At 69.3% G+C, this 112,951-nt stretch carries 108 protein-coding genes and 4 pseudogenes (2 of these 112 only partly in view); 62 read left to right on the forward strand and 50 right to left on the reverse strand.

Translation table 11 applies throughout. From position 1 onward, the window contains the following. Positions 1–315: the beginning of a TetR/AcrR family transcriptional regulator gene (locus tag F8568_RS05360; RefSeq protein WP_151591966.1), read on the reverse strand. The gene continues 408 nt to the left of window position 1, outside the view; 315 of the gene's 723 nt are visible here — the first part of the coding sequence; the start codon lies at positions 313–315; its stop codon lies off the left edge, out of view. Positions 316–556: 241 nt separating this feature from the next. Next, positions 557–1,621 (reverse strand): phosphotransferase, encoded by a 1,065-nt coding sequence (locus F8568_RS05365; protein WP_151591968.1) that lies wholly within the window; start codon positions 1,619–1,621, stop codon positions 557–559. Positions 1,622–1,802: 181 nt separating this feature from the next. On the opposite strand from F8568_RS05365, the gene F8568_RS05370 reads away from it, so the two are divergent. Beyond that, on the forward strand, positions 1,803–2,759 hold the full coding sequence (locus F8568_RS05370; protein WP_151591970.1) for an LLM class flavin-dependent oxidoreductase: 957 nt from the start codon (positions 1,803–1,805) through the stop codon (positions 2,757–2,759). Between the two features lie 43 nt (positions 2,760–2,802). Here F8568_RS05370 and F8568_RS05375 read toward each other — a convergent pair whose 3' ends face one another. After that, entirely contained in the window at positions 2,803–3,690 is an 888-nt protein-coding gene (locus F8568_RS05375) for an IclR family transcriptional regulator (RefSeq protein ID WP_151591972.1), read from the reverse strand. A 299-nt stretch (positions 3,691–3,989) separates the two neighbouring features. Between F8568_RS05375 and F8568_RS05380 the strand changes: the two genes are divergently transcribed. The 11 genes from F8568_RS05380 to F8568_RS05430 all read left to right on the forward strand — a co-directional run bounded on the left by F8568_RS05380 (position 3,990) and on the right by F8568_RS05430 (position 14,832). Next, positions 3,990–5,198 (forward strand): CaiB/BaiF CoA transferase family protein, encoded by a 1,209-nt coding sequence (locus tag F8568_RS05380; RefSeq protein ID WP_151591974.1) that lies wholly within the window; start codon positions 3,990–3,992, stop codon positions 5,196–5,198. A 2-nt stretch (positions 5,199–5,200) separates the two neighbouring features. Then, a complete protein-coding gene (locus tag F8568_RS05385; protein WP_151592239.1) occupies positions 5,201–5,653 on the forward strand; it encodes a Zn-ribbon domain-containing OB-fold protein in 453 nt (150 codons plus the stop codon). Beyond that, positions 5,650–6,852: a thiolase family protein gene (locus F8568_RS05390; RefSeq protein ID WP_151591976.1), complete on the forward strand. Its 1,203-nt coding sequence runs from the start codon at positions 5,650–5,652 to the stop codon at positions 6,850–6,852. The genes F8568_RS05385 and F8568_RS05390 overlap by 4 nt, the downstream gene beginning before the upstream one ends. 28 nt (positions 6,853–6,880) lie before the next feature. Further along, a complete protein-coding gene (locus F8568_RS05395) occupies positions 6,881–8,347 on the forward strand; it encodes an aldehyde dehydrogenase family protein (RefSeq protein ID WP_202124517.1) in 1,467 nt (488 codons plus the stop codon). A 23-nt stretch (positions 8,348–8,370) separates the two neighbouring features. Then, the gene (locus tag F8568_RS05400) at positions 8,371–9,588 is read left to right on the forward strand and encodes an amidohydrolase family protein (RefSeq protein ID WP_151591980.1); all 1,218 of its coding nucleotides are present in this window, start codon (positions 8,371–8,373) and stop codon (positions 9,586–9,588) included. 2 nt (positions 9,589–9,590) lie between these two features. Beyond that, positions 9,591–9,797 carry a ferredoxin gene (locus F8568_RS05405; RefSeq protein WP_151591982.1) on the forward strand — a complete coding sequence of 69 codons (207 nt, stop codon included), beginning with the start codon at positions 9,591–9,593 and terminating at the stop codon, positions 9,795–9,797. A 5-nt stretch (positions 9,798–9,802) separates the two neighbouring features. Further along, the gene (locus F8568_RS05410; protein ID WP_151591985.1) at positions 9,803–10,585 is read left to right on the forward strand and encodes an SDR family NAD(P)-dependent oxidoreductase; all 783 of its coding nucleotides are present in this window, start codon (positions 9,803–9,805) and stop codon (positions 10,583–10,585) included. A 4-nt stretch (positions 10,586–10,589) separates the two neighbouring features. Next, positions 10,590–11,834, forward strand: coding sequence for a cytochrome P450 (locus F8568_RS05415; RefSeq protein ID WP_151591987.1), 1,245 nt, complete (start codon positions 10,590–10,592; stop codon positions 11,832–11,834). Between the two features lie 10 nt (positions 11,835–11,844). Continuing rightward, positions 11,845–12,285, forward strand: a complete 441-nt coding sequence (locus F8568_RS05420) for a nitroreductase family deazaflavin-dependent oxidoreductase (RefSeq protein WP_151591989.1) — start codon at positions 11,845–11,847, stop codon at positions 12,283–12,285. A 168-nt stretch (positions 12,286–12,453) separates the two neighbouring features. After that, positions 12,454–13,584 carry an acyl-CoA dehydrogenase family protein gene (locus tag F8568_RS05425; RefSeq protein WP_151591991.1) on the forward strand — a complete coding sequence of 377 codons (1,131 nt, stop codon included), beginning with the start codon at positions 12,454–12,456 and terminating at the stop codon, positions 13,582–13,584. Positions 13,585–13,602: 18 nt separating this feature from the next. Then, positions 13,603–14,832 carry an acyl-CoA dehydrogenase family protein gene (locus F8568_RS05430; RefSeq protein WP_151591992.1) on the forward strand — a complete coding sequence of 410 codons (1,230 nt, stop codon included), beginning with the start codon at positions 13,603–13,605 and terminating at the stop codon, positions 14,830–14,832. An 18-nt stretch (positions 14,833–14,850) separates the two neighbouring features. Here F8568_RS05430 and F8568_RS05435 read toward each other — a convergent pair whose 3' ends face one another. Beyond that, positions 14,851–15,711: an LLM class F420-dependent oxidoreductase gene (locus F8568_RS05435; protein WP_151591994.1), complete on the reverse strand. Its 861-nt coding sequence runs from the start codon at positions 15,709–15,711 to the stop codon at positions 14,851–14,853. A 457-nt stretch (positions 15,712–16,168) separates the two neighbouring features. On the opposite strand from F8568_RS05435, the gene F8568_RS05440 reads away from it, so the two are divergent. The 3 genes from F8568_RS05440 to F8568_RS05450 all read left to right on the forward strand — a co-directional run bounded on the left by F8568_RS05440 (position 16,169) and on the right by F8568_RS05450 (position 22,060). Beyond that, positions 16,169–17,803, forward strand: coding sequence for an MFS transporter (locus F8568_RS05440; protein WP_160573509.1), 1,635 nt, complete (start codon positions 16,169–16,171; stop codon positions 17,801–17,803). Positions 17,804–18,040: 237 nt separating this feature from the next. Continuing rightward, on the forward strand, positions 18,041–20,227 hold the full coding sequence (locus F8568_RS05445; RefSeq protein WP_160573510.1) for a protein kinase domain-containing protein: 2,187 nt from the start codon (positions 18,041–18,043) through the stop codon (positions 20,225–20,227). A 270-nt stretch (positions 20,228–20,497) separates the two neighbouring features. Continuing rightward, positions 20,498–22,060 (forward strand): hypothetical protein, encoded by a 1,563-nt coding sequence (locus F8568_RS05450; protein ID WP_151592000.1) that lies wholly within the window; start codon positions 20,498–20,500, stop codon positions 22,058–22,060. 34 nt (positions 22,061–22,094) lie between these two features. Here the strand turns inward: F8568_RS05450 and F8568_RS05455 are convergent, their stop codons facing one another. The 5 genes from F8568_RS05455 to F8568_RS05475 form a co-directional block, all read right to left on the reverse strand. After that, entirely contained in the window at positions 22,095–24,254 is a 2,160-nt protein-coding gene (locus F8568_RS05455; protein WP_202124518.1) for an FUSC family protein, read from the reverse strand. Positions 24,255–24,393: 139 nt separating this feature from the next. After that, complete coding sequence (locus tag F8568_RS05460) at positions 24,394–24,789, reverse strand: MerR family transcriptional regulator (protein WP_151592002.1); 396 nt, start codon at positions 24,787–24,789, stop codon at positions 24,394–24,396. Between the two features lie 21 nt (positions 24,790–24,810). After that, positions 24,811–25,848: an MDR family NADP-dependent oxidoreductase gene (locus F8568_RS05465; protein WP_151592004.1), complete on the reverse strand. Its 1,038-nt coding sequence runs from the start codon at positions 25,846–25,848 to the stop codon at positions 24,811–24,813. A 150-nt stretch (positions 25,849–25,998) separates the two neighbouring features. Further along, a complete protein-coding gene (locus F8568_RS05470) occupies positions 25,999–26,139 on the reverse strand; it encodes a hypothetical protein (protein WP_160573511.1) in 141 nt (46 codons plus the stop codon). A gap of 237 nt (positions 26,140–26,376) precedes the next feature. Next, positions 26,377–27,387, reverse strand: a complete 1,011-nt coding sequence (locus tag F8568_RS05475; protein WP_328600731.1) for a GlxA family transcriptional regulator — start codon at positions 27,385–27,387, stop codon at positions 26,377–26,379. A gap of 190 nt (positions 27,388–27,577) precedes the next feature. On the opposite strand from F8568_RS05475, the gene F8568_RS05480 reads away from it, so the two are divergent. The 7 genes from F8568_RS05480 (at position 27,578) to F8568_RS05510 (ending at position 34,033) form a co-directional block, all read left to right on the forward strand. After that, positions 27,578–29,176, forward strand: coding sequence for a DJ-1/PfpI family protein (locus F8568_RS05480; protein ID WP_160573512.1), 1,599 nt, complete (start codon positions 27,578–27,580; stop codon positions 29,174–29,176). 41 nt (positions 29,177–29,217) lie between these two features. After that, entirely contained in the window at positions 29,218–29,679 is a 462-nt protein-coding gene (locus F8568_RS05485; protein ID WP_160573513.1) for a nuclear transport factor 2 family protein, read from the forward strand. Between the two features lie 41 nt (positions 29,680–29,720). Further along, positions 29,721–30,542 carry an SDR family oxidoreductase gene (locus F8568_RS05490; protein ID WP_151592010.1) on the forward strand — a complete coding sequence of 274 codons (822 nt, stop codon included), beginning with the start codon at positions 29,721–29,723 and terminating at the stop codon, positions 30,540–30,542. Positions 30,543–30,682: 140 nt separating this feature from the next. After that, positions 30,683–31,078 carry a carboxymuconolactone decarboxylase family protein gene (locus F8568_RS47815; protein ID WP_202124519.1) on the forward strand — a complete coding sequence of 132 codons (396 nt, stop codon included), beginning with the start codon at positions 30,683–30,685 and terminating at the stop codon, positions 31,076–31,078. A 75-nt stretch (positions 31,079–31,153) separates the two neighbouring features. Further along, complete coding sequence (locus F8568_RS05500; protein ID WP_151592012.1) at positions 31,154–32,410, forward strand: amidohydrolase family protein; 1,257 nt, start codon at positions 31,154–31,156, stop codon at positions 32,408–32,410. Positions 32,411–32,514: 104 nt separating this feature from the next. Next, the gene (locus F8568_RS05505; RefSeq protein WP_151592014.1) at positions 32,515–33,057 is read left to right on the forward strand and encodes a VOC family protein; all 543 of its coding nucleotides are present in this window, start codon (positions 32,515–32,517) and stop codon (positions 33,055–33,057) included. Positions 33,058–33,244: 187 nt separating this feature from the next. Further along, entirely contained in the window at positions 33,245–34,033 is a 789-nt protein-coding gene (locus F8568_RS05510; RefSeq protein ID WP_151592016.1) for a cyclase family protein, read from the forward strand. Here F8568_RS05510 and F8568_RS05515 read toward each other — a convergent pair. Continuing rightward, positions 33,982–34,761 carry an SDR family NAD(P)-dependent oxidoreductase gene (locus F8568_RS05515; RefSeq protein ID WP_151592018.1) on the reverse strand — a complete coding sequence of 260 codons (780 nt, stop codon included), beginning with the start codon at positions 34,759–34,761 and terminating at the stop codon, positions 33,982–33,984. The two genes, F8568_RS05510 and F8568_RS05515, sit on opposite strands and share 52 nt — an antisense overlap. A 208-nt stretch (positions 34,762–34,969) precedes the next feature. Between F8568_RS05515 and F8568_RS05520 the strand changes: the two genes are divergently transcribed. The 6 genes from F8568_RS05520 (at position 34,970) to F8568_RS05545 (ending at position 41,075) form a co-directional block, all read left to right on the forward strand. Continuing rightward, positions 34,970–36,787: a flavin-containing monooxygenase gene (locus F8568_RS05520; protein ID WP_202124520.1), complete on the forward strand. Its 1,818-nt coding sequence runs from the start codon at positions 34,970–34,972 to the stop codon at positions 36,785–36,787. Positions 36,788–37,119: 332 nt separating this feature from the next. Then, positions 37,120–37,881, forward strand: a complete 762-nt coding sequence (locus F8568_RS05525) for an SDR family NAD(P)-dependent oxidoreductase (protein ID WP_151592022.1) — start codon at positions 37,120–37,122, stop codon at positions 37,879–37,881. Next, entirely contained in the window at positions 37,878–38,774 is an 897-nt protein-coding gene (locus F8568_RS05530) for a DUF6282 family protein (RefSeq protein ID WP_151592024.1), read from the forward strand. The genes F8568_RS05525 and F8568_RS05530 overlap by 4 nt, the downstream gene beginning before the upstream one ends. A gap of 218 nt (positions 38,775–38,992) precedes the next feature. Next, entirely contained in the window at positions 38,993–40,354 is a 1,362-nt protein-coding gene (locus F8568_RS05535; protein WP_151592026.1) for an acyclic terpene utilization AtuA family protein, read from the forward strand. Beyond that, positions 40,351–40,650 (forward strand): AtuA-related protein, encoded by a 300-nt coding sequence (locus F8568_RS05540; protein WP_151592028.1) that lies wholly within the window; start codon positions 40,351–40,353, stop codon positions 40,648–40,650. Before F8568_RS05535 ends, F8568_RS05540 begins: the two co-directional genes overlap by 4 nt. An 8-nt stretch (positions 40,651–40,658) precedes the next feature. Next, complete coding sequence (locus F8568_RS05545) at positions 40,659–41,075, forward strand: nuclear transport factor 2 family protein (RefSeq protein ID WP_160573514.1); 417 nt, start codon at positions 40,659–40,661, stop codon at positions 41,073–41,075. Between the two features lie 398 nt (positions 41,076–41,473). On the opposite strand, the gene meaB is transcribed toward F8568_RS05545, so the two are convergent. The 4 genes and pseudogenes from meaB to F8568_RS05565 form a co-directional block, all read right to left on the reverse strand. Then, entirely contained in the window at positions 41,474–42,454 is a 981-nt protein-coding gene (gene meaB / locus F8568_RS05550; protein WP_151592032.1) for a methylmalonyl Co-A mutase-associated GTPase MeaB, read from the reverse strand. After that, positions 42,451–43,200, reverse strand: coding sequence for a GntR family transcriptional regulator (locus F8568_RS05555; RefSeq protein ID WP_151592034.1), 750 nt, complete (start codon positions 43,198–43,200; stop codon positions 42,451–42,453). The genes meaB and F8568_RS05555 overlap by 4 nt, the downstream gene beginning before the upstream one ends. Positions 43,201–43,487: 287 nt before the next feature. Then, positions 43,488–44,072, reverse strand: a pseudogene (locus F8568_RS50940) (amidohydrolase family protein); the annotation flags it as partial. Positions 44,073–44,257: 185 nt separating this feature from the next. After that, positions 44,258–45,049, reverse strand: coding sequence for an SDR family NAD(P)-dependent oxidoreductase (locus F8568_RS05565; protein ID WP_151592036.1), 792 nt, complete (start codon positions 45,047–45,049; stop codon positions 44,258–44,260). 300 nt (positions 45,050–45,349) lie between these two features. Between F8568_RS05565 and F8568_RS05570 the strand changes: the two genes are divergently transcribed. Both F8568_RS05570 and F8568_RS05575 read left to right on the forward strand, forming a co-directional pair. Continuing rightward, positions 45,350–46,456 carry an NDMA-dependent alcohol dehydrogenase gene (locus F8568_RS05570; RefSeq protein ID WP_151592038.1) on the forward strand — a complete coding sequence of 369 codons (1,107 nt, stop codon included), beginning with the start codon at positions 45,350–45,352 and terminating at the stop codon, positions 46,454–46,456. 102 nt (positions 46,457–46,558) lie between these two features. Continuing rightward, positions 46,559–47,308 (forward strand): GntR family transcriptional regulator, encoded by a 750-nt coding sequence (locus F8568_RS05575; protein WP_151592040.1) that lies wholly within the window; start codon positions 46,559–46,561, stop codon positions 47,306–47,308. 61 nt (positions 47,309–47,369) lie between these two features. On the opposite strand, the gene F8568_RS05580 is transcribed toward F8568_RS05575, so the two are convergent. From F8568_RS05580 to F8568_RS05595, 4 genes are all read right to left on the reverse strand, one after another. Continuing rightward, positions 47,370–48,836, reverse strand: a complete 1,467-nt coding sequence (locus F8568_RS05580; protein ID WP_160573515.1) for an aldehyde dehydrogenase family protein — start codon at positions 48,834–48,836, stop codon at positions 47,370–47,372. Positions 48,837–48,865: 29 nt separating this feature from the next. Beyond that, complete coding sequence (locus F8568_RS50205; RefSeq protein ID WP_202124521.1) at positions 48,866–50,227, reverse strand: cytochrome P450; 1,362 nt, start codon at positions 50,225–50,227, stop codon at positions 48,866–48,868. Beyond that, positions 50,130–51,752, reverse strand: a complete 1,623-nt coding sequence (locus F8568_RS05590; RefSeq protein ID WP_236008394.1) for an aldehyde dehydrogenase family protein — start codon at positions 51,750–51,752, stop codon at positions 50,130–50,132. The genes F8568_RS50205 and F8568_RS05590 overlap by 98 nt, the downstream gene beginning before the upstream one ends. Positions 51,753–51,832: 80 nt before the next feature. Further along, complete coding sequence (locus F8568_RS05595; RefSeq protein ID WP_160573516.1) at positions 51,833–52,852, reverse strand: alcohol dehydrogenase catalytic domain-containing protein; 1,020 nt, start codon at positions 52,850–52,852, stop codon at positions 51,833–51,835. 120 nt (positions 52,853–52,972) lie between these two features. Here F8568_RS05595 and F8568_RS05600 point away from each other — a divergent pair, with 120 nt between their 5' ends. From F8568_RS05600 to F8568_RS05620, 5 genes are all read left to right on the forward strand, one after another. Next, on the forward strand, positions 52,973–53,386 hold the full coding sequence (locus tag F8568_RS05600) for a cobalamin B12-binding domain-containing protein (protein WP_236008395.1): 414 nt from the start codon (positions 52,973–52,975) through the stop codon (positions 53,384–53,386). A 36-nt stretch (positions 53,387–53,422) separates the two neighbouring features. After that, complete coding sequence (locus tag F8568_RS05605; protein ID WP_151592050.1) at positions 53,423–54,007, forward strand: SDR family oxidoreductase; 585 nt, start codon at positions 53,423–53,425, stop codon at positions 54,005–54,007. Positions 54,008–54,069: 62 nt separating this feature from the next. Further along, positions 54,070–55,365 carry a cytochrome P450 gene (locus F8568_RS05610; protein ID WP_151592052.1) on the forward strand — a complete coding sequence of 432 codons (1,296 nt, stop codon included), beginning with the start codon at positions 54,070–54,072 and terminating at the stop codon, positions 55,363–55,365. 29 nt (positions 55,366–55,394) lie between these two features. Next, positions 55,395–55,589, forward strand: coding sequence for a ferredoxin (locus F8568_RS05615; RefSeq protein ID WP_151592054.1), 195 nt, complete (start codon positions 55,395–55,397; stop codon positions 55,587–55,589). A gap of 6 nt (positions 55,590–55,595) precedes the next feature. Beyond that, positions 55,596–55,826 carry a hypothetical protein gene (locus F8568_RS05620; RefSeq protein ID WP_151592056.1) on the forward strand — a complete coding sequence of 77 codons (231 nt, stop codon included), beginning with the start codon at positions 55,596–55,598 and terminating at the stop codon, positions 55,824–55,826. Between the two features lie 80 nt (positions 55,827–55,906). Here the strand turns inward: F8568_RS05620 and F8568_RS05625 are convergent, their stop codons facing one another. Continuing rightward, positions 55,907–56,743: an AraC family transcriptional regulator gene (locus F8568_RS05625; RefSeq protein WP_151592058.1), complete on the reverse strand. Its 837-nt coding sequence runs from the start codon at positions 56,741–56,743 to the stop codon at positions 55,907–55,909. 21 nt (positions 56,744–56,764) lie between these two features. Here F8568_RS05625 and F8568_RS05630 point away from each other — a divergent pair, with 21 nt between their 5' ends. After that, positions 56,765–57,349, forward strand: coding sequence for a class I SAM-dependent methyltransferase (locus tag F8568_RS05630; RefSeq protein WP_202124522.1), 585 nt, complete (start codon positions 56,765–56,767; stop codon positions 57,347–57,349). A gap of 75 nt (positions 57,350–57,424) precedes the next feature. Here the strand turns inward: F8568_RS05630 and F8568_RS05635 are convergent, their stop codons facing one another. From F8568_RS05635 to F8568_RS05645, 3 genes are all read right to left on the reverse strand, one after another. Continuing rightward, positions 57,425–58,249, reverse strand: a complete 825-nt coding sequence (locus F8568_RS05635; protein WP_151592060.1) for an SAM-dependent methyltransferase — start codon at positions 58,247–58,249, stop codon at positions 57,425–57,427. Positions 58,250–58,558: 309 nt separating this feature from the next. Beyond that, the gene (locus F8568_RS05640; RefSeq protein ID WP_160573517.1) at positions 58,559–59,041 is read right to left on the reverse strand and encodes a MarR family winged helix-turn-helix transcriptional regulator; all 483 of its coding nucleotides are present in this window, start codon (positions 59,039–59,041) and stop codon (positions 58,559–58,561) included. Further along, positions 59,019–59,504 (reverse strand): carboxymuconolactone decarboxylase family protein, encoded by a 486-nt coding sequence (locus F8568_RS05645; protein ID WP_151592064.1) that lies wholly within the window; start codon positions 59,502–59,504, stop codon positions 59,019–59,021. Before F8568_RS05645 ends, F8568_RS05640 begins: the two co-directional genes overlap by 23 nt. Before the next feature lie 185 nt (positions 59,505–59,689). Here F8568_RS05645 and F8568_RS05650 point away from each other — a divergent pair, with 185 nt between their 5' ends. The 4 genes from F8568_RS05650 to F8568_RS05665 all read left to right on the forward strand — a co-directional run bounded on the left by F8568_RS05650 (position 59,690) and on the right by F8568_RS05665 (position 63,747). Beyond that, positions 59,690–60,841 (forward strand): amidohydrolase family protein, encoded by a 1,152-nt coding sequence (locus F8568_RS05650; RefSeq protein ID WP_151592066.1) that lies wholly within the window; start codon positions 59,690–59,692, stop codon positions 60,839–60,841. A gap of 106 nt (positions 60,842–60,947) precedes the next feature. Continuing rightward, the gene (locus F8568_RS05655; protein ID WP_151592068.1) at positions 60,948–61,766 is read left to right on the forward strand and encodes an oxidoreductase; all 819 of its coding nucleotides are present in this window, start codon (positions 60,948–60,950) and stop codon (positions 61,764–61,766) included. Positions 61,767–62,036: 270 nt separating this feature from the next. Then, positions 62,037–62,621: a TetR/AcrR family transcriptional regulator gene (locus F8568_RS05660; protein ID WP_160573518.1), complete on the forward strand. Its 585-nt coding sequence runs from the start codon at positions 62,037–62,039 to the stop codon at positions 62,619–62,621. Between the two features lie 226 nt (positions 62,622–62,847). Next, complete coding sequence (locus F8568_RS05665) at positions 62,848–63,747, forward strand: MBL fold metallo-hydrolase (RefSeq protein WP_160573519.1); 900 nt, start codon at positions 62,848–62,850, stop codon at positions 63,745–63,747. A gap of 58 nt (positions 63,748–63,805) precedes the next feature. Here the strand turns inward: F8568_RS05665 and F8568_RS05670 are convergent, their stop codons facing one another. The 8 genes from F8568_RS05670 to F8568_RS05705 form a co-directional block, all read right to left on the reverse strand. Next, positions 63,806–63,967 (reverse strand): hypothetical protein, encoded by a 162-nt coding sequence (locus tag F8568_RS05670; RefSeq protein WP_160573520.1) that lies wholly within the window; start codon positions 63,965–63,967, stop codon positions 63,806–63,808. 3 nt (positions 63,968–63,970) lie between these two features. Then, on the reverse strand, positions 63,971–65,044 hold the full coding sequence (locus F8568_RS05675; RefSeq protein WP_328600732.1) for an LLM class flavin-dependent oxidoreductase: 1,074 nt from the start codon (positions 65,042–65,044) through the stop codon (positions 63,971–63,973). After that, positions 65,035–65,829, reverse strand: a complete 795-nt coding sequence (locus F8568_RS05680; RefSeq protein ID WP_151592076.1) for a cytochrome P450 — start codon at positions 65,827–65,829, stop codon at positions 65,035–65,037. The genes F8568_RS05675 and F8568_RS05680 overlap by 10 nt, the downstream gene beginning before the upstream one ends. Then, complete coding sequence (locus F8568_RS05685) at positions 65,793–66,230, reverse strand: cytochrome P450 family protein (protein WP_151592078.1); 438 nt, start codon at positions 66,228–66,230, stop codon at positions 65,793–65,795. The genes F8568_RS05680 and F8568_RS05685 overlap by 37 nt, the downstream gene beginning before the upstream one ends. Before the next feature lie 36 nt (positions 66,231–66,266). Next, entirely contained in the window at positions 66,267–67,544 is a 1,278-nt protein-coding gene (locus F8568_RS05690) for an alpha/beta fold hydrolase (protein WP_202124523.1), read from the reverse strand. A 202-nt stretch (positions 67,545–67,746) separates the two neighbouring features. Then, on the reverse strand, positions 67,747–68,556 hold the full coding sequence (locus F8568_RS05695) for an SDR family NAD(P)-dependent oxidoreductase (protein WP_151592080.1): 810 nt from the start codon (positions 68,554–68,556) through the stop codon (positions 67,747–67,749). Positions 68,557–68,604: 48 nt separating this feature from the next. Continuing rightward, positions 68,605–69,618 carry an LLM class flavin-dependent oxidoreductase gene (locus F8568_RS05700; protein ID WP_151592082.1) on the reverse strand — a complete coding sequence of 338 codons (1,014 nt, stop codon included), beginning with the start codon at positions 69,616–69,618 and terminating at the stop codon, positions 68,605–68,607. Between the two features lie 38 nt (positions 69,619–69,656). Beyond that, a complete protein-coding gene (locus F8568_RS05705; protein WP_151592084.1) occupies positions 69,657–70,853 on the reverse strand; it encodes a cytochrome P450 in 1,197 nt (398 codons plus the stop codon). 210 nt (positions 70,854–71,063) lie between these two features. Here F8568_RS05705 and F8568_RS05710 point away from each other — a divergent pair, with 210 nt between their 5' ends. Both F8568_RS05710 and F8568_RS05715 read left to right on the forward strand, forming a co-directional pair. Further along, entirely contained in the window at positions 71,064–72,482 is a 1,419-nt protein-coding gene (locus F8568_RS05710; RefSeq protein ID WP_202124524.1) for an aldehyde dehydrogenase family protein, read from the forward strand. Positions 72,483–72,516: 34 nt separating this feature from the next. After that, positions 72,517–73,329 (forward strand): SDR family NAD(P)-dependent oxidoreductase, encoded by an 813-nt coding sequence (locus F8568_RS05715; protein WP_151592088.1) that lies wholly within the window; start codon positions 72,517–72,519, stop codon positions 73,327–73,329. 247 nt (positions 73,330–73,576) lie between these two features. Here F8568_RS05715 and F8568_RS05720 read toward each other — a convergent pair whose 3' ends face one another. From F8568_RS05720 to F8568_RS05735, 4 genes are read right to left on the reverse strand one after another with little or no spacing between them, the layout of a single operon-like run. Then, complete coding sequence (locus F8568_RS05720; protein WP_151592090.1) at positions 73,577–74,356, reverse strand: SDR family oxidoreductase; 780 nt, start codon at positions 74,354–74,356, stop codon at positions 73,577–73,579. Beyond that, complete coding sequence (locus tag F8568_RS05725) at positions 74,356–76,938, reverse strand: CaiB/BaiF CoA transferase family protein (RefSeq protein ID WP_151592092.1); 2,583 nt, start codon at positions 76,936–76,938, stop codon at positions 74,356–74,358. Before F8568_RS05725 ends, F8568_RS05720 begins: the two co-directional genes overlap by 1 nt. Continuing rightward, the gene (locus F8568_RS05730; RefSeq protein ID WP_160573521.1) at positions 76,931–77,353 is read right to left on the reverse strand and encodes a Zn-ribbon domain-containing OB-fold protein; all 423 of its coding nucleotides are present in this window, start codon (positions 77,351–77,353) and stop codon (positions 76,931–76,933) included. Before F8568_RS05730 ends, F8568_RS05725 begins: the two co-directional genes overlap by 8 nt. An 8-nt stretch (positions 77,354–77,361) precedes the next feature. Then, positions 77,362–78,489 carry a thiolase C-terminal domain-containing protein gene (locus F8568_RS05735; protein ID WP_151592096.1) on the reverse strand — a complete coding sequence of 376 codons (1,128 nt, stop codon included), beginning with the start codon at positions 78,487–78,489 and terminating at the stop codon, positions 77,362–77,364. Between the two features lie 145 nt (positions 78,490–78,634). Here F8568_RS05735 and F8568_RS05740 point away from each other — a divergent pair, with 145 nt between their 5' ends. From F8568_RS05740 to F8568_RS05750, 3 genes are all read left to right on the forward strand, one after another. Further along, entirely contained in the window at positions 78,635–79,849 is a 1,215-nt protein-coding gene (locus F8568_RS05740; RefSeq protein WP_160573522.1) for an amidohydrolase family protein, read from the forward strand. A 362-nt stretch (positions 79,850–80,211) separates the two neighbouring features. After that, complete coding sequence (locus tag F8568_RS05745; RefSeq protein WP_202124525.1) at positions 80,212–81,633, forward strand: MFS transporter; 1,422 nt, start codon at positions 80,212–80,214, stop codon at positions 81,631–81,633. 4 nt (positions 81,634–81,637) lie between these two features. After that, positions 81,638–82,228 carry a TetR/AcrR family transcriptional regulator gene (locus F8568_RS05750; protein WP_202124526.1) on the forward strand — a complete coding sequence of 197 codons (591 nt, stop codon included), beginning with the start codon at positions 81,638–81,640 and terminating at the stop codon, positions 82,226–82,228. 54 nt (positions 82,229–82,282) lie between these two features. On the opposite strand, the gene F8568_RS05755 is transcribed toward F8568_RS05750, so the two are convergent. From F8568_RS05755 to F8568_RS05775, 5 genes are all read right to left on the reverse strand, one after another. Continuing rightward, complete coding sequence (locus F8568_RS05755) at positions 82,283–82,918, reverse strand: GTP-binding protein (RefSeq protein WP_151592100.1); 636 nt, start codon at positions 82,916–82,918, stop codon at positions 82,283–82,285. Next, positions 82,899–83,189 (reverse strand): DUF742 domain-containing protein, encoded by a 291-nt coding sequence (locus F8568_RS05760; RefSeq protein WP_328600733.1) that lies wholly within the window; start codon positions 83,187–83,189, stop codon positions 82,899–82,901. The genes F8568_RS05755 and F8568_RS05760 overlap by 20 nt, the downstream gene beginning before the upstream one ends. A 94-nt stretch (positions 83,190–83,283) precedes the next feature. Continuing rightward, positions 83,284–83,727 carry a roadblock/LC7 domain-containing protein gene (locus F8568_RS05765; protein ID WP_151592104.1) on the reverse strand — a complete coding sequence of 148 codons (444 nt, stop codon included), beginning with the start codon at positions 83,725–83,727 and terminating at the stop codon, positions 83,284–83,286. After that, positions 83,724–86,153 carry a sensor histidine kinase gene (locus tag F8568_RS05770; protein WP_151592106.1) on the reverse strand — a complete coding sequence of 810 codons (2,430 nt, stop codon included), beginning with the start codon at positions 86,151–86,153 and terminating at the stop codon, positions 83,724–83,726. Before F8568_RS05770 ends, F8568_RS05765 begins: the two co-directional genes overlap by 4 nt. Positions 86,154–86,355: 202 nt before the next feature. After that, a complete protein-coding gene (locus F8568_RS05775; protein WP_151592108.1) occupies positions 86,356–87,543 on the reverse strand; it encodes an ABC transporter substrate-binding protein in 1,188 nt (395 codons plus the stop codon). A gap of 268 nt (positions 87,544–87,811) precedes the next feature. Between F8568_RS05775 and F8568_RS05780 the strand changes: the two genes are divergently transcribed. The 12 genes from F8568_RS05780 (at position 87,812) to F8568_RS05835 (ending at position 101,445) form a co-directional block, all read left to right on the forward strand. Continuing rightward, a complete protein-coding gene (locus F8568_RS05780; RefSeq protein ID WP_151592110.1) occupies positions 87,812–88,996 on the forward strand; it encodes an aldehyde dehydrogenase family protein in 1,185 nt (394 codons plus the stop codon). A 109-nt stretch (positions 88,997–89,105) separates the two neighbouring features. After that, positions 89,106–89,873, forward strand: coding sequence for a dienelactone hydrolase family protein (locus tag F8568_RS05785; protein WP_151592112.1), 768 nt, complete (start codon positions 89,106–89,108; stop codon positions 89,871–89,873). 185 nt (positions 89,874–90,058) lie between these two features. After that, positions 90,059–92,866 carry an ABC transporter permease subunit gene (locus tag F8568_RS05790; protein ID WP_151592114.1) on the forward strand — a complete coding sequence of 936 codons (2,808 nt, stop codon included), beginning with the start codon at positions 90,059–90,061 and terminating at the stop codon, positions 92,864–92,866. A 2-nt stretch (positions 92,867–92,868) separates the two neighbouring features. Next, positions 92,869–93,618: an ABC transporter ATP-binding protein gene (locus F8568_RS05795; protein ID WP_151592116.1), complete on the forward strand. Its 750-nt coding sequence runs from the start codon at positions 92,869–92,871 to the stop codon at positions 93,616–93,618. Positions 93,619–93,766: 148 nt separating this feature from the next. Next, complete coding sequence (locus F8568_RS05800; protein ID WP_151592118.1) at positions 93,767–95,005, forward strand: amidohydrolase family protein; 1,239 nt, start codon at positions 93,767–93,769, stop codon at positions 95,003–95,005. After that, positions 95,002–95,481, forward strand: coding sequence for a VOC family protein (locus F8568_RS05805; RefSeq protein ID WP_151592120.1), 480 nt, complete (start codon positions 95,002–95,004; stop codon positions 95,479–95,481). Before F8568_RS05800 ends, F8568_RS05805 begins: the two co-directional genes overlap by 4 nt. Positions 95,482–95,767: 286 nt before the next feature. Continuing rightward, a complete protein-coding gene (locus F8568_RS05810; RefSeq protein ID WP_151592122.1) occupies positions 95,768–95,956 on the forward strand; it encodes a ferredoxin in 189 nt (62 codons plus the stop codon). After that, complete coding sequence (locus F8568_RS05815; RefSeq protein WP_202124527.1) at positions 95,953–97,176, forward strand: NAD(P)/FAD-dependent oxidoreductase; 1,224 nt, start codon at positions 95,953–95,955, stop codon at positions 97,174–97,176. Before F8568_RS05810 ends, F8568_RS05815 begins: the two co-directional genes overlap by 4 nt. Positions 97,177–97,178: 2 nt before the next feature. Beyond that, the gene (locus F8568_RS05820; protein WP_151592259.1) at positions 97,179–98,648 is read left to right on the forward strand and encodes an aldehyde dehydrogenase family protein; all 1,470 of its coding nucleotides are present in this window, start codon (positions 97,179–97,181) and stop codon (positions 98,646–98,648) included. A 31-nt stretch (positions 98,649–98,679) separates the two neighbouring features. Beyond that, positions 98,680–99,786, forward strand: coding sequence for an NDMA-dependent alcohol dehydrogenase (locus F8568_RS05825; RefSeq protein WP_151592124.1), 1,107 nt, complete (start codon positions 98,680–98,682; stop codon positions 99,784–99,786). A gap of 35 nt (positions 99,787–99,821) precedes the next feature. After that, the gene (locus tag F8568_RS05830; protein ID WP_151592126.1) at positions 99,822–100,769 is read left to right on the forward strand and encodes an alpha/beta hydrolase; all 948 of its coding nucleotides are present in this window, start codon (positions 99,822–99,824) and stop codon (positions 100,767–100,769) included. Between the two features lie 25 nt (positions 100,770–100,794). Continuing rightward, positions 100,795–101,445: a TetR/AcrR family transcriptional regulator gene (locus tag F8568_RS05835; RefSeq protein ID WP_160573523.1), complete on the forward strand. Its 651-nt coding sequence runs from the start codon at positions 100,795–100,797 to the stop codon at positions 101,443–101,445. A 125-nt stretch (positions 101,446–101,570) separates the two neighbouring features. Here F8568_RS05835 and F8568_RS05840 read toward each other — a convergent pair whose 3' ends face one another. Continuing rightward, positions 101,571–102,086, reverse strand: coding sequence for a DoxX family protein (locus F8568_RS05840; RefSeq protein WP_151592130.1), 516 nt, complete (start codon positions 102,084–102,086; stop codon positions 101,571–101,573). Positions 102,087–102,320: 234 nt separating this feature from the next. Here F8568_RS05840 and F8568_RS05845 point away from each other — a divergent pair, with 234 nt between their 5' ends. From F8568_RS05845 to F8568_RS50945, 3 genes are all read left to right on the forward strand, one after another. Further along, positions 102,321–102,836, forward strand: coding sequence for a flavin reductase family protein (locus F8568_RS05845; protein WP_151592132.1), 516 nt, complete (start codon positions 102,321–102,323; stop codon positions 102,834–102,836). A gap of 198 nt (positions 102,837–103,034) precedes the next feature. Beyond that, positions 103,035–103,775 (forward strand): GntR family transcriptional regulator, encoded by a 741-nt coding sequence (locus F8568_RS05850; RefSeq protein ID WP_160573524.1) that lies wholly within the window; start codon positions 103,035–103,037, stop codon positions 103,773–103,775. A 303-nt stretch (positions 103,776–104,078) separates the two neighbouring features. Next, entirely contained in the window at positions 104,079–104,321 is a 243-nt protein-coding gene (locus F8568_RS50945) for an SDR family oxidoreductase (RefSeq protein ID WP_407924456.1), read from the forward strand. Here the strand turns inward: F8568_RS50945 and F8568_RS47825 are convergent. From F8568_RS47825 to F8568_RS05895, 10 genes and pseudogenes are all read right to left on the reverse strand, one after another. Further along, positions 104,215–104,560 (reverse strand): annotated as a pseudogene (locus tag F8568_RS47825) (transposase family protein); the annotation flags it as partial. The gene F8568_RS50945 and the pseudogene F8568_RS47825 overlap by 107 nt on opposite strands. Positions 104,561–105,130: 570 nt before the next feature. Further along, positions 105,131–106,327, reverse strand: coding sequence for an acyl-CoA dehydrogenase family protein (locus F8568_RS05860; protein WP_151592138.1), 1,197 nt, complete (start codon positions 106,325–106,327; stop codon positions 105,131–105,133). Positions 106,328–106,394: 67 nt separating this feature from the next. Continuing rightward, on the reverse strand, positions 106,395–107,609 hold the full coding sequence (locus F8568_RS05865) for an acetyl-CoA C-acetyltransferase (RefSeq protein WP_151592140.1): 1,215 nt from the start codon (positions 107,607–107,609) through the stop codon (positions 106,395–106,397). Between the two features lie 21 nt (positions 107,610–107,630). Next, the gene (locus tag F8568_RS46590; RefSeq protein WP_202124529.1) at positions 107,631–108,071 is read right to left on the reverse strand and encodes an SDR family oxidoreductase; all 441 of its coding nucleotides are present in this window, start codon (positions 108,069–108,071) and stop codon (positions 107,631–107,633) included. A 55-nt stretch (positions 108,072–108,126) separates the two neighbouring features. Next, a pseudogene (locus F8568_RS50210) lies at positions 108,127–108,444 on the reverse strand (SDR family NAD(P)-dependent oxidoreductase); the annotation flags it as partial. Next, positions 108,362–108,814, reverse strand: a pseudogene (locus tag F8568_RS50215) (acyl-CoA dehydrogenase family protein); the annotation flags it as partial. The pseudogenes F8568_RS50210 and F8568_RS50215, both read right to left, overlap by 83 nt. After that, positions 108,811–109,269, reverse strand: a complete 459-nt coding sequence (locus F8568_RS05880; protein WP_151592142.1) for a MaoC family dehydratase — start codon at positions 109,267–109,269, stop codon at positions 108,811–108,813. The gene F8568_RS05880 and the pseudogene F8568_RS50215, both read right to left, overlap by 4 nt. Beyond that, positions 109,266–110,030 (reverse strand): 3-oxoacyl-ACP reductase FabG, encoded by a 765-nt coding sequence (fabG, locus tag F8568_RS05885; protein WP_407924457.1) that lies wholly within the window; start codon positions 110,028–110,030, stop codon positions 109,266–109,268. The genes F8568_RS05880 and fabG overlap by 4 nt, the downstream gene beginning before the upstream one ends. Next, positions 110,021–110,242 carry a hypothetical protein gene (locus tag F8568_RS05890; protein ID WP_160573526.1) on the reverse strand — a complete coding sequence of 74 codons (222 nt, stop codon included), beginning with the start codon at positions 110,240–110,242 and terminating at the stop codon, positions 110,021–110,023. Before F8568_RS05890 ends, fabG begins: the two co-directional genes overlap by 10 nt. Positions 110,243–110,379: 137 nt before the next feature. Then, positions 110,380–111,045, reverse strand: a complete 666-nt coding sequence (locus tag F8568_RS05895; RefSeq protein WP_160573527.1) for a TetR/AcrR family transcriptional regulator — start codon at positions 111,043–111,045, stop codon at positions 110,380–110,382. Between the two features lie 105 nt (positions 111,046–111,150). On the opposite strand from F8568_RS05895, the gene F8568_RS05900 reads away from it, so the two are divergent. Together F8568_RS05900 and F8568_RS05905 are read left to right on the forward strand one after the other, a co-directional pair. Next, complete coding sequence (locus tag F8568_RS05900) at positions 111,151–112,302, forward strand: acyl-CoA dehydrogenase family protein (protein ID WP_151592148.1); 1,152 nt, start codon at positions 111,151–111,153, stop codon at positions 112,300–112,302. A 63-nt stretch (positions 112,303–112,365) separates the two neighbouring features. Continuing rightward, a protein-coding gene (locus F8568_RS05905; RefSeq protein WP_328600738.1) for a crotonase/enoyl-CoA hydratase family protein crosses the window boundary here: on the forward strand, positions 112,366–112,951 show its 5' portion. Its footprint extends 179 nt past the window's final position; the window shows 586 of its 765 coding nt (coding positions 1–586); its start codon is at positions 112,366–112,368; the stop codon falls past the right edge of the window.

Below are 112,951 nucleotides of genomic sequence, written 5' to 3' on the forward strand. Positions count from 1 at the left end.
GTCGGGGGCCGGGCCGAGCGTGAGCAGGTCGACCTCGACCGAGTCGGCGACCTCCTTGAAGATCTCCTCCTTCGACACGAAATAGGTGTAGAAGGAGCCGTGGGAGACCCCCGCGGCGTCGCAGATGTCGGCGATGCGCGCATGGATGAAGCCGTCGCGCTCGAAGATCTTCTTGGCGGACTCGAGCAGCTGCGCCCGCGTCTGGCGGCCGCGGATGGTGCGCCCCGTGCCGCGGCGCTTCTCCCGTCCCTCGCCTCCGCGCCGGCCCTTGCTGGCATTGGACATCGCGGTACGGCGGTTACTGGTCGCGGTCATTGCTGAACCTTTCCGGTGGCAGGTGGCGTGGTGGGCTTCCGAGCGCCTCGTCCCCCGGTCGCCAGTGGGGCCTCCGAGGGCTCACAATAACCGAACTCGATATCGAGGTTGATCGCGCCCGGGGCGCCGGCCCCGGCCCGGCCGGAGGGCCGTTCACGGCCGGGGCCGGCGCCGTTTCGCGGGAGTCCGGACGCTTCGCCGACGGGGACGGCGCCCTTCCTCTCCCGCGTCCTGTCCCGCGTCAAGCGGCCACTGCCGCGAAGGCGTCGTGGTCGGCGGCCGCGGTGCCGAGCCGGTGCTGCAGGGACCGGGTGATGGCCGGGGCGACCTTCTGCGTGATGGCCCACAGGTAGAAGCCGTGGATGATGCCGAGGCGGACGCCGAGCCGCGCCTCGTCCCAGGTCGGGGCCTCGACTCCGCCGGCGCGCAGGCCGTCGAGGTAGTGGCGCAGCAGGTCGTCCTCCGCCCGCCGGCGGTCCTCGACCGTCAGCGCGGAGGCGATGTGGTACCCCACGTCCAGGTACCAGGGACCGCGCTGCACCAGCTGCCAGTCCAGGAACGACGGCCGCCCGTCACCGTCCAGGAAGAGGTTGCCGACATGGGAGTCGCCGTGAATGACCGACCACGGCGTCGCGGCCGATGCCAGGGAGACGACCGCCCGGTACGCCTTGACCAGCAGCTCGGGGTCGCGGACCTCCGCCGGCACGCCCGCCCCGGTGTCGCTCTCGAAGTTGGCCCGGATCTCCTTGACGCCGCGCCCCGCCAGGATCCCCTCCAGGCGGGGCGCCAGCCAGTCCGCGGCGCGGACCGCCGGGTCGCCCCACGTCGATGCGTGCAGTTTGGCGAGTTCCGCGAGGCTCTCGGCGGCTTGAGCGGGCGTGTACTCGCTCGTGCCGTCGAGGAAGGTGGCGCCTCGCGCGACGACGTCCTCGGTGATGACCACGCCGTGCCGGGTCTCGGAATCGATGGCCGCGTACACGCTGCGCAGCGTGCGCATGCCCGTGGACTCCGCCAGATCGCGGTAGAAGGCGACCTCGTACGTTCCCGTCTCGCGGCCGGGCCAGCCGATCTCCGAGAAGTACCCTTTGGCGCACAGGTCCGGCGACAGGCCGTCGGGCGCGCCGCCCTCGCACTCGATGTGGAAGCGGGCGTTGGTCGAGATCCGGCTGACGACGGGGCCGGGCGTCACCTCGGTGACGCGGATGCCCGGGTGGCGGGCACCGAGCGCTCGGGTGAGCCATTCCGGGGTCAGGACGTCGTCCAGCCTGCGGGGGGCCGGCTGCTGGGGGTGGTTCAGCGTCTGCATGTGCGCTCCTCGCGCGTTGCCACGCACCTGGGTGGGGCGGACCGGGGGCCGCCCCACCGGGACGGACGGGGACGTCGGCAATATCGACGTCGACTTCGAGGTTACTGTAGCGTGGCATCCGCCGCCGGCCCATAGCCTTACCTCAATATCGACATCGACATTGAGGTGTTACCGTCGGCGCATGAGGGACGCGACCGCGCCGGGCACCGGCTCACCAGGGGTGCAGGTCGGGTTCGTCGTCGGCGGCGACCCCGGGCGGGCGGCCCGGCTCGAACGGCAGCCGGTCGACTCGCTGTGGACCGGCGGCCACATCGCGTCGCGCAACCCCTCGACCGAGGCGATGATGGCGCTGGCGCGCCTGTCCGCCGCGACCGAGCGGGTGCGCCTCGGTACCGCGGTCCTGCTGCTGCCGCTCTACCCGCCGGCGATCATCGCCAAGCAGGTCGCGGATCTCGACCGGGCCACCGCGGGCCGGCTGGTCCTCGGGGTCGGCGCCGGCGGCGAGTACCCGCAGGAGTTCCGCGCCTGCCGGGTTCCGCTGCACGAGCGCGGCCGGCGGCTGGACGAGGCCGTCCCGCTGCTGCGGCGGCTGTGGACGGCGGAGGAGATCACGCACGGCGGTCCCCTCTACCCGATGGAGAACGTGCGGATTTACCCCGCGCCCGCGCAGCCGGGCGGACCGCCCATCGTCATCGGGGGACGTAAGCGCCCGGCGATGCGCCGGGCGGCGCTGATCGGCGACGGGTGGATGCCCTACCTCTACTCGCCCGACCGCTACGCCGCGTCGGTGCGGGAGATACGGGCGTTCGCCGCGGAGGCCGGACGCGGGATCGACGGCTTCGAGTGGTACGCGTTCGTCTTCGTCAACGTCGGCGGGGACGGCGCCGCCGCCCGGCGCGCGGCGGCTCGCGCCCTCGGCGGCACCTATGGCCAGGATCTCAGCGCCATGATCGACCGGGTCGCCGCTGCGGGCACGCCGGCGGAGGTGGCCCGCAGGCTGCGGGACTTCGTGGCCGCCGGCGCACGGCACCTCGTTCTCATGCCGGCGGCCGAACCCGGCGGCGCCGACACCGTCGTCCGCGCCCTGCTCGAGGACGTCCTTCCCGCCGTGCGCGCCGAACCCGTCCCGGGCGGATAGGGCCGGACACGAGCCGCCCAGGTCCCGCCGGGCGCCCGCCGTGTCAGGCGCCGTTGCCGGCGGACTTGCCGGCGCGCCGGGCCGCGTCGGCCACCTGCCGCCCGAGGGCGTTCACCTCCCGGCCGGTGAGCCCGTGTTGGGGCCCCATCAGCATGAGGGAGGCCGCGGCGCGGCCGGTCGAGTCGAAGACGGGCGCGGAGATCTGCGACAACCGCACGGCCGCGTCGTCGTCGATCTCTTCGGCGAAGTACTCGGTGTGCTGCATGAGGCCGACCAGTTCGTCCCGCTGGCGCAGGGCGTACTCGGCGTCCGGCGTGGTGAGCAGGATCTCGAAGTCCGGCACGGGGTTCTCGGCGCGGTCGTTGACCAGCGAGATGACGTATCCGCGGCGCCGGATGCCGGCCAGAGCCCGGCGCCACTGGTCGCGCTGGTGGTCCTCGAGGTTCTCGCCGGCGCGCCCGAGCCACGTCCGCGCCTCGGCGTCGTCCCACGCCACGAAGACGGCGCCGAAAGGCGGGACGAGCGGCATGGACTGCCCCCGGCGCGGCCGGATCCCGAGCGGCGGGCCCCAGTCGAACACGGCCATCACGCGGGTCTCGTCCGCCACGGGCGCGGAGACCGCGACGCAGGCGTTCAGCTTCCGCGCGAGTTCCTCCGCCTCGACGCTCGCCGCGCTGAGGATCGGGTTCGCCTCGCGCGCCGCGTCGCCGAGCGCGACGCAGAATTCGCCCAGCTGGTAGCGGAGTTCGGGCTCGCGGCGGACGACCAGGCCCTGCTCGGCCAGAGCCTGCAGGACGGAATCGCAGGTGGCGCGCGGAATGCCCGCCATGCGGGCGAGCTCGGAGACCGAGTACGCCTCGGACGGCCGCCGGGCCATGTGCCAGAGGAGCTGGCCGGCCCTGAGGACGGCTGGAGACGGATTGACCGGCATTTCTCTCTTTTCGACGTCGACATCCTCTAGCCATGCGCAGAGGAGGTTGCTACCATTTAATCAGAGGTGCTCAAATACTAGCACACCCACCCCCCACTTCCACCCCGAAATTCTGGACCACCCGCACACGGACCGCGGGGGTCGCGCCGCCGGAGCAGCCGCGCATGGAGGCCGGGCGATTCGCCTCACCGCCTCGCCTGCGAACCGGCAAGACCCCGTGCGATCACCGATCAACGGACCTGCGCCATCACCCCGTGGCGAAGCCGCCCTGCCGCATGCAACGGAGAGGAAGGTCTCTGGTGGATCAAAAAGCGTTCGAAGGCCTGCGCGTCGTCGAGTTGGCGCAGTGGGTGTTCGTTCCCGTCGCCGGCGCGCTGCTGGCCGACTGGGGAGCGGACGTCATCCGGATCGAGCGCATCGAGGGCGACCCCTACCGGGGGCTCGCCACCCAGGGCATCGGAGCCGACAGCGGCGGGGTCAACCTCTCGATGGCGCTCGCCAACCGCGGCAAGCGTTCGGTCGCGCTCGACCTGCGGCGGGAGGAAGGACGGGCCGTCCTCGACCGGCTGCTGGAGACGGCGGACGTCTTCCTCACCAATTTCCGGCCGGGAGCGCTGGCCCGCCTCGGGCTCGATGCCGAGACGCTGACCGAGCGCTTCCCCCGGCTCGTCTACGCGCGGGGCAACGGGTACGGGTCGCGGGGGCCGGACGCCGACCTCCCCGGCTACGACTCGTCGGCGTTCTGGGCGCGCGGCGGCATGGCCCACGTCCTGACACCCCCCGACCGCGAGGACCCGATCGGCCAGCGCGGGGCGATGGGCGACCGCAACGGCGCCATGGCCCTGGCGTTCGGCATCTCCGCGGCGCTTCTGCGCCGCGAGCGGATCGGCAAGGGGTCGGTGGTGGACGTCTCGCTGCTGGCCACCGCGATGTGGACGCTGTCGTCCGACCTGCTGTCCGCGCTGCAGGGCCAGAAACCGAGAGCCGCCGCGGGGAGGGAGGCCTCTCCCAACCCCTTGGTCGGCACCTACAGGACGAAGGACGGGCGGCACATCCAGCTCGTGTTCCTCCAGGGGGACCGCTACTGGGCCGACTTCTGCCGGCTGGTCGGCCGCGAAGAGCTGATCGACGATCCGCGCTTCGTCGACCTCGCCGCCCGCAGGGAGAACCGGAAGGCCTGCGCCGCCGAACTGGAGGCGGAGTTCGCCGCACGGACCTTCGAGGAATGGAAGGACCTGCTCGCCCGCATCGACGCCCCCTGGGCTCCCATCCAGGCCGTGGAGGAACTGCTGGACGACCCGCAGGTGCTGGCGAACGGCTACATCGGCCAGGTGACCGAGGGCGACGTGACGTACTCGCTGCCGACCGTCCCCGTGCAGTTCGACGAGCGGCCGCCGGACCTGCGCCGCGCGCCCGAGCACGGCGAGCACACCGAGACGGTGCTCCTGGAGCTCGGCCGCACGTGGGAGGACATCGCCACCCTGAAGGACGCGGGAGCCATCCCGTGACGATGACGCACCAGGCCACCGGACGTCCCCTCCCGGCACCGGACGAGAGCTCAAGCCCCTACTGGGAGGCGGCGGCGCGCCATGTCCTCGCCCTCGCCCGCTGCTCGCGGTGCGAGTCGCTGACGATCCCGCCCGGTCAGACGTGCCCCCACTGCGGCAGTACCGACCCGGCGTTCGCCTTCGTGCCGGTCAGCGGCCGCGGCACCGTCAGGTCGTGGACCGTCGTCCGCCAGTCCTTCCTGCCCGGCTTCGACGCGGACCTTCCGTACCTGCTGGTCGACGTCGAGCTGGCCGAGCAGCCGGGGCTGCGGATGATCGGCCGGCTCCTCGACGGTCCCGATGCGCCCGTGCGCGTCGGGGCTCCCGTGGACGTCGCCTTCGAGGACGTGGCCCCCGGAGTCGCCGTGCCCGCCTTCGAGCTCGGCGCCGCGCGCGACGGGGAGGCGGGCGAGTGAGCGGAAGGTTCGCGGCGAGCAACAAGGTCGCCCTCGCCGGCTACGCCCAGAGCATGGTGCAGAGGCATGCCGACCGGCCGCTGGGCGCGCTGGCCGTCGACACGGCCCGTCGGGCGATCGCCGACGCGGGGCTGGAGCTGAAGGACGTGGACGGCATCGTGGCCGCGTCGCTGTTCCCGACCGCCGGCTCGCACGCCGTGCAGGACGGGGTCAGCACGGTGACGGCCGGCTGGATGGCCGAGCATCTGGGGGCCGAACCGCGCTATGTCGCCGGCTTCCAGGGGATCGGCCAGGTCTCGGGCGCCATGGCCCTGGCGGTCAACACGGTGGCCGGCGGTGCCGCCGACCACGTGCTCTTCTACCGGGCGCTGCACAACCCCCGGGGCAGCTACCACGGCAACACCATGCAGACCATCGACGGCCCGCAGCAGTACACCGCGCCCGCGGGCTACTTCGGGCCGCTGGCGATGATCGCACTGCCGTACAACGAGTACCTCCAGCGCTACGGAGCCACCCGGGAGTCGATGGCGGCCGTGCTGGTGGAGGCGCGCAAGAACGGGTCCCGGATCCCGTGGTCGTACTGGCACGGGAAGCCCCTGACCGCCGAGGAGTACCTGGCCTCGCCCACGCTCGTCGACCCCGTCTGCCGCTACGACTGCGACATCCCCGTCGACGGCGTCGCGGCCTTCGTGGTCACCTCCGCCGAGCGCGCCCGCGACCTGCCGCACAAGCCGGTGTACGTCAGCGGCTACGCGCACAGCGCCCCGCCCCCGCGGCGCCTGCCGGTGCACTGGCCGCTCGACGACATCATGGACGGCGGCGCCGAGACCGCCCGCCGGCTGTGGGAGCACGCCGGAGTGGGGCCGGACGAGGTGGACCTGCCCCAGCTCTACGACGGCTTCTCGCCGTTCATCTGGTTCTGGCTCGAGGTCCTCGGCTTCTGCCCGGCGGGGGAGGCCCACCGGTTCGTCCAGGACGGGCGGATCGACGGCGACAGACCGGGCGGCCTGCCCGTGCTCTCGGGCGGCGGGGCGCTCGGCAACGGCCGGATGCACGGCATCCCGCAGATGCTCGAGTGCTACCTCCAGCTCGCCGGCCGCGCCGGCGAACGGCAGCGGCCGAAGGCGACCGTCGGTGTCGCCTGCCAGTCCTCACCGCACTATGGCGGCGCCGTCGTGTACAGCGCCGAACCGTTCTGATCGTCCGTGGGAGAGAGAGGACCAGTCCGTGGCAGCCATACCTCATTGGTGCTCGTACGTGGCCGGCAAATGGGTCGACGGCGACGACACCTTCACCGTGGAGAACCCAGCGGACGAGTCGCCCGTCGGGGACGTGTCCGCGCTGCCCGCCGCCGAGGTCGAGCGGGCGATCACCGAGGCGCGCCGCAGCTTCGACAGCGGCGTCTGGGCGGACATGCCGGCCTGGGAGCGGGCCGACATGCTGCACACCTTCCTCGACCACATCGAGGACACCCGGGAGGCGCTCGTCTCCACGATCGTCGCCGAGGCCGGGCAGCCGGTCTTCTTCGCCGAGTCGACGCAGTTCGGCGCCTCCATGATGCTCGCGCGGAACACGATCGACCTGTACCTGTCGATGCGGCATGAGGAGTCCAACCCCGTCCCCGTCGACGAGCTCGTCCGCGGCGGGGCGACGCTGAGCATCCGCCGCCATGAGCCGGTCGGCGTGGTGTCGGCGATCACGCCGTACAACGCGGCCATCATCATGGGCGTCCAGAAGATCATCCCGGCGCTGATGGCGGGCAACTCCGTGGTCCTGCGGCCCAGCCCGCTGACGCCGATCTCCTCGCTGATGTTCGGCGCCGCGGCCGAGGTGGCCGGGCTGCCGCAGGGCGTCCTCAGCGTGGTGGTGGAGCCGGGCGCCGCCGGTGCGGAGCTGCTCACCACCCATCCCGCCGTCGACATGGTGTCCTTCACCGGCTCGACCGCGGTCGGGCGGAGCATCCTCGCCCAGGCCGCGCCGACGGTGAAGCGGGTGGCCCTGGAACTCGGCGGCAAGTCGGCGCAGATCTACCTTCCCGACGCCGTCGACAGGGCCGCCGCGGGCGCCATGGCGGTCGTGGCCGCCACGGCGGGCCAGGCGTGCGTCGCCGCGACGCGCATGCTCGTGCCGCAGGACCGCAAGGACGAGGTCGTCGAGGCGGTCTCGCGGGCCTACGCGGAGATCAAGGTGGGTCCCCCCACCGACCGCTCGGCTCTCATGGGGCCGGTCATCAGCGCCGGGCAGCGCGAACGCTGCGAGCGGTACGTCGCCCTCGCCGAGGAGAACGGCGGCCGGGTCGCCTTCGGCGGCAAGCGCCCCGCGGGCCTCGACCGCGGCTACTTCTTCGAGCCGACGGTCCTCGACCTGCCCGACAACGCCAACCCGGCCGCGCAGGAGGAGATCTTCGGACCGGTCATCGGCGTCATCGGCTACCGCGACGTCGACGACGCGGTGCGCATGGCCAACGACAGCGACTACGGCCTGTCCGGCCAGGTCTACGGCGGCGACGTCGCCGCGGCGACGGCCGTGGCGCGCCGCCTGCGGACCGGCGCCGTCAACGTCAACGCGGCGGTCTTCAGCGCCTACGCGCCGAGCGGCGGCTACAAGCAGAGCGGCCTCGGCCGCGAGCGCGGGCCCGACGGCATCCGCGCCTTCCAGGAAGTGAAGCACCTGGCCATCGGCAACCTGCACTGACCAGCACGAAGGAAGGAAAGACCATGACCGCTGAGATCAACCTCGACTGGCTCATCTCCGTCGACGACCACATCCTCGAACCGCCGAACGTGTGGACCGACCGCGTAGCGAGCAAGGACCGCGACCGCGCGCCGCACATGGAGATCGACGACAACGGCATGGACTACTGGGTCTACGACGGCAAGCGGATGCCCAGCTCCGGCCTGAGCGCCGTGGTGGGCAAGTCCAAGGAGGAGTTCAGCCCCGAGCCGATCCCCTACAGCGAGATGGCGCCGGGGTGCTACGACCCCGTGGCCCGGGCGAAGGACATGGACCGGGCCGGCATCCTGGCCTCGCTCTGCTTCCCCTCGGTGACCCGGTTCTGCGGGCAGCTGTTCTACGAGGCGAGCGACCGCGAGTTCGGCTTCACCTGCCTCCAGGCCTACAACGACTGGATGATCGAGGAGTGGTGCGCCGCGGTGCCCGGCCGCTACATCCCGCTGATCCTCATCCCGCTGTGGGACCCGAAGCTGGCCGCCAAGGAGATGGAGCGCTGCGCCGCCAAGGGCGCCACGACGTTCGCGTTCTCCGAGAACCCCGAGCCGCTCGGGCTGCCGACCATCCACGACAAGGACGGCTACTGGGAGCCGGTCATGGCCGCGGCCAACGACCTGGAGATGGTCGTGTCGATGCACGTCGGGTCGTCCTCGACGCTGCCGCAGATCTGCTCGAACGCGCCGTTCATGGCCAACCTCACCTGGGGCGCCACCCGCACCTCCGGGACGATGCTGTCGTTCCTGTTCAGCGGGCTGTTCCAGCGGTACCCGAAGCTGAAGATCGCGCTCTCGGAGGGGGAGGCGGGCTGGATGCCCTACTTCCTGGAGCGGGCCGAGCAGGTGCTGGACAAGCAGCGCGCCTGGGTCAAGCGCGGCACGACCTTCATGGACCACGCCGGCAGCGGCGAGGTCATCGACCTCGACAAGCTCGACCTGCGGGCCGACTTCCGCGACCACGTCTTCGGCTGCATCATCGAGGACTCCCACGCGATCGCCAGCATCGCCCTCGGCGACATCCCCGAGGACAACATCATGTGCGAGACCGACTACCCCCACTCCGACACCACCTTCCCCCACAGCATCGAGGTCGCGCGCAAGACCATGGCCCAGCTGCCGGAGGAGACGCAGTACAAGATCCTGCGCGGCAACGCCGAGCGGCTCTACCGGTTCACCCCCGCCGAGCCCCCCGTCAAGGCGGGGGCCTGAGGATGGCGGCCCGCGTCGCCGTGGACCGGGCGCTGTGCCTCGGCAGCGGGATGTGCCTGGTCTACGCGCCCGGCACCTTCGAACACGACGACCAGGCCAAGGCGGTCGTCCGCGAACCGGCGGGCGACCCGGCCGACGTGGTCGAGACCGCCGTCGAGGCGTGCCCGACGGGCGCCCTGAGCTTGCTACCCGAACAGGACGGAGCGTGAAGCGGATGTTGCTTGACGGAAAGAGCGCGGTGGTCACCGGTGCGGGATCGGGCGTCGGCCGCGCCTCGGCCCTGCGCTTCGCCGAGGAGGGCGCCCGCGTGGTCTGCGCGGACATCAGCCTCGAACGCGTGGAGGAGACCGCGAAGCTGATCGCGGAGGCGGGCGGGACGGCCGTGGCGGTCAAGGCCGACGTCTCCGCGGAGGACGACGTCGTGGCGATGCTCGGCGCCGCGGTGGAGAGCTTCGGCCGGCTGGACGTCCTGTTCAACAACGTCGGCATCCCCACGCCCCGGCTCGGCGCCCGGCTGGAGGACCACACGGTGGCGGACTTCGACCGGTTGACCTCGGTCAACCTGCGCGGGGTCTTCCTCGGATGCAAGCACGCCGTCCTGCGGTTCAAGGAGCAGGGGGGCGGCGGCGTCATCCTCAACACCGGCTCCGTGGCCGGCCTCGTCGGCTGGGGCGGCACGGTGTACGGCGCCACCAAGGGCGGTGTGCACCAGCTGACCCGCGCGGTCGCGATCGAGGGCGCGCCGTTCGGCATCCGGGTGAACGCGATCTGCCCGGCCGGGATGCCGTACACCAACTTCATGGCGGCGGGAGGCATGAGCACGGGCGACGCCGCCGCGCAGGAGGAGGCGGCCAAGCACACCGGTGCCCTGCATCCGCTGGGCCGCCCGATCACCGCCGAGGACTGCGCCGAGGCCGCCGTCTACCTGGTCTCGGACCGGGCGGCCAACGTCACGGGCGTCCTGCTGCCGGTCGACGGCGGATACGTGGCGAGGTGACGCGATGACCGAGACCCAGGTCCTGGACCGCGAGCGGATCCGGACGCTGTTCGACCTGCGCAGCAGCTACAACGCCCGCGCGGGCGGCGACTTCACCGCCGACCCGTACCCGGCGTGGCGCAGGCTGCGCGAGAGCGGTCCGGTGCACGAGGGCACCGTCCACGAGCTGACGGGCTACCCGGGAACGGCCCTCTTCCAGGGGCTGCCGGAACCCGACCGGCCGCACTACTCGGCCTTCAGCCACGCGGCCCTGGACCAGGCCTACCGCAACCCGGAGGTGTTCGCCTCCTCGCCGGAGGCCGTGGACACCACCACCGTCAGCGGCGTGACCAACAGCATGCTGTCGATGGGCGGCGACCAGCACCGGCGCTACCGCGCGCTGGTGCAGCCGTCCTTCGTGCCCGCCAAGGCCCGCTGGTGGATCACCAACTGGATCGAGGAGACGGTCCACTCGCTGATCGACGGGTTCGCCGGCGAAGGCCGCGCCGAGCTGAACGTCGACTTCTGCGCGGCCATCCCGGTGCTGACGATCACCGGCGGCTTCGGCATCCCGGTCGGGCAGGCGCTCGACATGCGCGAGGCGCTGAACCGTCCGATGGAGATCGTGGAGATGCTGCGGCCGGTCGTCGCCGCACGCCGCGAGGCGCCCCAGGACGACCTGATCAGCGTGCTGGTCGAGGCCGAGCTCAAGGACGAGGACGGCACCACGCACCGGCTCAGCGACGCGGAGATCTACTCCTTCGCGCTGCTCCTGCTGTTCGCGGGGTCGGGCACGACGTGGAAGCAGATGGGCATCACGCTCACCGCCCTGCTCCAGCGCCCGGAGCTGCTGGCGCAGATCAAGGACGACCGCTCGAAGCTGCGCCCGGCGATCGAGGAGGCGCTGCGCTGGATGCCGACCGACCCGATGTTCTCGCGGTTCGTGACCCGCGACGTCGAACTGGAGGGCACGCGCCTCCCCGAGGGCTCGGTCCTGCACCTGTGCCTGGGCGCGGCGAACCGGGACCCGGCCCGGTGGGACCGGCCGGACGAGTACGACATCACCCGGCCGATGAGGGCGTCCTTCGCGTTCGGCGGCGGGCCGCACATCTGCCTCGGCATGCATGTGGCCAGAGCCGAGATCAGCACCGGGATCGGGGCCCTGCTCGACCGGCTCCCGAACCTCCGCCTGGATCCGGACGCCGAGCCGCCCCGCTACATCGGCATGTACGAACGCGGCGTCACCGAAATCCCCGTGGTGTTCGGATAGAGAGGCGCTTATGAGCGACAAAGAGCCCGGCTACAAGGCACCCGACATCGGACTCATCGGGGCCGAGCACATCCGCCGGTATCGGGAGACCAATGGCGAGGTCGGCTATATCTGGAATGGCGTGCCGACCCTTCTGCTGACCACGACGGGCCGCAAGAGCGGTCAGCCCCGGACGTCCGCGCTCATCTTCGGGCGAGACGTCGAGGACTACCTCGTCATCGCCTCCCAGGGCGGCGCTCCGGAGCACCCCCTGTGGTACCGGAATCTGGAGGCCGACCCGAAGGCCGAGATCCAGGTGAAGGCGGAGCGCATCCAGGTGACGGCCCGTACGGCCACGGCGGACGAGCGGCCGCGGCTGTGGGGGATCATGGCCGCTCAATGGCCCAATTACGACGTCTACCAGACGCGCACCGACCGCCAGATCCCCCTGGTGGTGCTCACTCCGGTGTGAGGGTGAAAGGCCGTATGCCTTCCGGCATCTGACGCGGCGGCGCGGTCGGCGGCGACCGCGCCGTTCGCGGTCCCCTGACCGCGAGAAGGGCCGGGCCGGTGAAACCGATGATCGATGGCCGGCGCTTCTCCCTCCCCGGGCGGGCAGTCTTTCGGAAAGGATCGTGTCATGGAGTTCGAGCTCTCCTCGGACCAGAAGCTGTTCCTGGCGACGGCCAGGGATTTCCTGGAAAAGGACTATCCGCTCGACCGCATCCGCCGCACCGGTGAGGAGACGACCGGGTTCGATCGGGACTGGTGGGCGCGGGCCGCGGAGCTGGGCTGGACGGCGCTGCTCGTCCCGGAGGAGCTGGGCGGCGGCAGCATCTCCGGCAACGGAGTGCGCGACCTGGCGCTGCTCGCCGAGGAACTGGGCACGGGGCTCGCTCCGGGAGCCCTCCTCGCGACGAACGCGGTGCTGGCCGGCCTGGTGGCGGCGCACGGCACCGGGCCCGACCACACCGCGGAGATCGAGGCCCTCGTGGCGGGGGAGAGCATCGCCTCGTGGGCGGTGTACGAGCCTGAAGGGCAGTGGGATCCGCTCGCTCCAGCGCTGACCGCGTCGCCGCTCGACGGCGGCGGGTTCCGGCTGGAGGGTGCCAAGGACCGCGTCGAGGCGGCCGGGCAGGCGGACCTGCTGCTGGTGACCGCCGCCACGCCCGACGGCACCGCGCAGTTCCTCGTCCCCGCGGGGGCGGACGGGGTGACGGTCGAACCGCAGCGGAGCCTGGACCTGGCCCGCGCGTTCGGCGCGGTGCGGTTCGACGGGGTGCGGGTCGCGGAATCCGCGCTCGTCGGGCGGCCCGGAGACGACCGGGCGGTGGAGCGGCAGCTCCAGGTGGCGCTGGTCGTCCAGTGCGCGGAGGTCTGCGGGGGACTGGTCCGCATGTTCGACGCGACGCTGCGGTGGGCCTTCGACCGCTACGCCTTCGGCCGCCCGATCGCCTCCTACCAGGCGCTGAAGCACCGCTTCGCGGACAAGCGGACGTGGATCGAGGCATGCCAGGCCACCACGTCCGCGGCCGCCGCGGCGGTGCAGGAGGAGAGCGCCGATGCGGCGAGGCTGGTCAGCGTCGCCAAGGCCTTTGTGGGGGACCGGTCGCTGGCCGTCCTGCAGGACTGCGTCCAGATCCACGGCGGGATCGGGGTCACCTGGGAGCACGACCTGCACCTGTTCCTGCGCCGCGCGACGGCGGACCACTCGCTGTACGGCACCCCCGACGAGCACCGACGGCGCGTCGCCGGCCTCGCCGGGCTCTGACGCCGGAAAGGCGGAGACATGACCGACACCACCGAGAGCATCGAGTCGTTCCGCGCCCGCGCGCGGGCCTGGCTCGCGGACAACATGCCGCGTCTGGCGGACGCGGCGCGGCTGAGCGGGGACGACCCCGCCCACTGGGAGCGCGCGCGGGAGCTGCAGCGCAAACTCCACGCCGGCGGCTTCGCGGGGATCTGCTTCCCCGAGGAGTACGGCGGGCTCGGCCTTCCGTACGCCTACCAGCAGGCCTTCAGCGAGGAGGCCGAGGGCTACGAGATGCCGATCGTGCTGAACATCCCGTCGTTCAGCATCTGCTGCGCGACGCTGCTGGACGTCGGCAGCGAGGAGCAGAAGCGCGAGCACATCGGGGCGGCGATCCGGGGCGAGGAGGTGCTGTGCCAGTTCCTGTCCGAGCCGAGCGGCGGCTCGGACCTCGCCGGACTGATCACCCGGGCCGAGCGGGACGGGGAGAACTGGGTGATCAACGGCGCCAAGATCTGGAGCACCTTCGCCTACGGCGCCGACTACGGCCTCTGCCTCGCGCGCACCGACCCCGAGAAGCCGAAGCACGACGGGCTGACGATGTTCCTCATGCCGACGCGGGCGCCGGGCCTGACGATGAACCGCATCCGGATGTCGGACGGCACGGACGAGTTCTGCGAGGAGTTCTTCGACAACGTCGTCCTCGGACCCGAGCACGTCGTCGGCCGCGTCAACGACGGCTGGACGGTGGCGTCACGGCAGCTCTACCACGAGCGCACCGCCGTCGGGGGCGGCTCGATCTATACCAGCGGGTACGGCCAGCCGCCGACCAGGTCGCGCCCCGACATCGTCGACCTCGTCCGGCGCGCCGGACGCGCCGCCGATCCCGATGTGCGGCGCACGGTCGGCGAGGCGATCGTGATGTCGACCGTCCACGAGCAGCTGGTCGAGCGGGTCTCCGCGGGGATCGAGGGCGGCCACCTTCCCCCGGCGGCGGCGTCGGTTCCGCGGCTGTTCCACGCGGAGGAGACCGAGGCGCACGCCGACGCCCTGGTGCGGGCCGCCGGCGCGTCGGCGGCCGTGGCCTCCGCCGGGAACGCCTTCGAGGACGTCGGGCTGCACTACCTCTGCCGCCAGGCCGGGAGCCTCGGCGGCGGCAGCTCGGAGATGGCGCGGAACCTCATCAGCGAGCGGCTGCTCGGGATGCCGCGGGAGCAGGCCGCCGACCGCGGGATCCCGTTCAACCAGATCAAGCGGGGCACGCGGTGAACCCGCCCCGTCCCGCGGCTAGGACAGGGTCTGCAAGGGGGTGAGCACCTCGTCGGCGAAGCGCCGCATCCCGTCGAACGCCTCCCGCGAAGCGGCCCAGGGCGTCACGATCAGGCGGGTGACCCCGGCCTCGAGGTGGCGCTCGACGTCCTCCAGGCGCGAGACGTCTCGGCCGGCGGCGAGGGTGACCTCGATCGGGCTGCGCCTTCCGGCCCGGTCGGCCAGTTCCCGCAGGCGGGCCAGGGAGCGGGGAAGGTCCTCCAGGGCGTGGTTCATCGGCATCCATCCCGCGCCGACGGTGGCCGCGCGGCGCAGCGCCGCGGCCCCGTCGCCGCCGATGTGCAGGGCGGGGCCGCCCTCCTGGACCGGCTTGGGCTCGAACGCGACCGGCTCGAAGTCGAAGAACTCACCGTGGTGCTCCACGACCTTCTCGCTCCACAGGCGCCGGCACACGGTGATCGCCTCGTCGACCCGCGGGCCGCGCCGGTCGAAGTCCAGCCCCACGGCCTCCCATTCCGCGCGCAGCCAGCTGGCGCCGATGCCGAGCGCCAGCCGTCCGCCCGACAGCACGTCCACGGTCGTCGCTCCGCGCGCCGTCACGAACGGATGCCGCAGCCCGATGTTGTACACGCAGGTGCCGAGGCGGATCCGGCTCGTCCGGGCGGCGAGATGGCCGAGCACCCCGAAGACGTCGAACGCCGGGACGTCCGGCGGGATGGGCGGATGGCCGGCACCGCGGTGGGGGCTGCCCGCGGCGCCGAGCGGGACGACGAGGTGCTCGGGGAGCCACAGGGACTCGAAGCCCAGCCGGTCGGCCTCCGCGGCGACCTCCGCCCACCAGCGCGGGTTGACGGAGCCGAGATGCAGACCGATGTCCATTGAGGCCTCCAGGGCGGTCGCGGGCTCGCGCCCGGTCGGTGGTTCGTCTCGGACGGGGGCGGCCCCTGGCAGGCGAACGCGTGCTCAGCCGCCGGTGATCGAAGCTCAAGTGGTGGCCTGCTGGGTCTTGACGTGGGAACATCGGCCCAGCAATATCGAAGTCGATATCGAAGTTATCATACGGCCGCGCGGAACCGGAGACGGGGACCAGGCGTCCCGGCATCCGGACCGCGCATGACGACCAGGGACCAGAGGTTTCCCGCGACCGCGGCGGGCACCGCCGCGTTTCCCGGCCGCGACGCGACCGTCGTCGCGGCGTCCTCCAACGTGACTGCTCCCGAGCGCCCGGGCGATGGGCCGCACCGATGACCGGTGCGGGCCGGACCCGCCGCTGCCCACCCCCGGAAGGCCGCCGCACCCCCTCGGCGGTCATCTCCCGCAGGAGCGGAGGAAGTTCATGACAGAAGAAATAGCCTCGGAAACGGGCCGCGAGCCCGGCCCGCCCTCGGCGGCCGAGGAGGACGCCGGCCGGCTCAACGACGCCTCGCCGCTGCGCCTGGTCGCCGTCCTCGTCCTGCTCGTCCTGCTGACCGAGATCGTGCCGCTCCAGTCGAGCATGGTCGCCGCGGTCATGCCGAAGATCGGCCAGTCGTTCCCGAACTCCGGTCACAACATCGCCTGGATCCTCACCATCCAGGGCGTCGTCAGCGGCGCCACCATCGCCATCATCGGCAAGACCGCCGACATGTACGGCAAGAAGATCCTGCTGATGGCGTGCTCCGTGCTGTTCATCGCGGGTTCGCTGCTGTGCGCGCTGACGTCCAGCTGGTCCCTCTTCCTGGTCGGGCGCGGCATCCAGGCGGTGTCGTGGGGGATGGTCGCGGTGAACTACGGCCTCCTGCGCGACATCATGCCCCGCAAGTGGGTCCCCATCGCCGTGGCCGTCATCGGCGGCGGGATCGGCGGGGCCGCGATCTTCGGTCCGCCCGTGGTCGGCGCGATGACCGACCACTACAGCTGGCGGTCGGTCTTCTGGTTCCTCACCATCTACACCGTCGTGCTGGCCGTGCTCGTCGCCGTCCTCGTCCCCGAGTCACCGCTGCGCGCACGGCAGCGTTTCGACGTCGTGGGGGCGGTGCTGTTCGGGGTCGGCATCGGCGTGACGCTCATCTACCTGAGCGAGGGGAGCAGCTGGGGCTGGAGCGACGCGAGCTCGCTGGCCTACCTCGCCGCCGGCCTGGTGATCCTCGCCGCGTTCTTCGCCTGGGAGCGCAGGGCCGCCGCGCCGATGCTGGACCTGAGCCTCCTCCGCATTCCGGCCGTCGCGGTCATCTACGCCGTGGCCTTCCTCCTCTCCTCGGTGCAGGCGGAGATCTCTGTCCTGGTCTCGTACATGTTCCAGACGCCGAAGGAAGGCGTGCTCAAACAGCAGATAGTGGAGGGAGCCGCCGCCAAGAGCCATACCCCGGTGTCCGTCATCTCCCAGGTGCTGCATTTCCGGGGCGACATCAGTTACGGGGCCGGCTTCTCGGTCCTCGACATGGCCGTCCACATCACGATCTGGACCGCGGTGTTCACGATGGTGTTCGGCTTCGCGTGCGGCTGGATCGTCCGGCGGATCGGCGCCCGGATCCCGCTGATCACCGGCGTCGCCGCGACCGGAGTGGCCTGCGCGCTGTGGATCGACTGGCACTCGACCTGGCAGCTGCAGGTCGCCATCGGCCTCGTGTTCGGCCTGGGAAGCGGACTCCACCTGGCCTCCTTCCCGAACATCCTCATCGACGCCGTCCCCGCCCGGCAGACGGGCATCGTCACGGCGATGTCCTCGGTCTTCGGCTCGGTCGGCATCGCCGTCTCCAGCGCCGTGCTGTCCTCCATCCTGGCCGCCCACCCCTTCCAGACGGTCACCACGGTGCCCGGGCGCGGCACGGTCGTCTCCGACGTCCCGCAGGTCTTCACCGATTCCGGCTTCAGCCTGGCGTACCTGCTGCTCGGCGTGGTCCCCTGCGTCGTGGCCTTCTTCATCGCCTTCCCGATGCGCGCCGGACGCGCACCCGCGCGCGGCGGCGAGGCGGTCGCCCACCCGGCCTGAGCCGCCGTCCCGGTGGGCCGCCCGAACAGCGGCCTACCGGGACAACGGCTTGACCCACCCGGTGCCGGACGGAATGCTTGTCCCGCACGGTTCGGGTGCAGGCGCACCGGCCGTGCTTCTTGGGCTGGAACCGGGGGCGCGGGAGGAATGTGCAGGTGATCACCGGCCCGATCGCCCCGCCTCAGGGCCAAGGTCGGCATGGATTCCGTTGACAGGGAGCCGGGGCACAGTCCGACCGTGAGCAGCGGCGAAGCGGGCTCGGCGTTCGATCCCCACGCGAAGTGCCGCGTACTGCTGGGCCGCTACGAGATATTAGGGAAGCTCGGCGCCGGCGGAATGGCCTCCGTGCACCTTGCGTACGACCGCACATTGCGCAGGCAGGTGGCGGTCAAGCTCATGCTTCCCGGGCTGGCGCAGAGGGGCGATTCCCGCCGCCGTTTCGAGCGCGAGGCGACGGTGGTCGCGAGCCTCGAGCACCCGGGAATCGTCACCGTCCACGACGGCGGGCATGCGTCACTGGACGGCGAGGACCTGCCCTACCTGGTCATGGAGTACGTCGAGGGCGAGACCGTGGCGCAGCGGGTGGAGCGGCTGCGCGCCGGCGGCGAGCGGCTGCCGGTGCCCGATGCGCTCGAGCTGACCGCCCAGGTGCTCGACGCCTTGGCGTACACCCATGCGCGGGGCGTGATCCATCGGGACATCAAGCCGAGCAACGTGATGATCACCTCCGCCGGGTCGGTCAAGGTGATGGACTTCGGCATCGCCCGGATCGCCATGCCGGATGCCACCAAACTGACCGAGAGCGGAAAACTGGTCGGGACCGCGCACTACATCGCTCCCGAACAGATCGAGGGACGCCAGGCCGAACCGGCGTCCGACCTCTACTCCGTGGGCACGATGCTGTTCGAGCTTCTGTCCGGCGAGACGCCGTTCCACGGCCGCTCTCCCGCGGAGGTTCTCTTCGCCATCGTCGGACACCGGCCGCCCGACCTGGAAAGGCTCCGCCCCGAGGCCGGCCTGGGCGTCGCCCGGGTGGTCCGGCAGGCACTCAGCAAGCGTCCGCAGGACAGGCCCGCCGGCGCGGAGGTCATGGCTTCGCGGCTGCGTGAACTCGCCGAGGAGCACCGGCGCGGCACGGTCGTTCTGACCTCTGATCTCCGGGAGCCGGAACCGGAGCCGGAGCCGTCGACCGACCTTGGACGCACACGCCTCCGGCGTCGGCTCGCGTGGCCCGGATCGGCACGCCGTTGGCGATTCCGCCTCACCGTCCTGGCCGCCGCCGTAGTGGCCGCCGCCCTGGTGGTGTCAGCGGAGGGCTGGCCCTTGGGGGTCAGGTCCGTGGCCGCTCGAGCCCATCCGGCGGGCTGGCGTCCTTGGCGCGTGAAGACCGTCGGGGCCCGCTTCATGCTCCCTGCGCTCGGCGGCCGATCGTCCAAGCTCTTCGTGGTCACCTCCACGAACCTGCTGGCCATCGACAGGAATACGGGCCACAGGTCGTGGAAATTCGATCCTCCGACCATGATGACTTCGGACTCCGGCAAGCTGGCCGTATCCGCCGACTCCGCGGTGGTGTACCTCGCCAGCGATTCGACGGTGTACGCGCTGTCCGCATCGAATGGCAGAGTCCGATGGCAGCGCCGGCTCCTGCCCACGGTGAACACCGAAGGGCTGAGCGTGACCACGGCGGAAGGCGCTGTGTTCGCCGAGACGCCGGATACCGTGATGCGACTTGACGCGGTTACGGGAGCCACGCGGTGGCAGTGGCGGCCGGACCACTGCGGAATGGCGACGAAAGAGGTCTTCGCCGCCACCTCCGAGGTGCTCCTCGCGGTATGCCGGTCGCCCGCCAGAGTCACCACTCTGCGAGCCCTCGACGCGCAGCACGGCAGGGAGCGCTGGCACCGGACCGTCTCAGATCTCGAAGTGCCGCGCATTTTCCAAGCGGGCTCGCGACTGTTCTACCTGGGGCCGGACGACTCCCTGGGCAACAACCATCTGGCGACCTCGCTCGACCTGCGTTCCGGCGCAGTGCTGTGGCAGCACGAGGTCGGGACATATGCGGCACTGGACTACGTCGACCACCGTCTGTGGCAGTGGAAGGGCGACCAGTTGGCCGTTCTGGACCCGGCTACGGGACGGGCCGTCCGGACTCTCAAGGTCCGGAAGTACGACACCTACGCCTCAGAGTCGCAGCATGTCCTGGCGGCCTCCGCCGATCTCGTCGTGCTCGGCACCTCGAACGCCGTGCACGCCTACCGCCCATCCGGCGGCGGCCAAGCGTGGCAGTACCGCGCCGAGAGCCGCGCGAGCGTGCTGGCCGACAACATCCTGGTGCTGCTCACGGAAGACGGCCCCGTGGCGATCGACGCCGTCAACGGAGCGGGGCCCTGCAACTTCCTCTACTGCCCCGGCCAACTGCCGTGACGACCTGTCGCTCATCAGCGCCTCCCTCAGCACGATATCGCCGGTCGGCTCGGTACGAACCCGGCCGTTCGTAGTGCGCGCCTCGGCCGCATCAAGGACGACCAGGGCTTTCACCTGTTCGACCAGGAGAGTCCGTACGGCCGGCGGGCATTTATTTTCTCGTCTTCTGTCGCTTCCCCGGGCATTATCTGAAGCATGGGATCGGCACGCAGACTGGCGCTTCGCGCCTTTCGGCCGCTGGGGCGGCTGGCGCTGCCATTCCTGCGCCCGATGTCCGCCGCACCACCGCCTTGGGACACCGGGGCCGACCCGGACGCGCTGCTCGCCGTGGCGCTGTCGGCACGCGATCCCGGCGCCAGGCGGAGGGCCGCCGCGCGGATCGAGGCGCTCTGGGACGGCGGCCCCGAGCGCCGGAAGGTCATCTGGTGGCTGCTCCGGGAGCGGCTCACCTCCCCGTCCGGTCCCAGCAGCCCCGACCGCCGGCTCCCTGGATGGACGAAGGTGGCGGACGGCTCCGCGGGCGCACCGCGAGTCTCGTGGACCGGCATCTGGCGGTCCGGCTCCCGAGCCGGCGACCGGATGCACCTTCCGGAGACGGCCGAGCGCTTCCTTTTCGGCCCCGACCCGGACTGCCCCCGCGTCCCGCGGATCCGGCTGGTCGCCGGCTTGGGCCTCGGCACGGCGTCGGAGGCCGTCCTGCTGCTCGACCTGGCCCTCCGCGCCGACGACCCCGCCCTTCGCGACCGGTGCGCCGCCGTCGTGGCCGAGACCGACGAACCACACGTGCTGGACGCGCTGGAGTACGTCTTCTCGCAGGCGTTCGGTCGCTGGGTGAACCACGCGACCGACCGCGGCGAGCTGATCCTCGGGCAGCGGCCGGAACTGTGGGACGCCGACGGCGCCCCGACGCCGCTGCTGTCCTTGCTGCTCGGCAATCCGCACGTGCCCCGGCCACCCGGTGCCGAAGCGGACGACCCGACGCCCTACTCGGCGGTTCTCGCCGCGCTGCGCGGCCGCTTCGACCTGCTCGCCCGCTTCCCGCCGGGCCTGCTGGTCCACGAGTTGCTGACGGTGATGGAGGACCGTCCGGGCACACCCGCCCACGAGGCCTGCGGCCGGGCCCTGCGAGCCCTCGACGACGGCCCGGCGCGGGAGATCCTCTGCGAGGCCGCGATGGAGGACTTCGAGGACGACGCCGTCGCGGCCGTGGCCGACGCCGGCTACCTTCCCGCCGACCCGGATCTGGTGCCGCTGTTCCTGATGCTCACCCGGCAGTGGGAGCGGCTCGCGGCCGCCGACCCGGACGGACGCCGCCTGCGGGACTTCCTCGTCCGGGACGAGGCCGCCCCGAACCTCGGGGGGCTCGTCCGGATCCTGGAGCAGGACGCACAGCCGCACCCGGCCACCGCACACGACGACGCCATTCCTCACGACGCCCGCGAGCACGCTCTCGCCGCCCTCCGCGCCATCGGTCCCGGCGCCGCCGGCAACCGGCTGTGCGCGATGGCGGTGGACGGCGTCGGCGTCGCCGTCCGGGTGGTCGCCGAGACCGGCCTGGTGCCCGTGCCCGGCAATCCCCGTGACCTGGCGCTGTTCCTCTACCGGACCGGCCAGTGGGAGCGGTACGACGCCGCCGACCCCGACGGGCGGTACCTCCGCGAGCGCGTCGCGCGGCTCAGTCCGTACGACGACGAGCGCACGAAGCTCCGGGCCGCGGCCGAGCGCGGCGGGCGGCCGATGCCGTGCGGTCCGCGGTCCGCGCCGCCGCGTCCCGACCCGTACTGGCCGGGCGGCACCGGCGTGGGCGGAACCGGCGGCTTCACCAGCCACTAGCGCGCCGCCGGGCGGTGCGGCGGGCTTCGAGCGGCTACCGCCACCAGGGCCGGGTGCGCTGCTGGGCGAGGTGGTTCGCGGCCGTGGTGAGTTCTTCCAGGTGGGGCCTGATGTGCTGGATGTGCTGCTCCACCCAGAGCGTGCAGGCCACGACGGGGGCGGACGCGGTCGCGGCGACGGCCGTCAGTTCCGGCGGGGCGAGTTCCCCGGGCGGGCGCGGGTCGCGGCCGGTGAGGCCGTCGGCGAGCCGGTCGTACCAGCTCGTCAGGTGTGCGGCCTGGTCGCGGAGGGCGCGGCTGACCGGATCGGGTTCGGCGTCCGGGCTCGGCAGCCCGTTCAGCGACCGGGCGGTGAGACGGAGCCGGGTGGTGCCCGCGACGAGCCGCCACAGCTCCTCGCGGGACATCCGCTTGGTGCCCTGCTCGGCGAGATACCCCCGGAGCGCGTCGTCCAGCCGGATCTTCGCGGCGACGGCCTGGGCGGCCTCGGGCGGGCGGGGCCTCATGCCGAGCGCCCAGTCGACCGCCTGCCTCAGGTAGGCGGCGCTCTGCCGGAACGCGTCGGCGAGATCGGTGCGGACCACCTGGCCGGCGCCGCGCGGCCAGAAGACCAGCCCGACGGCGAGGCTGACCGCGCCCCCGATGGCCACGTCCTCGATGCGCAGCACCCCGACCTGCCAGCCGACCGGGGCGAGCAGGTTGTACAGGACCGACACGACGACGGTGAAGGCGGCCTGGCCCACGGCGAACGGGGCGGTTCCCGGCGCGTATCCGGCGACGAGCACGGCGATCGGCAACGCCGCCCACAGCGCGGCCGAACCGGTGCCGATCGCCGTGATCAGGGCGGCGCCGACGGCGAACCCGGCCACCGTCCCCAGCAGGGCCCGCCAGACGGTGGCCCCGGTCGAGGCGGCGCTGGTGCGCAGGACCGACAGGGTTCCGAGGACGACCCAGAAGCCGTGCTGGACACCGCTGACGTCGGCGACGGCGATCGCCGCGGCGAGTCCGGCGGCGCCCCGGACGCTGTTGAGGAGCCAGACCGACCGCAGGCTGGCGTGGTGCAGGGCGACGCCGCTCACCGCGGCGAGCACGCCGAGCCGCCGCTCGGCCCCCGCGGCGCGTTCGGGGATGCCGTACACGCGTTCCTGCCATTCGGCGACGGTCTCCGGGTCGGCCCGGCGCACCGCGACGAGCGTGTCGACGGCCGCCGCGCGGACGGCGATGCCGAGCGTCCGGGCATGGAACGACAGGTCGACGGCGGAGGCGTGTCCGGTGCCGACGCTCAGGTGCCGCAGCGCCGTCACGCTCGCTTCGAGCGCCTCGTCCAGCCGGCCGAGGTCGGGTTCGGTGTCCGCGCCGTCGAGCAGTCCCGCCACGTCCCGCAGCACGGCGCCCGTCGCGGCGAAGAGGTCGCGCTCGACCTCCGGGACGTCGCGCAGGTCGCCGTACTCGCTGAGGCTGTCGCACAGCAGGGCGGTGCTCCACTCGAGCATCCCGACGACGCCCGCGAGCGCCTGGTCGGCGTTGGTGAGGCTGGTCGGCCGATAAGGGGTGGAGGTGAACTGGTCGGTCAGCCGGTGTTTCGCCCGGACCGACGCCTCCCGGCGGTCCGGGCCGGCCTCGGCGCGCAACCCGGCGCCGAGGAGGTCGGCGAGCGCCCTGGCGCACCCGGACGCGGCGTCCCGCAGCGCGTCCGCCGGCGGTCGCGGTGAGATGAGCAGGACCGCCAGCGTGCCGACCACCGAGGCCAGCCACCAGCCGGCGAGGCGGTCCGGCACCATCGCCAGGGTGCCGGGCGAGGCGGCGGGCAGGACGTAGGCCAGCAGCGCGGCGGTGGCTCCGGCGGCCAGGTTGGGCGCGATCACCCCGGCGAACAGCACCGCGAACGCCACGGGCAGGGTCACCAGCGCCGCCAGCCAGGTCACCGAGTGCACGGCCGTGCCGATCGTCAGCAGGACGCTCCCGACGACCGCCAAGCCCAGGTGCGCGACGGCCCTGTCGCGCCGCCGCCCCCCGAACGAGGCCATCACCAGCGTCGCGAACCCGCCGAACGCCGCGAACGTGGCCATCTGCACGTTGCCGAGACCCTCGAAGGTCAGCGCGAACAACCCGGGGAGCACCACGGCGGCCCGTACCGCGCGCATGGCGGCGCCGATCGACCACGTGAACACCCGGACCCCCGCGAGCTCGACCACCGACCAACCATAGAACCGGCTGACCTCGTCCTCCTAAGACCCGAAGGACTCCGGCGACGTGCCTGAGCTGCTCGGCGCCGGCGGCGGCGCGGCGAGCGCGCCGATGCCCGCGGCCCGCGCCGCCGCGACATCGCGGCGCTCAGCGGGACGGGGCGGGCTCGCCCCGCAGGGGCGGGACGCCCAGCCGCGCGGCGAGGTCGTCGCGCAGCCGGACCAGCCGCTCGATCTCCGCGTCCAGAGCCTCCAGGCGGCGCCGGGCCACCCCGGTCGTCCGCGGGCAGCCCGCCTCGCCGTAGCCGGGGAGGGCGTCGCCCTCCAGGAGGTGGAGGCGGTCCGCGCACATCCGGACGTCCTCGACGGTCAGGCCGAGGGCCAGCAGCTCCCGGATGATGCGCACCCGATTCACCTCCCGGGGCCCGTACTCGCGCTGCCCCGCGGCCGTGCGCGGCGGCGGGGGGAGCAGTCCCCGCTGCTCGTAGAACCTCAGCGCCCGCGGGGTCGTCCCGGCCGCCGCGGCGGCGTCACCGATCCGCATCCGCCCTCCCACCTCGTCCGGCTACAGCTCCACGACGACCGCGCCGAGATGGCGCCCGTCGATCACCTCCTGCAACGCCCGCGGCGCGCTTTCGATGCCCGCGAACCGCACATGCGGGAACGTCAGCTCGCCGGACCGCAGCCACCCGCCGACGCGCTCGACCCAGCCGGGACGCCCCTGCCCGTCGTCGTCGAGGCCCCCGAAGCCGCGCATCGCGATCCGTCTGGTGATCAGCTGGAAGGTGTCGATCTCGGCGGGTCCGGTGGTGCCGGGCAGGCCGGGCGCCAGCTGCCCCGCGAGGGTGCCGACGAGCACGAAGCGCGCGCCGGTGCGGGCGGCCCCGACGGCGGCCTGGAGCTGCTCGCCGCCGACGTTGTCGACCAGGACGTCGATACCGTCCGGGGCGGCCTCGGCGAGCTGCTCGGCGATGGGCCCGGCGCCCGCACCGGCGTCGCGGATCACGGCCGCGTCGTACCCCAGCTCGGCGACCAGGCGCTGCGCCTTCGCGGGGGAGCCGGTGCTGCCGAGGACCCGTCCCGCACCGAGCAGCCGGGCGATCTGGCCCGCCATCGAGCCGACGCCTCCCGCGCCGCCGGTGACGAACACGGTGTCGCCCGGGCGGACGCGCGCGTCCCTGGTCAGTGCCGTGTAGGCGATCGCGGCCGACCCGAGGTGCACGACGGGGTCGGGCAGCGCATCGTCCACCGGCGTGCACTGCGCGGCGGGGACGGCCGCGTACTCGCGCCATCCGAGGAAGTGCCGGACGAGGTCGCCCGGCCGCGGGCCGGTGCCCGGCGGCGCCGAGACGACCTCGCCGATCGCCGCCCCGAACAGGACGTCCCCCGGGCGCAGCGGCGGGAAGGGCGCCCCGGGGACGCCTCCGCCGAGGAGCGTCCGCAGCGCCGGGAAGACATGGAAGAACCGGTTCCGGACGAGGACGTCGCCGTCGCCGGGCACCGGCGGCGGCGTGCGCGCGATCGTGAAGTGCTCCGGCCTCGGCAGGCCGTCGGGCAGGGCGGCGACACGGATCTCGCGGACGGATTCCGGCGGCGTCGGCATGGCGATGCTCCTTGGATCGGACGGCCCGCGCCCCTCACGGCGCCGGCCACGGCGCGGTGACGCTAACCCCTGACCCGCACGTCAAAGGCAAGCGGCGGGCCCGGCCCGCGGTGAAGGGCCTGCTCGTCCGGGAGCCGGCACTTCCCGGCATCACACGGACGTTCCGGACGGGAGAAAATCGCCGTACCGGACTGACACACCGAGCCGTCGCAGCCGCTCGTGCGTGCCCGGTGTGCGCGACACCGCGATCAGATCGCGGGCCTCGACCCGCTCCAACATCTGGTCGATCACCAGACCGCCGAGGCGTCAAGCCAGGCAAGGCCGGACCGAGGACGCGTGCCGATTGCTCTTGCAAGCCATGGAGCCGCCTTTCCAGGGCGACACCGCGTGGCGCGCCCACCGGCGCCTCATCAAAATCGATCCCGGCAGAATCGACGACGCCCGAGCCGTATACCTGCGAACCATCGCAGAAGCGGACCCGGAGACCGCGGGGCAGGCGCGGGAACTGCTGCTGGACCTCGACCCGGGCTACGGCCCGCCCGGGACGATCAGAGTCGGAGGCCAGACCTTCGTCCGCTGCCGCGTCGAGTGGGTGGCGCGGTAGCGCGATGGGGCGGTGCCGTACTGGTCGACGAAGGCCTTGCGGAGCGTCTCGGGCGACCGGAACCCGCAGCGCCGTGCCACGCTCGCGATCGGATGCGTCGTCGTCGCCAGCAGGTGGGCGGCCGCTTCGGTGCGGGCCTGGCGTACGTAGCGTCCCGGCGTGTGCGCGAGGTGCTGGAGGAACAGCCGGGTGAGGTGCCGCTCGCTCACGCCCGCGAGCCGGGCCAGGGCGGCGGTGCTCAGGTCGCCGTCGAGGTTGCGGGCGACATGGTCGGTGATCTGCTGGACGGCACCGTGCTCGCGGTGCGCCGCGGCGGCGACGAACATGCTCATCTGCGCCTGGTCGCCCGGCCGCTGCAGGTAGGTCACGACCAGCTGCGCCACGCCGCGTGCCAGCTCGGGCCCGTGGTCGTCCTGGATGAAGGAGAGCGTCAGGTCGAGTGCGCTGGTGACGCCGGCCGAGGTGGTGATGTTGCCTTCGCGGATGTAGATCGGGCCGGGGTCGAAGGTGACCTTCGGGTACCGTGCGGCGATCTTGTCGGCCCACATCCAGTGGGTGGCGGCGCGCCTGCCGTCGAGCAGGCCGGCCGCGGCCAGCACGGCGGAACCGGTGCACACCGACGCGACCCGCCGGCTCTCCTTGGCCAGCCGGCGCACATGGCCGACGAACCGGGGATCGGCCGCGGCCTCGTGGTAGCCCAGCCCGCCCGACACGATCAGCGTGTCCAGCGGTCCCTTGAGCCGTTCGAGCGCTTCCTGCCCGTGCAGCGTCATCCCGTCGGTGCAGGTGATCGCCCGCCCGCCCGGGGTGGCCAGGAGCACCCGGTAAGGCGGGGCGGCGCCCCAGTTCGCCTCGTTCAGCGTCGATGTCACGCAGGCGATGTCGAGCAACTGCGCCCGGTCGTATCCGACGACCACCATCAGCCGTTCGTCCACCCTCAGGACCCTATGCCGCAAGGACGGGCGTACCAAGATTCCGGACATCGTCACCATTTTTCGTTGCCGCCCGCGAATCGGCCTTCGATGGTGAGGTCACACGCGGAAGGCACCGGCCGTTCGCGGATGCCGGCCTGGGGGTGGGTCGATGCGACTGTCCGTCATGTCTCGGCTGAGAAAGGAACGGGTCGTGCGGGTCCTGGGCCGCGGGCTGGTCGTCCTCGCGGCCCTGTTCGTCGTCCCGGGCGTGGAGTTCTTCATCGGCTCACGAGGCTTCGCCTCCTACCGGTACGCGCCGCCCGAGGCCGGGCGTCCGCCGGCCGTGGCTCCGCCCGTGCATGCTCCGGGCAAGCCCACCGTGGCGGTCGTGGTCGGCAACGCGGGCGCCAACGTGGCCGACACGCTCGTCCCCTACGGCCTTCTGGCGAGCACGGGGAGGTTCAACGTCTACACGGTCGCCCCCGAACGCCGGCCCGTGCCGCTGCTCGGAGGGCTGGACCTGGTCCCGGACCTGGACTTCGCGCAACTGAGCGGGCGGCTGGGCGGCAGGGCGCCGGACGTGACCGTCGTGCCGGAGATGCCGTCCGACAAGGACAGCGATCGCCGCGTCATCGGATGGCTGCGGAGCACCGGGAGCCGCGGGCTGGTGCTGGGCGTGTGCACCGGAGCGCGGCTGGTCGCCGACGCCGGTCTGCTCGACGGCCGCGAGGCCACCACGCACTGGTACCGGCTCTCCGGCCTGGAGGACGCGCATCCGGCGGTGCACTGGCGGCGCGGGGTCCGCTACCTCGACGAGGGGAACGTGATCACCACGGGCGGACTGCTGTCCTCGGTGGACGGGACGCTGCGGGTGATCGAGCGGTTCGCCGGCACCGGCACCGCCGCCGCGGCCGCCCGGGCCGCCGGCTGGGGCCGGTACTCTCCCGGCACTCCGGCGAGGATGCCCGAATCGCGGCTGTCCCCGTCCAACGCGATCGTGCACCTGCTCAACCTCGGGTTCCGCTCGAACACCAGCACGGTCGGCGTCGTGCTCACCGGCGGTGTCGGGGAACTGGAACTCGCCTCGGTGTTCAGCCCGTACGCCGAGGTCAAGGCCGCCCGGACGGTCGCGATCGCGGCCACGGCCACCGTGCGCTCACGGCACGGGCTGACCTTCGTTCCGCGCGAACGCCTCGCCGGCGCGGTCGACGACGTCGACCGGCTGATGGTCCCCGGCGCCGCCGCCGCGGCGAACCGCGACCCCGGCATCGCGGCCGCCGCCCGCCGCGCCGGCGTCCCGCTGGAGTACCCGCACCGGCGGCCGGGCTTCGCGTTCGACCCGGTGCTCCGCTCCATGGCCCGCACGTTCGACAGGCCCACGGCCCGGTGGACCAGCAAGATTCTGGAGTACCGTTCCGCCGACCTCGGCTCGTCCGGTTCGAGCTGGCCCTGGACGCCCACCCTGCGCCTGCTGCTCTTCGCGCTGGCCGGCGTGGCCGCGCTGGCCGTGGTCCGCGTCACCGCGCGGCTGATCACGACCGGTTCGCTGCGCCCGAAGGCACGCGACCGGCCGCCGGTCGCGGTGGTTGATCTCCGCTCCACGACCCCGGTGATGTGGGAACGCAGCGAGCACGGCCTGTTCTTTCTAGCGGTCTCCGGCGCGGCGGTCGTGGACGAGCGCGAGGTGCGCGCCGGACAGATGATTTACGTCGACGCGGGCCACAGCATCTCGATCAGTGCGGCCGACACCGACGGAGCCGAGCTCCTCAGCGTGCAACCCATTGCGGCGCCCGTGCACAGCGCCGCATAACGGCGACGCCGCCCACCATGCCGGTCATCGAGGAGGAGTTCATGCCGCGATCAGCAGGCGACGTAGTCCGCGAGTTCACTCGGGCGATGCGCGACGGGGACCTGGCGCACGCCTTCGACGATCTCGCCACCGAGGACATCGTGTTCGAGAACGTCCCCATGAAGCCTCCGGCCCAGATCGTCACCGGCCGGGAGGCGGTCCGGAGCCGGCTCGAGGCGCTCTACGCGGTCGGCAAGGCCGAGAGGTTCGACATAGTGAACCAGCTGGAGAACGACGACGTCGTCATGCACGAGCGCGTCGATTCCTACAGCTTCCCGCCGGGGCTCTTCCCCAAGGGCGACGTGTTCCTGATGCGGGTCGCGAGCGTCTTCACGGTGCGCGACGACCGTGTCGCCGGCTGGCGTGACTACTACGACCTGGGTGTCTTCGAGGACGAGCTCGGCGTGGACCTTGCCGGCTTCGGTGCGGTCATCGGCCACCGGTATGCGACGCGGGCGTCCTGAATGGACTCTTCCCCTCGTCCTGGGGCATCGAGGCGCATTCGATGGAAACGATCGTCGTGACCGGTGCCGCGACCGGAATCGGTGCATCCACCGCTGAGCGGTGGAAGGCGGGCGGGCATCGCGTCATCGGGGTCGGCCTCGCCGACTGCGAGGCCAACGCCGATCTCTCCGAACCCGGAGGGCGCGCACGCGCCGTGTCGGAGATCCTCGATCTGGCCGGCGGTGTCGTCGACGGTCACGCGGCCTGCGCGGGGCTGTCCCGCAACAGCGGCGACGAACGCAAGATCATCGCAGTGAACTTCTTCGGTGCCTTCGAACCCCTGCTCGCGCTCAGGAAGGCGCTCAGCCGCGGCGACCGGCCGGGCGTGGCCCTCGTCTCCTCTTCGGGGATGCTGCGCCCCTGGGGCGTTCCCGGCGCGCTGAAAGCGTGCCTGGAAATGGACGAGCCCGGTGCTCTGGAGGCGGTGGCCGCGGATCCGCGTGCCGATGGCCCGTTCGCTCAGCGTCCCGCCTACGCGACGTCCAAGTCCGCGTTGGGCCCGATGGCCCGGCGGCTCGCCTGGCAGACCGAATGGACCGGCGCGGGCATCACGATCAACGTCGTCGCGCCCGGCGTGACGAAGACGCCGACGACCGACGTGGACTTCGCGACCCCCGAGGGGGAGCAGCGCCTGCTGAAGGCCGCACCCTCGCCCATGAACCGGATCGCTGAGGCGGACGAGGCGGCGGATCCGGTGGCGTACTTCGCCGAAGGACGTGCCCGGTTCGTCACCGGCCAGGTCGTCTTCGTCGATGGGGGTCTCGACGCCCGGCGGCGGCCCGACGACCCGATCCTGCCGCTCGACGACGATCGCTGGGTCTGACCCCTGGCGCGCCGGGTGCGGCGGGGAGCCGAACCACCGCGGGCGGACTCTGCTGATGAAGGCAGTGTTGGGCGGCCATTGCGTCGGCATTGGGTCGTACTTATACTGATCCAACATGGATCCAGGATTCGGGAGTGCAAGTGAGTGACGCAGACGCCCGCCGGGCGGTCCGGGAGAAGGTGCTCGGCGGCTTGCAGGAGCGCACGCCCGCCGTGCAGGCCTTGATGGATTCCCCGCTGGCCAAGCCGATGCTGGCGTGGAGCGGCGAGCGCACCTGGGACGTGTGGGCCCGGCCGCAGCTTGACCTCAAGACACGCTGCCTGGTGAACGTGGCGATGCTCGCGGCGATGGGCGTTGAGCGGGAGCTGCGGTTCCACATCCGGGGTGCGCTCCGCAATGGCAATACGCCAGAGGAGATCGCTGAGGTGATCCTTCAAATGGCCAACTACGCGGGCATGCCGCTCGCGACCGAGGCGATGCTCGCGCTGATCGAGGTCGCCGAGAACTACAAGAAGGAGACGGCCGAGACCGGCTGATCGGGAGGGCGGCGGCCGGTACCGGCGCCGCACGCCCGAATCAAGAGTCGAACCCGTCGTGGGAGAAGGTTTGTCATGACCGTTGCACCTGAACGTTCCGTCACCTTCCTGCCGGAGCCGATCCCCGAGAAGAAGCTCCATCACCTGGTGATCTCCACCGACGATCACCTGATCGAGCCCGCGAACATGTTCGAGGGCCGCATCCCGTCGAAGTTCGGCGACCGCGGCCCAAAGATCATCACCGTGGACGGTGTCGAGGCCTGGAAGGTCGAGGACCAGATACTCCACAACATGGGGCTCAACGCGGTCGCCGGCCGCCCGCCGGAGGAGTGGGACGACGAGCCCACCAACTTCGAAGAGCTGCGCCGAGGCTGCTTCGACATCGAGGCGCGCATTCACGACATGGACCTCAACGGTGTCTACGCCTCCCTGTGCTTCCCGTCGAAGGTCGCCGGATTCGGCGGCGCGCGTTTCGCCGAGCTGAAGGATCGGGAGCTCGGCCTGGCCTGCGCGAAGGCCTGGAACGACTGGTACTACGAGGAGTGGATGTCTCCGCACCCGGACCGGATCATCGGCCTCCAGGTGCCGTGGCTGCTGGACGGCGAGCTGGGCGCCCAGGAGGTCTACCGCAACGCCGCCCGCGGCGTGCGGGCCCTGAGCTTCCCCGAGGTGCCGTCGAAGCTGGGCCTGCCGAGCCTGGCCAGCGGACACTACGACCCGATCTTCAGGGCGTGCGAGGAGACCGGGACCGTCATCGCGCTGCACACCGGCTCGTCCGGGATGCTGAACGACGTGGACGACGACCTCGGCCGTGACGTCTTCGTCGCGCTCTTCCCGGCGTACGCGCTACTGTCGGGGATGAGCTGGCTCTACTCGGGCGTCCCGTCGAAGTTCCCGGGCCTGAAGATCAGCCTCGCCGAGGGCGGCATCGGCTGGGTCGCGATGATGTTCGACCGGCTCGAGTACATCCAGACGCACGCCGGCATGGCGTCGACCTTCGACCGGTGGCGGGACACCAAGTACACGCCGGCCGAGGTGTTCGCGCGGAACTTCTGGTTCTGCACGTTCGACGACCCGTCGGCCCTCCAACTGCGGGACCGCATCGGCCTGGACAAGATCACCATCGAGGTGGACTACCCCCACGCGGACGGTAGCTGGCCCAAGAGCCAGCCGGTGCTGGCGGAGCTGCTGAAGGACATCCCGAAGGACGAGGCCGAGAAGATCACCTGGCGGAACGCGGCGAAGCTCTTCCAGCACGAGGTCCCCGCGGACATCGCGTCCGGTGAGCGGGACTACCGGACCACGATCGACTGGTCGACCGTCTCCGAGTGAGAGAAGCGCCGGTACCGGTCGCGCCCGCCCCCCCGGCGCGGTCGGTACCGGATTCCATATCGGCGGGCATCCGCCAGACGAAGCGGGAAGAGCGGTGAGGCATTGTGACCGGATCCGGGTCGGGCAAGCAGGGAAGCGTCGATCAACTCGGTTTCGTGGTCGAGGACATCGAGGCCACGATGAGGTACTGGAACGAGGTCCTCGGCGTGGGGCCGTTCTTCTATCTTGAGCGGTCGGCGACCACGAACCTCTTCTTCCGTGGGGAGAAGACCTCGGTCGTCAGTTCCACCGCCCTGGCACAGGCAGGCGGCGTCCAGATCGAGCTGGTCCAGCTCCGCAACGACGCGCCGAGCGCCTACCGCGACATGCATCCCCACGGGCCCGGTGCGCTCCACCATGTCGGCTACTTCGTCGACGACTACGAGGCCACGCTCAAGGCCGAGCAGGACAAGGGGCTGGAGCTCGTGCAGTGGGGAGACGCCGGCCCCCGCGTGCACTTCTGCTACCTCGCCGATCCGAAGCGGCAGGGTCTTCTCGTGGAACTGATCGAGATCGGTGGGCTGCGCGACTTCTTCGACCGGATCGCCGAGGCCGGCCGTACCTGGGACGGCACCGACGGCATCCTCAAGATCAAGCCGTCGCTTTGACCGGTGTCTGCTCGCCGTGTCGAGGAGACACCGACGGTCGAGGTCGCGGGCATTGAGTCCCCCGCCGGTCTCGCCGACAACGATGACGTCGGCCATGCGGCCACGTTGAACCCGCTCTCCGCTGAAGCGCTGTACGTGACCGCATGGCCGTGCCGGTGCGAGCCGGCCGGGCGCGTGAGGGCAAATCATGACGACGCTGACGGAATTCCGCAAAGTCGGCGACAAGCTGCGGAACTGGGGCCGCTGGGGCGAGGACAACCAGCTGGGCACGCTCAACTTCATCGAGTCGGCGAAGCTGGTGGAGTCGGCGTCGCTGGTCCGCAAGGGAGCGATCTTCCCGCTGGGCGTCGACTTCAACGCCGAGCTCATCTGGCCGCAGGACAACTTCCGCCGCAACCCCGTCCACGTGATGACCGTGGACGGCGCCGATGCGGCCACGATGGCGGAGTTCCTCCCGGGCTACGGCGGCCCCACCGAGAAGCAGCTGCTCGACATCTGGCAGACGCCGTTCCGGTTCGCCGACGACATGATCATCATGCCGCTGCAGTGCGGAACGCAATGGGACGCGCTGTCCCACGCCTGGTACGAGGACCTGATGTACAACGGCGTGCCCGGGAGCGCGGTGAGCAGCCGCGGCGCAGCGCGCAACAGCATTGACCAGGTCGATGTCAAAGGGGTCGTGGCGCGAGGCGTTCTGCTGGACGCCGCTCGCCACAAGGGAGTAGCGCACCTGACCCCGAACAGTGCCCTCCTGCCGGACGACCTCGACGAGATCGCAGCCGCACAGGGAGTCGAAATCCGGTCCGGCGACACCGGCCCCGCCGGGGGAGCAGCGGTCACTACATGGGCCGCCTTCTCGGCGAGGACTGGTCGGCGGTATTTCGCGGCGTCACGGTCAGTCGAGCGTGACGCCGCGTCAGCGGTTCAGTTGAGCGTGACGCCGCCGTCCACGACAAGGGTCTGGCCGCGGACGTAACTGGCGGCGTCGGAGGCCAGGAACACCGCGACCTTGGCGATGTCGTCCGGCTCCGCGACCCGGCCCGTCGGATTGCGGGCGACGAGGTGCGCCATCTTCTCGAGGGCGGCTTCGCGGCCGCCCAGGCCGGTCAGCACGCCTTCGGTCATGACGGTGCCGGGGGCTATCCCGTTGACGGCGATGCCCTGCGGGCCCAGTTCGACCGCCATGTGCCGGGTCAGCGCCATGACGCCGGCCTTGGTGGCCGCGTAGGGCGCGAGCCCGCTGGGCAGCGAGGCCTTGAGGCCGTCGACGGAGGCGATGTTGATGATCGAGCCGGCGCCGCCCTCGGCGATCAGCAGTTTGCTGAACGCGATGGACGTCAAGGCGAGCCCGCGCAGGTTCGTCTCGTACACCAGGTCGAAGAACTCCGGCGTGGCGTCCAGGACGGCGACGTTGGGATAGATGCCGGCGTCGTTGACCAGGATGGTGGGGGTCCCGAACGGCTCTGCGGCACGGCGGAGGATGTCCTGGTGGGCGTGCGGTTCGCTGACGTCCGCGATCACCACGGCCGCGTCGCCGGGCCCCTTCTCCTTGAGGATGCGCTTGGTGTTCGGGTTCTTGTCGACCACGACCACCTGGGAGCCGGCTTCGCGCATCCGCACGGCGATGGCCCGGCCCATCCCGGAGGCACCTCCCGTGACGACAGCGACTTGGCCGGAGAGGTCGAAGGGGTTCGGCCGGGCCATGAGGGCCTCCTCGTCGGTGCTTGCTCGGGCGACCCGAGACGATGGTGGATGTTGGATCCAAGAACGTAGATCCGGTGCCTGGGGCTGTCAATGGCCGCCGGAAGTCTCCGCGTGTGGCGGAAACTGAATGCTGGATGTAGGATTTCGGACAATTGGAGCGCCGTCGGCCTGGCCCGTGGCGCCCCTGCCAGGTGCATTGGGAGGAAGCTTGACCGAGCCGACGACGCAAGCGCCGGGACCCACGTTCGACCCGGAAGCGCTGCGCAAGAAGTACCTCGAGGAACGCGACAAGCGGCTGCGCTCAGATGGCCTCTCCCAGTACATCGACCTCACCGGGAGGTTTAAGGAGTACGCGGAGGACCCGTACGTCGAGCCGGGCTTCACCCGCGACCCGATCACCGACGAGTCGGAAGTGATCATCCTCGGCGGCGGCTTTTCCGGGTTGATCACCGCGGCCCGCCTGCGGCAGGCCGGGGTGCGCGACATCCGCGTCATCGAGAAGGGCGGGGACTTCGGCGGTACCTGGTACTGGAACCGGTACCCGGGCATCCGCTGCGACGTCGAGTCGTACATCTACATGCCGCTGCTCGAAGAGCTGGGCTACATGCCCACGGAGAAGTACGCGCGCGGGCAGGAGATCTTCGAGTACTGCCAGATGCTCGGCAAGCACTTCGACCTCTATGACAACGCCTGCTTCCAGACGCGGGTCACGAAGATCCACTGGGACGAGGGGCTCTCGCGCTGGATCGTCGAGACCGACCGGGACGACGTGATGCGGGCGCGGTTCATCGTGCTCGGCAGCGGCGGCCTGCATCTCGCCAAGCTCCCCGGCATCCCCGGCATCGAGAGCTTCGCGGGGAAGGCCTTCCACACGAGCCGGTGGGACTATGAGTACACCGGCGGCGACCAGACCGGGAACCTCACGGGGCTGAAGGGCAAGCGGGTGGCGGTCATCGGCACCGGTGCGACCGCCATCCAGTGCGTCCCGCAGATCGCGAAGTACGCGAAGCACCTCTACGTGTTCCAGCGCACGCCGTCCTCCGTGGACGTCCGGGCGAACGGTCCCACGGACCCGGAGTGGTTCGCGAGCCTGGAGCCCGGCTGGCAGCGCGAGCGGATGCAGAACTTCACGTCGATCCTCGTCGGCCGGCCGCAGGAAGAGGACCTCGTCAACGACAGATGGACCGACGTGTGGGCGAAGGCCGCGCGGCTCGCGCGCGAGGCGGCCGGCGAGGGGGCCGAGCTCGACCCCGCCGAGATCATGCAGCTCGCCGACTACGAGAAGATGAACCAGATCCGGGCGAGGGTCGAGGAGATCGTGGCGGATCCGGAGGTCGCCGAGTCGCTCAAGCCCTGGTACAACCTGTGGTGCAAGCGCCCCCTTTTCAGCGACGAGTTTCTCCAGGCGTTCAACCAGCCCAATGTCACCCTCGTCGACACCGACGGCCGGGGCGTCGACCGCATCACCGAGAACGCCATCGAGTTCGGCGGCGAATCCCACGAGGTCGACTGCATCATCTTCGCCACCGGTTTCCGTGTCGGCGTCCCCACCTACCAGGCCGGTGAATTCACGCTGACCGGCCGGGACGGGCTCGACCTCGCGGACAAGTGGGCCGACGGCTGCAAGTCGCTGCACGGCGTCTACACTCGCGGTTTCCCCAACATGTTCATCGTCGGGAACAAGATGGATGCCGGGCTCACCACGAACGTTCCCCACATCCTCGGCGAGCAGAGCGCGCATGTCGCCGCGCTCGTCAAGCGCTGCCTGGACGAGGGCATCGAGACGATGGAGGTCCGCCAGGAGGCTGAGGACGGCTGGGCCGCCACCATGGCGGAGAAGGCGGTCGACCGCCAGAAGTTCGAAGAGGAATGCACCCCGGGGTACTTCAACAACGAGGGGCAGAAGGACAGGACGACGATCTTCTCCGGCGGGTACGGCGGCGGCCCCTACGAGTACATCGAACTCTGCGACCAGTGGCGCGAGTCGGGCTTCGAGAAGGACGTGGACATCACGTACGCCCGCTGACGCCAACCGTTGGCACGGGATTCAGTGCGGCCACGACAATCGAGTCGTGGTCGCACTGAAACGCGTCTTCGGAGCGTTTTCTCCACTCGGGAGTTCTGTATCTTGCTCCCATTCGCTGGGCCGTCGATCCGCCGGGCACTGGGCACACGGCCGCGGGGACGCCGTCACGTGCCGAGGGAGGATCACGAGACCGCGAACCGCCGCCCGCAGGGCAGCAGGTAGGATTCTTGAATCCTGGATTTTATGCTAGGCCGTACGGCTGACCTGCACGCCAGGACCACCGTGTCCGGCCATCGCGCCGGCCGCGGTCTTCGAAGGGAGCCGTGACACCCATGTCCGATCTGATCCTCGACGGCCGCGTCGCCGTCGTCACCGGCGCCGCCACCGGCATCGGCGAGGGCAGTGCGCTCGCGCTGGCCCGCGCGGGCGCCAGTGTCGTGCTGGCCGATCTCGACGATGCGCGACCCGTCGCCGACGAAATCATTGCCGCGGGTGGGAAGGCCGCCGTCACCCGCTGCGACATCGCCGACGAAGACCAGGTCGCGGCGGTGATGGCCGTTGCAGTGGAGACCTTCGGCAGGCTCGACATCCTGCACGCCAACGCCGGCCTCGGGCACGGCCAGGCGCGCCTGACCGACATCGACAAGAAGGCATGGGACCGCACGGTCTCGGTCAACCTCACCGGGACGTGGCTCTGCCTGCGGCACGCCGCCCGCGCGATGATCGAGCAGGGGCGCGGCGGCTCGATCGTCGTCACCGCCTCCGCCACGGGTCTCGTCGGCTTCCCGCTCACCGGGGGATACGCCGCGACGAAGGCCGGCTTGATCAGCCTGACCAAGACCGCGTCGATGGAGCTCGCCGAGGCGGGCATCAGAGTGAACGCGGTCGCGCCCGGTCCGATCGCGACCGACATGGTGCAGAAGGCGATCGCCGCCCGCCCTGAACTGGAGGACGAGCTGCGCCGTTCGGTTCCGCTGGGACGGCCCGGTGCCGTCGAAGAGGTGGCGCACACCGTGGTCTGGCTGTGCTCCTCCCAGGCCTCGTACATCACCGGGACGACGGTTCCGGTCGACGGCGGCCAGGTAGCCGGGTGAGCGCTTCGCCCGGTCCGGAGGTGGTCGCGCTGCTCGACGGCGCGGTCGACTGCTACGTCCATGCCGGTCCGGATCCGATCCCCAGGCACGACAACGACATCGGGCTCGCGAGCGGATGCGCCGGCGCGGGTTACCGGGCCGCCGTGCACCGGCACCACTTCGCCGAGACGACGGGCCGGGCCGAACTCGCCCGCGCGGCGACCGGCTTCGACCTCCTGGGCGGGCTCGTACTCGGCGACGCCACCGGCGGGATCAACCCGACGGCGGCCGAACTCGCCCTGCGTGCCGGGGCCGCCTGGGTCGGCCTGCCGACGCTGTCGTCCGCGGTCTTCCGCGCCGGGCTCCAGACGAAGCCGGCCGGCGTCCAGGGCGCGCTCGGCCTGTGTGCTCACCTATCCGCACATCGCGAGCCACCTCGCGGCGAGGCCCTCGAAACCAGTTCTGGCGAAGGAGCAAGGATGAGCGACACCGAGCCGATCCGGCGCGTCAACTGGCAGGACCCCGGCTTCACGGATCTGCCGTTCAACCTGCGGCAGGCCCTGTTCGGTCTGGGCGAGCAGGGCGACCCCGACGCGCCCGTGCTGGTCATCACCCAGTTCGCGCCGCACGCGGAGCTGCCCGTCCACTCCCACCCGTCGGCCTTCTGCGACGCCGTGGTGGAGGGATCGATGATCGTCGATGGCCAGGAGAATCCGCGGGGCACGATCCGCCTCCTGCGGCCCGATGCGGTCTACGGTCCCTCGATCGCGGGACCGGAAGGCTGCACACTGCTCGAGTTCTACGCCCATGACCGCGGGCGGCCGGGGGAGTTCCCGCCCGAGGTGCGCACTCCGGAGTTCGAGCGGACGGTCGCCGAGTTCCGTGCCCGCCAGGCGGCGGCGCAGCGCGGCTGAACGTGCCGCCGCCTCGACAGTCCGCGACTGTATTTGTATCCTGTATCCAATTCAGTCGGCCGGGACATGACCTACCGGCCGAGCGCAGGTGACGCCGTGCCGAGCGTCGCCGTGGCGAGCGGGACCCGTGCCGCGGGCCCGGAGTCGCCGCCTCTGCCCGAAAGGAAGGCTCGCATGTCGAAGCCGCTGACCTCATTGGACGCGATCGGAGGCCTCCGGTGATCCGGATCGGTTGCGGCAGCGCTTTCGAACGTGACCGCATCGACTGGCCGGTGCGCCTCGCCGACTCCGGTGCGGTCGACCACATGGCCTTCGACTGCCTGGCCGAGCGGTCCATGGCGCTGAACCAGCTGCGCAAGCTCGAGGACCCGAACGCCGGGTACATGCAGCGGCTCGAAAAACCCGCCGCGGGCTTCGACGTCCGCCTTCCGAAGATCGTCGAAGGGTTCGCCCCGTTCGTGGCGTCCGGCGGGACGATGGTGGGCAACTTCGGCGCCGCCAATCCGGAGGGGGCCGGGGCCGCCGTGGTGGACGGGCTGCGCGCCGCCGGCGTGAGCGGCGTGAAGGTCGGCGTGATCACCGGCGACGACGTCATGGAGCAGGTGGTCAAGCAGGACCTCTACCTGCCCGAGTACGACCGCCGGATCTCGGAGATGACCGAGAAGATCGTCTCTGCCAACGCCTACATCGGTGCCGAACCGGTCGTGGAGGCCCTGCGGCAGGGGGCCACGTTCGTCCTCGGCGGACGGCTGGCCGACCCGTCGCCGTACGTCGGCCCGATCTGCTTCCGGAACGGATGGGAGCTCGACGACTGGGAGAAGGTCGGACTCGCCACCCTTGCGGGCCACCTGCTCGAGTGCGGCACGCACGTGACGGGCGGGAACTTCACCGACCCCCCGTTCAACCCCGTGCCGGACATGATGGAGCTCGGCTTCCCGTACGCGGAGGTCGACGACGGCCGCATCGTCGTCAGCAAGACTCCGGGCACCGGGGGCCTGGTCAGCACGAAGACCGTTCGCCTCCAGATCGGCTATGAGATCGGTGACCCGGCCGCCTACCTGACGCCCGACGTCACGGCCGACTTCAGCCAGGTCGCGGTGCGCCAGGTCGGGGAGGACCGGGTCGAGGTCACCGGTGCGTCCGGCCGGGAGCGCCCGGAGACGCTGAAGGTGCTGGTCGGTCTCGATCTGGGCTGGAAGGTCACCGTGGAGATGTCCTATGGCGGCCCCGGCTGCGTCGAACGCGCACAGTTCTCGGCCGAGCTGCTCCGGGCCCGCGTCGAGAAGGCGCTGGGGGACGAGATCCTCGAGTGGCACACCGACCTCGTCGGAATGAGCTCGCTGTTCGGCACCGCGATCAGCCGGGGCTACCCGGCCGAGGTGCGGATGCGCGTGGCCGCGAGGACCGCTTCGAAGGCGGCGGCACAGACGATCTTCGACGAGGGCGACTACCTGCCGATCTCCGGGCCCGCGGCCGGCGGCGGCCGGGGCGCGATGACCCTCGCACGGGCGATCGGCGTCACCCCCGCCCTGCTCGACCGGTCCAACGTCCCGCTGCACGTGGAGGTGCTCGAATCATGAAGCTTCGCGATATCGCCTACGCGCGGGAAGGTGACAAGACCGATCTCGCCAACATCTGCCTCTTCCCTCACGACGAGGCCGACTGGCCGCTGCTGCAGGAGAAGATCACGGCGGAGGTCGTGGCGGCCAAGTTCGCCCCGGTGATCAAGGGCACCGTGACGCGATACGAACTGCCCAACCTGCAGGGCCTCAACTTCGTCCTCACCGCGGCGCTGGCCGGGGGCAACTCCCGTTCGCTGCGCGTGGACGGCACCGGGAAGAGCTACGCCTCGCTGATGCTGGACATCGAGATCTGATGAACGACATGGAGAGACTTCTCATCGAACGGGACTGCACGCGGCTGAGCGTCGACTACGGACGGTTCGTGGACTTCGGCCAGGCGGCGAAGGTGGCGGAGCTGTTCACCGACGACGGTGTCTGCGAACTGTCCGCCGGCCGCTTCGAGGGCATCGACCAGATCCGAGCCTTCTTCGAGAAGCGCCAGCAGCAGACCGACGTCGTGTCCCGGCATGTGTCGACGAACATCACCATCGACGTGCACGACGCCGACCGCGCGACGGGCCTGGTGTACCTCACGTTCTACCGCGTCGTCCACCAGGGCGACGGTCCGGCGCCGCTCGGGCCGCCGAGTTTCATCGGCTCCTACAGCGATGAATACCGGCGCACGCCGGACGGCTGGCGGTTCGCGAGCCGGATCGGCAGTACAGCGCTCAAGAGCTGAACGGCGCCAGCGCTCGGCGGCCCGCGACGGGCCGCCGAGCACGCACGCCGGCCACACGGTTCTGCGTGCGGCATGACCTCCGCGGCGAACCATTCCAGCCGCGCCACGAACTCGTCCGCGGTCCGCCAGGCAAGCGTGAGGCCGAGTTCCGTGACACCTGCCTCAGTGTACTGCGCGATCACCTGCAGTACCTCATCGGCGGAAGCGGGCCCCTCGTACCGCGAGACACCGGGCGGGAGCGATGTCGAAGGGGCATCCGCGGCTTGCCGCACGGACTATCGAGCTCGAGTGCTGCGGCGAGGCCGGCCTCGCGGCGGTGGTGATGTCACGCCCGGTGATGGCATATCACTCGGGACCCTTGCGGCAGCGGTGGCCGGTGGCCCGGGGTCAGTGGCGCCCTAGTTCAGACCCGCGCGTGCGAGAAGGCGCTCTGCGATCACGTGGGGCGCTCGCTCGGTGCCCGGGCCGGCGAGCTTGGGGTCCTGGTCGTACTCGGCCAGCGCCCACGCGTGTGCACGGGCGGCCACCAGCGCCGCTGTGGCCTCGCGGCTCCTTCGGGCGTCCTCGGCGCGGCCTGTGGGGTGCTCGTCAAGGAATCGTCGGTGTTCCGCCACCGCGGCCCAGAGCTCGTCGACCGAGCCGTCCGGGCGGTTCGCGACCGTCGAGACGACCTTGGGGGTCCAGGCGGTCCGGGTTCCGATCGCCAGCATCTTGTGCAGTTCACGCACTAGCGACTTCGCGCCGGGCAAGTCGGCCTTGTTGACGACGTAGATGTCTGCCACCTCGAGCACACCCGCCTTTTCAAGCTGGATGTCGTCGCCGGCATGCGGATTCAGTACGAGGATCGTGGTGTCCGCGAGGAAGGAGAGATCGAGTTCCGACTGCCCTGTGCCGACGGTCTCGATCATGACCTCGTCGAAACCGTGTGCGCCGAGCGTCCAGGCGATCTCCGCGGTGCCGGGGGCGAGCCCGCCGAGTTGCCCGCGCGCACCCATGCTGCGGATAAAGACGCCGGTGTCGAGGATGTGCTCGTGCATTCGCAGGCGGTCGCCGAGCAGCGCGCCGCCGGAGAACGGCGAGCTCGGGTCTATCGCGAGCACGCCGACTGTGCGGTCGTTGCGCCGGGCGGCGCCGATCATGGCGCCGAGGAGGGTGGACTTGCCGGCGCCCGGCGCACCGGTGAGGCCGACACGACGCGGCTGGGGGCCGGCCACAGCGCGGAGCGCGGCCAGCACGTCGGCGGCCTGCGTGCCCTCCCGCTCGATGAGGCTGATCGCACGGGCCAGCGCGCGTCGGTCTCCGGCCGTGAATCGGTCGACCAGGTCCTGCACGGCGGCTCGGGAAAGCCCGGCCGGCCGCCTGGGTTGCGTGCCGCTCATGCCGGCTGCCGGTTCGCCGGTGCACCGTCGACGGAGATGCTGGAGATGAACCTCATCGTCTTTCGGATGTGCCTGGTCGCCGCCTCCTCGGCGGCAACCGCGTCACCGCTGCGAATCGCGGTGAAGATGCCGCGGTGGTTGTCGTTGCCCAGACAGATCACGCGCCGGAGCGTCTCCTCGACGTCCCCTTCGAGATGCTGCTGCAGAAATCGGGTGAGCAGCATGTGGGAGGAGAGCCGCACCAGCGGGGCGAACTCGCGCATGCGCGAGTTGCCGGACGCGTCGAGCACCGACAGGTGGAAGTCCGCGTGGGCCTCACCGTACTCGGCCGCGTCGAGCTTCGGTCCGCTGGCGGTCTCCATCCGGTTGATGCATCGTTCGAGTTGCTGCACGGCATCCTCGGGAAGCGTCCGCTTCGCGGCGAGGCGCGCGGCGAGGCCATCGATGACCTCGCGGATCTGGTAGGTGTCGATGAGGTGTCGGCCATCGAGCTCGATGACCTCGACCGTCTTGTTCCCGTTGGAGATCCGCAGCAGCCCGTCCCGCTCGAGAGTGCGGAAGGCCTCGCGGAGGGGGGTACGGCTGACGCCCAGGCGTTCGGCCAGCTGTATCTGCAGCAGGGGGGTGCCGGGTGCCAGCTGTCCGCGCAGGATGAGGTCGCGCAGGACGTGCGCCACCTCATCGGCGAGGCGGGTCTGCGGCCTGGCCACGAGGCCGGCCGGCAGGTCGGCGGCGGAGTCCGGCACGATCCCTCCTCGATCCTGGTCTTTGGATGCAGGATACCAGAATAAATATCCTGTCCCGTGCGGCGGTGGACGCGCCGGTGCGTCGCACGGGCCCCGTCCGGCGGATCGCGCCGGACAGGGCCGACCGCTGCCGGCTCAGCGCGTGATCCCCCAGCGCTGAAGGTCGTACAACTCGATGGCGTTGCCGCGGATGAGCTGGTAGGTCTCCTGCTCGCTGCGAGCCAGTCGGTGAAGGCGGCCTGGGCATTCTGGAAGCTCAGCGACTTCGGGACCAGAGCGGGGGAGTCGGGCCCGGTGTTCGGCCACGTCGAGGACGAGCCGATGTGCATGTTCACGACCGTTCCGGTCTCTTCGCACGCGCGCCAGACCGAGTCCCAGTAGCCCGAGTGGATGCTCGGCAGCCCGAGGTAAGGCGCGCATTCGGAGAACGCGATCGCGTTCGAGCCCTTGTCCGCGCAGCGACGCACTTCCGTCGCGGCCAACTCCGCGTCCCACAGGGGGATGAGCGTGAGCGGGACGAGCCGGCCGCGCCCCTCACCCGCGCACCAGTCGTCGATCATCCAGTCGTTGTAGGTCTGCAGGCACACGAGCGCGAAGTCCTTGTCCTCCCGCTCGAGGAAGGCCTGCCCGCAGAAGCGCGAGATCGTGGGGAAGCACAGTGCCGCTTCGACGTGGTTGAGGTCCATGTCCTTCAGCCGCTCGGACTGGATCCAAGCGCCCGGGGCCATCTCGTCGTAGGTGACGGGTTCGTGGTAGTGCTCCGAACGCAGTTCGTGGACCTGGACCATGCCGGCCGGGATCACCGAGCGGAGGTCGTCGTAGCGCCACTCGTCGGCCCACCGCGCACCCGGCAGATCCGGGTCCTCGACCATGCGGTAGCCGCCGCACGCGGGCTCCGGCCTGCCGAACACCCGCACGAGCTTCGGGGCGCGGTCGGCGTAGCGTGCGGGCAGCCGCGACGTCCACAGATCGGGAGGTTCGATCACGTGATCGTCAACCGAGATGATGCGGGGGATGTCGACCGTGGTCCCGTCCTTTCGTGCAGAGGGATCGGTCGTCAGCGGGCTTTCGGCGGCACGTGGCTGTAGGTGCCCACCGAGGAGCCGCCCTCGATGGCGAGGACCTGGCCGGTGACGAAGGACGCCGCGTCCGAGGCGAGCCACGCGGCGGCGCCGGCCACGTCCTCGGTCTCGGCGAGCCTGCCCATCGGGACGCGGGCGACCGCGGACGCGGCGAAGGCCGGATCGTCGAGCATGGCCTGCGTCCGCTGCGTGCGGACCATCGACGGGGCGATCGAGTTGATCCGGATCCCGTTGGGACCGAGCTCCATCGCCGCGACACGGGTGACGATCTCCAACGCCGCCTTGCTGGAGGCATAGGGAGCCACACGCGGAGCGGGGTTGCGGGCCGAGATCGAGGAGATGTTGATGACGCAGCCGCCGCCGGCCTTGATCATCGACGGCACGATCGCCTTGATCAGCCGCAGCGGCGCCCAGAAGTTGAGCGCGAACATCTTGTCCCACAGTTCGTCCGGCGCGTCGAGCAGGGGGAAGGGCTGCTGCGCCGGGGCGGCGTTGTTGACCAGGGTGTCCACGTCGTCGTGCCGTCCGGCGAGGTCGGCGATCGCCTCCTGGTCGGTGAGGTCGACGACCTCGGTGGTCGCGGAGCCACCCGCGGCGATGATCGCGTTCTTGGTGTCCTCCAGCCCGGGGGCATCGTCGGCGGCCAAAACCACTTCAGCGCCCAGCGAGGCGAACCGCGACGCGATGGCCGCCCCGATCCCGCGGCTCGCGCCGGTCACGAGGGCCCGCCGGCCCGTCAGCGCGTCGTTGCGAAAAAGTTGAGTCACAGCACAGCCCTTCGTGAGACCTCACCGCCGTCGTAGCGGGTAACGCGAATTGAATTCTAGTATCCAGGATCCGTCAAGCCGGAAGATGCTCTCCGGACTCTTGCCGCGACAGCGCCGATGGCATGCACGGACCCCGGACCAGCGGGTTCGTCCCAGGTCCTCATTGATTGCGTCCTGAGTCCTGGATACACTCCGCCGTGTGAAAGGGCGGCCGATCGTAAGGCACGCGGGTGCTGGTGACCGCCACGCCACCTATCTCCCGATCCATCCCGGCTGACCAACTCGACCAAGGAGCCGCTCATGAAGACCAAGGCCGCCGTCCTCTGGGAGCCTGGCAAACCGTGGAGCGTGGAGGAGGTGGACGTCGCCGAGCCAGGCCCCGGGGAGGTCCTGGTCAAGATGACCTACGCGGGTCTGTGCCACAGCGACGACCACAACGTGACCGGCGACTTCCCCGGCGTGGCGCCGCTGGTGGGCGGGCACGAGGGCGCCGGTGAGGTGGTCGCCGCGGGCGAGGGGGTCGACCGGGTGACGGTCGGTGACGCGGTGATGCTGCTGGCAACGCCGGCATGCGGCGTGTGCAGGTTCTGCTCCTCCGGACGCAGCTACCTGTGCGACGCCAACGCCGACGTGCTGGCCGGCCTGCGCCCCGACGGCAGCGCGCCGTTCGCGTCGGGGGACCGGAAGATCGGTGCCTACGCGCAGCTGGGCACGTTCGCGGAGCACACCGTCGTCCGGCAGACGCAGCTGCTGCCTTACGAGCGCGACATCCCGGACGCGTGCGCCGCGATCGTGAGCTGCGGCGTGGTCACGGGCTACGGGTCGACCGTCCGGGCGGCGCAGGTGCGCCCCGGCCAGACCGTCGTAGTGGTGGGCGCGGGCGGCGTCGGCATGAGCGCGGTGCAGGGGGCCCGGATCGCCGGCGCCGCCCGGATCGTGGCCGTCGACCCCCAGCCGTTCAAGCGCGAGCAGGCGCTCGAGTTCGGGGCGACGCACACCGCCGAGTCGATGGAGGAGGCGGCGCCTCTGGTCCGGGACCTGACCCGGGGCGTGATGGCCGACGCCGTGGTGCTGACCGTCGGCGTGCTCGACGGCGAGATGCTCGCCCCTGCCGACCAGTTGACGGCCAAGGGCGGCAAGATCGTGCTCACTTCCGTCGCCCGCCATGACGACGACCGCCCGCGCCTGCCGCTGAGCCCCTTCCTATTGTCGGCGAAGTCTCTGATCGGTGTCGTGTTCGGACTGACCAACTCGGCGGCGGACGTCAATGCGATGCTCGACCTCTACCGTTCCGGCTCGCTGCGGCTCGACGAGATGGTGACCCGCAAGTACTCGCTCGACGAGATCGCGGCCGGATATGAGGACATGCACGCCGGCAAGAACCTGCGCGGAGTGATCGAGTTCTGACGGGCGGGGGTCGCGACTCGGCGGGGACGCACTGGGATGCCTCATCCAGTGCAGGCGGTAATGTTGGCCGGATCCGTCGGTGCTGGATGAGGAGCCGAAGACGTGGCCGAGACAGAACGCGACCCATTTCCCGTGAAGCTGCTGGGGCGCGCGCAGACACGGCTGGCCGACGATGTCGCGCACGTTCTGCGGGACCTCATCCTGCGCGGCGAGTTGGAACCCGGCTCCCGGCTGCTGCAGATCCAGCTCTCCGAACGGCTCGGTGTCAGCCGGACTCCGCTGCGGGAGGCGTTCCGCATACTCGAGCGGGACGGCCTGCTGCGGATCTCCAACGGCAACAAGACGGTGGAGGTCGTCGAGCTCGGCAAGGAGCCGCTCATCGAGACCTACCAGGTGCGGGAGGTCATCGACGGGCTGGCGGCCCGGCTGGCGGCCCGCCGCGAACTGTCCGGCGAGCAGCGGGACCGGATCGAGCAGGCGATCAAGAGGATGGAATCGGCGGCCTGCTCGACGCTCGACATCGCCGCGCACAGCGAGGCGCACGCGGAGTTCCATCTGGCGATCATGGCGGCCTCGGGCAACTCCAGGCTCAGCGAGTACGAGCCGATGGTCCGCATCTCCAGCCAGGTGCAGGTGATCCAGCTCCTGCAGCGCGACGACACCGGCCAGTCAGCGTCGGCCCTGCACGACGCGGTCAGGGCGGGGGACGAGCACCATCTGAAGATCTTCGACGCGATCGTGGCCGGAGACGCGCGCGCGGCCGAGCGTGCGGCGATCCAGCACATCCGGACGACGATCAAGTTCCTGGAAAATCTTGAGGCGAAGGGCGGGACCGGCAAGGCAGCCGTCTGATCCGTCCAGGCGACTGCGGGCCACGGAGAGTACTCCTCCGGGGCCCGCAACGTTCGCGCGGTCAGGGTCTCGCGACGTACGGCTTGCCGTCCAGGAAGACGGCCTTGCTCTCCACGTAAGGGTCGATCCCCTCCGGGCCGAACTCCCTGCCGACGCCGGAGGCCTTGAACCCGCCGAACGGAATCCCTATGTCGACGGTGAAGCCGTTGTTGAAGTGCACCGAGCCGCTGCGCAGCCGTTTGCCGACGGCGTTCAGCTGGTCGGTGTCCTCGCCGAACACAGCGGCCGACAAACCGTAGCGCGTTCCATTGGCGATGGCGACGGCCTCGTCGAGATCGTCGTAGGGCAGCACCGTCAGGACCGGGCCGAAGACCTCCTCCTGGGCGATCCTCGCGTCCGGCTTGACCCCGTCGACGATGGTCGGCTGGACGTAGTAGCCCGTCGTGATACCGTCTGGGCGCTCTCCACCGAAGACGACGCGCCCTCCCTCGTCGCGGGCGGAGGCGATGAAGCCCAGCACCCGCTCGTACTGCGCCTTGCCGGCGAGCGGACCGATGTCGGTTCCGGCGTCGCGCGGATCACCGACGACGAGCCTGCCGACCTCCTCGGCGACGGCAGTGGTGATCTCCTTGGCCCGGTCGCGCGGCACGAGCAGCCGGGTCATCGCGGCGCAGGCCTGCCCGTTGTTGAGCGTGAAAGCGGGCGGGACCGCGACGCGCAGCCGGTCCAGGGACGTGTCCGGCAGCACGATTCCCGCCGACTTGCCGCCCAGCTCGAGCGTCACGCGCTTGAACAGCGGCGCCGCGGCCGCTGCGATCGCGGCACCGGTGACATCGCTGCCGGTGAACGCGATCTTGTCCACCCCGGGGTGGCGCACGAGCCGTTCGGAGGCCTTGGTGTCGGCCGCGAACACGCTCAGCACTCCCTGCGGCAGTCCGGCGTGCTCGGCCGCGTCGCCGAAGGCGAGCAGGCTGAGCGCGTTGAGCGGGGACGCCTTCAGCACCATGGTGCATCCCGCCAGAAGTGCCGGCACGAGCTTGCTCCCGGCGAGGCTGAAGGGCGCGTTCCACGGCACGATCGCCGCGACCACACCGATCGCCGCTCGCACCAGCAGCGTGTTGACGCCGGTGACGCCCTGCCGGTGCTCAGTCCAGGGATAGTCCTGGTAAACGCTTTCGAGGTACCGGGCGTGGCCGGCCGCGCCGAGCACGCCGCCCACCGCGAAGGCCCTCGGCAGCCCGATCTCCTGCAGCAGCTGCTCACCGTACTCGGCGGCGTGCTCCTCGAGGTAGGTGGCCAGGCTAAGGAGGACGTCCATGCGCTCTGCGCGCGACATGCGCGGCCACGGCCCGGAGTCGAAGGCTGCGCGCGCCGCCCGGACCGCTTCGTCCACCGCGTCGGCCCCGCCGAGCGGCGCACGGGTGAAGACCTGCTCCGTGCTCGGATCGACGAGGTCGATGTGCTCATGCGGCGCGGGAGCGGCCCACCTGCCGCCCACGTAGATCTTGTCCCGCCCTGCGGCGACCATTTGACCCTCCGCTTCTGCCATGCCCGGCCTCAGGCCAGGATCAAGTTGAGCCGGTCGACGCCGCGGACGGAGCTGAACCGGTACTTCGGGGGCGCCGCGGGATCCAGCCGGTAGTCGGGGATCCGGGCGTGCCACTCTTCGAGCGCGATGGCAAGGACGCGGCGGGCGAGGTGCATGCCGAGGCACCGATGGGGTCCCACGCCGAAGGCGAGCTGCCCGCCGCGAATGCGCTCCAGATCGAGCTTGTCGGGGTCCTCGTGCGCGCGCGGGTCGAGGCCGCTCATGCCCCACGCGAGCATGACCTTGTCTCCGGGCCGGAACGTGACCCCGTGGCGTTCGACCTCCTTCACCACGAGCCGTGCCGTGGTCAGCACCGGCTCGTGCCGGAGCAGCTCTTCCGCCAGCCGGGGGACCACTTCCGGCTTCGTGGTGATGAGGCCGCGCTCTTCGGGATGCTCCGCGAGCCAGGCCCAGGACAGCCCGAGCGCGCTCGTGGTCGTGTCGAGACTCGCCATCATCGTCACCATGGCCGCGTTGGTGATCTCAGGCAGGGTCAGCGGACGTCCCCGGTAGGTGCCGGTCATGAGATGCGCGAGCACTCCCGGCGGGCCCGAGCCACCTGCCGCGCGGCGCTCCTCAACGATGTCGGCGAAGAATTGACGCACCGGGTTCGAGGCGGCCACGACCTCCGCGTCGGTCTGGGCGTTGGGCAGTGCGTCACGCACGAACCAGTTCTTGAACGCGATGAACTCCGAGAGCTTCTCCCGCTCGATGCCGAAATGGAGCAGGAACGCTTCGGCGGGAAGGGTCTCCGCCAGGTCGGCGATGACCTCGCAACGGTCCCCGCCTGCGATGCGGTCGACCAGTTCCACGGCGACGGCGCGGATCCCGTCGCTGATCGCGGCGATCGCTCCGGGGTTGAAGGCCTCGGCGAGCGTCAGCCGCCAAGCCCGGTGGTCGTCGCCGTCGAGCTCGAGCGGGATCTGCCGTTCGCCCTTCTCGAAGATCGAATGATAGGGGATGAGCGGCTCGAGGTTGGAGAAATACTCGGGTGATCGCGCGGCCCAGGCGACGTCCTCATGCCTGGTGAGGATCCAGTACCCGCCATGGGCCTCGGAACGGACGATCGGCGCGGACTCGCGGATCTCCTCCCAGACCGGAATCGGATCGGCTTGCAACCACGGGGCGTAGGGCGAGAAACTCGCGATGCGGTCGGCAGCGGTGACCGGGCAGGTATCGGCGGCCTGTCCCTCCTGGGCTGCAGACACGATCAGATCCTTCCTTCTCTTCTCATCAGTGCCTGATGGCGCCTGCCGGGGCGCTGATGACGCGGGCTTCGGTGAACGATTCGAACCCGCCGACGCCGTATTCGTCGCCGACGCCGCTTTCACGCATCCCACCGCGAGGGGTGTCGACGCCGTAGTACTTGGCGCCGTTGGTGTCGACGATCGCGGTGCGAATGCGCTGCGCCACCTCGAAGGCCCGCTGCGGAGAGGCGGACGACACGGCGCCGGCGAGGCCATAGCGCGAGTTGTTGGCGATCGCCACCGCCTCGTCGTCGTCGGAGTAGGGGATGACCGCGAGGACCGGGCCGAAGGCCTCCTCCTGGGCGACATAGGAGTCTGGGTGGACGTCGGCCAGGACGGTGGCTTCGACGAAGTAGCCGTGTGGTGCGTCGGGCCGGCGTCCACCGGCGACCAGGCGCGCTCCGTCCGCGATGCCGCGTTCGATATGGCCGAGCACCTTGTCGCGCTGTGCGTCGCTGATGAGCGGGCCCATGTGCGTGGTCGGATCCGAGGGGTCGCCCCACGGGACGGCCGCGGCCGCTTCCGCCGCGACTTCCAGTCCCTCTTCGTAGCGGGAACGGGGGAGGAGCAGCCGGGTCAGGTTGGAGCATCCTTGGCCCGCGTGCCGGGACATGCGCAGGACGTTGGCCCGGACCCCCGCGGCGATGTCGGCATCGTCAAGGAGGATGTTCGCCGACTTGCCGCCGAGCTCCATGACCACGTTCTTCGCGGTCTGGCCCGCCGAAGCCGCGATCATCCTGCCCACCGCGGTCGAGCCGGTGAAGGTGACCATGTCGACACGCGGGTCGGCGACGAGGAACCGGCCGAGCTCGTCGGAGGAGCCGGTGAGCACGTTCACCACACCGGCGGGGATGTCGGTCTCCTCAGCCACCAGTTGCGCGAACAGGTTAGCCGTCCACGGGGTGAGCGGCGACGGCTTGAGGATCACGCAGTTGCCCGCCGCCAGCGCCGGGCCGAGCTTGAGCATGATCTGCTGGTACGGGTAGTTGTAGGGGGTGATGGCCGTCACCACGCCCACCGGATCGCGGATGACGAGGCGGTCACTGACACCCGCGGCGGTGGTCACCGGGTCCAGCCAGGTCCGGTACGGGTAGCCCTCGGCCAGGCCCGCCCAGTACTCGATCTCCTCGGTCGTCGTCTCCAATTGCAGGTCGCGGGTCATCACGATCGGGCAGCCCACCTCTGCCACGAGGACCGCGCGGAAGCGTTCCACCGCCTTCCGGGCGGCCTGCTGGAGCTGACGCAGGCATCGGGCGCGAAATGCCGGATCGGCCGCCCACGCGCCGTCATCGAACGCCGCACGGGCGGCCGCCACGGCGTGCTCCGCATCCGCGGTGCTCGCGTCCGGTGCGCCGCCCAGGACCTTTTCGCTATAGGGGTCGACGTTGTCGAAGGTGGCGTTCCCCTCCGCCGGCACGAGTTCGCCGCCGATCAGGAGCCGGGCGTCGAGGCCGACCCTCTGGTCGACACCGCCGCTGTTCGCCATGGCCATCACGTTCTCCTTCGGGCTCCGCTCGGTTCGGCAGGGAGTCAACGGCGCGGCCTCGCGATGCGGTGGCTGGACGGCCGCCTGACCGATGCCTTCGACGGTCCTCTCCGCCGACGACATGACCCCTCCTCACCGATTTCAAGGCAATCCTACATCCAGGATCCTTTGCGTGCCCGGTCGCGGGAGCATCGACCGGCCGGCTAAGGGAGGACGACGGCTCGGCCGAGGATCCGTCCCGCCTCGACCGCGTCGACGGCTTCGGCCGCTCGATCGAGGGGATAGCACTTCACCTCCGGCCGGATTCCGGTGCGGCGTACGAGTTCGAACAGCTCCGCCAACTCGGTCCGCGACCCCGCGGACACACGCCGGAGCGCGACCTCGGGCATGAGGCGACCGGCCGAAGTAGCTTCGAAGCCGAGCGCGCCGCCGCCGAGCCCCGCGACGACGATCGCAGAGCCGCGGTTGGTGACCTGTGCCGCCAGATCCAGCGTGTCGTCCGCGCCGACGAAGTCCAGTACGACGTCGATCTCCCGCCCATGCACCAGATCTCTCACCGCGTTCGCCGCGGCGGCGCCCGCTGGGACGACATGGTGCGCGCCGAGCCGGGCCGCTAGTTCGAGCTTCCCCTCATGGGCGTCCACGGTGATGACTTCGGCTTCGGTGGTGGCGAGGACCATCTGCAGTGCGAGATGGCCCAAGCCGCCGACACCGATCACCAGCGTGCGCGACCAGTCGTCGGTCAGTGATGCGGCTGATCGCACGGAGTGGAACGCGGTCAGCCCGGCGTCGGTCAGCGGGGCTGCCGTGGTGGCATCGAGGCCGGAGGCGTCGACCAGGTTTCGCGCGGGCACGACGACGAATTCGGCGAGGCCGCCGTCGGTGTGCGTGCCGATGCCGCGATAACCGGTACGGCACAGGTTGTCGGCACCGCGCTTGCATGCCGAGCAAGAACCGCACCCGCGCAACACGTAGACGGCGACCTGGGAGCCCGCGGCCCAGTCGCCGCCGGGGCCGGCCTCGCGGACGACGCCGACGATCTCGTGTCCGAGCGTGACGGGAAGCGACATGCCCAGCATCGGCGGGGCCTGTCGGATGAACACATCGCTGTGGCATACGCCGGTGGCGGCCACCTGCAGGAGGACCTCCCCGGGGCCGGGTGCGGGATCGTCCGTCTCGACGAGTTCCGTACGTCCGGGCGCGAGTACTTGGAAGGCGCGCATGTCAGGCGGCGGTCGGTGGTGCGAGGCCGACATCGGTGAGCATGAAGGCATGCTACATCCTGGATTCAATTGCACCCTGGTATAACTAGGATCCTGGATGCATTCGATGGAGGGATGGCGATGACCGGTGGGCAGCGGCCGATCCGGGTGGTGGTCGGCAAGCCGGGGCTGGACGGCCACGACCGGGGCGCGAAGGTGGTGGCCCGCGCCCTTCGCGACGCCGGGATGGAGGTGATCTACACGGGCCTTCATCAGCGCCCCGAGCAGATCGTGGCGACGGCGTTGCAGGAGGACGCCGACTTCGTCGGGCTGTCGGTGCTCTCCGGGGCGCACATGACCCTGTTCGGTCGCGTGCTGGAGCTGCTGCGAGACGCCGGTGCCGAGGATGTGGTCGTTTTCGGGGGCGGCATCATCCCGGAGGCAGACGTCTCGCGGCTGAAGGAAATGGGCGTCGGGGAGATCTTCACCCCGGGCGCCGGGATGGCCCAGATCGTGGACTGGGTGCGGAACCGGCGAGAACGACTCGCCATCTGAGAGGGCCGCGTGGTCGCGGCGGGGTGAGGAGCGACGATGCAAGACTTCCTTTTCCGGCTGGGGACGGCCGTGGTGATCGGTGCGAACGATCCGGTCGCCGAAACCATCGCCACGAAGTTCGCCGACCGCGGTTCGAGGGTCGTGCAGGGGCGATCTTGGGGTGACGCCCTGGCGCAGCTCGATCCGGGCTCCGAGGTCCACACGTTCGTGGCCCTCGCGCGAACGCGAACTCCGGACATCGGCGCGCTCCTGGACCTGCTGACCGCCGTGCTGCCCCGGTTGAGGCACGCGCAGGGCAGCGTCCTGGTGGTCACGTCCTCGCAGTGCGCGAGTGAGACGAAGGGCGACCTGGACGAGGTTCTGCGGGAGATCGCCGCCATCGAGCGCGCTCACGGGGTGAGGGTCAACCAGGTGGTCGCCGGGCACCTTGCGGACGACCTTCTCGCATTGGACATGCCACCTGAGTCGAGGCTGACGGGGACGCTCGCGGACGTCGCTGAAGCGGTCTGCTTCCTGGCAAGCGATCGTGCCGGCTACATCAGCGGGCAGTGTCTCGCCGTCAACGGCGGAGCGCCTACGGGCGAGCGCAGGGCGAAGGTGGACGCCGCGCGTAGTGGTTAGCGACCTGATCGGTCTCGCTACCCCCGCGTCAATGCTTTGGACCATCGCAAAGTGGAGACTCAATGGCTGAGACGGACCCGCGTGAAGCGGCCGGGGCGACGAGCTGGGCAGTAAGTGCGGGCGCGGAAACTGAAGGAACCGCTCACGCACATTGCCCGGCCTGGGTGCGCGACCTCAACATCTGGACTGACGAGGGTCTTCACCGTGACCCGTACCCCCAGTACGCCGAATTGCGCAGCTACCCCATCGGGCGAAGTGACCGCCTCGGCGGCTACTACGTCATCTCCCGATACGACGACGTCCTGGCCGTCCTCCAGGACGCGGTCAACTTCTCGAACGAACATCTCTTCGTTCCGCCGACAAGAGACCCGTCCGGCAGGCGGATCCCCATCGAGCTGGATCCGCCGGAGCACGGCCTCTACAAGAGGATGCTCGCCGGCTTCTTCTCCCCGCAGTGGACGCGCCGGTTCGAGCCGACGGTCCGCGGCATCGTGCGCGACCTGCTCGCACCCCATGTCGGTCGCTCCGAATTGGAGTTCATGTCGTCCGTCGCGGTGCCGCTGCCGTTCCGCGCCATGGCAGTGGCGTTCGGGCTACCGCCCGGCGACGCTGACCTGCTGCGAGGCTGGGACGACCAGATGCGGTCGGGCACCAGCGACCTGGACGCTCGCAAGCGGGCCTCGGCGTCGGTGCGGGTGAAGCTTCTCGGCTATTTCGCCGACCTGACGGCGGCCCGGAGGGCCGAACCGATCGCGCCTGCCGATGGGCTGGTCGGCATGGTGGACGCGCTCGTTGCGGCCCGGGTGGGGGAGGACAAGCGGGAGCTCGAGCTCGATGAGATGGCCAACATATGCGTGACCATGTGGAACGCCAGCCTGCACACGACCGCGAACGTGCTGGGTAACACGATGGTGCACCTGGCGGCTCGCCCGGATCTGCGCGACCGCCTGGTGGCAGATCCATCGGTCATCCGAGAGGCGCTAGAGGAGCTCATGCGCTACGAGTCCATCGTTGCGCAGGCACGGCTGGTGCGGGGCGAGGTCACCGTCGGTGGCAGGGCGATGCGTCCTGGAGACCACGTCGTGACGCTGACAGGCTCCGCCGGCCGCGACGCCGCCGTCTACGAGGATCCCGATTCGATCGACTTCGACCGGCCGGTCAAGAAGCACCTGATGTTCGGTGCCGGGCTGCACCGGTGCATCGGTTCGCATGTCGCGCGGATGGAACTGCGCGTCGCGCTCGAGGAGATCCACGCGACCTTCCCGCACTACCGCGCCGATCCCGCACGTCCCTCCCGCCGGCACACCGGGCTCGAGCGCGGCACCGAGAGCCTTCACCTGCTGCTCGGTGCCGCCTGATCTGTCTCACGACAAGGAAGAGACTGCTGATGAAGGTCACCGTTCACGCCGACCGCTGCATGGGGCACGCGATGTGCAACGCCGTCGCGCCCGAGGTCTACGAGATCGACGACGACGGCTACAACGTCATGGGCACCGTCGAGATCGAGCCGGACAAGGAGGCCCTGGCTCGGCAAGGCGCCGCCGCATGCCCCGAGCGGGCGATCGAGGTCACCACCGACTGACGCGCGATGCCCCTGCAGCCGCTGCTCGTCAACGATGCTTGGGATCGCATCGACGCCGCAGCCGAAAAGGGCGACCGGAAGCCCATCGAGTTGGAGACCTTCTTCATCGGCCAGGTCGTCGGGGGATTCACTGAACTCCGCCCGGCGGGCGAGATCACGCGGCGGATCGCAGCAGACTGCGAGCGGCGCCTGCGTGACCTTGCGCGCATCCTCGACGCCACCGCCGGGCCGGTTTGATCCGGTCCGTGGACGACGTGCGGCCGCCTCGCTTCGGCGCGGCCGCACGTTCCTCTGGTCGGCTCTAACGAGGAAGCCGCTCAGGCCCCGCGGTGACCGGACGATGAGTGTCGGTACCGGCTGGGGCTCTGTCCGGTGTAATCGGTGAAGGCTCGCGCGAACGCGCCGGCATTGTCGAAACCGACTTCGGCGGCCACGCTGAGGACGGTCCGCTTCGGATCGTCGAGCAACGCCATCGCCCGGATCAGCCGGCTACGTCGGAGATAGGTCCGCCAGGTCATTCCAGCGACGGTCGCGAATCGCCGGCGCAGCGTGCGTTCGGACACCGCCACCGCGACGGCCACCCGTTCGACCGTCGCCGTGCCCAAGTGATCGTCGGTGAAGCGCATTGCCGCCGCTACGACCGGGTCCTCGCTCACCGGCAGATAGAACGGAGACTCGTTCTCCAACCAGCGTTCGACTAGACCCGCCAAGGTCGTGAAGTACGACACCGCAAGAGCATCCTCGCAGGTCCGGTCGATGGGCCAACGGGCGCCGAAGAGGATCATCTCGCGAAAGACCGGTTCCACCCTCAACACTCGCGCCTGGTCCGCCATGCCGCTGATCAGCTCCCGATCGAAGAACAGCGATACGGTGCGCACTTTGCGCAGGATGGTGTTGTGGGGGAGGCCGGCAGGAATCCATACGGCCTGCTGGGGCGGTGTCAAATATCGAGCGGTGGCGGTCTGTACCTGCACCGCACCTTCGGATGCGTACTCGATCTGATGCTCGTCGTGCACATGCCATCCCGAGACAAAGTCGGTGGTGATGTGCGGATAGGTTCCTGCGCTCACCGGCGAGGCGGGCGGCCGCAATGGCACCAGGCGTGGCATGGCCGGAGAAGCGGCAGAGGTGACCGTTGCCGCAGAGACGGTCATGACCGGCGATGGTACTCATGAATGGTGAACAAACGCCACCTCGAATACCTCGCCGGACCACAGTGGGCCGAATTCCTGCGGTCCCGGCTCCGGCCATGGCTAATGGAGGCCGGGGATCTCAACGGCGACGTGCTGGAGATCGGCCCCGGCCCGGGTCTCACCACGGACATGCTGCGCGCCAATGCCGCGTCCGTGACCGCCGTCGAAGTCGACCCGCAACTGGCCGCCGCGCTCGCCGAGCGGCTCGTCGGCACGAATGTCCATGTCATCGCGGGGGACGCGAGCAGGGTCTCGCTTCCCGAAGCCCGGTTCTCCACTGCTCTCTGCCTGTCCATGCTGCATCACGTGCCCTCCGTCCGCCAGCAGGACGATCTGCTCGCAGCCGCCCAGCGCTCCTTGCGTTCCGGAGGCACGTTGATCGGTGTCGACTCCCTCGACACCGAGCGAATCCGCGCTGCACACGAAGACGACACGTTTCTGCCCATCGACCCGGAAACCCTCCCCGCCCGCCTCGAAGCGGCCAGCTTCACCGGCGTGGTCATCGACTATGGGGGCACCTACCAAAGCGTCGGCGATCAAGTAAGGTTCGTCGCTCGCAGACCCTGATGACCATGAGCCCGGCGTATGGATGTGGCGATCAATCGGCCCTTGCGCTGATCACGGAAGGCTGTCGCAGCCGGGTCACGGTTTCCGAGCGAGCCCTCCGACGATGAGCCGCTGCCAAACGTTGGGCTCGTCGTCGGCCGGCTCGTCCGGGTGCCATTGGCATAGCGGTACGATGCCGGGTTCGATCAACTCGAGGCCAGTGAAGAACGCGCCGATCTCGTCAGCTTCCCGCCAGCGACCGCGACCGAATGCCTGCTGCAGCTTCGCCTCGATCTCTTGAGCCTCGGGCCTGTTCTCCCGATAGAAATGGGTGATGAAGAAATAGCTGCCGGAGGGAAGGGCATCGCGAAGGACGGCCATGATGCCGCCCGGATCCTCCTCATCGAGGAGGTGGTGCAGGATGGCGCACAATATGACGCCGACCGGACGGTCGAAGTCGATCAGACGCCGGGTGGCGGGATTGTCGAGGATCGACTGCGGTTGTCGGATGTCGGCCTGGATCACGGTCGTGTTGTCGTTCTCGTCGAGCAGTGCGCGTCCGTGGGCGAGAACGATCGGGTCGTTGTCGACATAGACGACATGGGCGTCGGGAAGATGGCGATGAGCGACCTGGTGGACGTTCTCTGTCGTGGGTAGACCGCTGCCGATGTCAATGAGCTGTCGGATCCCGGCCCTCTGGACGAGATGGCGTACGGCCCGGCCAAGGACCTTCCGGTTGTCGACGGCGATCGTCACGGCGCCGGGAAGCTGCGCCTTGATGATGTCGCCCACGGCCCGGTCGGCGGCGAAGTTGTCCTTTCCGCCGATCAGGTAGTCATAGGTCCGGGCGATGCTCGGAATCGTCGGATCGATTCTCGTCGGCGTCCGGCCGTCCTGCCCACCGGTCTCGGAGGTCTTCATGAGGTCGCTCCTTACGTGGGTTCGCCGCCTGATCGGCCGCCCGGAGGGAATATTCGATGCCTGGGACATATCGCTCTCGTCCGCCGTGGCAATGGTTCATGCTACCAGGGCTGCGTATCCTGAATCTCGGATTCAAGTGTAAGAGCATCTGAGGCGATCGCAGAACTTTGGGACTTCCCGCGTGAGGGGAAGCGACGATCCGCTGTACTACCTCGTGGCCAGGACGGTGCTTGGATCGACATCGAGTTGCGGCGGCGAGCCGTGAGGTTCGAGGAGTGCGACGAGGCGATTGCGGATCGCCTGCGGAACCTAATGTCCCGTGACGTCGTCGGTCGCCATCGCTTCGAGAGCGGGGACGGCCGCCGTTATGGCGCGGCGCATGCAGGGAGCCAGGCGGGCGAGTCGCTCGCGCAGGACTTCGACGTCGCACGCCGCGGCGGCGGCGAGAGAGGCCTTCCCCTCGGGTGTCAGGGAAACGCGGCGAGCTCGTGCGTCGTCGACCTCGATCTCCCGTGTCGCGAAACCTTGACGGATGAGTGCGTCGACCGTCCGGGACATCGTCGGCAGCGCGACTCCCTCTGCTCTCGCGAGTTGGCCCTGGCGTAGCGGCCCGTGCCTGGCGAGCGTGGTCAGCGTCGCTCGCTGGAGTGGGGGGATGTGGTGTCCCCCGACCTGGCGAAGCCGGCGGCTGAGCCTGTCGACCGCCAGGCGGAGGTCGGTGGCCAGCGCGAGATCGTCCTCGGAAGGCGCTGGATCGCAGGCCCTGACATCAATCCGTCCGGGTGGCGTCACGATGCGTCTCCAAGGTAGGGATGGCCTCGTGCGGTTCTGCCGGGGTTGGGAGCAGCCCTTCGGCGTGGAGTCGTTCGACCGTTTCGGCCAGGAGGAGGTTGGCCTCGACCCCTGCAGGGAACCCGCAGTACAGGCCGGTGTGCAGAAAGACCTCCGCGATCTCCTCCGGGGTGATGCCGCCTCTCAGGAGACCCCGTATCCGGACGGCGAGCTCGTCGGGACGATTGACCGCGGCCAGGGTGGCCAAATTGACCAAGGCCCGGGTCTTGGCCGGAAGGACTTCGCGCGACCACAGGTCGTCGTTCGCTCGGCGCAACACGGCCAGCCAAGGAGCGGTCACGGGGGACTGCAGCATGGGACGGAACCGCTCGCGAGCGGCGTCGTCGCCCATGACCGTGGAGAGCAGGTCCGCCTCCGCGGCACCTTTTCGATCTTCTTGGCTTGCCCGGTCGTCCTTCACCATGCCGTCAGCCCCTCCTGAGGTACAGATGAGACCAGTATGTTGAATCCGGGATTCTACTTGTCAAGCGGCTTCTACATGAGCGCTGTTTCGCGACCACCCGCGCTGCGGGGTGGTCGACTGGAGCAGCATGGACTATGGTATCCTGGATTCAGGACACGGCGTTACGAGCAGCCACGGGAGCTTCCATGCCGCTTGCCGAAGACGTCCAACTGGTCTCCGTCGATGATCACGTGATCGAGCCGCCCGGAGTCTGGAGTGATCGCCTTCCTGCCGCGATGCGCGAGGAAGGCCCTCGCATCGTCGACGGACCTGGGCATACTCAGGCATGGCACTACGCGGGCCGCGAATACCCCATCCATCTCCAGGGAAGCCCGCGCACGCGCATCTTCAGGAGCGACGGCACCGGTGAAGACTTCTTCGCCCGTCACTACGACGACATGGTCTCGGGTGCTTACGACGTGCAGGCCCGCGTGCGGGCGATGGACGAAGACGGCGTCGCGGTCCAGTTGCCGTTCCCGACCTTCCCGCGCTTCGCCGGCACCCGGTTCCTGGAGGGTGAAGATCGTGGCTTGGCCGCGTTGTGCGTCCGCGCCTATAACGACTGGATGCTCGACGAGTGGTGCGCTGCGGCGCCGGACCGGTTCATTCCAACGGTCATAGTGCCGCTCTGGGACCCGGTCGCGTCCGCCGGTGAGATCCGTCGATGCGCGGCCAAGGGCGCGCGGGCCGTCTCGATGGCCGAGAATCCGGCACCGCTGGGCCTGCCCTCGTGGTGGAAGACGGACCATTGGGCTCCCATGCTTCATGCCATTGAGGAGACGGGCCTGCCGTTGTGCATGCACATCGGCACCTCCGGGGAACTGGTGGTCCCCTCGGAGGATTCGAGCGAGGCCGTTCCGATCTCCCTGTGCGGGCTGAACTCCATGGCGTCGATGGCGGAAATCATCTTCTCCGGGATGCTCCTGCGCTTCCCGGGCCTGAAGATCGCGCTGTCCGAGGGCGGGTCGGGCTGGGTGCCCTACCTTCTCGAGCGCATGGACTACACCTGGAAGCGCACGCGGGTCGACGTCAACCGTGACATGGCCCCGAGCGAACTGTTCGCCCGCAACTTCTGGACGTGCTTCATATCTGACCAGTTCGCGGTGGACGTCTACGAGCACATCGGAGTCGACAAGTTGATGTGGGAGAGTGACTACCCGCACAATGACTCGGAATGGCCCGACAGTCGCAACAACCTGGAGAAGGCACTTGCGGGAGTCGCGGACTCGGACGCGGCCAGGATCGCCGAGTCGAACGCGAGGGAGTTGTTCGACTTCCCGCGGGTGACGAACGGGTGACTGCCTGCGGTCAAAAAACCTTCGAGCAGCCCGTCGCGCCGCGGAAAACTGCAGTCCGGCATGCGACGCCGAGGTTCTTCGAATCTTCATCAAGAGGGAGTAGGGCATGGCCAAGGTTTGGTTCGTCACAGGATCGTCGCGCGGATTCGGTCGGGAGTTCGTCGAGGCAGCACTTTCTCGGGGGGACAAGGTCGCGGCGACCGCCCGTGACGTCGGCGCCGTCGCCGACCTCGTCGAGGCACATGGCGACGCAGTCTTCGCGCAAGCACTCGATGTCACCGATCGAGCTGCGGTACACGCGGCGGTGAAGGCGGCCCACGAACGGTTCGGCAGGTTGGATGTGATCGTTAACAATGCCGGCTACGGCCTGTTCGGCATGGTCGAAGAACTGACCGAGCAACAGGTCAGGGATCAGTTCGAGACCAACTTCTTCGGAGCCTTCTCGGTCACCCAGGCGGTGCTTCCGATCCTTCGCGCACAGCAGAGCGGGCATATCGTTCAGATTTCGACCATCGGCGGCATAGCCGCGTTCCCCTCTCTGGGGGGCTACCACGCCTCGAAGTGGGCGCTCGAGGGACTGACGGAGTCGCTCGCCCAGGAGGTCGCCGCCTTCGGGATCAAGGTCACGCTGGTAGAACCGGGCTCGTTCGCCACGGACTGGGCCGGTTCATCCGCCGCGCACGCCGCGCCCATCGACGCCTACCAGCCGATGCGAGATGCCATGCGGGCCCGGCGCGGCCAGGCCAAGCCGGGTGACCCGAAGGCCGCGGGCAAGGCGCTGTTGGAGGTGGTCGATGCCGAGGAACCGCCGCTTCGGGTGCTGTTCGGCGCCATGCCGACTCAAATCGTCAAGAAGCTCTACGCTGACCGATTGCTGACCTGGGCGGAGTGGGAGAAGCTCTCGATCAGCGCGGACGGCATCTGAGCCTCGGGCAGCAGCGGCCGCCTAGCGCACGGACGTGCATGGGGTAACCCATCTGCGTCTTTGGTGGGTAGCGGTTGCGTGCAGAGACCGGCAAAAGTGACGCGGTTACGATGCGGGCCGGCCGTCGGGGCGGCCGGCCCGCATGTCGATCGTGCCAATGTTTTCCCTTCCCGTAACCAGGGCTCATGCCCTCACCCTCTTTTGGCTCGAACATGACCATTTGAAGGAAATGGTTCTTGCTATCCTCGCCTTGAGGGCGAGGTGATCTCATTGGATCTTGGCGTTGGTTCGAACCGTGACCAGGTCGTGGCCGTGGCGAAACGACTTTTTGCTGATCTCGGATACGATCAGACGACGAGTGAGATGATCGCACGGTCCGCCGGGGTCCCCATGTCGTTCGTCACCGACGAATGTGGCGGAAGACAGCAGATCTATCGGAGGATCGTCCAAGAGATCCGGGATCGCGCGCAAGAAGTGCTGGCATCTCTGCTTGCAGAGGAAGGCCTGTCGGCTAGGGGGAGGTTCCGCAGACTGCTGGACGAGTTGCTGGAATATTTTAGTCGGGACCGCGAGGGCGCGGCGATATGGAGGCAGCGCTCGATCGGCGATGCCTCGGATATTCAGGGCGTTGAAGACAGCTATGCCAAGCCGGCGTTCGATGCCTTCGCTCGCCTCGTTGGTGACGCTCTCCGCCCAGAGGTCGACGTTGAGTTGATGACATGGACGCTGATGTCCGCCATCGACAATTTTTTCAACGGAATTCCCTACGGCGTGGGCCAGGAGTCGCCCGATCCTGTGATGGTCGAGCGCTTCCATCGTCACATCCACGCTCTCGTGGAGCCCTTCTTCCGCTGAGTCCGGCGTCTCCGTCCCACCGGACGGAAACCTTGCGCTACTTGCGCGGGCGAAACATTGAAGGAAGCCCAAAGGCCTTCCGATCCTGGATGTTGGATGCAATAATGGCGAGAAGGCATCCTGGTCGTTCCTTCTTCCCGGCGCGGTGAAGCTGTTCGGCGCTCAGGAACCGCGGACGCTGGATGTCGCAGGAACCCCCCGACGCGGAAGGCAAGAGATGGCGTCCATGGCACAGTGCGGCGGCGACCAGGACGGGCAGGCATTGTCGCGATACGCACTGCGAGCGGACCCGGTGTCCACTCTCGCGGCCGAGGAGTTGCGCATCGGCGACAGGACCATGCTCGCCCTGTCGGACGGCTTCTTCGCGCTGAACTCGGTTCCCCATTTTCTAGGGTCGCCGGACGATCCGCACGGATTCTACGAGCAAATGCGCGCGGCAGGTCACGATACGGTCCGCATGCCCATTGGTGCATTCGTCTGGCCTGGAGAACGGAACGCGCTGATCGATGCCGGCTTCGGCCCGAACGATCACGGCGGCCGCGGAATAATGGTGGGCGGAATGCTGCCGGGGCAGCTGAGCCGATACGGCTTGAGCTTTGACGACATCCACGTGATCGCCTTGAGTCATTTGCATCCGGACCACACCGGGTGGCTGGCGGACGCCGAGGGCAGGCCGCTCTTCCACAGCGCACAAGTCGTCGTGGGACGAGCGGACTGGGACTACTTCATGGCTCCGGATGGCGCCGGTCTGGGCTTGGAAGAGCACGTCCGGCATGCGCTGGCGGCCATGGCCGAGCAAGACAGGGTCACGCTGCTCGATGGGGACGACGAGATCGTGTCCGGACTGACCAGGCTGGCTGCGCCCGGCCATACTCCAGGGCACAGTATCTACGCAGTACATGATGCGGGCGAGCGTGCGTTGCTGTTCGGGGACGCGCTCTACTGCCCGCAGCAGCTGACGCAGGTTGATTGGGAGGCGTCCAGTGACGTGGATCCGGTCGCTGCACGCCGGACACGCGAAGCGTTCCTGCGCGATCTCGAAGGCAACGGCGGCCTTGGTGTGGGCTGCCACTTCCCTGGGCTGAAGGCCGGGCGTGTGCTGAGCGGAGCCTGGCAGGAGCGATGAGTCGCGGGACGGTGCCCGGGCGGACGAGCACCGTCCCGCGAAGCCGCAGGATCCGAGCTCAGCCGGTCGCGCTGCCGGACTTGTCGGCCGTCACGGCGAGCACGGCGCCAATGATGTACCGTGCCTCCTCGCTCGTCAGGAAGGCGACGGCGCGGGTGATGTCCTGCACCTCGATGTGCGGCGTTCCTATCGGGGCGGCTCCGCTCTGCCACCTGGACATGGATCAGGAGCCTGACCGTCGCAGGCTTGGCAACACCGATTCGCCGAGCGTCTCGATGAGGTCGCTCGGCAGGGAGAAGGCACCCGGATGGGAGAGCAGGATGCTGCGCACGCCGTTCCGCTCGAGTTCGCGCAGTTGCGCGACGACCTCATCGGGCGTGCCGAAGAGGGAACGTGTCCGAGCGAACCAGAGCGCGGCCTCGTCCGAGATCCACGCCGAACAGGTCTTGACGGCCTCGTCCCAGTCCTCCGGGTGCCCGAGGTCGCCGAGCTCGAGGTCGTGGTCGGGGACGTCGACCGGGACGCCGGCGGCCGCGAAGAGCTCGGCTCCGCCGAGCTGCGCCAAGCGCAGGCACATCGGCTTGAACACCACGGCGTCACGCTCGGGGTCGTCGGTGATGACGCAGGAGCGGGTCATGGTGTAGCTGAGGTCGTCCGGATCGCGTCCGGCGGCCTTGGCGGCGTCGCGCACGATGCCGGTGTCGCGGTCCCACGCCATGCTGGGGATCACGGCGCCGTCGGCGATCCGCCCGGCGAGCGCCAGGTTGCGCGGCCCTGAGGCGCCGATGGTCACGGGGACCGCGACCGGATGGTGCAGCCGCCACGGGTGGACGCCGTGGGCGACCTCCTCTCCTGCCAGCAGGGTGCGGATCGCGCCGACCGCGTGCTCGAGCGTCTGGCTTCGCACCGGACGCTCACCTATGTGCGTCAGGGCGCTGTCGCCCGCTCCGACGGCGAGCGTGAGCCGCCCCGGCGCGATTTCGGCGATCGAGCGCGCGGCGGAGGCCGTCACCGTCGGGTGCCGCGTCACCGGATTCGTGACCGACACCGCGAGCCCGATCCGCTCCGTCGACACCGCGACGGCCGACACTGTCGACCACACTTCCCGCCACAGCAGTTGCGAGTCCGGAAAGGACACGCGGTCGACGCCGAGGTCCTCCATGTGCTGCGTCAACTCCACAAGTTCCCGGACGGGCCGGCACGGTGGGACGCGAACGATGATCTCCACGGTCGTGACCCTCAGCCTTCCTGCTCGGTGTTCCCTGCCGCTTCTGGAGTCGGCGCCGGTCACTCGCACACCACCGGAAGGGAGAGGAGTTGATCGATGAACACCGACCAGCCGCGCTCCGGCCGGCCGTTCAGCGTGATCTTCAGATCCCGCGACAGCAGTTCGCGGTACAGGATCTGCACCTCCAGCCGGGCCAGGTGATTGCCGATGCAGAAGTGCGGTCCGCCACCGCCGAAGCTCTGGTGGGTGTTGCGCTTCCGGAGCGAGTCGAAGCGGTGCGGGTCGTCGAACACCGAGGCGTCGCGGTTCGCGGACACATGCCAGAGAAGCACCATGTCGCCCTTGCGAATCCGCGTGCCGTGCAGTTCGACGTCCCGGGTCGCGTGCCTGGCCATGTGCATCGCCGGCGTGATGTAGCGGAGGAACTCCTCGACCAGTTCGCGGATCTGGCCGTTCGCCTGCGCGGCCCGTGCCTGCGCCGCGACGTCCGGATCCTCCAGGACCATGCGAAGGCTCTGCCCGATGAGGGTGTGCGTCGTCTCGAAGCCGGCGATCAGCAGCGACATGAACAGCTGCATGAACTGGCCGTCGGTGATCTTGACGCCGGCGCGCTCGGCCTCGGCCAGCTCGCCGAGCATGTTGTCGTTCGTGGCGCCTCGGCTGGCGTCGCGCAGTTCGAGGGCGTACTGCATCACGTTCTGGATCGCCGCCAGCGCCCGCTCGGGGCCGTCCTCGGTGCGCTGCCGCGAGAAGATCTCGTCCGCCCAGCGCACGACCTGCCCGCGCATGTCGTCCGGCACGCCCATGACCGAGCAGATCACCTGGGCGGGCAGCTCGACGGCGACGAGCGGCACCAGGTCGCACGCTCCTCGACCGGCCAGCCCGTCGAGGATATGTCGACCCGCTCGGTGATCCAGTCGGAGAACCGCGCGACCACCCGCGGGGTGAACGCCGCGCCGACGAGCTGGCGGATCCCGGCGTGCTGTGGCGGGTCGTTATAGATGACGTTGTCGACCATCAGCGGCGCTTCCGCATAGTTCGCCGGGTAGCAGATACCGAGCGAACTGCTAAAGGTCGAGGTGTCACGGCCTGCCGCTGCTATGTCGGCGAATCTGGTCAGCGACCAGAAGCCGCCGTTCGCGGCGCCGTCCTCGGTCGGCGTCCAGTGCACGGGCGTCTCGTTGCGGAGCCGCTCGAACTCCTCATGAGGCACCGCGTCATGGAAGACCTCCGCGTCGGAAAGATCCACTGGCATCGGGCGATCCGTTCTTCGCTGGGGTGGAGTGATACGTCAGGGGCATGCGGCGGCGCGGTCGAGCACGGGCATCAGGTACTCGGCGAAGCGCTCGGGGTCCTCCGACATGGGGAAGTGCCCGAGGCCGGGCATCAGCGTCAGAGTGACGCCCGGTATCGCGGCCGCCGCGCGCTCGGAGGCCGGCACCGTGACGAAGTCGTAGTCGCCGGTGAGCATGTGCACCGGGCACCTCGCGGTGTCGATCAGGTGGGCCTGGCCGCGGAGGTCGTGATCGCCGCTGAAGTAGGCGATGTCCCCAGCGAAGACGCCGGGTGCGCCCTGGGCGTAGTGCAACCGCGTTTCCTGCCGGAGCGCCTCGGGAGCGGTCGCCCCCATCCACGACATCATCGCGGCGGCGTGTTCGGCCGGGTCGTCGCCGGTCGCATTTCGTTCCTCCGGGCCCTCAGGCCCCAGATGGAGGGCGCCTTCACACGAGATGACCGAGCGGAACCGGTCGGGGTGGAAGCGGGCGAGGTCGAGGGCGAGCATCCCGCCGACCGACGAGCCGATGAAGACCGGACGCTCGACGCCCAGCGCCTCGGCGAGCCTGATCGGGATCTGCATGAGGTGGTCGCGCGTCAGCCGGTACTCCTCCGCCCACCAGGCGACGCCCGTCGGCGGCAGCGACCTTCCGTGGTAGGGCAGGTCATAGGCGATGACCCGGAACCGGCTGGTGATCCGTTCGTCCTCGAGCAGGTGGCGCCATTGCCGCGCGTCGGCGCCGGCGGTGTGCTGGCAGAGGAGGCCGATGCCTGATCCGGCTTCCTCGAAGTAGAGCCGGTGATCGCGCCCGTCGATGTCGAGGTGGATGTAGCGACCGACTGCGGCGTCCAGCGTGCCGTGGGGACGCCGTGCCGTATCAGGCTGCGGTGCCGGATCGGTGCCGTTGACGAGGTGCCGCAGCAACTCGACCAGCCGGCGCACCGCCAGGTGCAGGTCGGCGCTCAGGTGCGCGGGCTCGACGGTCATCCCGAGGAAGGCGCCGCCGAAGACGTCGGTGAACCCCGGCGGTGGGACGCGCAGAAGTACCTTCGCCCAGTGCTCGGCGGTGCCGCGCGCGACGACATGGGTGCCGGCAAGCCCGGCCGCGTCAGCGTCCATCGGGGTGAAAACGCCGGAACGCACCTGGAGCCGGTGCTCCTCGCCCTGGATCTCGAACGTGATCGAGCCGGTCCAGTCCCGGCTGTTCACGCGTGTCTCGCCGTCGTCGTTCGCCAGGGCCGCGAGTCTGCTGAGCCGTTCCGGCGTGATCGGCGGGTCGATCGCCGTGGTCATCACATCACCATTCCTCCGTTGAAGGGACTGGCCGGTGAAGTAACCGGCCTGGTCAGAGCACAGAACCCGCAGCCGTCAGCGGTCTGCACGTCCGGCCAGGTGCTTGTTGGCCGACGAGTCGCCCGACGTCTGGGCACATCACGAAGGGGGACTGCTGCTTTCAGCGGCCCCGTCAAACCTGCGCATGCACAGGGTCGACCGCTCAGCTCGCCGGTCGGCCCGTCGCCGTTACCGCCTCCATCGCGTCGATGAGAGTCTTGTGCAGGTCGACAACGAAGTCCCGGCTCACCGCGTTGGTCGGTACGACGAACTGCCCGGCGGCCAGCCCGTCGAATGCCGCCGCGGCCACGACATCGGCGTCCTGCCCGTAGGTTTGCAGAATGGACGCGAATGCCGGGTCCTTCGACGCGTAGTCCGCCAGCCGTTCCGTCCGCACGTAACTCGGGCACAGCAAGGAGACCTGGATGTCATCTTCGGCGAGGTCGCGCCGGAGGGACGCGGCCAACCCGAGCACCGCATGCTTGGAAGTGGTGTACGCGGTCATCGGCGGCACGTAAGGCGGCACTCCGAGCGAGTGTTCAGAGCCGGTGATGAGCACCGAGGCGGGCCGGCCCGCGGCGCGCGTGCGTCGCAGCGCAGGCAGAAAGGCCTGAACCGTGTGAAAGACGCCGAGGACGTTGACGGCCAGCACATTGCTGAAATCGCTGCTGGCCAACGTGTCGACAGTGCCGCCGATGCCGGTGCCGGCGTTCGCGCACACGACGTCGACAGTGCCGTCGTCGAAAAGCTCGTCGGCGAGCGCGCGTACCGCTTCGGCATCGCGGACGTCGGCCACGCACGATCGCGCGGTTGCACCGGCGGCGTGGATCATGTCGGCCGTCTCTGCCGGATCGGTGACATCGACGGCGATCAGGTCGGCCCCCCGGCGCGCGGCCTCGAGCGCCAGAGCGCGGCCGACCCCGGTGGCCGCCCCGGTCACGAGGACGGTGGCTCCTGACAGCGAAGCGGTCATCGGAGAATTCCTGCCACTCGCGGATGAGCCGGTCCTGTGCACGTCATGTCATGCACCTTTCTTAAGAGAGCGCAACGCCGGCAAGACGCTGTCAATGAGCGCGGACACCAAGGCGGTCGGCAACGTAAAGGCACCCGTGTGTGCGAGTGCCAACCGCGTGACGCCCGCATCGGCCAGGTCGGCGATCGCGGCCGCAACCTCGGCCGGGCTGCCGAACAGGGTGCGCTTGCGCGCAAACCACAGGGCCGCCTCGACGGGCACCCACTGCGACGCGATGTCGACGAGTGCGTCCCAGTTGTCCGGATGCCTGAGGTCTCCGAGCGATTTGTCGGGCGGCGGCACCTCGAATTCGATGCCGGCTCGTCCGAAGAAGGCCGCTCCGGCCGGCGACTGCGCCATGCGAAGGCAATAGGGCATGAAGTACCGGCTGTCGCGCTCGGGGTCGTCGGTGACCACGCACGGCCGTGTCACGATGATGTCCAGCGACTCGGGATCGCGTCCGGCCGCCACCGCGGCGTCTCGGACCATGTCCCGGTCGCGCTTCCAGTCGGTGCCGGTGATGACGGCGCCGTCCGCGACGCGTCCGGCCGAGGCGAGGTTGCGAGGCCCGTTGGCCGCGATGAGGACCGGCACCTGCCGAGGGTCGTGCAGCCGCCAAGGTTGGACCGGGTCGTCGACCTCTGCACCGCTCAGTAGCGTGCGTACCTGGCTGACCGCGCGTTCGAGTTCCTTGTTGCGAGCGGGCGGCATGCCGATCGAGGATACGGAGCTCTCACCCGCGCCCACGGCGACGTGGAAACGGTCGGGCGCGAGTTCGGCGATGGTGCGCGTCGCACCGGCCGTCACCGCGGCATGGCGGGTCGTGGGATTCGTGACGGCCACGGAGAGATTCAGCTCCGTGGTCGATACCGCCAGGACCGCCAGGACGGCCCAGACATCGCGCCAGAGCAGCTGCGAGTCGGGCACGGCGATGCGGTCGATGCCGCCGGCCTCCATCTGGCGGGCGAAGTCGACGTATTCGGGTATCGGAACACATGGGGGCACGCGGACGGCGATCTCCACAAATGCTCACCTTTCGAAACTATGCGCGTTGCCGGGTCCTATTCGCATGCGACCGGCAATGACCGCAGTTGGTTGATCTGGATGCTCCACCCGCGTTCCGGCCGGCCGTTGAGGGTGATCCTCGGTCCCCGGGTGAGCAGGTCGCGGAACAGGATTTGCAGCTCCAGGCGGGCCAGATGGTTACCGATGCAGAAGTGCGGCCCACCGCCTCCGAAGGTCTGGTGCGGATTCGGTGTCCGGCTCGCATCGAACGTGTGCGGGTTCTCGAAGACCGCCGGGTCGCGGTTGGCGGCGGCGAACCACAGCAGGACGCTCTCGTCCTTCTTGATCACCTTGTCGTGCAGCTCCACGTCGCGCGTGGCGTGCCGCACCATGAGCATCGCCGGTGTGACGAACCGCAGGAACTCCTCGACCAGCTGCCGGGTGTCTCCGCGCTCGGCGGCCGCGCGGGCCTGAGCCTCGATGTCGGCGTTCTCGAGGATGAGCCGCATCCCCTGGCCGATCAGAGTGTGCGTGGTCTCGAAGCCGGCGATCAGCAGCGACATGATCATCTGGCGGTACTCGGAGTCGGTGATCTTCACGCCGTCGCGCTCGGCCTTGGCCAGCTCGGTGATCATGTTGACCTCGGTGCCGCCCGCCACGGACTCACGCAGTTCGAGGGCGTACTCCATGACCTCCTGGATCGCGGCTACCGACTTCTCCGGCCCGATGTCGGGGCGCAGGCGGCCGAAGATGGTGTCGGCCCAGGCGACCACCCGTGCCCGCTCCTCCTGCGGTACGCCGATCACCGAGCAGATGACCTGCGCGGGCAGTTCGACCGCGACGAGCGGTACGAAGTCGCATTCGCCGCGGCCGGCGAGGTTCTTGATGATCGCATCGACCTGCGTGGTGATCCAGTCCGTGAAGCGGGCCACCATGCGCGGAGTGAAGGCCGCACCGAGGAAGCGACGTAGTTCGGTCTGACGGGGCGGATCGTTGAACATGACGTTGTCCGCCATGCGGGCGGTCTCGGACGGGAGGATCGGGTAGTTCGCCCCAAGCGTGTTCGTGAACGTCGCGACATCTCGTCCTACGGCGGCGATGTCCGCGTAACGGGTCAGCGACCAGCACCCATCGGTGTTCGTTCCGAACTCGGCCGGCGTCCAGAGCACCGGCTCTTCGCGTCGTAGGCGATCGAACTCCTCGTGCGGCACCGCCTCGTGGAAGACAGCCGGGTCGAGAAGGCTGACAGTCATGTCGGCTCCCTTCAGCTTTGTCGCATTGCTCAACGGACAGTCCGCATTACCGTGCAGACGATTCTATCGTGGATCCAGTATCCTGACTACAGTAGCGTGAATCCAGTATCCCAGCTAGCCTCTGAGTGTCATGACGCCTTCAGGCGCGGTGACGGTTCCGAGGACGTCATGACCGCACGGACCAGCATCGAGCGCCAAAGGAGAGGTCACTTGGCCGAGAGATACGACCACTGGATCGGCGGTGCGGACCGAGCGCCGGCCGACGGGCGGTACATCGAGGGGCTGACGAGCCCCGTCACGGGCGAGGTCGTCTCGATCCCCGCGCGCGGCACCGCGGCTGACATCGACGCCGCGGTATCGGCGGCCAAGGAGGCGCAGGACGCGTGGGCCGATCGCCTCCCGGCGGAGCGGAGCCGGATCCTGCTGGCCATCGCCGAGGGCATTCGTGACCGCATCGACGAATTCAGCGCGCTGGAGCACGCGGAGACCGGAAAGCCGGCACCGCGGATGGAGATGAGTCTGTCCGCGGACTACTTCGCCTACTACGGCTCGGTGATCCGTGCGTTTCACGGCGAGACGATCGAGCTCGGCTCGGGGGCCAACGCCTACATCAGGCATGAACCCTTCGGAGTGGTGGGCGTCATCACCCCCTGGAACGGCCCGCTCAACCAGGCGTCACGCGACATCGCCCCCGCGTTGGCCGTCGGCAACGCCGTCGTGCTGAAGCCGTCGGAGTTCACCTCGGCGACATCGCTGCTGCTGGCCAGGGTCGCCACCGAAGCCGGACTGCCCGCGGGCCTGCTCAATGTCGTCACCGGACTGGGGCCCGAGGCCGGCGCGGCGCTCGTCGACCACCCCGGAGTCGACAAGGTCGCGTTCACCGGATCCGTGGCCACTGGCAAGCGGGTCGGCGCCGCCGCAGCGGCGAGGGTGGTGTCCGCGACCCTCGAACTGGGCGGCAAATCGGCCAACGTGGTCTTCGCCGACGCCGACCTCGACCGCGCAGCACGCCAGGTCGCCGGCGGATTCACCGCCAACGCGGGCCAGATCTGCTCGGCTGCCACCCGGCTGATCGTCGAGAGGCCGGTCCACGACGCGCTGGTCGAGCGCGTGGCCGACATCGTTTCGGGCCTCCGGCCCGGGCAGAACCTCGGTCCGCTGATCACCGCCGCCCAATTCGACAAGGTGATGAACTACTTCGAGATCGCGCGTGAGGAGAAGGCCACCTTGCGCCTGGGCGGGAAGGCGGTGACCGAGCCGCCGTTCGACGCCGGCCGTTACGTCGCCCCGACGATCTACACCGATGTCCGTCCGGACATGCGCATCGCTCAGGAAGAGATCTTCGGCCCGGTCCTGAGCGTGCTCACCTTCGACACCGAGGACGAGGCCGTGCAGATCGCCAACGGCACCGACTACGGGCTCGCGGCCAGTCTCTGGACATCCGACGTGGGCCGTGCCCTGCGTGTCTCGAACCGCCTGGAGGCCGGCCAGGTCGCGGTGAACGGCGCCGGGCTCGGCAACGAGGCGCCGTTCGGCGGATTCAAGAACAGTGGTACCGGACGGGTCAAGGGCCTGGCGGCGCTGCACACCTACACCCAGATCAAGACGGTCGGGATCAGCACGCTATGAGAACCCATGAGCGTCGGCTTCAGATGGAGGCAGCGTGACCACCAGGCTCAGTCGTCCCCTCGAAGACCGGGTTGCGATCATCACCGGGGCCAACATCGGAATCGGCCGCGGAGTCGCCGAGGCGTTCTCCGAGGCCGGGGCGAAGGTGGTGGTCTCGGGCCGTACGCAGGAACGCAACGAGGAGGTGGCCGCCACGATCCGCAAGTCCGGTGGCGAGGCCATCGCCATCCGGGCCGACGTGACGCAGGAAGCCGACATCGTCGGTCTGGTCGAGGGCGCTGTCGAGGAGTTCGGCCGGTTGGACGTCTGCGTCGCGAACTCCGGAGGCGTCGAAGCGTATGGAGCGGCCGACATCCTCGACATGCCCACCGAGATGTGGCGTGGCGTCATCGCTCTCAACCTGGACGCGGTGTTCCTGCTCTACCGCGAGGCCCTGCGCAAGATGATCCCGGCCGGGCGAGGCGGAGTCCTCCTCAGCATGTCGAGCATCGCTTCCATGCGTTCGGTCGGCGATTCGTGGCACTATTCAGCGGCCAAGGGGGGCGTGAACGCCTTGGGGATGGCACTGGCCGAGTCACTGGGGCCGCGAGGCGTTCGCATCAACTCGATCGTGCCGGGCTTCATCGAGGCGGCGTCGACGGCGCCGATCCTGGCGAACGAGATGATCCGGCATGGAATCGAGCAGCGGATTCCCATGCGTCGCATCGGGGTGCCGGCGGACGTCGGCGCGCTGGCCGTGTACCTCGCCAGTGACGAGTCCAGCTTCATCACCGGGCAGACGTTCGTCATCGACGGCGGCCAGAGCACGCGCATGGTCAGCGACCCACCGGCGGCCAAGCCCGTGTGACACGCGGATAAGGGACTCGGCGGGGACCGTCGCGGTCTCCGCCGAGTGACGGCCGATCGAGACCTGATGTGACGGGGCCTGTCGGAGGTCGGCGGGCAGGCGTTCCGATGCCGAAGCAATTGGACCGCAACGAAGTGGGGGGGGGGGGGCGGGGCCCCCCCCCCCCCCACTTCGTTTCCCGGGCCCAACCGAACGACCGCTGTGTTCGACAAGCCGCTCGAACGTCACGGCGGGCCGATGGCCGCGGTCATCGCATGACCATGCCTCCGTCGACGTGCAAGGACTGGCCGGTGATGTAGCCGGCCGAATCCGAGCACAGGAAAGCGCAAGCGTCGGCGATTTCCGTGGTGGAGCCGAGCCGCGGGATCATTACCAGAGGCCTGCCCTCGGGAACCCCCTCGCGGGTGGTCATGTCCGCCGGGTAGTCGGCGGCGTCCCGTGTGGTCTCCGTGCCCCCGGGGACAACGATGTTCGCCGTGACGCCGAAATGGCCGAATTCGAAGGAGATCGCCTTGACCAGGCCGGTGAGCCCGGCCTTCGCGGTGACGTTATGAGCGCGATGGTGCCAGCCGAGGTAGCCGTCCGGGCCGCCGAGGGCGATGACCCGGCCGAAACCGCGTTCCTTCATTCCGGGCAGCACCAGACGGGAGAGGTAGAACAGGGCGGACAGGTTGGACCGCAGCGCCCCGTCCCATTCGGCGATGCTTATATCGGTGAACGCCTGGAAGTGACGGACTGAGGCGTTGCTGATCAGGTAGCCGATCGGGCCGAGCTCGGACGTCACCGTGTCGACGATACGTCCGCACGCTTCGGGGTCGCCGACGTCGCCCATGGCGACGACCGCCCGTCCGCCCGCACCGACGATCTCCGCGCACGTCTTCTCGGCGCCCTCGCGGTCGCTGCGGGCGTTGATCCCGATGGCCAGGCCGTGTGCCGCCAGGGTGCACGCGATCGCCTTGCCGATGTTGCGGCTCGCCCCGGTGACAAGGACCGTCCCGCCCGCGAAGCTGACGTTCGCTCCGGCCATCAGATGACCCCTTCCTCGGCGAGGGCGTCGACTTCGGCGCAGGTCAGACCCAGGACCTCTCCGTATACCTCGTAGTTGTGCTCGCCGTAGACCGGTGCGCCCTTGTCGATCCACCCGCCGGCGTGCGGCGGGGTCTCGGACAGGTCGAAGGGGACCTCGGCTACCGGCCAGGTGCCGATGCTCGGATTTGGCACCTCGGTGAGCCAGGCCAGGTGGGCCAGCTGCGGATCGTTCTCGCAACGGTCCTCGGCGGTCTGTGCCACTCCTGCCGCGATACCGGCGCGTTGCAGTTCCTCCATGGCGGCGTAGCGGTCGCGGGTCACCGTCCAGCGCTCAATCAGCCGGTCCAGTTCGTCGTGGTGCTGGAGCCGGCCGGCCAGCGTCTCGAAACGGGGATCGCGGTCGATGCCGCATACGGTGGCGAGGGCCTGCCAGTCCCGGTCGTCGGCGCAGGTGATGGCGATCCATCGGTCCGTACCGGCACATCGGTACACGCCCTGCGGCGCGGCGTTCGCATAAGGCATCCGGTTGCCCCACCGCTGAAACGGACGGCCGTTGACCGACCAGTCGAGAATGGGGACCGCTGTGGTGAAGATGCCCACCTCGGTCTGGGACGCGTCGATCCATTGGCCCTGACCGGTCACCTCACGCTGGTAGAGCGCGGAGAGGATGGCGCCCGCGAAGCTGTAGGCGCCCAGCCAGTCCAGGTAGGAGTACCCCCAGCCCGTCGGGAGCGCCGGCTCGGGAAGCCCGCCCATGTGCGTCAGCCCGGACAGTGAGCCCGCGATCGGACCGATCGCCCGGAAACGGCCGTACGTGCCATGCGCGCCCATGCCCGACTGCTGAGCGTAGATGATCGAAGGGTTGAGCTCCTTCAACCGGTCCCATCCGAAGCCCCACCGCTCGAACACTCCGGGAGAGAAGCCCTCTGCGACGACATCGCTTCGGCGGATGAAGTCCATGGCGATCTCACGGCCCTTGGGGTGCCGGACGTTGAGGGAGATCCCGCGCTTGCCCGGGTTCTTGTTGTTGAACTGGCCGCTCATCGGGCCGGTCGGCGGTGCGGTCAGGGGCGCCGTGGCGCGGCGCCGTGCCTCTCGTCCTCCTTCGGGAAAGCCACCGCCGCGGGTGTCCGGATGCGCCTTCCATTCGACCTTGATGACGTCGGCCCCCAGCGCGGCGAGGAACCGGGTGCCACCGGCCGACGCCAGGAACCAGGTGAAGTCGAAGATCTTGGTCCCTGGCAGGGCGAACGGCTTCTTGTGCACCGACAAGAGTTCGCCGTCCTGCAGCGCGCGTGGGGATGCCGTCGCGGCGGCGGCCGGACTGGGGGGCGCGGCGTTGGCCATCGCCTCGCGGGTGTGCTCGCCGACGCGCGGAGCCCGGTTCCCGTGCAGCCACCGGGAATGCGTGGCCTGCCACTTGCTGACCGGGTAGGTGTAGGTCCGGCCGTCTTCGGGGTGCTCGATCTCGGCGAAGGTCCCGCGGGCGAGCCAGTGGGGGTCGACCGCGTTCTCGTCCGGTCGCCGCACCGGGGCGCATAGCAGCCCGGCCTCCTGCATCTCCTCCCAGGGCAGTTCGGCGAACGTGAATCGACGTACGAACCGCTGGATGATCTCGACATTCGCCGACGAGGACGCGGTGGTTCCCGGGATCCCGCGGGTGCCCACCTCGGCGGCGACCTCCGCGGCCGGGACGTCCTCGCCCATGCCGTACCGCTCGAGGAAGGGCTTGAGGAGGTTGCGGTCGCGCGCGCCGATGCTGAGCACGTTCAGCCAGCGCCCATCCTTGGTGTACGCCAGCGTTATGTTCGAAGCGACCTTCGGTCCGGCGTGCCGTGCGGTCTGCCGGTAGTACGGCTGGCGCTGGACGACCCATGCCATCAGGTCGGTCTCGGTGTTCTTCGCGACGGCCTCGTGCACGGCGCAGGTGAGCCGCTGTCCTCGTCCGGTCCGCTCGCGTCGGATCAGTGCGGCGATGACACCGAAGCAAACCTGTTCGCCCGCGATGTGGAAGGCCTGGTTGAGCTGCGGCGCCATCGGTGGCAGGTCGTAGTGGCCGTCCGGCTGCGGGTCGTAGCCGCAATTGAGCAATGGCCCGCCCAGCGCGAGGTGGACCAGATCGGAGGCACGGTGGCCGGCCCACGGCCCGTCCTCTCCGAACGGGGTGATCCGGGCGGTGACGAGCCGGGGGAAACGCCGCTCGAGCTCCTCGGAGTCCAGGCCGATGCCGGCGAGGTGGTTCGGTGGTGTGGAGTCGATGAGCACGTCGGCGGTGCCGAGGAGGCGGCCGAACGCCTCGGTGCCCTCGCGGGTGCCGAGGTCGAGGGCGACCGACTTCTTCCCGCGGTTGTAGGCCCAGAAGTGGAGCGATCGCTCGGGATCGGCGACATCGCCGGCGAACGGGCCGATCCGGCGAGTGCCGGCACCCTCCGGAGGCTCCACGCGAACGACCTCCGCGCCGAGGCCGGCGAGTGTGAGGCCGCAGTACTCGCCCTGCTGGTCGCCTATCTCGATGACCCTGATGTCGGCGAGGCTGCCCGCCTCGTTCGGTACCGCGGCGGTTGCGCTGCGATCAGTCATTCCGGGCGCCTTTCCACCGAGCGGCCGGTTCCCAATGCAGCAAAGTGACCTCCGGTGAGACGTCGGTGTATCGGGCGCGCATACGCGTTCCGATCGAGAGCGAATCGGGCGGCGCGTCGATGCGGGAGAGGATCTGGAGCCGGTCCTGGATCTCCACGACTCCGATCGCGTAAGGGACGTCCTCGGCGAACGCGGGCGACAGGGCACGGTGGTAGACGACGAAACTGTAGAGATCGCCCTCGGCGGCGACCGCGGTCCAGTCGCCGCCGCGTGTCAGGCACGTCGGGCAGATCGGCGCCGCGGGATAGCGCAGGGCCTCGCAATGCGCGCAGCGCTGGACGAGGAGCCGATGCTCGCGCAGGCCGGCCCAGAAGGGTTCGGTCAGCGCGTTCGTGGTATCGGGCAGCGGTGGCATAGGGGTCATCACTTCGACGTCGAGATGATCGACGCTGCTCCCTTCGTGAACGTCATCGTCGAGCAGTACATGGCGGTCTCCAGGCCCGGCACCTGGCGTTCACCGCACTCTCCCCGCAGTTGGCGGACGGCCTCGCACAGGTGCAGCCAGCCCCACATGTAGCTCTCGGACAGCTGGCCGCCGTTGGTGTTCAGCGGGAGCTTGCCGCCGGGGTAGGTGTGGCCTTCCGCCAGGAACCGGCCGCCCTCGCCGACCGGGCAGAAACCGTAGTACTCGAGCATTTGAAGGACCCACACGGCCGTCGGGTCCTGGATATAGAGCGCGCCGATGTCCTGCGGACCCATTCCTGCGCTGGCGTACACGTCTCGTGCGACGTTGGCGATCCACGGACGTAGCAGGTTGTCGCGCTCCCGGCCGCCGTTGAGGGCCGCCGCCTCCCCGATTCCGCGGACGTAGACAGGGGTCGTCGGGAAGTCCGCGGCGCGTTCGGCGGAGGTCACGATGAGCGCCGCGCCGCCGTCGGAGATCATCGTGACGTCGTCGCGCCGCAGCGGCTCGACGAGGTAGGGCTTGGCGAGGTAGTCCTCCATCGACAGCGGCTTGGTGAAGATCGCAAGCGGGTTGAGACGGGCCCACTGCCTCTGTGCGACGGCGATGTGCCCGAACTGCTCGTCGGTCGTGCCGTAGAGGTGCTTGTGCCTCTGCAGTGCGAGGCCCGCGGGCCCGGCGATGTGGACGTATCCGGACGCCGTCGCCAGGTCCACGCCCAGCGGCACACCGAAGTCGACCTTCGAGGTCCGCTGGGTGGCTCCATAGGCGAGGACGATCGTCTCGGCCAAGCCGGCCATGATCGCCATGACGGCGAGGTGGAGCGAGAAGTTGCAGGTGCCGTAGTCGAGCGTCGCGCTGTACCTGGGGTTCAGGCCGAGGAGGGCGCCGACCGACGTATCGGTGCCGGCCGTGTTCATGTTGGACCGGCAGGTGATCAGCCCGTCCACCTCCGACTTGTCGAGTCCCGCCTCGTCCAGCGCGAGCCGGATCGCCTCGACCGAGACCTCGTCGGCACCGCGTCCCCTGAGCTCTCCCTGCTCGGTCGTGCCGACGGCGACGATGGCCGCTCTGCTGCGTACTGACACCTGTGCGCTCTCCACTCCTCGGACGTCGGGGGTGTTGCTTGCCGCCTTCGAAACGTATCCTAGATCCTGGATTCTGGATAGTCTTCGTGGGGTCGAACCTAGATCATCGGCCTCGCTGCCGTCCGCTGGAGATCAGGAGAACGTCATGTCATTGCCCGTCGAGGGGCCGTTCGCGGGTCTGAAGCTGGTGGACTCGGACTCGCACTACTCCGAGCCCTACGACTTGTGGACGTCGCGGGCGCCCGCGAAGTACCGGGACGTCGTGCCCCAGGTGCGCGAGGACTCCAAGGGGGTCCTGCGCTGGTGGGTCGGCGATACGCCGCTGTTCATGGCCGGGGGTGCGAGCTTCGTCAACAAGGCCGGCGAGAAGACGCCGATGCACTCGATCGACATCACCGTCGGCATGGACTGGAATCAAATCCATGAGGCGTCCTACGACGCCAAGGCGCGCCTCGAGGTCATGGACAAGATGGGGATCTGGGCGCAGATCGTCTACCCCAACACCATGGGCTTCGCGGCCTACGCGATCATCAACCAGCTGGACCGCGACGCCGGCGCCGCGATCGTGTCGATCTACAACGACGCGGTCGCCGAGTGGCAGGCGGAGGGCGACGACCGCCTCTTCCCCATGGCCGTTCTCCCGTTCTGGGACATCGAGGCCTCCGTCGCGGAGGTCGAGCGCGTGCAGGCGATGGGCCTGCGGGGCATCACGATGGCGGGCAACCCGCACATGGGCGGTCTTCCCGACCTCGGTCAGCCGGACTGGGAGCCGCTCTACGAGATCCTGTCCCACTACAAGATGCCGATCAACATCCACGTCGGCTCGACGAGCTCGACGACGTCGGGGCAGGACCACAACGCGGCCTGGCCGTCCCTGGAGAAGCGGGCCGTCAAGCCCGTGAACTCCGTGCAGATGGAGCTGAACAATTCACGGTTCATCTCCAACCTGGTCGTCAGCGACATCCTGCTGAAGTACCCGGACCTGAAGTGGGTGTCGGTGGAGAGCGGCATCGGGTGGATCCCCTACGTCCTCGAGCGGATCGACTACGAGTACCGCGAGGAGTTCCCGAACTACACGCCGCCGAACAAGCCGCCGGCGCTGGAGATGTTCCGCAAGGGCATCTACGGGACGTTCTGGTTCGAGCACGCCGGCCCCGTCCTGCTGCTCGACTACCTCGGGGCCGACAACGTCATGTGGGAGACCGATTTCCCGCACCCGACCTGCCTGTACCCGTCGCCGGTCGAGCGCAGCGCCGAGGCGCTCAAGGACGTCGACCCGGTGTCCGTCCGCAAGATCATGCAGGACAACGCGGCGCAACTTTACAACCTGCCCCTCGAGAAGGCCCAGCCTTCCCAGTAACCGATCGGCGGCGGACGCCCGGCTGCAGGCGTCCGCCGCCGAGACCTTGACGCGGCCACGTTGCCTACGCCGGCCGTGGAGGCCATGTGGCCTGCGGCGCTGCTCGGCTGGAAGGCGCTGGACGGTGCGGCCATCGACTCCGCCTCTCCGATGTCAGAGCCCTGGACTCCCTCGTCCCGGATGTGAGGAAGCTCGCTCGCCGACCTCTCTCGAAGAAAATAACGGACCGCTGAGGACTGTTATTATTCGGACAACCGGACCTTTGGGTCCACTTACCGAGCCCCTTCGGAGAGGCAGAGCACATGACAGGTACGGACGGGGCGCGAACCGCTCCGGTAGGGCGCAGCCTGGCCATTCTCAGCGTGGCCGCGCTGGCCTATTCGCTGGCGCAGACCTCGGTGGCGCCCGCATTGGGCGACATGGCCGCGTCCCTGCACACCAGCGTCGACAAGGTGACCTGGACAATGACCGGCTACCTGGTGTCGGCGGCCGTGCTGACGCCGGCCTTCGGGCGGCTGGGCGACATGTTCGGCAAGCGCCGGCTACTGGTGATCTCGTTGGCGGTGTTCGCCATCGGGGGCGCAGTCGCCGCCCTAGGCGACAGTTTGGCCGTGGTGGTGGCCGGACGGGTGGTGATGGGGGCGGGTGGCGGTGTCTTTCCGCTGTGCTTCGGCATCATCCGCGATGAGTTCCCCGACCAGCGGCGCGCCAGCGCGGTAGGCCTGATCTCGGCCACTGCCGGAGTAGGCGGCGGGCTCGGGTTGTTGATGGGCGGCCTGCTCGTGGATCATGCCTCCTACCACTGGATCTTCTGGGCGGGCACGGCCATGGCGGTCGCCGCCGCCATCGCGGCGGAGATCCTGCTGCCGGAGTCGCCGGTCCGTACACCGGGACGCGTCGACATCGTCGGCACGGTCCTGCTCGGGGTGGGCATCACCGCCCCGCTGATCGCGATCAGCCAGGCCACGTCGTGGGGCTGGACCGGCGGCCGCACGCTGGGGTTGATCGCCGTCGGCCTGGCGGTGCTCGTCGTCTTCGTGCTGGTCGAGCGCCGCACCACCGAGCCACTGGTCGACATGGCGGTGCTGGGTCGTCCGCCCGTGCTCATGACGAACCTCTCCACGCTGCTGATCGGCTCTGGAATGTTCGGAGTCTTCGTCCTGGTGCCTCAGCTCGTGGAGACACCCCAGTTGAGCGGGTACGGTTTCGGCGGCGACGCCACCCACGCCGGGCTGCTGATGCTGCCCGGGGGCCTGGCCATGCTGGTCGCCGGGCCGCTGTCCGGTGTGTTGACCAAGCGTTTCAGTGGCAAGGTGCCCATGGCTCTAGGCGGACTGGTAGCTGCGGTCGGCATGGGCCTGCTCGCGCTTCAACACGGCTCGCAAGGGACTGTCCTGGCCTACACCACCGTCGTCTTCGCTGGCATCGGCCTTGCGTTCGCTGCCATGCCCAATCTGATCGTGGATGCCGTTGAAGCGGCCAAGACCGGCGAGGCGACCGGTGTCAACGCCCTCGTCCGCTCCGTGGGGTCCTCGCTCGGCACCCAGGTCATCGCGAGCATTCTCGCCAATAGCGTCACGGCGCCAAGTCGGTTTCCCACGGAGAACAGCTACACGGTGTCCTTCGTCGTCAGCACCGTCGGTGCACTGGTCGCGGCAGTCGTCGCCGTGCTCATCCCGCGCGCGCGGCACGATCGCGCGCCGGTGCGGAAGGCGGCCGGCGTCACGGTGCCGCTTTCCACGACCCCGCGCGCCGTCGGCAAGCAAGGCAATCGGCACACTTGAGAACATGGACAGTCGGCGCGTCACCCACCCCATGACGGCGGAAGAGCACGACCCGGACTGGTCCGGCCGCCGGTCGGACGCCCGCCGCAACCATGAGCGCATCATCACCGCGGCCCTCCAGGTCTTCGCCGAACGGGGCCTGGAGGCCACCATCCCGGAGGTCGCCGCCCGCGCTGGTGTCGGCAAGGCGACCGTCTACCGGAGCTATCCCACCAAGGGGGAGTTGATCGAGGCCCTCATCCGGCACTGGATCCACAGGATCGAGGAGCGCACGACCGCCGCCCTTGCCGAACGCGACGCTCGCCAGGCCATGGCCGCGCTGCTCCCCGACGTCTTCGAGATGTTGGCCGCCAACCGGCTTATGGCCGAGGTCATCTACGAACACTCCTCGGACGCCGACCACATCATCGGACTGCTCTCCGCCCTTCTGGAGACGGCCAAGGCGCAGGGCGGTGTCCGCCGCGACGCGACCGTGGCCGACATCAGGGTCCTCGCAGGCGGCAGCGCCAGGCAACTCGCCCGCCTCGGCATCGTCGACCCGGCGGAATGGCGTCGCTATGGGGAGCTCGTGATGGCCGCCGTTCGCCCCACCTGATGGCGATATGGACTCGGCGGCTCGGCGATCGGAGCTGGAGTCGTCCATCGATGGCTACGCGGTTTCGAGAGCGTGCTCGACCAGCGTGATGAGCACGCTCTTCGCCGAGTCGCGTTCGCGCACGTCGCAGAGCACGATCGGGACGTGCGGATCGATGTCGAGCGCTGTGCGGATCTCTTTGAGCGTGTGGGCCCGGGCGCCTTCGAAGCAGTTGACGGCCACGATGAACGGTGTCCCGCGCTGTTCGAAATAGTCGATGGCGGCGAAGCTCGCCGTCAGCCGCCGCGTGTCGATCAGCACCACGGCACCGATGGCGCCGTAGGCCATCTCATCCCACATGAACCAGAAGCGTTCCTGGCCCGGCGTACCGAACAGGTAGAGCGTGATGCCGTCATCGAAGGCGAGGCGCCCGAAGTCCATGGCAACGGTCGTGGTGGTCTTTCCCTCCACGCCGTGAAGGTCGTCCACATCGGTGCTGACGTCAGTGAGCACCTCCTCGGTGTGCAGGGGGCGGATCTCGCTGACGGCCCCGACAAGGGTCGTCTTGCCGACTCCGAAGCCTCCGGCGATGAGGACCTTCAGCGCCAGGTGGGAACCGTCGTCGGCGGAGATGGCGTCGCGCCAGTCGCCGGCGGACGCGGCGGAGGCCTCGGCGGAAGAGGAGGCGGGATCAGAGCGCGCGAAGATCATCGAGGACTCTCTGCAGGATTTCAGGGGACGGGCGTTCCGCCAGAGGCGCCGCGCGGCGCTCTTCGAGCAGACCCTGCTGGTAGAGGTCGGCCAAGAGCACGTGCATCACGCCCAGGGGGAGGTTCATTTCAGAGGTCAGATCCGCCACGGTGGCCGGCCTCCGGCACATCTCGAGAATGCGCTGCTGTTCGAGCGCCAGCCGCGCACGCTCCTGCGGCGACCTCCCGGTGACGACGAGCATCGTGACGAGGTCCAAGCGGAAGCCCTGCACACGCGTGCGTCCTCTGGTCAGTGCGTACGGGCGGACCAGAGGACCGGCCTCCGCATTGAGTCGGCGTTCTCTCGGAGAGTCCATCTCCGACGCCTCAACTCGTGTCCCGTGCGGAAGCCGCTATGCCTTCGGCGCTCCAGCCGCCCGTCCGCGGCGCCGCGGTCAGTTGGCTGCGCACCCGCTTGACCAGCATCGCCATCTCATACGCGACCAGGCCGGTGTTGCCTCCCGCATCCGCGAAGACGGCCAGGCAGCTTCCGCTGCCGGCGGCCGAGACGAAGAACAGCGCGTCCTCCATTTCGATGATCGTCTGCCGGACCTCGTCCCGTGCGAAGTGCTCCCGCGCGCCGTTGGCGAGGCTGTAGAAGCCGGAGGAGATCGCCGCGAGGTGCTCCGCCTCTTCTCGGCCCATCGATCGGGAAGCCCCCATGAGCAGACCGTCCCGTGAGAGGAGAACGGCCTGCCGGACCTCTCGCACCCGGTCTACGAGATCGTCGAGCAGCCAACTCGGATCCGCGCCTCCGCGGTGCTGCGTCATTGTCCCCCCTGTTGGGTTGTCGGATCCTCGAACACCGCCGACCGGTGCTCGTCGTCTCTGCGTCCGGCGGTCCAGCCCGCCTGCAGGGAGGAGAGCAGGTCGCGGTTCTGTTCCGCGGGCCGGTCGCCCGGCTCCGCGCGGCCGCCGGCCGTGCTTGTCCTCGCGCGCCGCCGCTGCAGTTGCGGAGCCAGATGGCGCTGGCGGGCACGGCGCGGCAGGCCACCGGTCTCGACGTCGTACTCCTCGACCTCGTCGCCGCCGGGACTGGCCGGTGTCTCGGCCGTGACCGCGTCAGGCCGCGGCTTCGACGAAGACCGCGTCGGCGAGAGGGGAAGAGCCGCCGGCGCATCAGGCGCGCGGTGCCGCCCGTCGATCGGCCTTCGCAAGGTGCGGTTGCCCGCCGGGACTTGCGCGGGCGGTGCTTCGTGCGGGACCCGCCCCTGTTCGGCCGGTGGTGGTGAGACCTGTGAGTGCATGCCCTGCTCCCCGTTTTGCGGACTATCCGAAGAGGTGAGCAGTGCCGGGGGAAGGAGGACGACCGCGGTGACACCGCCGTAGGCCGACGGCTGGAGGACGACCTTGATGCCGTGACGCTGAGCGAGCCTGGCCACGATGAACAAGCCGAGCCGGTCGCTGTCCGCCAGATCGAACTCCGGCGGATCCGCCAGCCGCGCATTGATGTCCGTTAGATCGCCGGGTTCGAGGCCGACTCCGCGGTCGATCACCTCGATGGCCAGCCCGTTGCCGACCCGTTCGGCTCGCACCAGCACCTCGGTGGTCGGCGGGGAGAAGGAGGTCGCGTTCTCGATCAGCTCGGCCAGAAGATGCACGACGTCCGCCACTACCGCTCCGGACACCAGTGTGGGCGCCAAAGCCATGACGTCCACCCGGGCGTACTCTTCGACCTCGGCCAGCGCCGCCCGCAACAGCTGCTCCGCGGCCACCGGTTCGCTCCACCCACGGACGTTCTGGTTGCCCGAGAGGATGACCAGGCCCTCGGCGTGGCGGCGCATCCGGGTAGTCAGGTGGTCCAGGCGGAAGAGATTCTCCAACTCGTCGGGATCCGACGTACCGCGTTCCATCGCGTCCAGCATCTGCAACTGCCGGTGAAGCAGCGATTGGCTTCGCCAGGCGAGATTGATGAAGACGCGGCTGACCCCGGCGCGCACCTGCGCTTCGCCGACCGCGGTCTCGATGGCGGTGCGCTGCACGGTGGTGAACGCTTCCGCCAGCGAGGCGATCTCCGCGGTGCGGCCGGCGCCGATGTCCGGCGCCTCGTCCGCCACGCTCACCTTTTCGCCGCGGCGCAGCCGCGCCACGACTTCCGGCAATTGCGATCTGGCCAGTTCCTGCGCGGCGCCTTGGAGATTGCGCAGATCGCGGGCGATGTCGCGGCCGAGCACGCCCGACAGGACCACCGAAGCGACGACCACCAGGAGTCCGAAACCGCAGACGAGTACGAGTTGGACGGTGATCTCGCGACCCGCGGACTTGTTCTCAGCACCGAGGACGTCGGTGGCTCTCACCGCGTTCTCCCACCAGGCCTGCGATGTGGGCGGCATAACCTGCGACCATTCGGCCAGCACCGCCGGGGGGAGCCTGCGCGCGGGGGAGGCCACGATTTTCTGCTCGAGCTGCTGAAAGCGCGTGTACTGCGGTGAACGGACCATCGCGCGGTAGGCATCGCGGACGGTCTGGCTCGGACCGTTGAAGGTGCGTTCCGACAGGTGATCGCGATTGGCGGCAGCCTGGACGAAGGCGGCGTACTCGGTCGGCGAGAACCGACCACCGCGTGCTCGCGTCGCTGTCAGGAGGGCGTCTTCGCGGAGCATGTAGTCACGCGCCCAGTTGGTGTCCACAAGCGTCTGCGTCGTCTGGTACAGCCGGGTGTCGTCGGACTTGACCAGATCGCTCAGCGCGGCGTTGGTGCCGTCGAACAGGCCGCTGTACTGCTGGATGGCTTCCAGCGGAGTGATGGATCGTGCTTCGATCCGCTTGCGAAGGGCGGGCAGTCCCTCATAGCGCCGGCCGAGATCGCTCACCAGCTCCCGGGTGCGGTCGCCGGTCCGGTCGCTCGCCTTGGGCAGTGCCTGCCGCCGGAATGCGATCAGTGCGGCGTCCGTGGCCTGCTGCCGCGTGCGGAGAGTGTTCTCGGCCTGGGGGCCAGGCGATGCGAGGGCGGCGACGGCGGCGGTGCGCTCCGCCTGAAGGGCGTACCCCATCAGCCCGATCGGCCGGGAGATGCCATAGACGATCCCGTTGAACTCGCTCCGGGCGATCGTCGCCTTCAACGAGATCACTGCGGCGAAGGCCCAGAGAGCCAGCAGTGACGCCAGCGGGAGGAGGAGCAGGAACCCGATGCGGCGGCCGACCGGGCGTCTGCGGACTCGCTTCGCAGCGCGACGTCCGTTCCCGTTCTTCGACACACGCGTCTCCAGAGGGCTGCGGCAAATTTATCGAGAGCACGTATCCTGCATCCGGTACTCGAGGGAGTGCAAGGGGAACGGCGATTTGCATGCCGGTGCGTGCGCCCGGTATGCACCGTCCGGGCGCACGCACCGACGTGCTCCGCTTCGCGGTCGACCCGGAGAGCGTGCCCGTGGCGCTCACCGGAATCGGCTCCGATCGCTAACGGAACGCCTTGACGGAACCGGCCGTCGTTATCTTGTCGCCCTCCACTTTCAGGGCGAAGATCTCGGTATTGAAGACCCGCGGGGCCGTGCCGCCGAGGATTGTGGACGGCTTGGTGAAGTCGATCGGCCCGGTCAGGCCGCCGGTGTTCAGCGTCGTCTTCTTCAGCACGTCCAGGAACGCCTTCCGCGTAACGTTGGGGAGGCGGCGTGCGACCTCGGCGAACTGCTCGATCGCCAGCCAGCTCTGCATCGCGGTGCCGTTCGCATATTCGGGGTGCCCGGCCTTCTCCTGTTGCTCGCTGAACGTCTTCCACCGCCCGTTGCCGCGATCGAAGTCGTCGGCCATGTAGAGATCGTCTGTTGCCCCGCCCAACTGCTTTTTGAGCAGTTGCTTGGAGAAGACCGCGCCGGCCAGGACGACCGGGCCCTTGTAGCCCTGCTGGCGGATCGTACGGGTCACCTTCGATGCCAGATCGGTGGTGAGGACGAGGATGACCGAGTCCGGCTTCTTGGCCAGGAGCGAGGCCACCTGCGCCGAGACGTCCGCCGAACTGCGCGGAATCGCGACCTGGGCCGCCGTGCTCACGTTGCGGGACTTGAACACCCACTGGTTCAGCAGTGAGGGGACGATCTGCCCCGCGGGCACGTCGAGGAAGCCGACCGCCGGGTGCTTGGAGTGGAGCAGGTCGGCCGCGATCGCGCCCTGGCCCGCGGCCGTCCCGAGCGAGCCTCCGACGAGCGGGAAGAAGATCGGCGAGGTGAAGTCGCTGGTGACGTAGGGGCTGCTGCCGAACGCGGCCATCCCCGCGGCTTGCAGTACCGGGTTGGTGCTGGAACCGAAGTTGCTGCCGCCGCCCACCACCGCGACCGCCCCGGATGACACTGCGTCGCGGGCGCATGTGGCGGCGGTGTTGGGGTTGTCGTTGTTGCGGCAGATGGTGAGGGAGATCGGGTGGTTGTTGATGCCGCCATGCCCGTTCACGTCCGCCACCGCCGCCTTCAGTCCGGCGGAGAAGTAGTCGGCGCTGAGCGAGTCGACGATACTCGCGATCTTGATCGGCGTCCCCGTGGCAGGGTTGGGGGCGTCGTTCTTCTTCTCGTCCGCCTTGCTTCCGTTGCAAGCGGCCGAGGCCAGCACGGAGGCCGCCGCCACCGCCGCTGCCCATGATCGTCTTGCCTTCATATGTCCTCCTGCGGCCAATGAGTGCTGGATGCAGGATGTACGATCCGCCTGTTCGGAGGCAATGGTCTCGGGTCATTCAGTTTGAGAGAAGCGTTTGGGCCGCTTCGCGGCGGAGTGGGCGCGCCCAGGCTTCGGTGCCAGATCGGACGAGTGGCGTCGCGGGCGCGTCCGGTGCCGGAAACTCGTTTCGCACCTATTGCGGACTTCATCGGACCGTAATACCGTTCCCGCAGGTGACCCTCTGTACGACCGGCGCGCGGGAGTGGGTATGAAGCGAAGCGGCAGTGGCGAGAACTCCCTCGCGGGCGAGGCGTGGGTCTGCTCGGCGGTCACCGGGCGGTCGCTCGGACGGGTGGCGCTGGCAGAGGCGGAGGACGTGTTCGAAGCGCTACGGCACGCCAGGTCGGCGGCGCGGGGCTGGGCCGGGGCGCTGGGGGAGACCAGGCGCTCGGCGGCGGGAAGGCTCGTGGCCGAGATCGATCGGCGGCGTGTCGAGATCGCCCGATTGCTCGCCGAAGAGGTGGGCGTTCCGATCACACCGCTGGTGACGTCACGCTCGGTGGAACGTTCGGACGCGCGGCGCGGGGCGCACGGCGTGAGCGGCAGGGTCGTAGCTTGGAACGACCCGATGGCCGGCACCGCCGACCTCATTCTTCCGGCTCTGCTCGCCGGCCAGGCGTGCGTCCTGGTGGTCGCACCTGAGATCGCGTTGAGCGGCTCTGTGCTGGCCGATGCGGTGCACGCCGCTGGCCTGCCCGCCGGATTGGTGGCGGTGCTTCCGGGAGGTCCGGCGGCGGCCGAGACATTGCTCGCCGCGGGTGTCGACGCTGGAGCGCGCTGGGGCGAACCGGAGCGCGCGGCGGCGTCGGTGCTGCTGACCCCGGACGTCGACCTCGGCCCGTTCCTTACCGCCCTACCTGGAGACAGCCTTGCGGGCAATGGGCAGTATCCGCGGGACCGGGCCCGCATTCTGGTGCCGCGGGGGCGCTTCGCAGAGATCGTCGAGGCGGTGACGGAGGTCAGCGCCGCACTGCGGGTGGGCGATCCGAGGGATCCGGGTGTCCAGATCGGTCCCGTGATCGACGACTGGAACCTCGAGGCGCTGGAGGCGGCCATCGCCTGCGCTTGGCGTGCCGGTGCACGCGTCACGCTGGGAGGGGCCCGGCACCGCGGGTGGGAGGACGGCTGTTTCCTGGAGCCGACCGTCGTCGCCGGCGCCGATCCGCTGAGTCCGGCCGTGCATCCTCCGGTGCCGGGTCCGCTGCTCGCCCTGATCCCGTACGAGGGTGAGCAGCGCGACGCGAAACGGATGGCGCGGCGGGCCGGGCTCCGGATCGACGCGGCGTGGGGCGCGAACGGCCTCGAAGCGCTGGGCGGGCGAGGTGCCCGAGGCGCCGAGTTCGGAGCGGGTCTCGCAATCGAGACCGCCGTATTGGCCGCCCGCAGCTCCTGACCGGCGCCGCGGCGCTCGCAGTACCCGATCGGGCCGAAGCCGTTCCGGCCTGTGGCATCTTTGAGTCCTGGATGCAAGTATTCACATCTGGTGACTCAGGGAGGAAGCCATGCCGGTGCCCGGTGCGATGGCCGAGGATGCGGTGCGCGGACAGGCGGTGGCGATACCGGCGAAGGGCGCCTCGATCGGCGGGTACCTCGCCCGGCCTCGCACCGGGCGAGGGCCGGGCCTGCTGGTGCTGCACGAGGCATTCGGGCTCAACGAGCACATCCGTGATCTCGCCCGGCGCTTCGCCGGAGCCGGATTCGTGGCGCTGGCGCCCGACCTGTACAGCCGGTCGGGCGCCGCGGACCCCGCCGACCTCGCCGCCGTGATGGCTCAGATGTTCGCCCTTCCGGACGCCCAGGTCATCGAAGATCTGGATGCGGCGGCGGTCTACTTGCGCGAGCACGCGGATGCCGGGCCGGGAGTGGGAGCCGTCGGATTCTGTTCGGGAGGCCGGCAGGCATTGCTTCACGCGTGCTCCGGCTCCGCGACGCTCGACGCCGTGGTCGATTGCTGGGGCGGCTTCGTGCTGCGGGCGACGCCGGACGACGAGGTCACCCCCGAGCGGCCCGTGCCCGTGATCGACCTGGTGCCGTCCGTGCGATGCCCGGTCCTCGCGGTGGGCGGAACGGACGACGTCAATCCGTCGCCCGAAGATCTCATGCTGTTGCACGCCCGCCTTCGACAGCACGGGAAGCCGGGGCGGGTGCGCATCTTCGAAGGCGCCGGGCATGCGTTTCTCGCCGACTATCGCCCGACCTATCGGGAGCAGCCTGCTCACGCGTTGTGGGCGGAGATGCTGAGTTTCCTGCGCGAATCACTTGAGCGATGAGCTCTTTGGGACGTCGATGGTCTGCCGCGCGCAGGCGTCGGCTCCGTTGCATGGGTTGACCCGGCGACCCCCTCCGACCTAACTTGAGTCCTGGATGCAGGATGTGATCCTGATCTCTCTTGAATCGGATCGGAGGTCCGGGCGATGGCGGTGGCATCCGCTCACCTGGGGCCGAGGAGGCGCCCGTGAACGACTTCGTCAAGTTTTTGATCATCGGGCTGGGCGGGGGCGGCGTCTACGCGCTGCTCGCTCTCGGCGTGGTGGTCACCTATCGCGGATCCGGCGTCGTGAACTTCGCGAACGGCGCCTTCGCGCTGATCGGCGCCGCGGTCTACTACGAGGCGAGCACCGCGGTCCCGCTGCCGGCCGCGGTCGTGCTCGCACTGCTCGCGGGTGCGCTAGCGGGGTTCCTCGTTCAGGTACTGATCATGCACCGGATGCGGAACGCCTCGCCGCTCACGAGGGTCTTCGCCACCCTCGGCCTGCTGACGCTGGTGCAAGAGGCCGCCAAGCACCGCTACGGCAGCGATGCCGTCTTCGTCGACTCCCTCCTGCCGACGGACTCCGTCACCGTCCTGCCCGGGATCACCGTGGGGGAGGACCGCCTCATCCTGCTCGGCATCACGGTCGTGCTGTTCGGCGTCCTCTACGCGGTGTACCGGCGGACGCGGTTCGGTCTGGCGACCACCGGGGTGGCGGAGAACGAACTGGCGATGTCGACCCTCGGCTGGTCCCCGATGGCGGTCGCGGCGACGAACTGGGCGATCGGGGGAGCCCTGTCAGCACTCGCCGGCGCCCTCCTGGTGCCGATCGTCGGGCTGGCGCCGACCTCGCTGACGCTGACGATCATCCCGGCGCTGTCCGCCGCGCTCGTCGGTGGTTTCCGCTCACTGCCGCTCACCCTGCTCGGCGGACTGCTCGTGGGGGTGCTGGAGTCCGAGGCCACCCGCTACATCACCAGCCCCGGCTGGTCGACCGCGGCACCGTTCGCCGTCATCGTCATCATCCTGGTCATCCGTGGGCGGGCGCTCCCGCTGCGCAGCCACCTCACCGACCGGCTGCCGCGGGTCGGCACCGGCAGGATCCGGCCGCGGATCCTGATCCCTCTCGTGGTCGTGATGCTGGCCTCTCTGTGGATCTTCGACGGGAGCTGGTCGGCGGCGGTCACCACCGGGGCGATCTACGCCCTCGTCTGCATGTCGCTGGTGGTGCTGACCGGCTACGCCGGTCAGCTCAGCCTCGCCCAGTTCTCCCTGGCCGGCATCGGCGCCCTGGCCTCCAGTCGTCTGGCCGACGCCGGCGGCCTACCGTTCCCGGTGGCCGCCCTGCTGGGCGTCCTGATCACCGTTCCGGTCGCACTGATCGTGGCGCTGCCCGCCCTTCGGGCGCGCGGTGTCAACCTGGCCGTCGTCACCATGGGACTGGCGGTCGTGCTGAACGCCGTCGTGCTGGCGAATCCGAAGTACACGGGCGGGGTACTGCGGGGCACCGTCGTGCCGGAGCCGAAAATCTTCGGCTTCAGCGTGTTCGCCACCCGCCATCCGGAACGGTACGCGGCTCTTGCGGTGGTCCTTCTGGTGTTGATCGGCCTGGTCGTGTCGAATCTGCGGCGCGGCCGTGCGGGCAGGCGGATGATCGCCGTCCGCGACAACGAGCGGGCGGCGGCGAGCCTCGGCATCAGCGTCGTGGGCGCGAAGTTGTACGCGTTCGGCATCGGGGGCACGATCGCCGCGATTGCGGGTGTCCTGCTGGCATTCCGGAACCCGAACGTTCAGTTCGACCAGTTCGACACCTTCTCCTCGATCTCCGTGGTGCTGCTCGCCGTGATCGGCGGGATCGGCCTCATCAGCGGCTCGGTGGTGGGCGCGCTAGGGGCTGCCGGCGCCGTCATGGAACTGATCCTCTCGCGCTTCTTCGACGTGTCCGGCTGGTTCGTGCTGCTGTCCGCGATCTTGCTGGTGCTCGTGGTGAGGCAGTCGCCGGACGGCGTGGTCGTGCACAACATCCAGACCAGGGCGAGGATCGCCAAGCGTCTGCGAGCCGGTCGAGGCCCGGACGGGGAACGGTCGTCCAGCACCGGTAGCGGTGCCCCGTCGGACGCCGGTGCGGGGGATCGGGAAGCGGACGAGAAGCCGGCGGAGCCGGCGGGCGTCTCCGAGACGCGCCGCGCACCGCGCGCAGTACGCGGCCGGGTGTTCGAGCTGCGGGACATCACGATGCGCTTCGGGGGCGTCACCGCGCTCCAGGACGTGAGCCTCTCGGTCGCTCCAGGAGAGGTCGTGGGGCTGATCGGCCCCAACGGCGCCGGCAAGACCACCCTTATCGACGTGGCCACCGGGTTCCTGCGCTCGTACGAGGGCAGCGTCCTGCTCGACGGCCGGCCGATCGACCGCTGGAACGCGGTCCGCCGCGCTCGCGGCGGCCTGACCAGGTCCTTCCAGTCGCTCGAACTCTTCGAGGACCTCGAGGTGGACGCCAACATCCGGGCCGCGTCCGACCAGAGGTCCGTCCTCAAGGACGCCCTGGATCTGGTCCGGCCGGACAACAGCCCGCTGTCGGAGGCCGCTGTGGCCAGTGTCCGGGAGTTCAGGCTGCAGCCGTGGCTGGACAAGCTGCCCGGCGACCTGCCCTACGGCCAGCGGCGCCTGGTGGCGATCGCCCGCGCGGTGGCCACGTCGCCTTCGGTGCTGCTGCTGGACGAGCCCGCGGCAGGCCTGGACGAGGTCAGCACTCGTGAGCTTGCGGCGCTCATCCGGCGCCTGGCCGAGCAGTGGCGGATGGGGATCCTGCTGATCGAGCACGACGTCTCCATGGTGCTGAACACCTGCGACAAGATCGTCGCCCTCGACTTCGGCCGGGTCGTGGCCACCGGCACTCCCGAGGAAATACGCAACAACAGCAAGGTCGTCGAGTCCTACCTCGGCTCGTCCGCACAAGAGCAACAGAACACCGCCGTTTCTGAAGCGGCTGTGGGCCCCTCCGGAGGGAACTGACGATGACGGCGAAGACCGATGCGGCGGATGAGAACGCCGTGCTGCCCGCCCGCGCAGGTGAGACGGTGCTCGAGGCGCGGAAGCTGTCCGCCGGCTACGGCGGTGTACCGGTCACCCATGAGCTCGACCTGCGGGTCGGCGCGGGAGAGGTGGTCGCTCTGCTCGGTGCCAACGGCGCGGGGAAGAGCACCACTCTGCTGACGCTGGCCGGGGTGCTCGGCGGACTCGGCGGCGAGGTCTTCTGGCTCGGGCGAACCGACCCCGCGCCGCTCCACCTGCGCAGCCGGCTCGGGCTGGCCTTCATTCCGGAGACGCGCTCGATCATCGCCGAGTTGTCCGCCGAGGACAATCTCCGCCTCGGCCGTGGTCCGGTCGACCTCGCGCTCGAGTACGTACCGGAGCTGAAGAAGCTCCTCAAGCGGCGGGCCGGTCTCCTGTCGGGCGGGGAGCAGCAGATGCTCACCCTGGCGCGTGTGCTCGCGGCCCGTCCGAAGGTGCTGCTCGCCGACGAGATGTCGCTCGGGCTCGCGCCGCTCATCGTGGAGAGGCTGCTCGCCGCCATCCGCCGGGCGGCGGACGAGGAGGCGATCGGCGCTCTGATCGTCGAGCAGCAGGTGCGCAATGTGCTCGCAGTGTCCGACCACGCCTACGTGCTCCGCCGCGGGCGGCTGGTCATGTCCGGGCCCGCCGGGGAGATGCGCACCCGCACGGACGAGATCGAGTCGCACTATCTGGCGGGCCCGCCGGCCTGACCGCATCCCCGCCTGCGCCCTCTCCGGGCCGGCTGCGCGCCGGCTCCGGAGGGGACGCGGCGGGCCCGGCCGAAGGCGCCTGGAGAGCTCATTGCCTGAGTCCTGAGTCCTGGATACACTAATCCCGGCAAGCCGAGGAGGCGATCGCATGACCATCAGCGCCGAGCGCTCCGTGACCTTTCTCCCGGAACCCGAGCCCCGGCCGGTCGAGAACCTGATCATCAGCGTCGACGACCATCTGATCGAGCCCGCCGACATGTTCACCCCGCGGGTCCCCGCCAGGTTCGGGGACGACATCCCGGAGATCGTCACGGTGGACGGTGCGGAGGCATGGAGGTTCGAGGACCAGATCCTCCACAACATGGGCCTGAACGCCGTCGCCGGCCGTCCTCCCGAGGAGTGGAACGACGAGCCGACGAACTTCAGCGAACTGCGCCGCGGCTGCTTCGACATCGAGGCGCGGATCAAGGACATGGACATCAACGGCGTGTACGCGTCGGTGTGCTTCCCGTCCCGGATCGCCGGCTTCGGCGGTGCGCGCTTCGCCGAGGCAAAGGACCAGGAGCTGGGCAAGGCCTGCGTGCGCGCCTGGAACGACTGGTACCACGACGAGTGGATGTCGCCGTACCCGGACCGGATCATCGGCCTGCAGCTGACGCACCTGACTGATCCGGAGGAGGGGGCCCGCGAGATCCGCCGCAACGCCGAGCGCGGATTCCATGCACTGAGCTTCCCCGAGGTTCCGGGCAAGGTCGGGCTCCCGACGCTGCGCAGCGGCCACTGGGACCCGATCTTCCGGGCGTGCGAGGAGACGGGCACGGTGGTATGCCTGCACACCGGTTCGTCCGGGCAGCTCAAGGACATCGAGAGCGACACCCCCAGGGACGCCCTGGTCTCGCTGTTCCCGGCCTACGCGCTGCTGTCGGCGATGAACTGGCTCTGGTCCATGGTGCCCTCCCGGTTTCCGAACCTGAAGATCGCGCTCGCAGAGGGCGGCATCGGCTGGGTGCCCATGATCATTGACCGGTTGAGGTACATGGACAGCCACGCCGGCCAGGCCCAGACGTTCCAGGCATGGACCGACAAGGAGCATTCGCCGACCGAGGTCCTGCTGCGCAACTTCTTCTTCTGCGCGTTCGACGACCCGGCGGCGCTACTGGTGCGCGACCGCATCGGCGTCGACAACATCATGGTCGAGGTCGACTACCCGCACGCCGACGGAAGCTGGCCCAATACCCAGCCCTTCTACGCCGAGCTGCTCAAGGACGTTCCGAAGGAGGAGCGCGACAAGATCTGCTGGAGCAACGCGGCGAAGCTGTTCGACCACCCCGTACCCGAGGACGTCGCAGACGGCACCCGGGACTTCCGCACGACCCTCGGCCGATGAGCGTCACCGGGTTCTCGCACCTGTCGGTCCAGGTCCGCGACATCGACAAGGTGCTGCCCTTCTACCGCGACCTGCTGGGCCTGACGGTGTCGATCGATCGGCAGAAGGAGTTCTCCGCTCCCGACCGGGAGGGCCGCCGCGTCCACTTCCGGCGCCGTGAGGTCTATCTCCGGTGGGAGAACCGCTGGGGTGCCTCGTACGTGGTGCTCGGTCAGCATTTCGACCGCGAGCAGGAAGGGTCGGCCACGCCCCTGCAGGGGATCGGGTTCGACCATGTGGCCTTCATGGTCGACGACGTCCGCGCGACGGTGGATCGCGCGAGGCAGCTCGGCTTCGAAGTGATCACCGGGCCGAGTGAGAACGATGGGCCGGCGAATGCCCATCCAGGTGCGGCGACAGTGCGCACGGCGCTGTTCTGGGACCCGGAGGGCAACGTCGTGCAGGTTGACCAGTGGCTTGAGGAAGGCGAAGCGTGAGCGGCGAATCAGCGTCGAAGCCACTGCTTCTGGAGTTCATCTAGATCACCGCGCTGCGGCCGTTCTTCGAGAAGATCTTGACTCCGTCATCACGCGGGACAGGGCGGTTTCTATTCGGCTGGCACGACTTTCTCAAAACACGTTTAGGCGGCAGGTGTATTGCCTCCTCGCCGCCACCTGAAAATGGACGTAAGTGTGCGCCATGGAGCCAATTTCACGCAACTGCGGAAAGGGGAAAAATGGCAGGATACCTACCGTCCGCAGCGCCGAGACAACGGAAACGACAATGAAGATCGAAGTTGACTACGACCTGTGCGAGAACCACGCCCAGTGCGTCTTCGCCGCCCCTGACGCCTTCCGCATGAACGCCTCGGACGAGCTCGAGTTCGACGCGGAGGTCGACGACTCGCTGCGCGAGGACGTGCAGAGCGCGGCGGACGCGTGTCCGGTGCAGGCGATCCGGATCACCGGATGACCGATGCGACGGCCGCGCGCGTGGTGGTGGTCGGCGCAGGGCTCGGTGGGCTGCGCACCGCGGAGCAGCTGCGTGCCAAGGGCTTCCGCGGCGAGCTGGTCATCGTCGGCGATGAAGAACACCGTCCCTACACACGGCCGCCGCTCTCCAAGGAGCTTCTGGCCGGAACGATGAGCCCTCCCGACGTGGCGTTCGACGTCCGCGCCGACCTCGGCGCGCACTGGCGACTCGGCACCGGGGTCGCGGCGGCCCGCCTTGACGAACGGGTGGTCGTCCTCGAAGACGGGGAAGAACTCGGTTACGACGGTCTGGTCATCGCCACCGGTGTGCGGCCGCGGCGCTTGCCGGTGCCCGGTCCGGAGGCCGACCGGTTCACCCTCCGCAACCTCGCTCACTCGCTGGCCCTGCGGCGACGGCTGCGAGCCGGGGTCCGGCTATGCGTCATCGGGGCCGGTTTCATCGGATGCGAGGTCGCGGCCACGGCGCGCCGGCTCGGTGCCGAGGTGACCGTCATCGCGCCCGAGTCGGTCCCGATGGAACGGCCCCTGGGGCGCGAGTTCGGCGGGGTGCTGCGGGAGCTCCATGAGAGCCGCGGCGTTCGGTTCATGCTGGGTCACGAGGTCAGTGCCTTCGAGGCCGGCAGCGCCGGGCGCGAAGTGGTGCTGTCCGACGGATGCCGCGTGCCCTTCGACGTGGCGGTCGAGGCGGTCGGCTCGGTGCCCGCCGTCGAATGGCTGGCCGGCAACGGCCTCGACCTTTCCGACGGCGTCGCCTGCGATGGTCGGCTTCGCGTCCAGGGCCGCCGCGAGGTGGTCGCGGTCGGAGATGTGGCCCGATTCCCCAATGCCTTGTTCGGTGGGCCCGCGTCGAGGGTGGAGCACTGGAACATCCCGGTCGAGACCGCCCGCCGGGCAGCGGCCACGCTGGTCGCCGGACTCACCGGGAGCGAGCAGGAGCCGGCGCACTTTGGCCCGCTGCCCGCCTTCTGGAGCAACCAGTTCGACACTCGTCTTCAGTCCTACGGCGCCCCGTGGCTCGGTGCCGCGGACGTCCGCCTGCTGGACGGGGACTGGACCCGCGCAGCGGAACCGATCATGGCGGGCTACCACCGCGACGGGGAGTTGGTGGGCGTCGTCGGAACGGCCCCGCCCCGCAGCTTCATACCCCACCGAACAGCGATTCTCGCCGCCGCCAAGAAGACCATGAGGAGAACCCCGTGACGATGACCACCGATCACGCCGCCCTGGCGGCGGCCGTACTCCCCGAACCGGCTCTGCTGATCGGCGACGAGCTGGTGACCAAGACCTCCAGCGGGCATTTCGACCGTGTCGACCCGTCCACCGGCGAGTTGCTGGGGCGGATCCCGATCGCCGGTCAGGAGGAAGTGGACCGGGCCGTCGCCGCGGCCAAGGCCGCCTTCCCCGCGTGGCGCCGCGTGCCGGCGGACCGCCGGCGGCAGCTGATGTTCGCGATCGCCCAGGCGCTGCGGGACCACGAGGACGAACTCAAGCAGATCATCGCGCTGGAGACCGGCACCCCACTGGCCGTCAACCGGCTGGCCATGGCGATCGACCAGTTCGAGTACTACGGCGGCTGGAGCGACAAATTCGAAGGCGAGCTCATCACGAGCTACCCCGACAGGGCCTTCGACTACGTCGCCTACGAGCCCTACGGCGTGATCGGCGCGCTGATCACCTGGAACGGCCCCGTGATCAACGCCTCGATGAAGATCGCCCCGGCGATCGCGGCCGGCAACACGGTGGTCGTGAAGTCTCCCGAGCTGGGGCCCTACGCCGTCGTGCGGTTCGGGCAGATCCTGATCGAGGCGGGCCTGCCGGCGGGCGTGGTCAACATCGTCTCGGGCGGCCCTGAGACCGGCGAGGCGATCATCCGCCACCCGGACATCCGCAAGGTCTCCTTCACTGGCGGTCCGGCGATCGCGCAGAAGGTGATGGGAGTCGCGGCGGAGAGCCTGACCCCAGTGTGCCTGGAGCTCGGCGGCAAGTCGGCGAACATCGTGTTCGAAGACGCCGATCTCGAAAAGGCGGGGCAGATGGCCGCGCTGATGTCCACCATCGCGTCCTCCGGCCAGGGCTGTCTCTACCCCACCAGGCTCCTGGTGCAGGACACGGTCTACGACGAGGTCCTGGAGCGGGTCCGGGCCGTGGCGGAGTCGCCCGTGATCGGTGATCCGCTCGACGCGACGGTGATGATGGGCCCGGTGATCAGCCAGGGAGCGGTGGACCGCATCCTCGGCTACGTCGAAGGCGCGCGTGCCTCCTCGGCGCGTCTGGTCACCGGCGGCGATCGGATCGGCGGCGACCTCGGCCGGGGCTACTTCGTGAAGCCGACCGTGTTCGCCGACGTCGACCACACCAGCACGCTGGCGCAGGAGGAGGTCTTCGGGCCCGTGCTCGCGGCCATGCCGTTCACGACCGAGGGAGAGGCACTCGCCAAGGCGAACAACACGCGGTACGGACTGGCCGCCTACATCCACACGCGGGACCTGGCGCGCGCCCATCGGGTCGCCGGCGAACTCGAAGCCGGTTACATCGGCGTCAACGCCTTCCCCGCGATGACCGCGTCGGCCCCCTTCGGCGGGACGAAGTACAGCGGCTTCGGCCGCGAGGGCGGGCGAGCGGGGATCGAGGAGTTCGTCCACCACAAGAACGTCTACATCCCCCTGGGCTGAACTCGGTCGCGCGAGTGAGTGAGAGGCATGCATGAAGGCGAAGGCAGCGGTCCTCTGGGAGGTCGGACAGCCCTGGAGCATCGAGGATGTCGAGGTCGCCGACCCGCGTCCCGGCGATGTCCTGGTGAAGATGTCGTATGCCGGCCTGTGCCACAGCGACGATCACAACATCACCGGTGACTTCCCGGCCCAGGCCCCTTTCGTGGGCGGGCATGAAGGGGCGGGGGAGGTGGTGGCGGTCGGAGCCGGTGTCGACCGGGTGAAGATCGGCGACGCGGTGATGCTGCTGGCCACGCCTACCTGCGGAGTCTGCCGTTTCTGCGCCGACGGCCGCGGCTACCTGTGCGACAGCAACGCTCATGTGCTCGGCGGGCTGCGTCCTGACGGCTCAGCCGCGTTCCACGTCCATGACCGGCCGATCGGGGCGTACGCCCAGCTAGGCACCTTCGCCGAATACACCGTTGTCAGCCAGACGCAGGTGCTTCCCTTCGAACGTGACATCCCGGCCGCTTCGGCGGCGATCCTGTCCTGCGCGGTCGTGACCGGCTATGGCGCGGCGGTGAGGGCGGGGCAGATCCGCCCAGGGCAGACGGTCGTCGTGGTCGGCACCGGAGGTGTCGGCATGAGCGCGGTCCAAGGCGCCCAGATCGCCGGCGCGGCCAGGGTGATCGCGGTCGATCCCGTGGAGTTCAAGCGCAAGCAGGCCCTGGAGTTCGGAGCGACTCATTCGGCCCCCTCGATGGAAGAGGCCATCGGCCTGGTGCGCGATCTCACCCGAGGCGTGATGGCCGACGCCGTCGTACTGACCGTGGGAGTGCTCAGCGGAGAGATGCTCGCGCCCGCGGCCGAGCTGACGGCCAAGGGCGGCAAAATCGTCCTGGCCGCCGTCGCTCCCCGCGAGGACGATCGGCCGCACCTGCCGCTCAGCCCCTTCCTGCTGTCGGCGAAATCGCTGGTGGGCGTGGTCTTCGGGCTGACCAATCCCGCATCGGACATCAACGCGATGCTGGACCTGTACCGGGCCGGCGTGCTGCGGGTCGACGAGATGGTGACTCGCCACTACGCGCTTGACGACATAACGGCCGGCTATGCGGACATGCATGCCGGCGAAAACCTGCGCGGGGTGATCGCATTCTGAAGGCGCGGTCTCAGCCGGGCGAGTGGCCGGTCGACATGATCGAGTCCGAGTTCGAGGCGGAGGTGAGCATCCCCGGCCTGGGTGATCAGCGCATGGCCGGGACGCTCTTCTCCCCGATTCCGGAGCGGTTAGGGCCTCGACCGGTGGCCATCGTCGCCGTCCCCGGCGGAACTTATGATCGTTCGTATTGGCACCTGAGGGTTCCAACGCTGAGCGGGTACAGCTTCGCCGAGCATGCCGTCACGCGTGGGGTCATGGTCCTCGCGCTGGACAATCTCGGCACCGGGGCGAGCAGCCGCCCGGCGGACGGAAGGGCGATCACCGTCCACGCAATGGCCGATGCCGTCGGGCAGGCGACTGCGGTGTTCGAGCGAAGGCTGCGGCTCGGGAGCCTGCCGGTCCTGCCGGCCTTGCCGGACAGCCGGTTGGCGGGGCTCGGTCACTCGCTCGGCGGTCAGATCATCGTCACCGCGCAGGCGCGCCATCGGCCGTTCGGCCGGATCGGTGTCCTGGGCGGTTCCTTCATCGGAAACACCCGGATCGACGCCGAGTCCGAGCGCTTCGCCGCCGACGCGCTCAAAGCCATGGCACCAGCCACGTGGGACAGCGGATATCTGGAGGTACCGCGCGAGCTGCTTCGCGGGCAGTTCCACGACGACGATGTTCCGGAGGCCGTACTCAAGGCAGAGGAGGCAGGCTGGACGGTCCTACCGCGCCAGGCCGGGATCACCGCGATCGCTTCGGGCGTCCTGGCGGCCGAGGCCGCCCAGGTGGAGGTCCCGGTGCTCGTCGCCTTCTCGGAACGGGACACATCGCCCGCGCCGCGGGCCGAACTCCCGCTGTACGAGCGATGCAGAGACCTGACCTTCTTCGGCCTGACGGGTTCAGCCCACTGCCACAATGCGGCCACCACGCGGCATCTACTGTGGGATCGCCTGCTCGACTGGACCATCACCTCCCGTGATAGCGAGAGGCAAAGGTGAGGGGGCCATGCCTGATACTGGTCTGGTGAGTGCAGGACGCGAGGGGACGAGAGAGCCGGCGGCGGCGCCGAAGGCCGGGCGTCCGCGAGATCCGGGCATCGAGGAACGCGTGTGCGAGGCGGCGCGAGCCGTGTTCGCCGACGACGGCTGGGCCGGGTTCGGCTTCAACCAGGTCGCCCGGCGCGCGGGGGTCGGGAAGAACGCGCTCTACCTCCGCTGGAACTCTCCCCAGGACCTCCTGCTTCAGGCGCTGGACATCGCGCCCGCGTGGGACAAGATCGTTCGCTCCGGATCGGTGCGCAATCAGCTGATCGATTTCGGCGTGACGATGTTGGACGCCTACATGGGGCCGCGGGGAATGGCCGTGCTCCGCATGTTCATCGAGGCCAACGTCCGTCCAGAACTGTTCGAGGCCTACTGGCGGAGCGTGGTGGAGCCGTCGCTCGACCGTGCGCGGAACATCGTCCTGGCCGGCATCGACCGAGGCGAGCTTCCGGTCGACACGGACTACGGGGACCTGCTCGATCTGGTCCATGGGGCGGTCGTGAGCCGCGTCCTCGTCGGCCGGCACGATCGTCGGCGGAAGAACGTGTCTCGGGCGGAAGCGGTCGAGTACATGACTCGCATCGTCGACCGGATTCTGTGCACACCGACTGGCGTTACGTCAACGCACTGACCCTGTCTCCGTCAGGCCATTGACCGTGGGCCGTACGGCCCGCCGCTTCGAAGACGTTCCGACCGTACTGATTGTTCGCCGGGCTCGCCTCGCCGACGACGGAGGCGGGGCGAGCCCGGCCGCGTTCACACGGTCTCCGGCGCCTTGGCCGCGGTGGACGGGCGCCAGCAGACGGCCAGCATCCCCGCGGCTCCACCCAGACCGGCGACCAGCGAGCCGAGAGCCGCCCATCCGCCCGAGGGGTCGATGTGGAGCAGATGGTCGAGGGACCATGTGCCAGGGCCGAGCGCCGCGATGGCGACCGCCATGACGCCGAGCGCGAGCACGTACTCGTAGCCGTCTTTGAACACGAAGAACCCGTTCGCGCGGTGGACGGCGATCCCGGCGACCGCACACACGCCGATGATCGCCGCACTCCACAGCGGCGTCACCAGCCCGAGAAGCAGGCCCGCACCGGCGCCCATCTCGAGCAGCCCGCTCGCCCAGGCATGCGCGCGCGGCGGGCGGAGCCCCACGCCCCCGAACCAACGGGCGGTGCCTTCGACACCGCCCGGTCCGAAGAGATGGTTGCGTCCGTGGGCGATCATGATGCCGCCGACCGTGAGGCGGAGTGCGGCGGCGGCTATGTCGATGTCGAGCAACGGTTCTCCAATCGCCCAGTTCACTCGTGAGGGCCTGCAAGCTGCCGGCTACGCGGACGGCGATCGGGCGCCGAGTTGCCGAAGCGCTTTCCGGCAGGGGGCGTCGGCTCTTCGCCCTTTTCCGTCCGACAGATGTGCACATCTTACATCCAGGATTCATTTTCCGACACCCTATCGACAGTCAGGGCGCCGACGCGTACCCTAATCCGGGATGCAGGATCCAATATTGGAGGTATGGTGGCCGACGACGGAGCCGTCTCCCTCGCAGGAAGCTTTCGGGAGGTCATGGCCCGGGTTTGCACTCCGGTGGCGGTCGTGGCGGCGATGGACGGGGAGCGTCCGCACGGTACGACCGTGAGCGCTTTCGTGTCGCTGTCCATGAACCCGCCCATGGCGCTCGTTTCACTGGACAAGGGCTCAGACCTGCTGGCTCTGCTGCGGCCGGGTCGCCCCTTTGCGATCAACGTGCTCAGCAGGCGGCAGGCGGATCTCGCCGCTGGTTTCGCCCGCAAGGGGACGTCCAAGTTCGAAGGCGTGGGATGGTCTCGTCGCATGGGCGTTCCGCGCCTCACGGGCAGTCTGGGCTGGCTGGGCTGCGAGGTGGCCGAGCAAGTGCCGGGAGGTGATCACGTGATCGTGCTGGGCTCGGTGTTCGAGGCCGTCTCAGAGCCCGGCGAACCACTCATTTATCACGAACGTGCCTTCGGCACCTATGCCGCCCTGGGCGGCCCGGTCGTCGCGGCGAGGTGACCGCCGGCCTATGCGCGAGCACTCGACGGAAGGCCGTAGTGGTCATGTCCGGCCTTGGGGAGTCGCTGAACGGACGGTGTGCGGCGGCCGCTCGCCCCGCGGACCTCGCCGAGTGGCGAGGACACCACTATCCATGCGACTGGTATCCTGTATACGGGAAACGGGTGTGTGAGAGGTGTGTGAGAGGTGTTGGGGGAAGTGGCCGTGACGCAGCAGGGGAACGTCCCGGCGGGCCTGCTGAATCGCCCGCAGACGAGGCTGGCCGACGAGGTCGCCCACCTTCTCCGCGACCTCATTCTGCGAGGGGAGCTCGAGCCGGGGTCCCAGTTGCTCCAGATTCAGCTTGCCGAGCGTCTGGGAGTCAGCCGCACACCGCTGCGAGAGGCGTTCCGCATCCTCGAGCGCGACGGGCTCCTGAAGATTTCGAACGGTAACAAGACGGTCGAGGTGGTCGAGTTCGACCGAGGACCTCTGATCGAGACGTACCAGGTCCGTGAGGTCATCGATGGCCTTGCGGCACGGTTGGCCGCCCGCCGTGATCTGTCCACCGCCGCCCCGACACTTGAGCGCGCGATCGAACGTATGGAAGCGGCGGCGGAACCGGGGCTGGACATTACCGAGTACGGCGAGGCGCACGCGGAGTTCCACCTCGCGATTCTGGAGGCGTCCGGAAACTCGCGGTTGAAGGACTTCGAGTCGCTCGTCCGGATTTCAGCGCAGATGCAACTGACCCGGTACTTGAAGCAGAATTACGATGAGGACCTGGACGCGGCGATAAGTGACGCGATCAGGGTCGGCAACGAACACCACAGAGAGATCCTCACCGCGATCACCAACGGTGACTCCCGAGCCGCCGAACGGTCCGCGACCCGGCACATCCGGGCCACGATCAAGTTTTTGGAGGGCCTGCCGGAGCCGAGCGAGGCATCTGCGAAGTGACGATCCCCGTCGGCGGATGCCGGGCGCTTTGCCCTGCCGGCCTCGCGTGCTTCGGGGTTTGGCGTCCGCCGTCACGTCGTCGGACGAACTCATTCTTCGCCTTACAAGGGACCGCTCCGCGGAGGCACTGACATCGAGAAGCGGGTCGTCATCATCACAGGAGCGACCGTCGGCATCGGCAAGGCTTTCGCTGAAAGCCTTGCGGACAAGGCGGAGGAGTTCGTCGCCGCGAGCAGGAAGGCAGCGGGGGCAAAGTCGGACGTCCGCGATGGCTCCTCGGTCTAGGATCGCGTCGCGGTGGCAATGAAGACGTTCGGACGCGTGGACCTGATGGTCGACAACGCCGGGTGGTCGCGCAGTTCGACTCCGTTGCTCGACCTGGAGCCGGACGACTGGGACCATTACATGGCGGTCAACGTGCGCGGAACACTGAACCTTTTCAGCGTGATGCGGTCTCGCGGAGTTGCAGGGTGTGGATGGCTTTGGCGAGGCGGCCGGCGCGGTGGGGGCAGCAGCGCAGCTTCCGCAGGATTGGCCATGTCTTGAGCTGGGCGTTTGCGCGTTCGCCGGGCCCGCGGAGCTTGGCGTGTGCGCGGTTGGCATCCTTTTGCGGTGCGGGCTTGTCGCGTCCCTTGTAGGGCGTGAGGATGCGCGCCGGCGCCCTGATAGGCCTTGTCGGCCAGCACGGGCAGGCCGCTGGCCGCCAGAGCCCGGATGACGCCCCAGATTCGGGCTGCGGTCAGGTCGTGGACTGAGCCGCGCAGTGGTCCCGACACCCGCAGCAGTTGTTGCGGACGCTGCCCGGTTCTTCGTATCCGCGAAGAGCGGAAAGATCACGCGCCAAATGCTGCTCGTCGCAGGCGGGGCCCGCTGCTTTGAGCAGCGATAAAATCAGCTCGTCAGGTGCCTGAACCGCCGACAATACTTTGTCGGATCACGTCCGGGAGGTCTCGAGATCGGTCCAAGGCACCGGCCAAAGTCGGTCAGGGCGGGTAGGGCCTCGGCGACGACACGCGAAGTCCCGGCGAACAGCCCGGCCGACATGGTTTCGCACGCCGGTCCATCGGATCGGGCTGACGTCGCACCAGGCCCTGCGCCTACATCATTGCATAGTCGACGGGGGGAACTGACAAATGCGGCTTGAAGCGCGCGAGGTCGCCGAAGGACTGTACGAGATCGTCGGTGGCTGAGCAACACCGGTGTTGACGGTCGTGGCCACGCATGCGGAATGGTGTCCGGGCCGGGCGAGCGCCGCAGCGTCCCCATCGGCTCTGTCCAGCATGCGCGGCTGGTCGGGAGATGTCACCCGCAGGTTCGGACGACGGTCCTCCGGCCGGGCACTGGGGCCGACGCTTTCAAGAACGTGCACGGTACTCGCCCAGCAGGCCGCGGGAGATGATCGTCTTCTGGATCTCACTCGTGCCCTCGCCGATCAGCAGGAACGGCGCCTCGCGCATCAGCCGCTCGATCTCGTACTCCTTCGAGTACCCGTACCCGCCGTGGATCCGGAACGCGTCCTGCGTGACCTCCGTGCAGTACTCCGACGCGATCAGCTTCGCCATGCCCGCCTCGACGTCGTTGCGCTCGCCCGAGTCCTTCAGCCGGGCCGCGTTCACCATCATCAGGTGCGCCGCCTCGACCTTCGTCGCCATCTCGGCCAGCTTGAACGCCACCGCCTGGTGCTCGGCGATCGCCTTGCCGAACGTCTTGCGCTGCTGGGCGTACTCCACCGCCAGCTCGAACGCCCGGATCGCGATGCCGCAAGCCCGCGCCGCGACGTTCACCCGGCCGACCTCGACACCGTCCATCATGTACGCGAAGCCCTTGCCCGGCGCCTCGCCGAGAATCATGTCCGCGCCGATCTGGTAGCCGTCGAAGATCGCCTCGGTCGTGTCGACGCCCTTGTAGCCCATCTTGTCGATCTTGCCGGGGATGGTCAGGCCCGGCACCACCTCGCCGAAGCCCTCCGGTTTCTCCACGAGGAACGTCGTCAGGTTCTGGTGGGCCTTCTCCGCACCCTCGTCCGTCCGCACCAGCAGCGCGATCAGGTTGGACGAACCACCGTTCGTCAGCCACATCTTGGAGCCGTCGATGACGTAGCCGTCATCGGTCTTCTTCGCCTTCGTCTTGATCGCCGCGACGTCCGACCCGAGGTCCGGCTCCGACATCGAGAACGAGCCGCGCACCTCGCCGGTCGCCATCCGCGGTAGGAAGTGCCGCTTCTGCGCCTCCGTGCCGTGGCGGGAGATCATGTGCGCCACGATGAAGTGCGTGTTGATCACGCCGGACACGCTCATCCAGCCCCGCGCGATCTCCTCGACCACCAGCGCGTAGGTCAGCAGCGACTCGCCGAGCCCGCCGTGCTCCTCCGGGATGGTGATCCCGAACAGGCCCATCTCCTTCATGCCCTCGACGATGTCCGCCGGGTAGGTGTCGGAGTGCTCGAGCCTCTGCGCGTGCGGGATGACCTCCTTGTCGACGAACGAGCGGACGGTCGCGAGGATCTCCGACTGCATGTCGGACAGGCCGGCGGTCTGGGCGAGACGGGCCACAGTTCTTCTCCTGGTCGGTCAAGACAACGGCAGCGTCAGCGTCTCCGTGACGCAGAGCGGTTCGGGGTCAGAGCGAGATTTGCTCGAAGATCGCGGCGAGACCCTGTCCGCCGCCGATGCACATCGTCTCCAGGCCGTACCGGGCCTCTCGACGCTGCATTTCGCGGGCGAGGGTAGCGAGGATCCGGGCACCGGTGGCGCCGACCGGGTGGCCCAGTGAGATGCCGGAACCGTGCACGTTCAGGCGATTGAAATCCGCTTCGCCGAAGCCCCATTCGCGTGTGCACGCGAGGGTTTGGGCGGCGAAGGCCTCGTTGAGCTCGATCAGGTCCATGTCGGACATCTTGAGCCCGCCCCGCTCGAGGGCGGCATGCGACGCGGGCACCGGGCCGATGCCCATGGTCTTCGGCGGCACCCCGGCCACGGCCCACGACACGAGCCGGACGAGCGGTCGCAGCCCGAGCGACTCCGCGTGCTGCCGGTGGGTCACGACGCACACCGCGGCGGCGTCGTTCTGTCCGCTGGCGTTGCCGGCGGTGACGGTCGCGTCCGGATCCTGCTTGCCCAGCACCGGCCTCAGCTTGCCCAAGGTCTCCAGGGTGGTGTCCGCACGGGGGTGTTCGTCGGTGTCCACCACAGTGTCGCCCTTGCGGGACTTGACGGTCACCGGGACGATCTCCTCGTCGAAGACACCCGCCTGCTGGGCGGCGACCGCGCGCTGGTGCGACGTGACCGCGAGCCGGTCCTGCTCTTCCCGGGAGATGGAGTACTGGGAGCGCAGGTTCTCGGCGGTCTCCAGCATGCCGCCGGGCACCGGGTGGTCCCGGCCGCCCGCGGTCACGCGGCCGCGGGCGAGCCCGTCGTGAAGGGTCACCCCGTCGCCCTTGACGCCCCGGCGCATCTGCGTGGAGTAGAAGGCGACGTTGCTCATGCTTTCCGTGCCGCCGGCGACGGCCAGCTCGTTGACACCGGTTGCCACCTGCATCGCGGCCTGGAGCACCGCCTGCAGCCCGGAGCCGCAGCGGCGGTCCACCTGCATCCCGGGCACGGTCACCGGCAGGCCGGCGTCCAGTGCTACGACGCGGCCGATGGCCGGGGCGTCGCTGTTGGGGTAGCAGTGGCCGAGGATCACGTCGCCGATTGCGGCCGGGTCGAGGCCGGTGCGTTCGAGAAGACCACGCAGCACCACCTCGCCCAGCTCGGCGGCGGTGAGGCCGGCCAGGCCGCCCCCGAACCGGCCGATGGGGGTGCGGACCGGTTCGCAGATGACGATCTCACGCATGGGTGGAATCCTTTCGCGTACTCACATGAACCGTCCGCCGGTGACCTCGAGCACGGTGCCCGTCAGGTAGGAGGACAGGTCCGAGGCGAGAAACAGCACGACGTTCGCAACTTCGGCGGGCTCGCCAGGACGGCCCATCGGGATCTCGCTCATCTTCTGGTCCCACGCCTTCTGCGGCATCGCCTCGGTCATCGCGGAGCGGATGAGGCCGGGCTGCACGGCGTTGACGCGGACACCGAGGTGGGCCAGCTCCTTCGCCGCGGCTTTGGTCAGGCCGACCATGCCGGCCTTGGCCGCCGAGTAGTTCGTCTGGCCCACCATGCCGACCTTGCCGGACAGCGAGGAGATGTTGACGATCGCGCTCGCGCGCTGCTCTCGCATGATCGCCGCCGCCTTGCGGGTGCCATTCCAAGGTTCTTTGAGGTGCACCGAGACCACCTGGTCGAACTCGAGCTCGGTCATCTTCCGCATCGTCGCGTCCCTTGTGATGCCCCGCGTTGTTCACCAGGACGTCGAGCGAGCCGAACGTCGCCACCGCGTGGGCCAGCAGACCGTTCACATCGGAGGCGGAGGTGACGTCGCAGCGGAACGCGGAGGCAGTGCCGGTGCCACCGAACTTTTCTGCGGCGGCCTCGGTCGCGACGACGTCGAGATCGCCGAGCGCCACACGGGCGCCTTCCGCTACTAAGCGGTCCGCGATCGCGAAGCCGATTCCCTGGGCGCCGCCGGTGACTACTCGCGGCGGACGGGGCGATCCGCCGGTCCGAGCCGCTGTCGTATCCCGCCGCCGCGTCGCGGACCAGGGCGCGACCGGCGGCGACGCCGGTGTACTGATCCGCGAGCATCGCCTGGACCAGCTGGTGCTCGCCGATCGGCACGCCGCCCTGGGTGTTTTCCGCCGCGTAGAGGACGGACTCCTCGAGCGCGCGCTGGGCGCTGTCGACCGCGAGCGCCGCGATGTGCACCCGGCCGCGCGCGAGCGACGTCAATGCCGCGCGGTAGCCCACCTCTTCGGCGCCCCCGCCGAGCGCGGAATCCGGCACGCGGGCCCGGTCGAAATGGACGTCGGCGGTCCAGGCGCCCTCTTGGCCCATCTTCGCGTCCTTAGGGCCGACGCGGACACCCGGCGTGTCGGTGGGCACGAGGAACACGGCGATCCCCGGGTCCTTGCCCGCAGGTTTTCGGTCTACCCGGTGACCGGTCATTCGTACCGGCGGAGCAGGACCGTGGCGACACAGGCCGGCTTCGAGTGGTTCTCGATCTCGATGACGAACGCGAGTCGCAGCTGGACGCCGCCGGGAACGTCGGTAACCTCCTCGAGTGTGGCTGTGCCGCGCACGCGGCTGCCTGCCGGGACTGGGGCGGGGAAGCGGACCTTGTCGCAGCCGTAGTTGACGCCCATCCGGAACCCGGTCACCTGCAGGATCTCCGGCAGCATCTTCGGGATCAGCGACAGCGTGAGGAAACCGTGGGCGATCGCGCCGCCGAAGGCGCTCTCCCGCGTGGCGCGCTCGACGTCGACGTGGATCCACTGGTGATCGCTCGTGGCGTCGGCGAAGGCGTTGATTCGTTCCTGGGAGATCAGCACCCAGTCGCTGTGGCCGAGCGGCTTCCCGGTCAGTTCCCTGAGGCCGGCCGCGCCGGTGGCGACCGCGGTCATGCCTTCGGCCCGCCGGCGACGTAGATGACCTGGCCGGACACGTAGCCCGCGCCTTCGCTCACCAGGAACGAGACAGTGTGGGCGATGTCGCCGGGCTCGCCGGCGCGAGCGACGGGGATCGCTTTGACGCGGGCCGCGAGGTAGGTGTCCCAGTCTTCGCCGATTCGCGCGGCGGTCGCCCGGGTCATGTCGCTGACGATGAACCCGGGGGCGACGCAGTTGGCGGTGACGCCGAACTTGCCGAGTTCGAGGGCCAGTGTCTTGGTGAAGCCCTGCAGCCCGGCCTTGACGGTGGAGTAGTTGGCCTGGCCGCGGTTGCCGAGTGCGGAGGTGCTGGAGATGTTGACGATGCGGCCGAAGCCTGCGTCGACCATGTGCTTCTGGACGGCTTTGGTCATCAGGAACGAGCCGCGCAGATGCACGTTGACGACGGTGTCCCAGTCCTCGGCCGACATCTTGAACAGCAGGTTGTCGCGGGTCACACCGGCGTTGTTCACGAGGACGGTCGGCGCCCCGAGTTCGGAGACGATCCGGTTTACCGCGGCGTTCACCTGGTCCTGGTTCGAGACGTCGGCCCCGACGGCGAGCGCCCGGCCGCCGGCGGTCTCGATGCCTTCCACAGTGGACTTGCCGGCGGTCTCGTCGAGGTCGAGCACCGCCACGGCGAACCCATCCGAGGCGAGCCGTATCGCGGTAGCGGCACCGATGCCGCGGGCCGAGCCGGTGACGATGGCAACGCGTTCGCGAGTAGTCACGGTGATGTGCTCCTTCCCAGGCGGGGCCTGGATCGTGTTTTGTCGGCGGACGAAGGAAACCAACCCTTGGTGAAGATCGCGGCGAGCCCCTCGCCGCCACCGATGCACATGGTTTCGGGGCCGTATCGGGCATCGCGACGCGGCATCACCTGCAAACCCGTGGTCGTCACCGGCAGGCCGCTGCGCTCGAGGATCGCCGCGATCACCGTGGCCGCCAAGGTGTGCGCACCAGTTCGCAGATGACCGCTTCTCGCACGGTGCCTCCTGACCACGAGGGACGGTCGAGGACACCATATATTATCGAGCGTTCGAATAATTGTGAGGACAGTCACCCGACCGCCCTGGTAGGCGTTGCTCAGTCCGCTTGCTCGCGGTAGCCGACCAGGGCGTGGGCGAGCTCCCAGTAGCGCGTCACCAGCTCGTCCAGACTGATCGGGCCGCTGGGGTCGTACCAGTGGGCGACCGAGTTGCACATGGCGAACACGGCCCGCCGGGCATCGTCGGGGTACTTGGTCGTGAACTGTCCGGACCGGATGCCGGCGGAGATGATTTCGGTCATCGTGGTCGTCGCCGCGTCCTGCGGTTCCCTGAGCTGCGCCTGGAAGTCCTCATTGAGGTTCCGCACCTCGCTGAGCATCAGGTTGCTTTCGACCTTGTGGGTGGCGCGATACCGAACGGTCGCGCCAACCAGCGCATCCAGGTGCGCAACCGGGTCGTCTCCCGCGACGTCCAGTGCCGCCCGGCAGATCCGGTGGTAGTCCGCGATCCCGTCTTGGAGCAGGGCGAAGAGCAGCTCTTGCTTACCGGGGTAGTAGTGGTACATCGCGGACATGCTCACGTCCGCCGCCTTGGCGATCGCGCGGATGGACACGCCGTGGTAGCCGTACTCGGCGAACGCTTCCCGCGCCGCGGCCGTGACGAGCGTGCGGCCGTCGCCTCGCTCCTTGCTGGCCGCCGATGTCGGCCGCCCCGCACGGCGGCGCGGTGTTGTCGCTGATGTGTTACTGGATCCGCTCGGCACGGGTTCACGGTAACCGATCCGCGCCGGTCATTCCGGATGTCGCTTGACGCGAGCGGCCCGTGACGCATAAATTTATCGATCGTTCGAATAGTTAGGATGTGACGTATGCGCCGGACCGTGTTCGATGCCGACCACGACGCCTTCCGGGAGACCGTGCGGGCGTTCTTCGAGAAGGAGGTCGTACCCGACTTCCCGCAGTGGGAGAAGCAGGGCCGGGTCCCCAGGAGCTTCTACCGGCGGGTGGGCGACCTCGGCGTGCTCGGCATGGCGGTGCCGGAGGAATACGGCGGCGGGGGCCAGCCCAGCTACAAGTTCAGCGCCGTGCTGACCGAGGAGTCGATGCGGGCCGAGCTCGGCCTGGGTGCCATGCGGGTGCACATGGACATCGTCTTGCCCTACTTCCTCCACTACGCGACGGACGAGCAGAAGCGCCGGTGGTTGCCGGGCATCGCCAGCGGCGAGCTGATGACCGCGATCGCGATGACCGAGCCCGACACGGGCTCGGACCTGGCGGGCATTGCGACGTCCGCGGTCCTGAACGGTGACGAGTACGTGGTCAACGGAACGAAAACGTTCATCACCGGCGGCGTCAACGCCGACCTCGTGCTCGTCGTGGCGAGGACGTCCCCTCCTGCTCCGGACAACCGGCGTGCGGGTCTCAGTCTGATCGTCGTCGAAGCCGACCGCCCGGGCTTCGCGGTCGGCGGGAACCTGGAGAAGATCGGAATCAAGGCGCAGGACACAGCCCAACTGTCCTTTTCGGATGTACGCGTGCCGGTCGGCAACCTGCTTGGCGAGCCCGATATGGCCTTCCAGCATCTGACCCACAACCTGCCGCAGGAGCGGCTGTCGATCGCCGTCGGTTCCGTGGCGGCGGCGCGGGCGGCGATGGACGCGGCCGTGCGATACGTCAAGGAGCGCAAGGCGTTCGGCAAACCGATCTCGGCCTTTCAGAACACGCGGTTCGTACTCGCGGAGTGCGCCACCGAGATCGAGGCGGGGCAGATGCTGGTCGACCGCGCGCTCGACGACCACGACCGGGGCGAGCTGACGGCCGTCGACGCCGCCAAAGTCAAGCTGTTCTGCACGGAGCTGCAGGGCCGGGTGGTCGACAAGTGCCTTCAGCTGCACGGAGGCTACGGCTACATGGCCGAATACCCGATCTCGCGCTTGTACACCGACGCCCGGGTGACCCGGATCTACGGTGGTACCAGCGAAATCATGAAGACCATCATCAGCAAGTCGCTCGGTCTCTGACACCGCACGCGACGGCGCGAACCCCATCTCCGCTGAAGGATCGAAGGCTGAATCATGTCCGACATCTCCAACGAGGTGCTGACCGAGTATTCGGACGGCATCGCATTGATCACGATCAACCGTCCGCGGGCGAAGAACGCGGTCAACGCCGCCACGGCTGCCGCGATCGCGGCCGCTGTCGACACGCTGGAGGAGCGGTCCGATCTCGCGGTCGGCATCATCACCGGCGCGGGCGGAACCTTCTGTGCCGGCATGGACCTCAAGGAGTTCACCCGCGGTGAGTCGGCGAGCATTCCCGGGCGCGGCTTCGGCGGGCTCACCGAGTCTCCACCGAGCAAGCCGCTGATCGCCGCGATCGAGGGGTGGGCGCTGGCCGGCGGGTGCGAGCTCGCGCTGAGTGCCGACCTCGTGGTCGCGGCGCGCACCGCGCGGTTCGGCCTGCCGGAGGTCAAACGCGGTCTCGTGGCGATGGCGGGTGGCCTGCTGCGGCTGCCCAAGGCGCTGCCGTACCCGGTCGCGATGCGCATCGCCCTGACCGGCGACCCGATCACCGCCGAGGAAGCGCAACGGTTCGGGCTCGTGTCCGTGTTGAGCGAGGAAGGTGGCGCTCTGGCGGCTGCGAAAGAACTGGCCGCGACGATCGCTGCCA

Source organism: Actinomadura physcomitrii, from assembly GCF_008923205.2.
Lineage (GTDB): Bacteria > Actinomycetota > Actinomycetes > Streptosporangiales > Streptosporangiaceae > Spirillospora > Spirillospora physcomitrii.

What these genes read in the sequence shown, in the direction of transcription:
- F8568_RS05365 (WP_151591968.1), bottom strand. Translation starts at nt 1,621, where the DNA reads ATGCAGACGCTGAACCACCCCCAGCAGCCGGCCCCCCGCAGGCTGGAC.
- F8568_RS05370 (WP_151591970.1), top strand. Translation starts at nt 1,803, where the DNA reads ATGAGGGACGCGACCGCGCCGGGCACCGGCTCACCAGGGGTGCAGGTC.
- F8568_RS05375 (WP_151591972.1), bottom strand. Translation starts at nt 3,690, where the DNA reads ATGCCGGTCAATCCGTCTCCAGCCGTCCTCAGGGCCGGCCAGCTCCTC.
- F8568_RS05385 (WP_151592239.1), top strand. Translation starts at nt 5,201, where the DNA reads ATGACGCACCAGGCCACCGGACGTCCCCTCCCGGCACCGGACGAGAGC.
- F8568_RS05400 (WP_151591980.1), top strand. Translation starts at nt 8,371, where the DNA reads ATGACCGCTGAGATCAACCTCGACTGGCTCATCTCCGTCGACGACCAC.
- F8568_RS05405 (WP_151591982.1), top strand. Translation starts at nt 9,591, where the DNA reads ATGGCGGCCCGCGTCGCCGTGGACCGGGCGCTGTGCCTCGGCAGCGGG.
- F8568_RS05410 (WP_151591985.1), top strand. Translation starts at nt 9,803, where the DNA reads ATGTTGCTTGACGGAAAGAGCGCGGTGGTCACCGGTGCGGGATCGGGC.
- F8568_RS05415 (WP_151591987.1), top strand. Translation starts at nt 10,590, where the DNA reads ATGACCGAGACCCAGGTCCTGGACCGCGAGCGGATCCGGACGCTGTTC.
- F8568_RS05420 (WP_151591989.1), top strand. Translation starts at nt 11,845, where the DNA reads ATGAGCGACAAAGAGCCCGGCTACAAGGCACCCGACATCGGACTCATC.
- F8568_RS05425 (WP_151591991.1), top strand. Translation starts at nt 12,454, where the DNA reads ATGGAGTTCGAGCTCTCCTCGGACCAGAAGCTGTTCCTGGCGACGGCC.
- F8568_RS05430 (WP_151591992.1), top strand. Translation starts at nt 13,603, where the DNA reads ATGACCGACACCACCGAGAGCATCGAGTCGTTCCGCGCCCGCGCGCGG.
- F8568_RS05435 (WP_151591994.1), bottom strand. Translation starts at nt 15,711, where the DNA reads ATGGACATCGGTCTGCATCTCGGCTCCGTCAACCCGCGCTGGTGGGCG.
- F8568_RS05440 (WP_160573509.1), top strand. Translation starts at nt 16,169, where the DNA reads ATGACAGAAGAAATAGCCTCGGAAACGGGCCGCGAGCCCGGCCCGCCC.
- F8568_RS05450 (WP_151592000.1), top strand. Translation starts at nt 20,498, where the DNA reads ATGTCCGCCGCACCACCGCCTTGGGACACCGGGGCCGACCCGGACGCG.
- F8568_RS05460 (WP_151592002.1), bottom strand. Translation starts at nt 24,789, where the DNA reads ATGCGGATCGGTGACGCCGCCGCGGCGGCCGGGACGACCCCGCGGGCG.
- F8568_RS05465 (WP_151592004.1), bottom strand. Translation starts at nt 25,848, where the DNA reads ATGCCGACGCCGCCGGAATCCGTCCGCGAGATCCGTGTCGCCGCCCTG.
- F8568_RS05485 (WP_160573513.1), top strand. Translation starts at nt 29,218, where the DNA reads ATGCCGCGATCAGCAGGCGACGTAGTCCGCGAGTTCACTCGGGCGATG.
- F8568_RS05490 (WP_151592010.1), top strand. Translation starts at nt 29,721, where the DNA reads ATGGAAACGATCGTCGTGACCGGTGCCGCGACCGGAATCGGTGCATCC.
- F8568_RS05500 (WP_151592012.1), top strand. Translation starts at nt 31,154, where the DNA reads ATGACCGTTGCACCTGAACGTTCCGTCACCTTCCTGCCGGAGCCGATC.
- F8568_RS05510 (WP_151592016.1), top strand. Translation starts at nt 33,245, where the DNA reads ATGACGACGCTGACGGAATTCCGCAAAGTCGGCGACAAGCTGCGGAAC.
- F8568_RS05515 (WP_151592018.1), bottom strand. Translation starts at nt 34,761, where the DNA reads ATGGCCCGGCCGAACCCCTTCGACCTCTCCGGCCAAGTCGCTGTCGTC.
- F8568_RS05525 (WP_151592022.1), top strand. Translation starts at nt 37,120, where the DNA reads ATGTCCGATCTGATCCTCGACGGCCGCGTCGCCGTCGTCACCGGCGCC.
- F8568_RS05540 (WP_151592028.1), top strand. Translation starts at nt 40,351, where the DNA reads ATGAAGCTTCGCGATATCGCCTACGCGCGGGAAGGTGACAAGACCGAT.
- F8568_RS05545 (WP_160573514.1), top strand. Translation starts at nt 40,659, where the DNA reads ATGGAGAGACTTCTCATCGAACGGGACTGCACGCGGCTGAGCGTCGAC.
- meaB (WP_151592032.1), bottom strand. Translation starts at nt 42,454, where the DNA reads ATGAGCGGCACGCAACCCAGGCGGCCGGCCGGGCTTTCCCGAGCCGCC.
- F8568_RS05570 (WP_151592038.1), top strand. Translation starts at nt 45,350, where the DNA reads ATGAAGACCAAGGCCGCCGTCCTCTGGGAGCCTGGCAAACCGTGGAGC.
- F8568_RS05580 (WP_160573515.1), bottom strand. Translation starts at nt 48,836, where the DNA reads ATGGTCGCCGCAGGGCGGGACAAGATCTACGTGGGCGGCAGGTGGGCC.
- F8568_RS05590 (WP_236008394.1), bottom strand. Translation starts at nt 51,752, where the DNA reads ATGTCGTCGGCGGAGAGGACCGTCGAAGGCATCGGTCAGGCGGCCGTC.
- F8568_RS05595 (WP_160573516.1), bottom strand. Translation starts at nt 52,852, where the DNA reads ATGCGCGCCTTCCAAGTACTCGCGCCCGGACGTACGGAACTCGTCGAG.
- F8568_RS05600 (WP_236008395.1), top strand. Translation starts at nt 52,973, where the DNA reads ATGACCGGTGGGCAGCGGCCGATCCGGGTGGTGGTCGGCAAGCCGGGG.
- F8568_RS05605 (WP_151592050.1), top strand. Translation starts at nt 53,423, where the DNA reads ATGCAAGACTTCCTTTTCCGGCTGGGGACGGCCGTGGTGATCGGTGCG.
- F8568_RS05610 (WP_151592052.1), top strand. Translation starts at nt 54,070, where the DNA reads ATGGCTGAGACGGACCCGCGTGAAGCGGCCGGGGCGACGAGCTGGGCA.
- F8568_RS05615 (WP_151592054.1), top strand. Translation starts at nt 55,395, where the DNA reads ATGAAGGTCACCGTTCACGCCGACCGCTGCATGGGGCACGCGATGTGC.
- F8568_RS05620 (WP_151592056.1), top strand. Translation starts at nt 55,596, where the DNA reads ATGCCCCTGCAGCCGCTGCTCGTCAACGATGCTTGGGATCGCATCGAC.
- F8568_RS05625 (WP_151592058.1), bottom strand. Translation starts at nt 56,743, where the DNA reads ATGACCGTCTCTGCGGCAACGGTCACCTCTGCCGCTTCTCCGGCCATG.
- F8568_RS05630 (WP_202124522.1), top strand. Translation starts at nt 56,765, where the DNA reads ATGGTGAACAAACGCCACCTCGAATACCTCGCCGGACCACAGTGGGCC.
- F8568_RS05635 (WP_151592060.1), bottom strand. Translation starts at nt 58,249, where the DNA reads ATGAAGACCTCCGAGACCGGTGGGCAGGACGGCCGGACGCCGACGAGA.
- F8568_RS05645 (WP_151592064.1), bottom strand. Translation starts at nt 59,504, where the DNA reads ATGGTGAAGGACGACCGGGCAAGCCAAGAAGATCGAAAAGGTGCCGCG.
- F8568_RS05650 (WP_151592066.1), top strand. Translation starts at nt 59,690, where the DNA reads ATGCCGCTTGCCGAAGACGTCCAACTGGTCTCCGTCGATGATCACGTG.
- F8568_RS05655 (WP_151592068.1), top strand. Translation starts at nt 60,948, where the DNA reads ATGGCCAAGGTTTGGTTCGTCACAGGATCGTCGCGCGGATTCGGTCGG.
- F8568_RS05665 (WP_160573519.1), top strand. Translation starts at nt 62,848, where the DNA reads ATGGCACAGTGCGGCGGCGACCAGGACGGGCAGGCATTGTCGCGATAC.
- F8568_RS05670 (WP_160573520.1), bottom strand. Translation starts at nt 63,967, where the DNA reads ATGTCCAGGTGGCAGAGCGGAGCCGCCCCGATAGGAACGCCGCACATC.
- F8568_RS05685 (WP_151592078.1), bottom strand. Translation starts at nt 66,230, where the DNA reads ATGCCAGTGGATCTTTCCGACGCGGAGGTCTTCCATGACGCGGTGCCT.
- F8568_RS05690 (WP_202124523.1), bottom strand. Translation starts at nt 67,544, where the DNA reads ATGACCACGGCGATCGACCCGCCGATCACGCCGGAACGGCTCAGCAGA.
- F8568_RS05695 (WP_151592080.1), bottom strand. Translation starts at nt 68,556, where the DNA reads ATGACCGCTTCGCTGTCAGGAGCCACCGTCCTCGTGACCGGGGCGGCC.
- F8568_RS05705 (WP_151592084.1), bottom strand. Translation starts at nt 70,853, where the DNA reads ATGACTGTCAGCCTTCTCGACCCGGCTGTCTTCCACGAGGCGGTGCCG.
- F8568_RS05720 (WP_151592090.1), bottom strand. Translation starts at nt 74,356, where the DNA reads ATGGCCGGAGCGAACGTCAGCTTCGCGGGCGGGACGGTCCTTGTCACC.
- F8568_RS05725 (WP_151592092.1), bottom strand. Translation starts at nt 76,938, where the DNA reads ATGACTGATCGCAGCGCAACCGCCGCGGTACCGAACGAGGCGGGCAGC.
- F8568_RS05730 (WP_160573521.1), bottom strand. Translation starts at nt 77,353, where the DNA reads ATGCCACCGCTGCCCGATACCACGAACGCGCTGACCGAACCCTTCTGG.
- F8568_RS05740 (WP_160573522.1), top strand. Translation starts at nt 78,635, where the DNA reads ATGTCATTGCCCGTCGAGGGGCCGTTCGCGGGTCTGAAGCTGGTGGAC.
- F8568_RS05750 (WP_202124526.1), top strand. Translation starts at nt 81,638, where the DNA reads ATGGACAGTCGGCGCGTCACCCACCCCATGACGGCGGAAGAGCACGAC.
- F8568_RS05755 (WP_151592100.1), bottom strand. Translation starts at nt 82,918, where the DNA reads ATGATCTTCGCGCGCTCTGATCCCGCCTCCTCTTCCGCCGAGGCCTCC.
- F8568_RS05765 (WP_151592104.1), bottom strand. Translation starts at nt 83,727, where the DNA reads ATGACGCAGCACCGCGGAGGCGCGGATCCGAGTTGGCTGCTCGACGAT.
- F8568_RS05775 (WP_151592108.1), bottom strand. Translation starts at nt 87,543, where the DNA reads ATGAAGGCAAGACGATCATGGGCAGCGGCGGTGGCGGCGGCCTCCGTG.
- F8568_RS05780 (WP_151592110.1), top strand. Translation starts at nt 87,812, where the DNA reads ATGAAGCGAAGCGGCAGTGGCGAGAACTCCCTCGCGGGCGAGGCGTGG.
- F8568_RS05785 (WP_151592112.1), top strand. Translation starts at nt 89,106, where the DNA reads ATGCCGGTGCCCGGTGCGATGGCCGAGGATGCGGTGCGCGGACAGGCG.
- F8568_RS05795 (WP_151592116.1), top strand. Translation starts at nt 92,869, where the DNA reads ATGACGGCGAAGACCGATGCGGCGGATGAGAACGCCGTGCTGCCCGCC.
- F8568_RS05800 (WP_151592118.1), top strand. Translation starts at nt 93,767, where the DNA reads ATGACCATCAGCGCCGAGCGCTCCGTGACCTTTCTCCCGGAACCCGAG.
- F8568_RS05805 (WP_151592120.1), top strand. Translation starts at nt 95,002, where the DNA reads ATGAGCGTCACCGGGTTCTCGCACCTGTCGGTCCAGGTCCGCGACATC.
- F8568_RS05810 (WP_151592122.1), top strand. Translation starts at nt 95,768, where the DNA reads ATGAAGATCGAAGTTGACTACGACCTGTGCGAGAACCACGCCCAGTGC.
- F8568_RS05815 (WP_202124527.1), top strand. Translation starts at nt 95,953, where the DNA reads ATGACCGATGCGACGGCCGCGCGCGTGGTGGTGGTCGGCGCAGGGCTC.
- F8568_RS05820 (WP_151592259.1), top strand. Translation starts at nt 97,179, where the DNA reads ATGACCACCGATCACGCCGCCCTGGCGGCGGCCGTACTCCCCGAACCG.
- F8568_RS05825 (WP_151592124.1), top strand. Translation starts at nt 98,680, where the DNA reads ATGAAGGCGAAGGCAGCGGTCCTCTGGGAGGTCGGACAGCCCTGGAGC.
- F8568_RS05830 (WP_151592126.1), top strand. Translation starts at nt 99,822, where the DNA reads ATGATCGAGTCCGAGTTCGAGGCGGAGGTGAGCATCCCCGGCCTGGGT.
- F8568_RS05845 (WP_151592132.1), top strand. Translation starts at nt 102,321, where the DNA reads ATGGTGGCCGACGACGGAGCCGTCTCCCTCGCAGGAAGCTTTCGGGAG.
- F8568_RS50945 (WP_407924456.1), top strand. Translation starts at nt 104,079, where the DNA reads ATGAAGACGTTCGGACGCGTGGACCTGATGGTCGACAACGCCGGGTGG.
- F8568_RS05865 (WP_151592140.1), bottom strand. Translation starts at nt 107,609, where the DNA reads ATGCGTGAGATCGTCATCTGCGAACCGGTCCGCACCCCCATCGGCCGG.
- F8568_RS46590 (WP_202124529.1), bottom strand. Translation starts at nt 108,071, where the DNA reads ATGACCGAGCTCGAGTTCGACCAGGTGGTCTCGGTGCACCTCAAAGAA.
- F8568_RS05880 (WP_151592142.1), bottom strand. Translation starts at nt 109,269, where the DNA reads ATGACCGCGGTCGCCACCGGCGCGGCCGGCCTCAGGGAACTGACCGGG.
- F8568_RS05900 (WP_151592148.1), top strand. Translation starts at nt 111,151, where the DNA reads ATGCGCCGGACCGTGTTCGATGCCGACCACGACGCCTTCCGGGAGACC.